This is a genomic window from Helicobacter cholecystus, assembly GCF_003364215.1.
Classification (GTDB): domain Bacteria; phylum Campylobacterota; class Campylobacteria; order Campylobacterales; family Helicobacteraceae; genus Helicobacter_G; species Helicobacter_G cholecystus.
In genome coordinates, this window is record NZ_NXLU01000002.1 from 57,672 (window position 1) to 173,014 (window position 115,343).

Here is a 115,343-nt window from a genome sequence, read left to right on the forward strand (position 1 = left end):
CTATCCTCAAGGGAGTGAAAAGAAATGATTGCTACAATAGCATTAGGAATATGAGCTTGCTCAAGACTTTTTAAAAGATTCCTCAGTACATCTAGTTCATTATTGACTTCAATCCTAATGGCTTGGAAAGCTAGGGTTGCAGGGTGGATTTTATTTTTTTTAAAATGTTTTTCAAGTAAGGAGCTAAGCTCAAATGCACTCTCAAAAGGTTTTTTATTGCGATAATTTACAATAAGATCAGCCATTTTTTTACTCTCTCTTATCTCGCCATATTCTCTAAAGATTTTTTCTAATTGGAGTTTGGAGTAATGATTAATGATCTTTGAGGCATCTAGGGGATTATTTATATCCATTCTCATATCAAGTGTGGGTGAAGTAAAGCCAAAACCTCTAGAGAGATCATCAAGTTGTAAAGAGCTTACGCCAATATCTGCCAAGATTCCTACAACAGGTTTTTTTGCTATTTCTAGGGCGTGAGTGATTTGATCTGCAAAATTTCCCTCCAGTATATTCACTTTCTGTGTGCAAAGATGGGTTTTGCAATACTCTCTTGCTTCTTTGTCTTGATCAATGCCAATAATCTCTAGATTTGGATGTGCATCAAGCAGGGCTGAAGTGTGTCCGCCAAATCCAAGTGTGCAGTCAATTAAAGTTCCCTCACAAAGAGGAGAGAAAATCTTAAGGACTTGATCCTTTAAAACAGGAATATGTCTCATTAAATTCTAGCTAATCCATCTTCAATTGCACTTTGTGCTACAGCTTTAGAGAGTAGGGGGAGGAGTCTTTCATCAAATGCTACAGGGATAATATATTCTTTACCAAAGCTAAGTTTGCGTCCATAAAGTTCTTGAAGATGAAGAGGAACTTCTTGCCTTGCAAGTTTTGCTAAAGCCATTGCAGCTGCTTTTTTCATATTTTCACTGATTGCCTTAGCTCTGACATCTAATGCACCTCTAAAAATAAAAGGGAAAGCAAGAACATTGTTGATTTGATTTGGATAATCACTTCTTCCCGTGGCAATAATTGCATCGGGCCGCACTTCTTTTATCAGTTCGGGTGCAATCTCTGGTGTAGGATTGCTAAGAGTAAAGATTAAAGGATCTTTTGCCATAACCTTAATATCTTCTTGATTAAGAATATTTCCCCTGCTTAGACCTAAAAGCACATCAGCACTCTTAAGTGCTTCTTGATAGTTTGCGTATTTTGTAGGAGAGATAAAAATCTTTTTCTCTTGGCTTAAATCATCTCTTCCAGCATGAATCACCCCATTGCTATCAAACATAATAATATTTTTTACTCCAAAGCTTTGGTACATTTTTGCACAAGAGATTGCACTCGCCCCCGCTCCAATAATCACAACTTTAAGCTCTGTAAGATCTTTTTTTACAATTTCACAAGCATTGAGTAAGGCAGCAGAGCTTACAATAGCTGTTCCATGCTGATCATCATGCATGACAGGAATATCTAATTCTTCTTTAAGCGTTTGTTCAATTTCAAAACATTCTGGAGCTTTAATATCTTCAAGATTAATCCCACCAAAGGTTGGTGCAATTGCCTTAATGATTGAGATAAGTTTTTTTGGATCTTTCTCATCAATTTCAATATCAAAAGAATCAATATTGGCAAATTTTTTAAACAATACGCTTTTTCCTTCCATAACAGGCTTACTGGCCAACGCACCAATATCTCCAAGACCTAAAACTGCACTCCCATTACTGATGACTGCAACAAGATTTCCCTTACTTGTAAGCTCATAAGCTAAAAGAGGATTGCCCTCAATTTCTTTACAAGGATAGGCCACACCAGGAGAATAAGCCAAGGAGAGATCAGTAAAGCTTTCAAGCTTTGTCTTTGGAGAAATTCCTACTTTTCCACCTTTATGATAATCAACTGCTCTTTTTTGTAAATCACTCATAACACCCTCTTGTCATTAAATATAGATTTTATGAATATCATAGCAAAGTTTATAAACATCCTAGCGAGTAGAAAAAGTTTTTGGTAGATTAGGATTAGTTTTTGATAATATTGTATTTTATTTTAATCAACGTAAGGAAGAGCCAATGTTTAAAAGCGTTGTATGGAAAACAACTTTTTATGTAGGTATTTTAGGACTTTTAGGATTTGTTGTTTTGAGTTCAGTGTCTTATTTTGAGGCCAAATCAAGCATCTTATCAGTCGTGTTTGATAATCAAAGACAGCAACTTCGCAATAATAAGCTTATGATTTCACAAGAAATCAAGAGCACAAAAGCCAAACTCAATCTTTTTGGAAGTTTAATTACTCCAGAGGTTGTTCAAAATCCTCAATTACTAGAATCAATGCTTGCATCGTATTTTAGCGGTGCACGTTTAAGTGTTGTATATTTTGGATTTGAAGATGATGGACGTTTGTTGGTTGCCAATTCAACCAAGAAAGAGCCTTATTATATGTCTCCTGAAAATGATAACTATGATGCACGGATAAGAGATTGGTATAAAGATGCCATTCGCAAAAGGGGCATTACTATGGGATTGGCATATTATGACAAGAGAATGAATGAAATTGTTGTAAGTTTTTCAGTTCCTGTGTATAGTGGTAAAAAACTTCTTGGTGTTATTGGTGGAGATCTTCCACTTAAAGAAGTACGTGCAACACTTGAGCGAAGCAAAATGTCACCACACTCTTATGATTATTTAATTGATGAAAGAAACTTCCTTATTGTTTATCCAAAGAGTGATTTACTTCTTAAGAATATGCCCGCACTCAATGAGTTTGTTCAAGCCGCAAAACAAGCAGGCGATTATCAAACATTTGCTGCTTCTATTACAAGTACAACAACTTTTGGAAAAATGTGTACAAAACTTGAGGAGACAAATTGGATTGTATGTTCTTCTTTGGCTGAGAAAGATTTCCTTTCAAGACTCGATGCACTCTTGGTCAAAGAGGTGATTGTAACAATCATTTCAATTTTGCTTTCTACATTGATCCTATTTTTTGTAAGCAAAAATCTTCTTAAGCCTATTAAAATTATTCAAGATGGACTTTCAGCATTCTTTGCATTCCTTGGGGGTAAGAGTTCAAAAGCGACGCTTATTCCTTTTGCATCTCAGGATGAGTTTGGAAATATGGCAAAAACAATTAATCAAAATATTCAACTTGTTGAAAAGCAAATCACGGCTGATAATCAATTGATTGCAGAGGCAAAAAATGTTGCCAATGAAGTGAGAATGGGTAATTATGATACATCGATCACCTCTTCAACTCCAAATGTTGCACTCGAAGAATTTAAAGATAGTGTTAATGCGATGATTAGCTCGACAAGAGATCATTTTGCAAAAACAAATGCTGCACTTAAAGAATATGGGGCTTATGATTATTCCAGCAAACTATCTTTGAATAATCTTAAAAGCAATAGTGCATTTGATCTTTTGGTTCAAAATATCAACACTCTAAGAGATTCTTTAGCATTAATGCTTTCTACATCACTCCAACAAGGAAAAGATTTACAAGATAAATCTTCTTCACTCAAAGAATCTGTTCAAGTTCTCTTTGATGGAAGTTCTAAACAATCTGGTTCACTTCAAGAAAGTGCAAATACTGTCAGAAAGATTAATGAGGCTATGGGTATGGTGAACACCAAAACTCAAGAAGTTACAAAATATTCTACAGATATTAAAGATGTTATTACAATTATCAGTGATATTGCAGAGCAAACAAATCTTTTAGCGCTCAATGCTGCTATTGAAGCTGCAAGAGCTGGAGAACATGGAAGAGGATTTGCTGTTGTTGCTGATGAAGTAAGAAAACTTGCTGAGCGAACTCAAAAATCTTTGAGTGAGATTGAAGCAAATACAAATACTCTTGTGCAATCTGTAGATGAAATGGGTGAAAGTATCCGTGAGCAATCCGCAGGAATTTCTAGAATTAATGATGCAATTTCTCAGCTTGAGAATGTGACGAAGCAAACAGTTGAAATTGCTGATGAGACAGAGAAAATTGCAAAAGAAGTTGCAATGATGGCAGATAAAATTGTGGGAGAGGCACAATCTAAGAGGTGGTGATCCACTTCCCTCTCACTCTCCTTTCTTTTCCTAACAAAGGCAAAAAATGAATCCCAAGCGTAATGACAAAAAAGGTAAAAAAGGCTTTAAACGTCTTAAAAATGCTTTTTCTTATTCTTTAAATGGAATTGTGAGTGCATATAGAGATGAAGAGGCATTTCGTCAAATTGTATTTTTATCTTTGGTTTTAATTCCAGTGAGCTTTTTACTTGCACGCAGTTGGGTTGAACTCATTCTTTTACTTCTACCCTGTTTTTTAGCTTTGTGTGTTGAATTAATTAACTCTGCGATTGAAAATGCAATTGACTTTACAAGTCTTGAAATTCATCCACTGGCCAAAAAAGCAAAAGATATGGGAAGTGCGACACAATTATTTGCACTTATTTTTTGGGCAATTGTATGGATAAGCTATCTCATTGATCGCTTCATTCTATAAAACTTGGTTGTTTTATCTCTTTTATTTTTGATAGATTTTTAGAAATATCCTTTAGAGACAGGGATAAGATTTGTATCATTTGTGCTCTTGGATATAGAAATTTGTAGTTTTACTCTAAAGTTATGTTTTAGACTTTATTTCTATTTTTTTAACTTTTTTATTTATTCGGGGATTTTAAATCCCTTGAAACAAATAATGGTTTGATTGAGTTGATTAGATAATCATTTCGGTAGGATAAAAGTGCTTTATCTTTTCACCACCCTTGGCTCATTAGTTATTTTGATTTTCTTCTAAAATCCTCATAGATATAGAGGCAAAGTGGAATAATAAATAATGTCAAAATCATTGAACTTACCACGCCTCCAAGCATAGGTGCAGAAATGCGTTTCATTACCTCACTCCCAGTTCCGTCATTGAGCATAATTGGAAGTAAAGAAAGAATAAGAGAAAGTGTTGTCATTAATTTTGGACGAACACGTTTGGTTGCTCCATCAATGATACGTTCTTTTAAGGATTGATTTGTTCTCTTCTTCATGGCTTCATCTAGATAAATGATCATCACAATAGCTGTTTCACTTGCCACCCCAAGGAGTGCAAGAAATCCTACAATCACAGCAATACTTAGATTATATGTAAGCCAATCAATCATTAAAAGCCCTCCTAAAATGGAAAAAGGCAAAGTTAAAAACACAATGAGGCTATATGCAAAATTTTTGATTGCCAATAGGATTAAAATAAAAACAAGCAAAATAGCAATAGGGATAATGATTTCCATGCGTTTTAAAGATTCTTCTAAATACTCACTTTCCCCTGAAAATTCATAATAGTATCCACTAGGCATAGAGATTTGAGAAAGAAGCTTTGAGGCTTCCTTTTTGTAGGTATCAGAAGTGATAGAATCCTTTGGGGTAATATAGATGAAATTTGTTTTTAACCCCCCTTCACTTTTGAGCTCAATGGCTGATTCTTTGTAAGAAATCTCTGCAAGACTTGAGAGGGGAATAAATCCAAAAGGTGATTTAATATAGAGATTTTCAATGGCTTCAAGATCAATTCTGTCTTTATCTTCAAATCGCACGCTCAAACCATAGCGTTCCACACCATTGATGATAGTAGAAATCTTTGCCCCATTCACACCTTGAGAAATAAGATTTAAGATTTTTTCTTCTGTGATGTTGTATTGTGCCAATTTTTCCATTTTTGGCTTAATTTCCAAAAAATAACCACGATTGCTTTGCTCTGCAAAAACTGAAAGTGTTCCATCATAATCCCTAAGCTTCTCTTCTATTTGTGAAGAAATTTTTTGCAAAATGTCATAGTTATTGCCAAAAACCTTGATGCCAAGTGGAGTTCTAATCCCTGTAAGAAGCATATCCACTCTCCCTTTAATAGGGTAAGTCCAAGAGTTTGTTAAACCTTTGATTTGTAAAGCTTTTTCAAATTCATTACGCAACTTTTGCGAAGTCATCCCCTCTCTCCATTGGGACTTTGGTTTAAAAGTGATAAATGTTTCAATCATAGCCAAGGGTGCAGGATCTGTTGGAGTGTTTGCACTCCCAACCTTTCCAAACACACTCTCAACCTCGGGAAAAGATTTTAAAATTTTATTGCTTTTATGCAAAAATTCCCCTGCACTTTGAATATTGATGCCATAGTTTGTCACGGGCATATACATCATGCTTCCCTCATCTAATGGGGGCATAAACTCCCATTTTTGAGTTTCATATAAATACACCATATAACCCACAGCACATAAACATCCCAATAAGAAAAAGTATTTCACTTTAAAAGCTATTTTTAAAATTGGGACATAAATAAAGGTAAAAAAACGATTAAGGGGATTTTTCTCTTCATCAATAATTCTTCCCTTGAGAAAATAAACCATCAAAATTGGAACTAAAGTGATGGATAAAATTGCTCCTAAAATCATCGCAAATGTTTTTGTATAAGCCAATGGAGAGAAGAGCTTAGATTCTTGCCCAATTAAACCAAAAATAGGGAGAAAAGAAATGACAATGATCATGAGTGCAAAAAAGACGGCCCCACCCACTTGTTTGCATCCTTGAATAATAGCTCTAATCCTATCAGCTTGAGTATGATTGGGAGGAAGAAGTAAGAGATGTTTATGGGCATTTTCTACCATCACGATAGAAGCATCTACCATTGCTCCAATGGCAATAGCTATCCCACCTAAACTCATAATATTTGAGGTGATTCCAAATACTTTCATGAGCAAAAAACTAAATGCTACACACAATGGAAGGGTAATAACAATAATGAATGCACTTCGCAAATGGAGCAAAAAACACACAACAATCACAAGCACGATTAAACATTCTTCAAAAAGTGTATGCCATAGATTATCAATAGCATCTTGGATAAAGGCACTGCGATCATAGACTGTCAAAATATCAAGATTTGGATTGTCTTTTTGAATTTGTTTTAAGCGAGATTTAAGAGCTTTAATGACACTAAAAGTATCTGCTCCATATCTTACCATTGCTACTCCGCCCACCACCTCGCCTTTTCCATTAAGCTCGGCAATTCCTCTGCGCTCTTTTGGAACAAGATTGATTTGTGCAATATCTGAAATTTTGATTGGAATTCCGCTTATATTTTTTATGACAATCTCTCCTAAATCTTGAGAATTTTTGAGATAGCCTTTGATGCTGATGATTTTCTCAAATCCTCCTTGATAGATAACTCCCCCACCACTATCATTATTGGACTGTTTAATTTTCTGAATAATTTCATCAAATCCAATGTCATATTCAATGAGTTTTTCAGATTTAAGTGTAATTTCATAATTCTTCTCAAATCCACCTATGCTTGCTATTTCACTTATTCCCTCTATCCCTAAAAGATTGTATTTGAGATAAAAGTCAGCAAGAGCCTTTAATTCTTGCAAGGTTTTTGTTTTGCTGCTAATAGCATACATAAAAGCCCAACCAATCCCACTTGTATCACTGCCTAATGTAATTTTTACTTCTTTAGGCAGATTGGGAAGAATTGAAGTGATTTTTTCTAAAATTCTAGAATTTGCCCAATAAATATCTGTTCCATCTTTAAAGATCACATACACTAACCCTTTGCCATATCCACTCATTCCACGGACAACTTTTACATTTTTCACACTCATAAGTGTAGAAGTGAGTAAAAAACTTACTTGCTCATCAATGACTTTTGGGGATTGCCCTTCATAATCAATTTGCAAGATCACTTGTGTAGGACTTAAATCAGGTAAGGCATCAATAGGAGTTTCTTTGATTGCCCAAATTGATCCCAAAATTAAGAAAAAAATTATTCCTAAAACAAAATATTTAAACTTTACAGAAAGTTCAATGATTTTCCCAATCATTAATAACCCCCATTAGCTTGTGCATCAGAATCTAAGATAAATAAGGCATTCTTAGCTATCTCTTCTCCACCCTCTAACCCTGAGAGAATTTCATAATCCCCACCAGCAAGCTTTTTACCCTCAATTTCAATGGGCTCAAATTCACCTTCTTGATTTTTGGCAAATACATATAATTTCTCATTTCTTAAAAGCACGGATTCTTTAGGAACAAATAAAATCTCTTTTGCCTTTTGAAAAATGGTTGCTTTTCCAAAAAGATTAGGGAATATAGAATTTTTAGGATTTTGAAGCAAAAAACGAATTTCTACAAGTTTAGAATCATCTTGGATTTGTGGAATAATTTGCAAAAATTCCATAGAAATAGCTTTTTTAAATCCATTGATTTTTACTTCAGCACTATCAATTTGTGAGAAAAATTCTATTTGCTCTTGTGGAACTTTTGCTACAAACCAAAGTGTGCTTAAATCTAGGAATTTATATAAACTTTCCCCTTTTTTGATGAAGGCTCCATGAGTGATATTTTTTTCAAAGATCACCCCTTGAGTATTGGCATAAAATGGAATACTCACAAAAGCTTTTTTGTTCTTTGTAATAAGCTCAATTACTTTTGGACTTACACCCAGAAGTAAAAGTTTTTCTTTTGTTGTTTGGATATTATTTTTAAACTTTAAAGCATTGATGTATTCATTTTGTGCTTGGAGTAACTCTGCAGAATAAAGACTAAAAAGCTTAGAATCTTTAGAGATATTTTCATAACTTTGCGAAGCATTAAGCTCTGTTATAAAACCATCCACCCTTGAAGTGAAAGTGAAAAATAAATTTTCATTTCCTACCACTTTTCCATAATAGCTCCTTTGTTCTTTGAGAGACTTTTTTTCAACTTTAATTGTTTGCACATAAAATGCTGCAAATGCGTTAATCACAATCAAAAATAATAGAATGATTTTTTTCATTTTGTTTCTCCTAGACTTTCAAGTTCAGCATAAGAAAGCAGTATGGCTCCATAAACTTCTATTCTTAAAAGTTGTGCTTGAAGCAAATCATTGATAGCTTGATGATAGGCACTCATAGCTTGAGCTTGATTTGAAATATTTTTTTGATAAAGCGTAATAAGTTTTTGAAGCTGTGCAATGAGATGTTGATCGATGAGAGATAATTCTTTTTTCTTATGAGAAATAGTGTTTGAAAGAGATTTTATTTGTGCCTTGATCTTATTTTCTAGTGATAGGGTTTGGCTTTTTGTGATTTTTGATTGATCCTTTGCATTTTTGAGGGATAAAATCTCTCTACCATAAAGAGGCAAGGAAAAGCTGATTGCAAATGAAATAAAATCTGGATGTTTTTGACGATAAAAATAATTCACGCTCAAAGTTGGATCGCTTAGAAACGATCGTTGAGCTAAATGGATATTTTCTAAATCAAATTTCTCTTTGAGGGTTTGAATCTTTAGGGCAAAACTTTGTTTATAATATTCCTCACTGAAGTTCTTTTGAATTTTATTTTCAAAGTCGATTCCCTTCTCATTGCCAAATGTTATTTCATTGAGTTTGATAATTTGAGACCTCTGCCTCTCTAACATTTCCTGAAGAGAAAGCTTAATTTTTGTTTCTGAAATTTCTAATTTATAAATTTCATCTAGAGGAAAATTGCTTGTGCCTATATTGATTTGTTGTTTTAGAAGTGAAAGATTCTTCAATGTTTCATTTAAAACCCTAATTTTATTTTGATCTTGATGGTTTTTGATCATTTGAATTTTTATTTGCTTGATGATGTCTTTTTTGAGTGCTTTGAGTTCTAAGAGTTTGATTTGTTTTTGAAGAGAAAATTTTTCTGCTTCTATGGGTTTTTTAGCAAATAAATCAAGTTTTTGAGAGATGCCCACAGAGATGCTTTGCATTGCATCATTTCTATAGGTTGGATTGGATAGATAAAGGGTATTATATCCTGAAGTAATTGTTGGATTGTCCCATTTATAGGCTATTTTTCTTTGATTTTCTAGTTGTTCAATTTCAAGGTTTAAATTTTTTATTCTTTCATTGCTTTTTAAGGCATTTTCAACAATTACTTCAAAACTTTGTGCCCAAAGAATTGGACACAAAACCACAAGAATTAAAACTCTCATCAATTTTCCTAAAAATCTACACTACTTTTGTATGTATATTTCTTGCCATTGACTTGGATTTTGAATTTAAGTTGCCAAGTTCCACCGTGTGGAAAATGCACTGTAGCACTATAACCTTGTGCTTCTTCTTTTGCTTGTGCTTTGAAGTCCATTTTGGGCATACTTGGCATGGGGGGCATAATGGCTACTAATTCTATTTTGGCCCCCCTTACCATGTCTCCATTTTTTTGCAGAGTAATGATAAATTCATTAGCACCACTGCTTAAGGGTTTTTTGGTGGAATACTCTATATCCATTCCTCCAACTTTTCCACTTTGTGCAAACAAAAGCCCACAAAGGGCCACAAATAAGAAAAGGATTTTTCTCATTTTTCACTCCTAAAATTAAATTTCAGAAGCGATTTTAAATTTCTTGTGTGGAGTAAGTGTGGAATCAAAAATAAATGATAAACGTATTCAACCCTTGTGTGCTATCAATTTGAAGTTTCCAACAGTTGTTTTGCACCACCTTTTGCACGATGTCTAGCCCAATACCATAACCTTGAGTGTGCAAATCTCCTCGCTTGTAACGCTTTTTAAATACAGAGCGGAGTTCTTGAGGGATTGGAGTGCCTGAATTTTGGATACAAAAGATATAATTTTTAAGAGTGATGTGGATATTCCCACCTTTAATGTTGTGCTTGATAGCATTGCTTAAGAGATTGTCAATCATTCGACATACTGCTTCTGTATTAGCAAAGAGATTAAGCTCATTTTCAAGTGAGAGGCTAAGTGTAATTGCTTTCTCATTTAAATGCTCTTCAAACATCTCAATACGACTTTTGAGTAATGCCACAAATTCAATCTCCTCCTTACATTCTCTTAAATCTCCTAAAAATAAAAATGTTAAATTGCTATATAAAAATGCAATACGCTTACAAGCTTTTTGGATTCTTGAGATTTTGACTTCATTCACTCCACTTTGCAGTGATTCTACACTCATCATGAGTGCTGAAATAGGTGTATTGAGTTCGTGGGTAATGTCTTTGATGAAATGATCAAGATAGATGACACCATCTCTAATGGGTTTTAAAAACATTTTGCCAAGCACGATTCCAAAAAGCATCACAAACACTAAGCATACAAGTGCCCCCACAAGAATGGAGAATATCAGATTTTCTATCTCAGTAGAGAAATTAAAATTTATTAAAATCCACTCAATCCCTAAATGCCCATAAACTCTATTGCTTAAAAGATAGGCATTATTGCCTTGAGTTACAAATCCATTGATCTGCATATAGGGCAAATTCCCATATAAGAGCTTTTTGTCTTTGTCAAAAAGTGAGAAATTTAAGTGAGGTTCTTGAAAATCTGTAAAAAAATCAGGTTTTATTTTTTCATAACCCTCTATCATTTGTAACGAAATTGCTTTTTGGGCGATTTGCGAAGCTTTAAGTAGCATTTGAGTATGGATGCTTTTATAGATCTGCTCTCTTTGATTAAGAAAAACTAAAAATGCAATCAAGCCCACAAGAAGTACAAAACTCACAATATAAAAGCCCAAAAATCGCACTAAAGCATGTTTTTCATATTTGATTAAAACGATAGCCATTTCCTTTAATATTAGTAATTCTTTCAAACCCTAGATAACGCCTTAGAGTTTTAATATAGCTTCTTAGTGTAGCTTGAGTTGGAGGAGATTCATAAGCCCAAAGATTTGTTGCAAGCTCTTCTAAAGTCAGGACTCTATTGGGATGAGTGCAAAAATATAAAAGCAGAGCATTTTCTTTTTGTGTAAGAGTAAAACTCTTTTGAGTGGAGTGATCGCTTAGAGTGAAATTTACGCTATCAAACTCAAAGCTTGGGTGAATTAAAATCTTGTCCTGGATACAGTAGTGCTTTTTGAGGTTTTTGATCCTTGCTTCAAGCTCAAGGAGATCAAAGGGCTTTTTAATATAGTCATCACCTCCGACCTCAAAACCATATTTGAGATCTTTTGTGCCATTGAGTGCAGTGATGAAAATCGCAGGTGTATGGTTTTGAATATTTCTTAGTCCTTGAAGCAGTGCAAAACCATTAACAGAGGGAACTTGCACATCCAAAAGTAAAAGATCAAATTTCTCTTTTAATAAAATTGCCTCAGCTTCTAATCCGTCTTTGCATGCTTTTACGCTATTTCCCTTTTCTACCAAAAACTCCTCTATAATCTCAAAAAGTAACTCATCATCTTCAAGTAAAAAAATTTTCATCAACCCTATAAATACCTTTCATATGGTAAAGATTGTTTTAATATACTACAAGATAATCTTTGATAAGCAAAGATTTGGTTAATTTAAGGGGCTAAAAGATTTTTTAATCCAACTGCTACAAATTAAAACCTTCTAATCAAAATACCAATAGTGGTGAAAAGTATTTTTATTCAAAAGAATAGTAATTTAATGATGCTTAATTTTGATTTACCTAAGTAGGCCTTTTTGTATAGAGTTGGATTGAGCTTATTTTTTGCTTTTATCTTGTTTTTAGATGATGTGTTAAATAAATCCGTAATTATAATGCAAAGATTTTACAAGTCTTAAGATTTACATTAGCCAAAAAGACAAAAGGTATAGAAAGTGTCATACAATTTTATTTTTTGGTAATTATTATGGATATAGTATCTCATTATTTCCTTCATTCTAGAATCTTTATTAGGTTTTAAATATTATTTAGTTTATTTTAAATTTATGACTTTTTTATCCTATTTTGTATAGAATTCTTTAAAAATATCTTAGATTTTGTGGATACTAGAAATGAGACTAATATCATTTACACTTTTAAGTATATTGAGTATTGCTGAGTGTAAAACTGGAGTTATTCCAATATGGCCTCTTTATAAGGGCGGTGTCTATCCTATTGCTTCTATTCATGCACCCAAAGGATCTGCTACAGGGATTTTGGATACACTTGATGATTTTAATATGCATACATATTATTTTATGATTGAGAATATTGAGGCCAGAGATGAGGCAATTGGATTAGAGATGACTTCAAACAGTTCTAGTGTAAAGATAGTTGGAAGTCTTATAGAGATGTCCTCTATTACCTCCAAAGAAACCAATGCCTATGGCATAAAGTCCAAAAATCTTGATCTTACTCTTGCACCTTTGGATTTGCTATTGGTAAAGGTAGATACTGCAATCACTCTTGAGAGCTTGAGTGCAAAGAAAGATGCTTATGGCATCTTTTCTAATAACCTCTCAATCACAGGCAAGGGAAGAGTATATATGCAATCCATTACCTCTGAAACAGGAGTGGCTACAGGAATTAAATCAAATAGGGCAATACTTCAGAAGCCAAAGTTAGAATTTGAGAGCATCTCAGGAGATTCTGCGGTAGGAATTGATGCATATTCTTTAGAGGCTGATCAAGCAAACATTTCTATTAGCTCAATCACTGCCACAAGTCATGCCTATGGAATAAGATCCCAATCCAATTTGATGATGAATAATCTCTCTTTAAAGATTAATTCTATTACCTCTAAGCAAGGCAGTGCAATAGGTGTAGAACTTAATGGTAGCACTGGAATGCAAGATAACTATTATGCAAGTAGTAGAGGCTCAAGCACACTCGAGTTTAAAGAGGTTTCTGGAGTTAATGCTTTAGGAATCAAAGCAAATGGAGATTCTAATTTGAGAGATGAAAGAATCTTCTTGAAGTTTGGAGGGATTAGTGCAAGTAGTGGAAATGCTGTGGGATACTATTCTATAGGAGGAGATCTCAAAGTTAATAAGAGTGTTTTGGATTTTGGGGAGATTAGCTCTGCTTCAAGTGAGGCTTATGGGTTTGTTGCAGATAAGTTTTCCTTTGTGCTCAATCTAAATAGCTCCACCCTCTCCATGTCATTAAGAGGAAAAAATGGGAGTGCATTTGAGGGATTTAATGGGGCAAAGATTGATGTGTCAATGAGTGATTCTGTGATGAATATTGATGGGAATGGAGGAAGGATTGAGAAACTCGATGTGAGAGGGAAAAATTATATTGATCTCTCAGGGCATTCTCATCATTCACTCAAAGATCGCACAAGTTCAAGATCATTGACTATTCATTCTCTTTCTGGAGATGTAACTATTCCATCAAATAAGATTCTTACGTTTGGGCTTTATTATTCAGCAGATAAAGGGATTGCTGATCATGTGTTGATTGAGGAGAATGATATGTCGCATTGGGCTTATCCCTTTAATATCAATATTGATATCTATTCTGATCTCTCAAGCCAAATCACAACAAAATCCCAGCCTTATGCTTTGCTTCTTAAAAGTAACAATACTATAATAGTTAATGGGATCACAAGCTCTTCTATGGTAGGGACCTCTGTTTTAAATGAGGGGATTGAAAGTGTTATAACTCTTATTCATCGTTATGATGATGGTGCAGGGGAGGCTTATTACTATCTTGATACACGAGAGAAACAGCAACGCTCTTTTAATGCCAATGCTTTTAATCCTATTTTACATGCCATAGATGCAAATCTAGGAAGTTATTTTCTCTCTACCCATACCCTTAATAAGCGTATGATGGGCTTAAAATCAGGGAGAGATGATTCTGGATTGTGGGGAAGAGTATCTTTTGGGGAAGTTGATGGCTTATTTGCTGATATGAGGAGTGTGCATATTCAAATAGGGGGAGATTATCAAAAAGAGAAAAATGGAAGAAATTATTTTGTAGGAATTATTGGGGGTTATAATCCCACGCTTTCAAATGATGAGTGGGTGAGCAATCTTAATCACTATGAAATGGGGGTTTATGGTGGAGTTTATGCTCAAAGTGGGTGGTTTTATTATAGCCAACTTAAAGCAGATTATTTTCAAGCCCAGCTTGCAACATCTCAATATATGGAAAAAACAAAACTTTCTCAATGGGGGATGAGTTTGAGCAATGAGCTTGGGTTTAGATTGAGCTTTGGAGAGGGCAGAGGATTTTTCTTAGAGCCAAAAGCCATGGTGAGTGTAGGAGCACTTATGCCCATAAAATATCAACAAAATATTCTTAATTCTTCTCGCACACTCAGTGGAAATGTTCAAGCTCTTTTTGCCCTAGATTCACAGCTAGGAGGTCGTATAGGATATGCCTTTTTTAGAGGATCAGATATATATGTTGGAGCCTATTATTCCTATAAGGGCTTATACGGTGGTGCTTTAAAGGTAGAGGGAGTGGGATCAACAGGAGAAAAACTGAGTGGAAAATATGCAACAAGTAGATTTAATTCTTTGCATTCAGTCTTATTTGACTTTGGAAGCAATATTGAAATAGGTATAAATTCAAAACTTTGCTTTGATGTTGATTTTGGATTTGGAGATTTGTATCACACAGTATATAGAGTCAATGCAAGTTATCGCTTCAATTTCTAAGTGGGCGTAGCTATAAGCCGAGTTCTGTATTGGGTGGATATTTATCTAGGAGAACATTTTACAATGCCTCTCATAGCGAGAAGTTTAAAATCAAAGACAAAAACCATACTTCTCTTGCTACGGATTGGGTTTACACTGCATACCAAATTACTTTGGTATCGGTGGGCTCTTACCCCGCCTTTTCACCCTTACCATTTATATGGCGGTTATTTTCTGTTGCACTTTCCCTTAGATTACTCTAGCCATCTGTTAGATGGAATCCTGTCTTTGTGTAGCTCGGACTTTCCTCTTTTTTATAAAGCAGCCACCTGCTACACCCACTAAGAAGACAAATTTTAGCTAAAATAAAGCTAATTTTATCTAAGTGAGAGAGAAAGTGAGAATTTTGTATTTATTGTGTATTGCAGGATTATTATTTGCAAAACCTGTGATTGTCAATTCTAAAAAAATCACAAAAGGCAGTCTTGATTCGCAAAATACATTTTTGGGCGTGATTAATTTTAAAGAAAAGTCAAATATTGCCTCTCAAAGTAGTGGAGTGGTGGAAAAAGTACTCTTTACTCTTGGGGAGCGTATTAAAAAGGGTGATAATTTAGTCGTGCTCAATTCTGATTTGCTTCAAAAAGAAATCCAAAGCAAACATGCAAAACTCCAGCAAGCTAAACTTTTAAAAGAATTTCAAGAAAAAGAGCTTAAACGCTATAAAAATCTCTTAGAAACAGATTCAATTGCCCTACAACAATATGAAAAACTCAACTATGAGATTAAAGTTCAGGAACTTGTCATCTCCTCTTTAGAAATTGAAGTTGAGCAAGCTAAAGTGGAAATTTCTAAAAAAACAATCAAAGCTCCATTTGATGGTGTGATCGTGGGGAAAAATGTCAATATTGGGGAGTGGATAAAGGTAGGAGAGAGTGTGTGTGAGATTCTCAATCATTCTGAACCTCAGGCCATTGTAGAAGTCCCAAGTCCAATTCTTAATTATATTCAAGTTGGAGATATGGCAAATATTGGTGTAAATTCCAAAAGCTATACAGGAAAGATCGCAGCCATTATCCCTAAGGCGGATAGTCGTTCAAGAACTTTTCCTGTGATTATTGATTTGCCTAGCGAAGGGAATTTCGTAGAGGGTATGGCAGTGAATGCAATGCTTAAGAGTGGTGGGAAAAGCGAGGGTTTCTTGGTCCCTAGAGATAGCATAGTAGATTATCGTAATCGCCCCTGTGTGTTTGTGATTAAAAATGGCAAAGCTTATGCTATTGGCGTAGATATTTTGGCAATTCAAGGAAATGTTGCGGTAGTTAGAGGCAATCTTGAACTCAAAGATCGGGTTGTGTATCGTGGACAATATCGATTATATAATGGCGCAGAAGTAAAGGATCTTGGTTGAATCTTCTCAAAAGTGCAATTAAAAATCCTGTTGTTATGCTTGTAGGGGTGGTTTTTATTTTTCTTTTTGGCTCTCTTGCGCTTAAAAGCATTCCCTATCAACTTATCCCACAAGTTTCTCGCCCTATTGTAAGTGTTTATACTTCTTGGAGTAATGCAAATGTATATGAGATTGAAGCAGAAGTGATTGTTCCACAAGAAAAAGCACTCAAAAGTCTTGCAGGTTTGCAAGTAATGACTTCTATTGCAAGAGAAGGGAGGGGGAGTATTAATCTAGAGTTTGAAGAGGGAAGCAACCTTGATACAATTTTGCTTGATATCTCTCAAAAACTAGGAGAAATTCGCTCATATCCTGAGGGTGTAAATCGTCCAATCATTAAAGGAAGCGGAGAGAGTGTGCCTCCTAGTATTTATCTTTTCTTACATTCCCTCAATCCTGATCGATCTGTAGAGGATGAGCGTGTATTTTTTGTTAATGAAATTGCCCCATTTCTAGAAAGAATTAAGGGGGTGGGAGAAGTGAGTGTTTTGGGTGGAAGAGATGAGCAGATGCAAATTTTGCTTGACACTAAGCTCTTAGCTTATAATAATATTACTATCAATGAGGTGATTGTAGCAATTTCTAAAGCTAACAAAAACACTTCTGCAGGAATCTTAGATTACAGTTCAAGAGCTTATAGGATTAGAGTAGATTCTAAATTTAGCAGTATTGATGATATTTATAATGTTGTCATCAAGAGTGAGAGGGGGAGAAATATTTTATTGAGGGATTTGGCAGATGTAAAAGAGGGTTTTGCTAAATCTCAAGTTTATAGCTTCCATAATAATGAAGATGCAATCTCTGTTCGCATTCATCCTAGTGTTAATACCAATGTGCTTGAACTTACAGAGGCTGTAAGAAAAGAAGTAACAAGACTTAATGAAAATATCCTCAAACCTCAGGGGTTAAGTCTTGAGTGGAGTAGAGATCAAGAAGGGTATATCCTAGAGGCAATAGATTTGGTGAAAGAAAATTTATTGTATGGAATATTATTTTCTTGTTTAGTGCTTTTGATTTTTTTGCGTCAGATGAGTTCAGTTTTAATTGTGACTTTTGTAATTCTCTTAAGCACTTTTGGGACTTTTATTGTGCTGTATATTTTTAATCGAACGCTTAATATTGTCTCTCTTGCAGGAATTTCTTTTGCGATCAGTATGCTTGTAGATAATGCCATTGTTGTCTTAGAAAATATTCATCAGCATAGATTAAAAGCAAAGAGTCTTTTTCAGTCTGCATTAGATGGGACTTATGAGGTGGCTGGGGCAATTTTTGCCTCAGTGTTGACAACAGTGGCTATTTTTATCCCCATTTTGGGGTTAAAAAGTGAGAGTGGACAGCTTTTTTTTGATATTGCTCTAGCATCAACTTCTGCACTTCTCATTTCACTTTTTATTTCACTTTTTATTATTCCAATGCTTGTTTGTGAGTTTGAAAAACTCTCTTTATTGCGTTGGGATATTAAAAAGTTTTGGGATTTTATTTTTACACCTTTAGAATATGGGGGAAGAGGGTTTTATTTTGTCATGCACAAAGCTTTAAATTTTTTTTTGAAAAATTGGCTTAGACGTTTATTGTGTATTTTTGGTTTCAGTGCAATGAGTGTTTATCTGTATTTTGTGCTAATGCCAAAAATCTCTTATCTCCCTCATGGAGACCAAAACTTTGCAATTGCATATTTAAGTATCCCTCCTGGACTTTCTTATCAAGAAAGAAAGGGAATTGCAAAAGAGATTTATGAGAAAAATAAACATTATCTCTCAATTAATGGCTATAAGGGAGAAAAACAAGGGATTGCAGCCATTAAGGATCTTTTTTTTATTGGAAGTGATTCTTTTATGATGATTGGAGCAATTGCTGAGGATAAAAGCAAGATTGAAATGATGAGCAAAAAGCTTCAACAAGACATTTCCTCTATCCCCTCTGTGCGAGGAAGTGTATTTCAGCAAGGAATCTTTGATGGGGGGAATGGGGGATTGAGTGTTGATCTTTATATTAATGGGCATAATCTTGATACCCTTAGAGCTAATGCAGAAGAAATCATTGAAAAAATCAAAGAAAAGATCCCTAAAGCTAATGTTAGAGCAGTTCCAACACTTGAAATTAATAATAAAGAAATTGCCTTTTACCCAGATTTACAAGCTCTAGCACTTAATGGGTTAGATGCTAAGAGTTTTGGAGAGGTAATTAGCACGATTTTAAGTGGAAAGGTTATTGGAGAGTTTCAAACCCCTAGTGGACGAAATATTGATTTGATTTTAAAATCAAACAACTACAATCAAATCGCTCCAGAAGATCTTAGCTATGCACAAATCTACACCCCTCAAGGCAATATAGTTTCCCTATATTCACTTGCTCAAATTAAAGAACAATATGGGCTCACTCAAATCCGTCACTATGAAAGAGAGAGAAGCTATTTGCTCATCATTCTTCCTCCTAAAGATATGGATTTAGAAAGTGTGATTAAGATCATTAAAAAAGAAATTTTGCCTACCGTGGATTTAGGAGAGAATAAGGTTTTACTTAAGGGAAGTGCCAATGAGCTTGAAAAAACCAGTTTAGATCTTTTGGGTGGATTTGCTTTAGCTGTGGTGATTACTTATCTTTTGCTTTGCGCGCTTTATGGAAACTTTATTTATCCTTTCGTGATTATTTTTACACTTCCTTTTGCCGTGGTAGGAGGGTTTATTGGGCTAAAGCTTACCAATCTTTTTATTGCACCCCAACCCCTAGATGTGCTTGGAATGTTGGGAATGATTATTTTGGTAGGAAGTGTGGTGAATAATGCGATTTTAATTGTTTATCAGAGCTTAATTAATATTAGAAATTATGGACTTAGACCCTATGAAGCTGTATTAAATGCAACTTTAAGCAGAATGCGACCAATTTATATGAGTATGCTCACAAGTGTATGTGGGCTTTTACCTTTAGTGATTTTTAGTGGGAGTGGGAGTGAAATTTATCGTGGGCTTGGAGCGGTGATTATAGGAGGTCTTGTGTTTTCTACTTTGATTAGTCTTTTTGTCATTCCTTCCCTTTTACTCTTTTTTATCCAAAGAGAAAAAGCACAAAAAGGAGGAGGAGAGTGAGAAGGGTAGGAGTGTTGCTTTATTTTGTAAGTTTTGTATTTGGATTAGATATTAATGAGAGTGTGCAAAAAGCATTGCAAAAAAGTCATAAAATTAAAGAGCAGCACCATATACTCTCTTCTCTCAAAGCCCAATTAGGAATCTATGAAGGGGCATATTATCCAAAGATTGATTTAAGCAATGAAAGTAGTTACAACACACGCAATAATCTCAATAATAAAACCTCTCTTGTGCTGAGCACTAATCTTTTTAATGGAATGAAAGACTATAATACCCTTAAAATGCAAGAACAAAATATCCAAGCTCAAGATAGCGAGATTGCCAAAGTGCAAGGGGAGGTGAGATATGGGATTAAAAAGCTTTACACTCAAATTCTTCTTGCTAAAGGATTGCTAGAAACCTCACAAGAATCAGCAAAACTTCTTGAACTCCAGCTTTCTCAAGCCAAACAATTTTATAAGCAAGGGATTTCAGCAAAAAATAATGTTTTAAGTGTAGAGGTCTCTCTTGCAAGTGCTCAGCTTGATATTAATTCTTATATAACTCGCTTGCGCTATTTGCTTACTTCACTTGAACTTTTGCTTGAGGAGAGGGTAGAGCTTAAAGAGCTTAAAGATTTAGCTTCTTGTGAGATTGAGCTTGATTATGACCAATTGAGTTTGATTCTTTTTGAGCATCATCAAGAATATAAAAAACTCAAAAAGCAAGAACAGGCCTTATTCTTTGAGATTGAAAGTGCTAAGGGAGCGTATTATCCAAGGATTGATTTAAGTGTAGGAGGCAATGTGGTTGCAGGATACCAAAACTATTCTCAAGCCAATGTCCAATTAGCGCTCACTTTTAATCTCTTTAATGGTCTTAAAGATAGCTCATTTATACAATACAAGCGTTATGAGCTTTTAAGTTTGCAATCTAAAATCCAAGCCTACCAAAAGCAAGTTCTCTCTGATTTGAAAAAGGCAGTTGGAGATTTTAATCTTGCCAAAGATCAATATCTCCTTTCTAAAAAAACAATCCAATCTGCTCAAGAGAATTATCGTATTGTGTCTAATCGTTATAAACAAAATCTAGAAAATTCCACCACTTTACTTGATGCAGAGCTAATGCTAAAAACTGCAAGGGCCAATCTTCTCCAAGCCCAATATGGGATTTGGGATAATCTTTTTTATGTAGAATATTTAATAGGCAGAGAAGTGGGGGACTTTCTTATCCAATAAGAAAGTGGATTTCTCTTAAAAGAATCTTCCCCTACAATTTATCTTAAAAACTACTAAAACTCTCACTAAGGGACATAGGAAATTATTATGCAAAAAAATAAAAACTTTTATATTCAAGAACTTTATAAAGCTTATGAGAGATTAAAAAGCAGGGAGGAAGGGGCTAATCATTGGCCTTATTGATAAAGAAATCCATCACAGCCATTCTTATAAATACACCATTTTGGACTTGGTCAAGAACTTTACTCCGTGCATCATCGAGTACAAAATCTGAGATATCTATATTTCTATGCACAGGTCCAGGGTGCATAATCACTAAGGGTTTATCTGCAATTCTCTCAAGTGTTAGGCAGTAATCATCTGCATAATCTTGCAAACTTCCATAGGTTTGAAGGGCATGTCGCTCTGTTTGAGTCCTTAGACTAATGAGTGCGTCAGCTTTTTGGATAGCTTCTTGCAAAGAATATGTTGTAGGAAGTGAGGTTTGGGGTAAGAAGTGAGGAGGGGCTACAAGTAAAAGCTTTGCACCAAATCTAGGCAAAAGAGCAATATTGCTATTAGCAACTCTTGAGTTTTTAATATCCCCGATAATGGCAACAGTTTTTCCCTCAAGACTTCCAAAATTCTCAAGCAAGGTCATTAAGTCCAAAAGAGCTTGAGTGGGGTGAGAATGTGCTCCATCTCCGCCATTAATGATAGGACAAGAAACCTTAGGGATCAAAAAATATCCAGCACCTGCGGTGCTGTGACGAATGACAATTGCATCAGGATGCATTGCATTAAGGTTGGCTGCTGTATCTTGGAGTGTCTCACCCTTGCTTGTGGAGCTTCTGCTTACATCTAGACGGATTACTTCTCCTCCAAGATTTTTAACTGCAATCTCAAAGCTACTGAGTGTGCGAGTTGAATTTTCAAAAAAAGTTGTGATAACCTTCTTATCTTGAAGTGTTTTTTGGATATTGCCTTTTTTATATTCAAGAGCTTGGGAGAGGATTTCTTCTATTTCCTTATGATTAACATCATCAGTATGGATAAGGTGGCGCATAAAATTCTCCAATTTTTATTGTGATTTTAGCAAACTTGAGAATATGGGGGTGTGATAAAATTTTAAATCTAAAAAATTGAGGAAAGTATGAAAAGAATTTTATTTGGGCTATATGCTCTTTTAATGTGCGCATGCAGTAATTTAAGTGATCCTAGATTCTCAAAAGATTTTTATGAAGAAAAGATGATGCAACTGACAAGAAAAGGGGAGATTATTGCTAAAAATAAAACACAAGTTGTAATGTTTGTTACCTATTTGAGTGAACTTAATCGTGAAAAATATGAAGATGGGGAATACTTTTTTGTAGAAATTTCTTTTGAGGATGAAAAGCTTGGAATTAAAGATATAAATTTCTCCCTTGCGGGTGATTCTCCTATTGAGATTGCATATATTAAAGATCCTCAAAAACAAAATTTTTATATTCACTCCCCTTGGAATAAGGGTTATTTAGTAAAATTTGAACCTGTGGCACAAACTGAGCTTGCGACTTTGAATCTTTTAGCCATGATTGGAAAAGAAGTAATGGTGTTTGATTATAGTTTTAAGCATGAAGGTATTTTGTGAGATTAGACATCTATCTTTATAAACATTCTTTTGCGCAATCACGACAAAAGGCTCAAGAACTCATTGCCAACTCCTGTGTTTTAATCAATGAGAAAATTTGCACAAAAAACTCTTATGAAGTTTTAGAGGATGATAGAGTAGGGGTATGTGGGGAGAGGGTGTGGGTTTCTAGAGCAGGAGGGAAGCTAGAGGGGTTTTTGCAAAATCATGATATTGTAATCCAAGGTAAAAGAGTTTTAGATATTGGTTCAAGCACTGGAGGGTTTAGTGAAGTACTTTTAGAATATGGCGCAAAAGAGATTGTTTGTGTTGATGTAGGAAGCAATCAGCTTCACCCTTCACTTAAAGAAAATCCTAAAATTACTTGTTATGAAAATACAGATATTAGAGAATTTGTTTCAGAAGAGTTTGAGCTTGTAGTCTGTGATGTGAGTTTTATCTCTTTGAGATTGATTTTTCAAAGCATTCTCTCTTTGTGTAAAGATGAATGCATCTTACTCTTTAAGCCCCAATTTGAAGTGGGAAAACAGATTAAGAGAAATAAAAGAGGGGTGATTAAAGAGAGAGAAGCTGTGCAAAATGCCTTAGATGCGTTTGTGAAATGGATTAAGGATTTTAAAGTGCAAGTGCTATGTGTGCAAAAAAGCCAAGTTAAAGGAAAGAGTGGAAATGAAGAGTATTTCATCTATTGGAAGAAATCCTAAAGTCCAAGCATTATGTATTGGAAAATTTGATGGGATGCATCAAGGACATCAAGCGATTTTTTCTACTCTCAGTAATCAAATCAGATCAAAAGAGGAAGGCAGTGTGCTTGTGGTTTGTAAAAATAGAACCAATCCCTCTCTTACCCCTTTTCAAGAAGAATGCTTTCCCTTACCTATGATCTATTTAGAGCTTTCAGAAATTTCTTCAATGAGTGGAGAAGAATTTTTGCTTTTTCTCAAAGATAAATATCCCAATCTTTTTGTGGTTGTTGTTGGAGAGGATTTTAGATTTGGAAAAAATCGCAGTTGTGGCATAGAAGAACTTCAAAAGCATTTTAAAACAATCATTGTCCCTGAAGTTAAACTTGATGGAGAGGGGATTCATACTCAAGCAATTCTCTCTTATCTTGCAGAAGGCAATTTGATCAAAGTAAATGCGATGTTAGGGAGGATTTATTGCATTAGGGGGGAGATTTGTAAGGGGCAAGGGTTGGGAAGAGAAAAGCTCTATCCTACACTTAATCTTTTAGCACCTTTATACATACTCCCTCAAAGTGGAGTGTATATTACTTGTTCAAAACTCAAAGGTAAGTTTTATAAGAGTGTAACCTTTTTAGGGCATCGTTTAAGCACTGATGGAAAGTTTTGTATTGAGAGCTATTTATTGGAGTTTGATGATGAGATTAGGAGTGGAGAGATGGAGATTTTCTTCTTTGAGAAGATGAGAGATAATCAGCATTTTAATTCTTTAGAAGAACTTAAAATTCAAATTGCAAAAGACATTGCTTTAGCAAAAGAATATCACTCTGCCCAAGAAACAATCACCTTAGTCACTTCAAAACTTTTGTAAAATGATTTAAGAAGTAAAAGCTCAAAAGGGGAGCAAGAAATTGTGTATGTCTGTGAAGAAATTAGGTGTAAGTTCAGAAGAGATTTCAAAGAGCATAAGTATCAGGATAGAAATAAGTGCTAAAACTTCCATTTTGAAGCAGTGGAAGTGATGAAAAGATTAAGAAATGCAGTGAGTAAAATAATCTTAAGAATGTCATCCTAACTCTATTAATGGGGGGATACTTTTGTAAAAGAAGTTTATAATTTTTCATAGACCTTAGAATTTACCCACTGGTAAAAAACAATTTCTCTGAATACTTGATAGGAAATTTACAACCCTAGGCATCCTTTTTAAATAAATATAAGACTTAATTTTTTTAAGAAAACTTTTATTCATTTCTTAAAACATCTAAAAGATTAATTGTACTTGCTTTCTTTGCTGGGTAATATGCAGAGAGAAGAACAATAAGGATTGATCCAAGAATAATTAAAGAGAGATCAAGTAAACTTAAATCAAGAGGAAGTTTTGTTGTGCCATAAACATCTGCAGGAAGAGAAATAATGGGAAATTTTCTTAAAAAGATCATCACTCCTCCTCCCAACATCAATCCTACAAAAACTCCACTTAGACCAATAAAGCTTCCAATACAAAAGAAAGTTTTTTGAATTTCTTTCTTACTTGCCCCCATACTTAAAAGTAGGGCAATTTCTTTTCTTCGATTCATAATGACCATTAAAAGTGAACTAATAATATTTAATGATGCCATTAAAATAATGAGTAAGAGCACAATAAAGAGTGCACGTTTCTCAAGCTCCATCGCTGAAAAAAGATTGCCATTTTGATGCCACCAACCTTCTAAAAAAAATATTCCTTTATAATGCTGATTTAGATATGCTGAGATTTTTTCATAATCTTTCATAGGATTTAAAGAGTTGATATGGATTCCGTCATAATGCTTTTCATCAATATTTCTTAGCTTGGCAATGGAACTTAGCGTAGTGTAAGAGTAACCTCTATCAAATCCTCTAATCCCTGAGTGAAAAAATCCTCCCACATCAAATCGTTTCATTATAGGAGTAAACCCCATAGCATTGGGAGAAAGTTCTGTGAAAAAGAAAGTCAGTCTCTCTGCAATTCTTACTCCATAGGATTTATAAAAATCTTCTCCCATAATCACCTCAAAATCTTTAAGTTTTTTGCCATTGAGTGCTTGGGCTAAGATAGGGTTATTCTGTGATTCAAAATGTTCATCAATTCCAAAAATGACAACAGGAAAGATTCCATAGTGGGTTTTAATAATTGCATGGGATTGCAAATAGGGGCTAAAGATGAGGTCAGGAAATTCAATTTGTAGGCGATAGAGAAGTTCTTTGGGGATCGAGTTTTTGGTATAGCTCTTAAGATTAAGAGGAGAATTCATTACAAAGATTTTTTCTTTAAATTCTTTACTTACTCCATTCATAATAGCCATAGCTACACAAAGTACCATTACCCCAATGCTAATTCCCAAAAATGCTAAAAGTGTGGTAATAAAGATAAAGGGTTGTGTTTTATCAAATTTAAGATACTTAGGAAGAAGGAAAGAAGTAAGCTTCATTTCCCCTCTTTTGCTAGCAAGCCTTTTTTAGGACCACTTTTACCATGGCATTGTTTATATTTTTTACCACTTCCACAGGAGCAAAGTTCATTTCTTGCAATTTTTCCTCTAAAGGGGGAATTTGTAATTGTATTTTGTTCCTCAAGATTATGCAATGCCCTTTGGTTTGCTTCTTGTTGTTGGGGTTGGATTTTGATAAGATGAAGCATTTTAATTGCTTCTGCTTTAAGGGTATTCCTAAGCTCTAAAAAGAGGTTATAACTCTCCTTTTTATATTCAACAAGTGGATCTTTTTGATTATAGCCTCTAAGACCAATTCCAGTTTTAAGATTATCCATCATATACAAATGCTCTCTCCATGCATTATCAAGTACCTGTAAATAGACAATACGCTCAATCTCATGACGTTCTTTTTCTCCAATAATGGCCATTTTTTCTTCATAATCATTCTCAAGTTCAGAAATAATTTTTGCACATAATTCTTCAATTTCAAGATTTTCAATATCTTTTAATTCAATTCCAAAGCCCTCTTGGAAATAAGCCTTGATTTTTTCAATCTCACTTGCCTCAGGTTTATGAAAAATGTTTAGATTCTGTAAAATTGATCCTACAAGCTCTTCTCGATCTTGTTTGATTTTATTTGCAATTCCAAATTCTTCATCAAGTAAATCATTTCTTAGCTTATATACTGCTTTTCTTTGTTCGTTTGCAACGTCATCATATTCAAGAAGATACTTTCTTGATTCAAAATGAAGGCCCTCAACTTTCTTTTGTGCATTTTCAACAGATCGTGTCACAAGGGTTGATTGGATATGCTCACCATCTTTTAGTCCTAGTTTCTCCATAACCCCCTTGATTTTATCGCTTCCAAAGATGCGCAAGAGGTTATCTTCAAGACTTAAATAAAACTGCGATGCTCCTGGATCACCTTGTCGTCCACTTCTTCCCCTGAGTTGATTGTCTATCCTTCTGCTCTCATGGCGTTCAGTTCCAATAATATAAAGTCCCCCAAGTTCTTTGACTTCATCTGTGAGCTTGATATCCACTCCTCGTCCTGCCATATTTGTTGCAATGGTTACAGCCCCCTTTTTTCCCGCATCTTTAATAATCTCTGCTTCTTTAGCATGTTGTTTAGCATTAAGCACAGTGTGAGGGATACGCTCTTTTTTAAGAAGCTCATGCAATACTTCACTTTTCTCAATGCTTGCAGTTCCAACAAGCACGGGTTGACCCTTGGCATGAAGTTCTTTAATTTTCTTAATCACAGCTTCAAATTTCTCTCTCTCGCTCTTGTAGATAAGATCATTAAAATCTTGACGTTTGATAGGAATATGGGTAGGAATGGATACAACATCAAGATTGTAGATTTGTAAAAATTCTCCAGCCTCAGTTTGTGCTGTTCCTGTCATTCCTGCGAGTTTTTCATAGAGTCTAAAATAGTTTTGAAAAGTGATATCTGCTAAGGTTTGACTTTCTTCTTTAACCTCAACCCCTTCTTTTGCTTCAATGGCCTGATGAAGTCCTTCGCTAAAGCGTCGTCCCTCACTCAATCGTCCTGTAAATTCATCAACAATCACCACCTCACCATTTTGAAGAACATAATCTTTATCTTTTAAGAAAAGATAATTTGCCTTAAGGGCTTGGTCAAGGTGATGAGCAAGCCCTGCATGTTCGATGTTGTAGAGATTATCCACACCAAAAAGCTCTTCAGCTCTTAAAATTCCTTCTTCGGTCAAAAGAATAGTGCGATTTTTTTCATCAACATTAAAATGTTTTTTATTTTCAAGTGTTTGGGCAACTTCATTGGCAATTTGGTAGTTTTCAAGCTTTCTATTTGCAGGACCAGAAATAATCAGCGGAGTTCTTGCTTCATCAATAAGGATTGAATCTACCTCATCAACGATAGCAAAATAATGATCTTTTTGTGCTTTTTGATCTAAAGAGTATTTCATATTATCTCGTAAATAATCAAAACCAAATTCATTGTTTGTTCCATAAACAATATCGCAAGCATAGGCTTTTAATCTTTCTTCCTCATCAAGTCCAGAGACAATAGCACCTATAGAATATCCTAAAAATTCATACAATGCTCTTAGCTCTTCACTGTCTCTTTTAGCCAGATAGTCATTAACTGTTACGACATGCACACTTTTTCCGACCATCGCATTAAGTGCGACTGCGAGAGTAGCAACAAGAGTTTTTCCTTCTCCTGTTTTCATCTCAGCAATTTTTCCATCATGCAAAACCATTCCTCCAATGAGTTGGACATCATGATGGCGTTTGCCATAGATTCTTTTACTTGCTTCTCTTGTGATAGCAAAGCTATCAAAAAGCACATCATTTAAACTTGCATTTTGATTGAGAACTTTATTTTTTAGAGTATGAAATGCCTCTTTAAGCTGATCATCACTTAAACTTTGATATTGAGATTCTAAACTATTGATTTTTTTGACTTTTTTTTCATATTGTTTAAGCATCCGGGAATTTCTTGTCCCAAAAATAGTCCCAAAAATAGATTGAAGCATAACTTAAAGCCACCTTTTATGATATCTTTTTTATAAATTTTAACACAATGCACTATAAAATACGACTTTAATCTTTTGGCACACAGGGGTAAAATTAATGAAAAGAATCTCTTTTTTTCTTATCTTTACACTTTATTCTTATGCTTTGCAAATTCACTCTATAGAGGCCGATTTTATTCAATCTAGTAAAACTCAGCCCATTTTTTATAAAGGTAAATTTATTGCTTCAACTCCTAATCTTGCAAGATGGGAATATATTCAACCTTTGAGAAAAGATGTTTATATTAGTCCAACACAAATCATCTCTTATGAACCTATGCTCTCTCAAGTTATTATTAAAAAAATGAGTTCAACATTAGATTTTATTGCAATTCTTAAAAATGCTAAACAAGATAGCAAAGAGCCAAATTTATACCATTCAATCATTGAGGATATGCATTATGCAATTTATTTTAAAGATCAAATTCCTCAAAGGGTTGAATATCAGGACCAATTAGGTGAGAGTATAGTGATTGAGCTTAAAAATGTTAAGCTCAATGTTAAAGTGGATAAAAAAGATTTTGAGTTTGTGATTCCAAAAGGAATTGATGTCATAGAGCAATAAAATTTGCTAGTATTTAAAGCTTAAAAAATCTGTAAGGATAGCCTTTGAATTATTCAGATACTTTTTTTAGTTTGTTTGTTCCTTTAGCCGTGATTGTTCTTGTGCTTTTAAGTAAACGTATTGTACTTTCTCTTTTTGTGGGAATTGTGTTGGGGGGGATTATGATGCACTATCAAGAGCCATTGCATATTTTCTCTTATGTTTATGAAAAAATTTCATCAGTATTTTATGAGTATTCTCCTCAAGAGGGATTAAGTGCGAATTGGGGGGGAATTTATGTATTTTTATTTTTGCTCTCTTTGGGGATTCTCTCTCAAGTTGTGCTTGTTTGTGGAGGAGTAGCTGCATTTGTGGAATGGGCAAGAAGCAGAGTGAAGGATACAAGAACTTCAGAATTTGTTGCATTTTTTGCAGGAATTGTTATTTTTATTGATGATTATTTTAATGCTCTTACAGTTGGACAAATTGCCAAACCTCTTAGCGCAATGCATCAGTCAAGCAGAGAGAGATTGGCATATATTATTGATAGTACTTCTGCACCTATTTGTGTACTTGTTCCAATTTCAAGTTGGGGGGCTTATATTATTGGAATTTTGCAAAGTTCATTGCCAAAAGATCAGGGGAATGCACTCTTTGTACTTTTTGGAAGTATTGGAGGGAATTTTTATGCATGGTTTGCACTCATTGCAGTATTTTTAACAATTTTATGGCAAATCAATCTTCCTGTAATGAGAAAAAATATCAATGTTTCTATTCCACAGGATCATCAAGGAGAATACCCACCTTCTAAAATCTCTCTACTGCTTTTGCCTATTGTTGCTCTTATTTTTTGTATTCTATTCATGATTTTTTATACAGGATATAAAACTTCAGGCTCATTTGAAATTTTAACTATGCTTGCAAATTGTGATACACCTTTCTCTCTGTTTTGTGGAGGAATGATCGCATTGCTTTTTTCTTTAATTCTCTCACATCAATATATTGCTCCTTATCAGTATACATACATTGTTTATAGTGGTGTGAAGGCCATGCTTCCTGCAATTGTAATTTTAGTGCTTGCTTGGGCAATTGGGCCAGTGATTAAAGAAGATTTAAAAACAGGGCTTTATTTAGCCAATCTTGCAAAAGAAAATCTTTCAAGTCAAACACTGTTACTCTTGCCATTTTCCCTCTTTTTGGTCTCTGCATTTATTTCTTTTAGCACAGGGACGAGTTGGGGGTGCTTTGCAATTATGATTCCTATTGCTATTGAATTATCTTTGCAAAGTGGTGGAAATATGATTATTGCTATTTCTGCAGTCCTCTCAGGAGCGGTTTATGGAGATCATACTTCACCTATGTCAGATACAACAATTCTTAGTTCAATTGGTGCAGGATGTTCTTTACAAAGCCACTTTATCACTCAACTTCCTTATGCTGGAATTTGTGCATTTTTTGCTGGAGGATCATTTTTGATTTTTTCTCTAACACAGAGTATCTTAATTTCTTTTGTGATTTGTGCAATGGGATTAATAGGTGTATTTTGGCTATTAAAAGTAAAATTTGGAGGAGAGCTTCAAGGAGTTTAGTTTTCCTTAAAGCTATGAATAGCTTGGATAGACCATTGGAGGGTTTGACAAGCATTTAATGGCACAATCCTATCTTCCCCAACAGGGATATAAGCAGGTATACTTTGCTCTTGCTTGGTAAAAATAATTGTTTTATTGATTTTTGGTGTGAGCCCATAATTTTTAATGGCATTATCTGATACAAAGGCTTGAAGCTTATCAAGTGCATGATGTGTTTCAAAGAGTTCTACAAGCTGTTCAAGTAGGCAGGGAGAAGAGAAGATTCCTGCACTTGCGTTAGAGGTAAGTTTTTTACTTAACAAATGGGGTGCACTATCTGATCCAAAACTTACCTTTGGGTGTGCACAAAGGGCCAAAGAAAGTAGGGCATCTCTATCTTTTGGGGTTTTTAAAATGGGCTTACAGAAAAGATGAGGATTTAATCCTTTGCCTAGCAAATCATCAAGAGTAAGGGTGATATGATGGAGTGTGAGTGTAGCATAGACATTGGAGAATTTTTCTATCATATCAATGCTTCTACGATCACTAAGATGCTCAATGATGATTTGAAGCTTAGGATAATTTATAGCAATTTCTTGAATGATTTGTAAAAACTCAAACTCTCTATCCATACTAAATCCTGCACTCTCGGCATGGATGGAGAGAATGAATCCCATATCTTGGGCAAGAGAGAAAATCTCTAGAGTATTTTCTTCAAGAATTGAGTCTAAGCCATTTTGGCTATTTGTAGTGGCACCTTTGGGATAGAGTTTTAAAATTTTAATTCCAAGATTTTTTGCATTTTCAAGAGTTTGTTTGTTTAAACTTGGTGTGATATAAAGCGTACTGATGACTTCAAAATGATCATAAAGTGAGGCAATCTGCAAACGATAGGAAGATGCAAGATCTACAGTGGTAATGGGAGTGCTAAGATTTGGCATTACAACTCCCCCAATAAAAGGATTAGCACTGTATTTAAGGACATTTTCGAGGATAAGACCATCTCTAAGATGAAGATGCATATCTAAAGGGTTTTTAAGGGTGAATTGCATATTTTCTCCTTTTGGGATTTTGATTCATTAAATTATAAAATAAGGAATTTTAATGCAAGTTTTAGATTGGAGTAAGGTAGATTTTACTCAAGGGGTAAAGATCACACCGATGAAAGAAAATCAGAGTGTTAAAGAGATTTTAATTACACTCCCTAAAGAAGGTGTTTTAAGTGAGCATAAAGCCCCCTATAATATTGGTGTTCAGGTTTTAAGCGGTGAAATTGAGTTTGGTGTTCAAGGCGAGGTATTGGTTTTGAAAGCTTTAGAAAACATCTATCTTGACACAGGGGTGCTCCATCATCTCAAAGGGCTCAAAGATAGCATTGTAAGACTAAGTCTATATAAGGTTTAAAAAGAAAGCCCTTTATGGGCTTTTTAAGAGATAAGAAAATGTTAACTTCCAAAGATCATCGACTTGAAATCTTTCCATTGCAGAAGATAAAATTACAGTGTAATTTTTTACATCCATCTTGATTTGATCATTCCCTTGCTTATTTTAAGAGAAGGAGTAGGGATCAGATCTTTTAAGTTTCAATGCTTCAGTAAGCACGATTTTTGACACATTGGATTTCAATTTTACCTGCTACAAGAATATTATTACTAAGAAAAACTTCTATTTCCACAATATCCCCCACTTTAAGATCAACAAATTTTTTGTTGATATCCCAAGGTAAATAACAAGAATCCTCTTCAATTTTTGTGTTGGGTAAAACTTTAATGATTTGACCATTGACTTGAAGGGTTTTTTGCTCATTATCAATTGCTTCAATTACCCCCTCATAATCATGGTCTGCAAAGATAAAACTACTTATACCAAGTAAAAGGATTAAGGCTAGTTTTTTCATTGATCCCTCTTTTAATAGGCACGATTAGCGCATTGGATTTCAATTTCTTTTGCAATAAGAATATTGTTCTCTACGCCCATAAATTCAACTTCTACAACCTGTCCAGCTTTAAGATCTGAAAATTTCTTAGGTGTATCCCAACCGCTTCCATACGCTTCCTCTTCAATCTTTGTATAAGGAAGGATTTTGATTTTTGTTTGATTAACAACAATTGTTTTATCCGCATCATTAACAGATTCAATGATGCCATAATTATCTGCAAAACTTAAACTCAAACTTGCAAGTAATCCTAAAACAATTTTTTTCATTTATTCTCTCCTTAATATGCTTGATTCTTCATACATTTAATCTCAATATCTTCAGCAACAAGACCACCTTGACTATGCATAAAATCTACCTCTATTAAATCTCCCACCTTAAGATCTGAAAATTTCTTAGGTGTATCCCAGCCAATTCCACAAGAATCTTGCTCAATTTTTGTATAGGGCATCACTTTAATTGTATTCCCATTGAGTGTAATTGTCTTTTGGGCATTATCAATTTTTTGAATAATCCCTGTAATATCTGAAGCAAATGCACTTACACCTACTAGCATGCCAGTTAAAAGTAACTTTTTCATTTTTTATCCTTATGTCTAGTTTGTAATCCCTTTTAAAGGGTTAGGGGGATTTTAGGGGATGAAGATAAAGTATATATAAAATGAAGTTAAAAAATAATTGTTTTGTTTGCAAAAACAAAAATTCGATCTTCTAATGCAAGTTTAAGTCCACGTGCAAGAGTGATTTTTTCAATATCTCTTCCAGCTTTTTGCATTTCTTGCCAACTATAAGTATGATCAATATGAATAATATCTTGGGTGATAATTGGACCTTCATCAAGATGATTATTAACAAAATGTGAAGTTGCACCAATCATTTTTACTCCTCGATCATAGGCTTGTTTATAAGGATTTGCACCAATAAAAGCAGGAAGAAAAGAGTGATGAATATTGATAATTTGATTTTTAAAATATGCTACAAAATAAGGGGAGAGAATTCTCATATATTTTGCTAGAACCAAATAATCTATATGATATCTTGAAATGATTTCTAACATTTTATTTTCGTGTTCTTCTCTGGAATGATTTGTAGTGTCTATACAAAAGTAGGGGATATCAAATCTTTCACTCAAATCCCTTAAATCTTCATAATTAGAAATTACGGCTTGGATATTAGCATTGAGTTCTCCGCTTTCATGACGCAAGAGCAGATCCCCTAAGCAATGATTCTCTTTAGTGCAAAGAATGATGATTGATTTTTTTTCTTGATTTTTAATTGAAATTTGAGCTTCTTTGGGTAAAACATCTTTAAGCTCTTCAAGAAGGTGATCATTTTCAAGCTCTCCACTAAAACAGGTTCTCATAAAAAAATGATTACTTTCTAAATCCACATGTTCATCATTTTTTTCAATATTAAAATGGTGAGAATAAAGGATTGAAGCAACTTTTGCGATCAATCCTTGTGTGTCAGGAGAACTGATTAATAGCACCTTTTTCATTGAATTTGACCTTTAAAAAGATTAAAGAGAATTGAGGTAGAACTTTGAGTGAGTTTATCAAAGATTTTCTCAGTTTTACTTTTCTCTAAAAAGACAGGATTACTGACTTGAGCAATGTCGCTAAGCTCCTTAATAGCTTGAGAACGTGAACCTATTTCATCGATCAGTTTGAGTTTAAGAGCTTCAGATGCACTAAAAATTTTTCCTTCTGCAAAGACTTTAGGATCTGTGTTTGTCAAACTTCTTGCCTCTAAAACATCATTAACAAATAGATTGTATTGTTTTTTAAGAAAAGATTGTAAAAATTCTTTTTCTTTGGGAGTCCACTCTCTTGTGAAACTTCCTATTGCTTTATACTCGCCTTCTTGAAGACTTTGCTCTTTAATCCCTACCTTATCTAAAAGAGGTTTGATGTTATAGCCATTAAGAATGACACCAATTGAACCAATCATTGAACCTCTATTTGCAATGATTTTATCACTATACATGCCTGCATAATAGCTTCCACTGGCCATTGCCCCCTCTACATGTGCAATCACAGGTAAGCTATCACGTAAATCTTTAATCATATTAGCAATCTCAATACTTGCTCCAACACTTCCTCCTGGAGAATCAATAATCAGCAACACCCCTTTGATGTTTGGATTTTTTTAATTTCTTGGATTTGTTGGCCAAAGCTATCGCTCTCAAAAATGGGTCCTTGAAGATAAAGTTTTGCAAGATTAGCATTTTTTGGAGTTTCTTCTTGGTTAGCTCCAATGATGAATAAAACAATGATAAGAAGAACAAAAAGCTTGAAATATTTGTTCAAAAAATCAAGAGACACAGTTATGAATTTAAAGATTTTAGAAAGGTTTTCCATTATATACTCCTATTCCATTGATATAGACTTTTTTTGCTTTTTGACAATGCAAGATAAAGTGCAGAGGCTCTTGATGAGTGCGTGAAATTTCATCACATGCAAAAAGAGCGAGATCCGCATTTTTACCTAAGGCAATTTCTCCACTATTAAATTCTAATGCTGTATTTGCATAATGTGTTACTCCTAAAATCAACTCTTTTGCAAATTCATTGGGTGAATATTGAGGGTATGCAAAGAGAGTGTAACGAATCTCATCTAAAGGATTAAGACTAAAGTTTGAGCTTAAACCATCTGTAGCAAAAATTACTGGGAGATTGCTTGCTCTTAGCTTATCGAGATTGAGATAATAATTGTTAAGTAAGCGGTTTGATCTTGGGGAACTGATAATCTTTGCATTCATTGAGGCAATTTTTTTTAACTCAAGCTCAGAGGCATACAAACAATGAATAAAAAGTGTTTTATTTTCTTCCAGGAGCTCTAAGAATTCTAATGTATTAAAGCTAGAAGTGGCATCAGTATTGCCAAAGTATCGGGAAAAAAAGCTTTTAAAAAAACCTTTAGAGTGATTAAGCCAATGAAGTTCTTGCATAGATTCTAGAAAATGAACACTTAAGAGCATATTTTTCTCTTTTGCCAAGCTTGCTACTTTTTTGGCTAAGATCTTGTGTGTAGAGTAGGGCGAGTGAATAGAGAGTGTGGGAACAAAATGAGGGTTTGCATATTTTTGAGATTCTTGTAGTCTCGCTAAAAGATTGGAGTAGAGAGGATCAATGAGTGCAGGATTTGAACCAATGACTTCATTAAAAAGCTGAACCCTTAAGGGTGATTGAGCAAGTGGAACAATATCAAACCCATGGCTACTGATTGCCCCCACACTCCCAACCCCACTTTCAATCTGAAGCCAAATTTGCTTTTTGATATTTTGCTCAATATTTTCAAATAGCATCTCGCGCTTTTGTATCACACTCTCTAGCCAGTCTCCAAAATCTCCATAAGATAAAGAAGTTTTATTGTTGCTAAACTCAAAATGGATATGAGGATTGCTTAGAGCTGGAAGTAGAATACTTTCTGAATGAAATTCAGCTCTAGCTTGAGGATTTTGCTCTAAGAGAGTTTGATACTCTCCAAAGGCAATGATTTTATTCTCCCCTTTTTCCTTGTTTTCAAAAAGTACCCCACCATTATTAATGATTTTAAAGTCTTTATCACAGCAAAAAACCTTGCTTGCTCCAAGTAAAGTCATCATTTATTACTTACCCTTACATCAAGTTGATTATATGGGATTTCAATGCCTGCATCATCTAATGCTTTTTTGCATTCTTCAATCAATTTGCTTCGCACTGCAAAGATGTTAATATGATTCTCAATCCAAACACGAATTGAGAAATCAATACTGCTTGAACTCAATTCTGTAACTCCCACAAAAGGAAAGGGATCTTTTGAGATTTCTTCAATTTGTAAAATCACTTTGATAAGAGTGGCCTTAACCTCTTCAATATTGCTTGTATATGCTACGCCTACAACCCATTCAATACGCCTTTGTTCTGCATCTGTACAGTTTGTAATAACTCCCTTTGTTACATTTTCATTGGGGAAGATTGCAAGTTTATTGTCTGGAAGCCTAAGAGTGGTATGAAAAAGATTGATAGCCTCAACCTTTCCAGCAATAGAACCAATTTCAAGTAAATCCCCCTTTTTAAAAGGACGTAAAATAATTAAAACAATCCCACTTGCTAGGCTTGAGAGAGAATCTTTGAGTGCTAAAGCAATTGCAAGAGTAGCCGTTCCAAGTACTGCAATGATTGAAGTAGTTTGTACTCCCATTGTTCCTAGGGCTGTAATGGCTGAGAGAATAATGATGCACACAAAGAAAACTTGTGAGATGAAGTTTCCTACAATCTCATCTTTTTTGGTAATCATTTTTTTTAATTTTGCACGTGAGAGAAAGGCAAGATAAATTCCACCAATGAGTAGAGAAATTCCCTTAAGTAAAGCAAAAATATAACCTTGATATTGATGCCAAAATCTTAATGCATATCCAGTAATCTCTTCTAAATTCATTGTCTCAGCTCTCCTTTCTTGCTTGAAAAAAAGGTATCAATTTTTCCATAAAGAGTTTGTTTGCCATAGAGTGGATGATTAATTTCAATTTCCTCAGACAGATCAACAAGCACAAAATCTGCATCATAACCCTCTTTAATCAATCCTCTTTTAAGATTAAGAAGATGGGCTTGGGTATAGGAGGTTTTTTTGCAAAGCTCTTGTAGGGAGAGTTTTGAGGACTTGACAAGATAAGTGTAAAGAAGGGGAAAATAAAATTCCAAGCATTCTACACCACTGATTGCATCATCAAAAGTTTGCTCTTTTGAGGAGGTGCTAAATTCTTGATGGGTTGAGCTTAAAGTATCAATAAGATGGAGATTATTGATAAGAGTGTTCTGCATCTCTTGTGTGCATAGAGGAGGATTAAGTTTTCCCCAAGTATTGTAGTTTTTAATACTGCTTTCATTGAGGATAAGGTGGTGAATACTCACTTCTGTAAAAGTATAAGGATTGTGTGCTGAGGCTTTTAAGACATTGTAATCATTGATAGAGTGCAAAAGAGTGAAGATTTGTTTAAAGTGAGCGATTTGAGAAATACGTGAAAACTCTATACTCTGGAGATAAAAAGGAAAACTTGATAATCCCATCTTATAGCTCATCTCACTTTCAATACTGCCCTTAGAAGAAAGTTCTGTATCATGTGCATAGCAAAAACAAGGAATATTTAAAAGCCTTGCATAATCATAAATACATAAAAGAGTGCTTGTTTTTAAAGAAGAAGAAAATTCAATGAGTGCTCCCCCATTTTTATGAAGTTTGGCAATATTTACAATCTTTCCATCTTGGTAGGGATTGATATTTTGTAAAAAATGAATAGGACTTTGCAGAGAAAATAAAGAAAGAGACTCATAAAACAAGGAATCATTATGCAAGGTAAAAGCAATTGTTCCAACACCTCCTTTAAGGGCTTTTTTTTCTATTTTTTTGAGATCTTGTTGCTTATAGCTTTTGGGTTTAATATTCAAGTCAATGAATGAGGGCAAAAGATAGAGGTTTTTAGCATCAAAAATTTCTTTTCCTTTAAGATTGGGGGCAATTTCTTTAATTATTCCATCACAAACTCTAATATCAGCTTTTCTTTCTGTAAGTGCATCACAAATATTTGCATTTTTGATTACATATTCCCTCATTATCCCTCCTTTAATAAAATAAATTACTTATATTCCCTATCCAACCAAATGCAATGGCAGTCCCAATAAGAATAAGTAAGATTCCACTTGCAATCTCAATTAATCTTAGATGAGGAGTGATTTTTTTGAGGGCCTTTAATCCTGCACCTACAGAGAGTGAGAGGAGTAAAAATGGAATTGCTAATCCTGAACAATATACTAAGATTAATGCTAAAGAGTGCTCTGAATCAATACTTGAAAGAGCTAAAATACTTGCAAGAATAGGTCCTACACAAGGACTCCAACCTAAAGAAAAGCTAATCCCTAAAAGTAGGGGAGAGAGAAAGGATTTCCCCTTAAATTCAAGGCGTTTTGTTTTATAAAGAAATTTGATTTTCAAAACTCCCAAAAAGTGTAAACCAAAAAGAATGATCACTCCACCAGCAATGTAAGAGGCAATAGGAAGTGAAAAAAGCTTCCCTAAAAAACTATTGATAAAAATTCCTAAAACAATAAAAACAAAACAAAATCCAAAGATAAAAAGGATACATCCCTTAAAAACTCTTGCAAAAAGATGAGGTGTTTGATCATCTTTTAATTCTTCGAGGGAAAGACCAGAAATATAGGAAAAATAAGCAGGGAGTAAGGGGAGGATGCATGGGCTTAAGAATGTCAAAGTCCCAGCTATAAAACTTGCCAAAAAGGGCATACTCACAAATAAATCACTTAAAAAGCTTTCATCAATATTCAAAAGACTATCCTCTTAATCAATCCCTAAAAAATTTGATATAAATTTTTTAGGAGACAGTTAATGAAAAAAATTATACTTAAAAATCCTGTTATCTGCTTGTTACACTTTATTATATAATTGAGGCAATGCCTATCGAAAATAACTTTTGGTAAAGTTTTTATATTGTTTAGGTATTCGAATCTAGATAACTTTAAGGAAAAAGATGGAGAATACAAAATTTGAAGAAATGGGGTTACGTGAGAATGTGTTGAAGGGTATTAGGGATATGGGGTTTGTGACTCCAAGCCCTGTGCAATCCCAGTCTATTCCTATTGCACTCAAGGGGCATGATCTTGTTGCACAGGCTCAAACAGGTACAGGAAAAACAGCAGCTTTTTCAATCCCTATCCTCAATCAAATTGAAAAAAATGGAGAGATTGAGGCCTTGGTGATTACACCTACAAGAGAACTTGCAATGCAAATCAGTGATGAGGTTTTTAAGCTTGGAAAATTTGTTCGTGTTAAGACTGTGTGCGTATATGGTGGTCAGTCAATCCGTCGGCAATGTGAACTTTTAGAAAACAATCCTCAAGTGCTTGTTGCAACACCGGGAAGATTGCTTGATCATCTTAAAAATAATCGTATTCCAAATTTCTCACCTAAAATCGTTGTTCTTGATGAAAGTGATGAAATGTTGGATATGGGATTTTTAGACGATGTTGAAGAAATTTTTTCCTATTTGCCCAGCAATCGACAAACACTGCTTTTTTCAGCAACTATGCCTGAACAGATTCAAAAACTTACCCATAAGATTCTTGATAAACCCAAATATGTCAAGATCACTCCTGCAAATATTGCAAATACTGATATTACTCAGAAATGCTATGTGATTAATGAAGGACATAGGGACGAGGCAATTGTAAGACTTATGGATGTCTTTACACCTAAAAAAAGTATTATTTTTACAAGTACTAAAAAAGAAGTGGATGCACTTGCACAACGTTTGATTGAAGCAAAGTATAGAGCAGGTGCCTTGCATGGCGATATGGATCAAAGGGCAAGAATTGATGCAATTAAAGCATTTAAGGCTGATAAAATCAATATTCTTGTTGCAACAGATGTGGCTGCAAGAGGGCTTGATATTAGTGATGTAAGCCATGTGTTTAATTATCATATTCCTCTTAATCCTGAGAGCTATGTGCATCGAATTGGGCGAACTGGAAGAGCAGGAAAAAAAGGGATGGCTATCACGCTCATTACACCTTTAGAGTTTAAAGAACTTAAACGAATTAAAGATGAAGTAAAGCATCCCTTAGAGCTTGAAGAACTGCCTGTATTTGAGGCAAGTCATAATCAAATTGTGCAAAAAATTCTTAAAACAAAAATTATTGATGAGGCGATGGATATTTATAATGGTTTGCTTGATCAAAATGATGAAGCCAATACGATATTAAAGCTTATCTCCTATCTTCTTAAAGAGGGGGGTAAAAATAAAATTGGTCCAAATCTCCAAGAAATCAATCGGCTTCAAGAGCAAGAGAAGAGACCAAAAAGTAAAGACAAGGGATCAAGGAAACCTGACGGAAGAAATTTTACATCTAGAACTTCAAGAGCAAACTCAAGGGGGAGAAGATAATCTTCTCCTCTTTATTCAGTTTATAACCTTTAATATAGATTTATATTTGAATTAAATTTTAATAATCTTTAAGGCTTATATTGTGCGAAACAATATTCATCACTGAGTAGATTGTTTGTCAATGATAAAGAGGATAGGAGCAAAAATTAAACTAGAAAATTTAGAGATTAAGAAACTCTAAGGGAATACCCCTAGAGAAAGGATTATCTATCTTTAATGCCAAGAGTAGCAATGAGCTTTGTGTATCGCTCATATTGGGTTTTCTTAAGATATTTAAGCAATCCTCTTCTTTGTCCTACAAGCTTAAGAAGCCCTAAGCGACTTGAATGATCTTTTGGATTAGCTTTAAGATGTTCTGTGAGAGTAGAAATTCTATCACTTAAAAGAGCGATTTGAACTTCGCTAGAACCTGTATCTTTAGAATCTCTGGCAAATTTAGAAATAATTTCTTTTTTTTTCGCCATATCTTGAGCCATATTGACCTCCTAGATTGGTATAGTTTTTTCAAACACAAAAGTTTGAAGTTGAGATTTTACACCAAAAACACTCCAAACCCCCTAAAAAGAATGTAAAATTTTAAGCTTTTTAACCCATATTTCTAAGAAAGGAAGTCATTGGCAGCCTATAAACAAATCCTTAAAAAAATTCAACAAATTTTATCTTCAGCCTTTGGCTCAAAAGATGTAAGTGTTGTCTTTTTTATTGTTGCGATTTTGACAATTATCATTATTCCCCTACCTAGCTTTTTGCTAGATGGTATGCTTAGTCTTTCTTTGGCACTTTCTATTTTAATTATTCTCATTGGTCTTTATATTAAAAAACCTACGGATTTTTCAGCTTTTCCTACACTTTTGCTTCTTGTCACTCTCTTTCGCCTATCGCTTAATATTGCAACAACTCGAATGATTTTGAGTGAGGGGTATAAGGGGCCTGAGGCTGTAAGTAGCATTATTACTGCATTTGGTGAGTTTGTTATTGGTGGAAATTATGTTATTGGTGTGATTATTTTTTGCATTCTTGTTCTTGTTAATCTTATGGTTGTGACCAATGGTTCAACACGTGTAACAGAGGTGAAGGCAAGATTTCAACTTGATTCGCTCCCTGGTAAACAAATGGCAATTGATGCAGATATGAATGCAGGACTTATTGATGAACATGAGGCAAAAAGACGTCGTGATGCCCTTGCACAGGAAGCAGATTTTTATGGAGCTATGGATGGGGCCAGTAAGTTTGTTAAAGGAGATGCGATTGCTGGGATTATCATTACAATTGTTAATATTGTAGGAGGATTCTTAATTGGAATGCTTGAGTATAACATGAGCTTCTCTGATAGCCTGCAAACCTTTACCATTCTTACAATTGGAGATGGACTTGTAGGACAGATTCCAGCACTCATTGTTTCTACTGCAACAGGGATTATTATCACACGAAGCACAAAGGGTGAGGATGATAATTTTGCTAAAGATCTTGTTGAACAACTTGTTAACAATCAAAAAATTGTTACAATCCTAGGAGTTATTCTTTTTGTAACCGCTCTTATCCCTGGTTTTCCCACAACTTCATTGCTCTTTCTTAGTTTTGTGTTTTTTGCAATTGGTTATCTTATGGGGGAGGGGGAGAAGAGAAGTATTTTTGCCTTTTTAGGGAATGTGTTCAAGAATAAAAACAAAGAAGATACTCTTGCACAAACCAAACAAAAACCTATTGATATTTCCTCACATTCAGCACCTGCTCGTCCTCAAAAAAGTGAAGAAGAAATTGAAAGAGAAGAAGAGGCAATGATTAATGATGTGCTTAAGGTGGAAGTATTAGAACTTTTCTTAGGGTATCAACTCATTAAACTTGCAGATGTTAAACAAAATGGTGATTTGATTGAGAGAATTAGAGGAATTAGAAAAAAAATTGCTTCTGATTTTGGATTTTTGGTGCCAAAAATTAGGATTAAAGATAATCTTCAACTTGCTCCTACTCATTATGAATTCTTTCTCAAGGGTGTCAAAATTGGAGAGGGAGATGTGATGCCTGATCATTTTTTAGCCATGGATACAGGATATGTAGGCACTCAAATTGAGGGGATTGCTACAAAAGAACCTGCTTTTGGAATGGATGCACTTTGGATTGAGGCTAAGGATAAGGAAGAGGCCATCATTCAAGGGTATACAATTATCGATCCCTCTACAGTGATTTCTACGCATATTTCCGAGCTGATTAAACAATATGCACCCGAGTTTATTACAAAAGATGAAGTCAAAAAGCTTCTTAATCGTCTAAGTGAAGTTTATCCTGCCATCATTGAAGAAGCAAATAAGCTCCCAACAGGAGTAATCCGACAGGTTCTCCAAGAACTTCTTAAAGAAAAAATTCCCATCCGTGATATGCTTACTATTCTTGAGTGTATTACAGACATTGCCCAAGCTGTGCAGAATAATATTCCAATCATTGTTGAACAGGTGAGAACAAGACTTGCACGAACAATTACTAATCTCTTTAAATCCGATGATGGAAGCATTAAGCTTTTGATTTTTGCTAATGAAACTGAACATGCATTAATTACAAAAATTAAAGAACAAGGATCAGGCTCCACCCTTTTTCTCACAATTAATGAAACCCAAAAACTCAAAGAAGCCATTGAGGAGAGTATGTTAAAGGTTGTACAAATGGGAATCTCTCCTGTAATTTTGCTTGTGGATAATCAACTCAGACGCCCATTGTATGAAAAAATGGAGCAATATAAAATCGATGTTGTTGTGCTTAGTCATACTGAGCTTGATTCTAATGTTAATTTTGAGATTGTAGATAAACCTATTGAAATTGATTTTAAAGGATTATCATGAAAGTTTTACACCTTTCTCATATTGATTTAGATGGCTATGGATCACAATATGTTGCAAAGCATTTTTTTAACGATATTGCCTTTTATAATGCAAATTATGGCAAGGAGATTATGGTTAGGCTTGGTGAGATGTTTTGTGCACTTACCAAAGAAAAAACTCTTTTTCTTATTACAGATCTTAATTTAACACTCCAAGAGGCAAATTATGTTCAAGAGAGAGTTTGTGAGCTTAAGATTGAAGGTTATGATATAGAGCTTAAGCTTTTGGATCATCATATTAGTGGTGCTCAGAGCGCAGAGAAATTTTATTGGTATTTTCTTGATTGCACACGTTCAGCTTGTAAGATTACCTTTGATACCCTTATAGCAAATTATCCCCTTCTTGATGCACAAAAAGAAGCTTGGCTAAGAGATTTTAGCACAATGGTTAATTCTGTAGATATCTGGCTAAGTGAAGGGAAGTATTTTGAATTTGGTAAGGTATTGATGGGTGCAATTTCAGGAGCAAAGGATCCCAATCGCTTGATGTTTGAAGATAAAAATAGAGAATTTAAATTTGAGCTTTTAGAGAGATCAAAAGACTTTTTATATCTTCCTAAAGGAGAGGTTGAATTAGATAATGCGCTCTTTTTGCTTAAAAAAGAAATTTTTAGAGGTGATCCCAAAAAAGAAACAATGGACAATATTTTTGCAAACTATCTTGTGGAACTCTTAAAAGAGAAGAAAAAGGAGTGCGAAATCACCTACAAAGGTAAGAGAGGTTTTCTAAGCTATATGCTTGGTTGTGTGAGTGTGGTAGGTAATCAGTTTTTATGCCAAAACCCTGAATTTGATTTTTTCTTGGATGTGAATGCTAGAGGGAATATTAGTTTAAGGGCTAATGGAAATTGTGATGTAAGCGAAATGGCAATGCAATGTTTTGGGGGTGGAGGACATAAAAATGCTTCTGGAGGAAAAATAGAAGGATTTAAAGAGAGTTTTTTTTATGCTGACATTAAACAACAGATTGAAAATATTTTGCAGGAGAAAGAATGAGAGAAAAAGATTTACAAATCCAAGAATTAGCCTTGGAAGTGATTGATATGCTTGGTGTTGCACTGCATTTTGCAGGAGGAAAAGATATTAAAAAACTGATTGATTTATACATAGAAGAGTTGGATAAGTTTCCAGAAGAACTTCCCTATAACCAAGAGCAAATGATTGCACTCATTGAGGGATTAAAGCAAAAATATCCAAAGTTTTTTGTATGAGAAGCATTAAACTTTTTGTACTCTTTAGTGGCAATGGAAGCAATCTTGAGAATCTTTATCAAACCCTTGAAGGAAAAGAAGTTGTAAAAGAAAATGGGGAACATGTAAAGATTGAATTTATTGGAGCTTTGAGCAATAATCCTAATGCCTATGGAATCACACGTTGCCATCATCTTGGAATTCCTGTCATTACACTTTCTCATAAAGATTATGAAAATCGTGAGGAATATGACAGGGCTTTACTTAAAGCATTATTTTTCTATGAGCCTGATTTTGTAGTGCTTTGTGGTTTTATGAGGATACTCACCCCTCTTTTTCTTAAAGTCTATCGATGCATTAATATTCATCCTTCTTTTTTGCCTTATCATAAGGGTGCACAAGGGATTAAAGATAGTTTTGAAGATGAGAAAGTAGATTTTGGAGGAGTAAGCATTCATTATGTCAATGAAGAACTAGATTCAGGAGAGATCATTATGCAAGAGAAATTAAGCAAGATTCTCTTTAAAGATTTCTCTTCATTTCAAAGAGCAATTCATGAACTGGAATATAAACTTTATCCTCAAGCGATTCTTAGGGTAGTGAGAGAGGAGATATGAGTCTTATTTCTTTTGCTATTATTGCCACTCTTATTGCTCTTGCTCCGCTTCTAAGTTCTCTTACTCGCATCCCGTGTGTTGTTGTAGAAATGCTTTTAGGGACTTTGGCAACTTATATTGGTATTTTTCATGAGAATGAATCTGTGCGTTATGTTGCAGAGATTGGGTTTTTGATCCTAATGTTTTTGTGTGGGATGGAAGTGGATCTCAAATCATTTAAAACACTCAAGAATGAGGGGCTTTTTAAAAATATCTTTGCTTATTTTTGTATTCTTTATACACTCTCAATCTCCCTTGTTTTACTCCAAAAACTCCCCTTTATTTATATTGTAATTTTTCCAATTATGGGTGTTGGAATGATTATGACGCTCATTAAAGAATATGGGAAAGATTATATTTGGCTTAATCTTGCACTCAAAGTTGGAATTTTTGGTGAGCTTTTGAGTATTTGTATTTTAGTGGGGATTAATGGATTTTATACTTATGGTTTAAGTCTTGAACTCTCTAGAACTTTTGGAGTTTTGATTATATTTTTTATTTTTATTGCATTGAGCTTTCGTTTTTTTAGGGTGGTATTTTGGTGGTTTCCCACTCTTAAAAATCTTATTGTTCCACAAGAAGATCAAAGCAATCAAGACTTGCGCTTTAGCGCAATGCTTTTTTTTATTTTTATCTCAATTGTACTTTTACTTAAGCTTGAAGTTGCACTTGGAGCATTTATTGCAGGAATGATTATTGCGACATTTTTTGGGAATCGCCACCTTCTGCATCAAAAACTCACAAGTATTGGTTTTGGGTTTTTTGTCCCTTTTTTCTTCGTGCATATTGGAACGACACTTGATCTTAAAGCCCTATTGTCTAATCCTCAGTTGTTTAAAGATGCGCTTATGGTTGTTACAGGAATGCTTGGTATTAGGTTAATTGGATGTTTTTTAGTCTTTAGAAAATTTTTAGGAAATATAAAAAATGTTGTTTTATATGCATTTTCTGATGCAATGCCTTTGACATTCTTGATTGCTGCAGCAACTTTAGCTCTTCAACTCAAAATTATCACACAAGAAAATTATTATGCTTTTGTGATGGGGGCAATGATTGAGGGGATTGTATTTATGATAATCATTAAATTAATTTTAAATTATTGGAAAAAGGAGAAGAAATAAATAGGAGAGATAAGTTCTCTCCTACTAACAACTATAGGTGCTAATAAATTCAAAAGGATGAGGGCGAGCTTCCCAAGGCAAAATCTCTGTTTCAAATTTATAGTCTTTGTATATTTGAATAAAATCCTCACTAAATACATCCCCCACTTTGAGATATTCTCTATCTGCAAGCATCTCCTCAATTGCACATCTAAGAGTATGGGGAAGTTGCTTAATTCCTTTGTCTCTAATTTCATCAAGTGTCAGTTCAAAAAGATCAATATCCATTGGCTCTCCTGCAGGGATTTTATTTTTAATTCCATCAAGTCCAGCCATAAGAAGCGATGCAAAAGCTAAATAGGGATTTGCAGAGCTATCAGGGAATCTAAATTCTAAACGTTTGGATTTTTCCCCCTGACTGTAGGGAATACGAATACTTGCGCTTCGATTTTGTGCAGAATACGCCAAGATTGAAGGAGCTTCAAAATTTGGGACAAGACGTTTATAGGAGTTTGTAGAAGCATTGGTAAAGGCTGCGATACTTCTAGCATGAGTTAATATTCCTCCAAGAAAGTATAAGGCAGTCTTACTTAATCCCTCATACTCCTCTCCTGCAAAAAGATTTTTTCCATCTTTCCAAATACTGATATGTGTGTGCATTCCACTCCCATTATCACCATAAAGGGGTTTTGGCATAAATGTTGCAGTTTTACCATTAAGATGAGCGACCATTTTAACAACATATTTAAGCTTTTGCACATTATCAGCTGCCTCAAGCATATCTCCAAATTTAATTCCAATTTCAGCTTGGGCTTGTCCCACTTCATGATGAACAACAAAAGTTTCAATCCCCACTTGATTGAGCACTTTTACCATTTCTGCACGAATATCTACCATACTATCAATGGGAGAAACTGGGAAATATCCCCCTTTTGTCCCTGGTCTATGCCCCATATTAACCCCATCAAATTCACGATTGCGATTCCATTCCCCTTCTTCTGTATCAATCTCATAGGCTTGAGTATTAATATTATCTTTGATTTTAATGCTATCAAAGATAAAGAATTCATTTTCAGGTCCAAAATAAGCTATATCTCCAATACCACTTAAAGAGAGATGTTGCATTGCTTTTTTAATAATACTTCTAGGGCATTTCTCATAGGGCTGGTTTTTGTAGATATCCCATACATCACAGAAGACTACTGCTGTTGCATCCGCACTAAAAGGATCAATAAAATATCGCACAGGATCAGGAATAAGGATCATATCAGATTTATTGATAGGTTGCCACTTTGGTAAAGAACTCGCATCAAAGGGAATTCCCTCCTTGAATATATTTTCATCAATAGCATTTGCCGAAAAACTCACATGATGCCAAGTTCCTTTTATATCTGTGAATCTAAAATCTATAAATTCCACCTCATTTTCTTTGCAAAATGCAAAAAACTCTTTCACTTCCTTTTTCACTTCTGCTCCTTTAATACGGGATAATAAAACATGTAATTTTATCAAAATGCATCCTCAATATTTCAAGTTTTTCTGCCTACTTTTAAGTTAAGAGTTTTGCTATAATTTCACTAGTTTATTTATTTTTTCTTCTGGAGATATTATGCTAAGAAGTCATTTATGTGCAGAACTTAATGAATCTCATATTGGAGAAGAAGTTGAGCTTTGTGGATGGTGCAATACTTATCGTGATCATGGCGGTGTAGTATTTATTGATTTAAGAGATAAGAGTGGATTAATTCAGCTTGTATGTGACCCTGCAAGTGAGGCTTATTGTATTGCCTCAAGCGTAAGAGATGAGTTTGTTTTACATGTTAAAGGAAAGGTGCGTTTAAGAGGAAAAGGGCTGGAAAATCCTAAACTTGCTACAGGTAAGATTGAAGTAGAGCTAAGCTCTTTGGTTATTGAGAATAAATCTGTCACTCCTCCTATTACTATTGGCGATGAGAGTGTGGGGGAGGAGTTGAGACTTAAGTATCGCTATTTAGATCTTCGTTCGCCTAAGGCGTATGAAACCTTTGCACTTAGAAGTAAGGCAAGTATAGTGGTAAGAAATACACTTCACCATCTTGGTTTTTTAGAAGTTGAAACCCCCATTCTTACAAAGGCTACTCCTGAGGGGGCAAGAGATTATCTTGTGCCAAGTCGTGTTCATCAAGGGGAGTTTTTTGCCCTTCCTCAAAGTCCTCAAATTTTTAAACAACTTTTGATGATGAGTGGATTTGATCGTTATTTTCAAATTGCAAAATGTTTTAGAGATGAAGATTTAAGAGCAGATCGTCAGCCAGAATTCACACAAATTGATATAGAAATGAGTTTTTGTAACCAAGAAGATGTCATGGCAATTGGAGAGAAAATCATCTCTGATATTTTCAATGCTTGTGGAAAGAGTGTGCAAACCCCTTTTATGAGAATGTCCTATTCACAAGCTATGGAGAGCTATGGAAGTGATAAACCAGACTTAAGATTTGAAATGCCATTAGTTGAAGTGGCAGATTGTTTTATTGATTCAACTAACGAAATGTTTGCAAAGATTGCAAAAGATAGCAAAAATAATCGTTTCAAAGCTTTAAGAGTCAAGGGTGCTGATAGCTTTTTTTCACGTAAAACTTTAGCTGAAGCAGAAGAGTTTGTAAAAAAATTTGGTGCTAAAGGACTTGCATATATTCAAATTAAAGAAGATGAAATTAAAGGACCACTTTATAAGTTTATGAGCCAAGGCAGTTATAAAAAACTTGCGGAACGTTTGGGACTTGAAGTAGGGGATATTGTCTTTTTTGGAGCAGGGGAGAAAAAGATAGTTTGGGATTATATGGGACGTTTAAGATTAAAGATTGCTGCAGATATGAATCTTATTGCTGCAGATGATTTAAAATTCTTATGGGTTGTGGATTTTCCAATGTTTGAAAAGGATGATGAAAGAGTTAAAGCATTGCATCACCCTTTTACAATGCCCAAGGATTTGAATAAAGAAAATATAGAGGAGATTGAATCTATAGCTTATGATATGGTGCTTAATGGTGTAGAACTGGGCGGTGGAAGTATCAGAATTCATAAAAGTGATATCCAAGCACAAGTTTTTGATTTATTGGGAATTAGCAAAGAAGAAGCACAGGAAAAATTTGGCTTTTTGCTCGAAGCTCTAAGTTTTGGTGCACCTCCTCATGGAGGAATTGCTTTTGGGTTTGACCGAATTATTATGTTGCTAAGTGGAGCAAATAGCATTCGTGATGTGATTGCATTCCCCAAGACTCAAAAAGCAACTTGTCCCCTTACAGATGCACCCAGTCAAGTAAGTTTGGATCAACTTAGGGAATTACATATTAGATTAAGAGATAAAAAAGGAGAATAGATGAAGAAGTTATTTTTAATTATTGGAGCTCCTGGGAGTGGAAAAACAACGGATGCACAGATTATCGCTCAAAATAATCCTCAAAGTATGGTGCATTATTCTACTGGAGATTTATTGCGCGAAGAGGTCGCAAGTGGAAGCCAAAGAGGAAAATTGATTGATAGTTTTGTGAGCAAGGGAAATCTTGTACCACTTGAAATTGTGGTTGAAACGATTGTAGGTGCCATTGAGAAAGCCCCAAGAGAAAATGTACTTATTGATGGGTATCCAAGAAGTGTAGAGCAAATGGAGGCTTTGCATAAAGTTTTATCTAATAGAAATGATGTGCAGATTGCAGGTGTGATAGAGGTGGAAGTCAGCGAAGCTGTAGCATGTGAAAGAGTATTAGGAAGAGCAAGGGGGGATGATGATAGTGTTGAAGTTTTTAAAAATCGTATGAAAGTTTATCTTCAGCCACTTTCTATCATTGAAAAGTTTTATGAGGAAAAGAATTTGCTTATAAAGATTAATGGTGAACGAATTATTGAAGAAATCGTTGCTGATATTGAAAAATATATCAAAACAAAAATTTAAAGGAGAAAAAATGAATCTTTCAAAAATCCCAGTGGGAGAAAATCCAGAAAAAATTAATGTAGTTGTAGAGATTCCCTATGGATCAAATATTAAGTATGAGCTTGACAAAGAAAGTGGAGCAGTGGTTGTAGATCGTGTGATGTATAGTGCAATGTTTTATCCTGCAAATTATGGATTTGTTCCTAATACTTTAAGTGATGATGGTGATCCTGCAGATGTGCTTGTACTCAATGAATATCCACTTCAGGCAGGAAGCGTGATTAAGTGCCGATTAATTGGAGTGTTACTTATGGAGGATGAGAGCGGGGTTGATGAGAAGCTTTTGGCTGTGCCTGTGAGTAAGATTGATCCAAGATATGATGATATTCACTCATTTGAGGATTTGCCAAAAATTACCTTAGATCGAATTAAGAATTTTTTTGAAACATATAAAATTCTTGAACCAAATAAATGGGTAAAGGTTAAAGAATATAAAGATAAAAAAGAAGCACAAAAGATCTTACAAAAGGCAATTGAGAGCTTTAAATAATTTAATTTATTTTTACTTTACAAAAGGGTGTTACTGTTTCAGTACTTTATTAAATCATCATTCACAAGGAAGAAAATGAGAATTAGTCATATTGCCTGTTTTGCATGTTTGGGATTTACCTTAAGTTATGGGTTAACTCCAGGCATGCAGAATGTTCAAAGATTTCAAGTAGATGCCTTACTCCCGAAAGCTCAGAAAACTTCTACTACTTTAAAAGATTTAATCCAGAGTGCTGAGAAAAACTATCAGATTTTGGCAAAAGATGATGGAATTGCTAAAGTTAAAGCTGAGAAGATGTCAGCATATCTTGAATTTGGACCCACAATTACTGCAAGTTATAATTATGGTTATCAAACTAATCCAAGTTCTTCAAGACCAAGCTATGTTGGGGATCAGAATTTGAGTGTGGGGATAAATTATGACCTATATACAGGTTTTACATCGATTAATAAAGTAAAGCAAAAGAATGCAGAAATTAATGCAAGTGTTGCAGATAAGAAATTTACTCAAGAGAGTTTATATCTTCAAATTATTCAGCAGTATTATGCATATTTTACATATTATTCTAATCTTCAATCCCTTAAACAGAAAAAAACACTTCTTATTTCTAATGTACAAAGATTGCAAAAACTTTATAATTCTGGATTAAGCACCATTAATGATGTAGAAGCCCTTCGAGCAGAGGCATCCCTAACAGAATATCAAATTGCTCAAGCAGAACTTGATGTAGAGCAAAGTCGTCTTAATCTTGAGCTTCTGGCTAACAAAGAGGTGAAATCACTTGCAAGAGTTGTGCTTAAAGATCCTCAGCTTAAAGTCTCAAAAACACGCTCAGATATTCTTGCTCTAGATGCCCAAGCCCAGAGTATTGACTTCCAAAAGAGACAAATTACTTATGCACCGACAATCTCTTTTTATGACAAATTTGGTTATAACCCAGATGGATTGAGTGTGACTGGAAGTGAAAAAATCCAAAATACTGTAGGCATTTCAATTACAATGCAATTTGATTCTATGTCCCGTTATATGCAAAAAGAAGCATTAGGGCTAAGCTATTTGCAAGCAACCAAGAATATTGCATATAAAAAAGAAGAGCAAAAGAAAGATATTAAACTCTATCGTAAATCTTTAGAAATTGCGAGGGCAAAAGTTAAATCAGCAGAGGCTGGCTTAAAATCAGCAATGATTGCTTTTGATAATATTAGCAAGCAATATGATGCACAGCTTGTTACTTATGTAGATTATCTTAATGCTCTCTCCCAAAAATTTACCGCAGAAGCAACTTATATTGAGAGTTTAAATAATTATGAAGTTCAGAAAGCAAACTTTGTTTTTTATAGTGGACAAGACTTAAAACAATACATCTAATCAAAAGGAGCCAAAATGAGAAAATTTTTATATTTTTTAATCTTTATGGGGGCATTGCAAGCAGAAAATGTATATGCAATTTTTAATGTTGTTCCTACTCAAGATGCTAATTTAACCCTTGATAGCGGTGGAACAATTGCTTTGGCAAATGTTGATGTGGGAAGTGAAGTAAAAAAGGGAGATATTCTCTTGGTACTTTCAAATAAAGATAAAGAAGCAAATCTAAAAATTCAGCAAGCCCAAAGTCAAGCAGTTGAGCAACAGTATTTATTTGCAAAAAAGCAGTATGAAAGATATAAAAAAAGTAAAGGGGCGGTAGATCGTAATACTTTAGATAAATACTACTTCGATTTTAAAAATCTTGAAAGTAGTTTTTTGCAATCTAAGCATAATGTAGATTATCAACGCGAGATTCTCAATAAAACAATCCTTACTGCTCCTTTTGATGGAATTATTGCAAGTAAAGAAGTAGAGGTTGGAGATGGTGTGACTGCAAATAGCACGATTTTATTCAGATTAATCAGCAAAGAAATAAAATTGGTTTTAGAATTTGATGTTAAATATATTGATTTTGTTAAAGAAGGAAGTGAATTTGAATTTAGCTCAGAAGACGGCAAAAGCAAAAGGGTTGTGAGGATTAGCAAGGTATATCCAACAGCAGATGAAAAAACAAGAAAAGTTAAAGCTGAAGCAATTGCGACAGGACTTATTCCTGGAACCTTTGGTGATGGATATATAAGGACTAAATGATGTATAAGTTTGCCATCAGTCGTCCAATTACAACATTAATGTTTGCTTTGGCATTGATCTTTTTTGGATTAATGTCATTGCAAAAAATGCCCGTTTCACTTTTTCCTGATGTTGATTTCCCCATTGTCAGAATTAAAACAACTTATGCAGGTGCAGGTCCTGAAACAATTGAGACTAAGGTTACAGATAAGATTGAAGAGGCTGTAATGGGGATTGATGGAGTGGATACTGTCACCTCAACAAGCGTGAGAAATGCAAGTATTGTTGTTGTGAAATTTAAACTTGAAAAGTCCATTGATGAGGCAATTAATGATGTAAGAGACAAGGTTTCTTCTATCCAGTTTGATAGTGGAGTAGATTCTCCAACAATTGATAAAGCTGATACAAGTAGCTCACCTGTCATTACACTTTTTGTAAGTAGTGATCAAGTTCCACAAACAGAGCTGATGAAACATGTTAATGATAGAATAAAGCCAATTTTACAAAGAGTTTCAGGTGTTGGGCTTGTAGATCTTAAGGGGTATCGTGAAAGAGAGATTAAAATTCTTCCCAATCCAACTTTAGTCAATAAATATAGGCTAACTTATAAAGACATCAGTGATGCACTTAGAAATGGAAATGTTGAGATTGATGGAGGAAAGATTGTTGATAAAACCAATGAATGGTCTATTATTACAGATGCAAATAGTCAAAATGTTGAAGATATTGGAAATGTAAGAGTTGCTGATGGAGTAAAACTCAAAGATATCGCAGAAATTAAAGATGGATTGTCAGAAGATACAACTTTTGCAACTTATAATAAAACTCCTGGAGTGATTTTGGATGTGCAAAAAATTGCAGGGAAAAATGATATTCAAATTGCTGATGGTGTTAAGGCCTTAATTCCCAAGATTGAAGAGCTTGATAAACGTTATACGACTAGTATTGTTAATGACACTACAGATTATATTAAAGATTCAATTGCAGATGTTAAGTTTGATCTAGTTTTAGGTGCATTGCTTGCCGTCTCAATCGTTTTCCTTTTCTTAAGAAATGCAACAATTACTTTAGTTTCAGCTATCTCTATTCCTGTTTCAGTACTTGGGACTTTTGCTCTTGTGTATTTTGCAGGCTTTACACTTAATATGATTACGATGCTTGCAGTAACTTTGGCAATAGGGATCATTATTGATGATGCGATTGTGGTGATTGAAAATATTCATAAAAAGCTTGAGCATGGAATGAGTAAGAGAGAGGCGGCTTATGAAGGTGTGAGAGAAATTGGTTTTGCTCTTGTTGCTATTTCTGCAATGCTCTTATCTGTGTTTATTCCTGTTGGGAGTATGAGTGGAATTGTAGGAAGATTTTTTCAAAGCTTTGGAATTACCATTGCCTTAGCGATTGGACTTTCTTATATTGTTGTTGTGACAGTCATCCCAATGGTAAGCGCCATTGTTGTTAATCCTAAACATTCAAAGTTTTATTACTTTACAGAGCCCTTTTTTACAAAACTTGATTTATTCTATGCCAAAATCTTGAGTTTTGTTTTAAGATTTAAATATCTCTTCTTGGTAGCTACATTTGGAATCTTTGCACTTTCCATTGTTTTACTTGGAAAAACAGGTGTAGAGTTTATGCTTAAAGAAGATAAAAATAAATTCAATGTCTATTTAAGTGTTGATCCAGGAATTAGTCTTGAGGAAATGGAGATTAGAACTCTAGCTCTCCAAGAAATGGTCAATCAAGATAAAGATGTAAAATTTAGCACACTTGAAATTGGCTTTTCTAATGGAGTGATTTATAAGGCAAAGATTTATGCTGCACTTAAACCCAGCAAAGAAAGAGAGCGGTCCCAGTTTTTAATTATGGATGAAGTTACAAATCGCTTAAGAAAAAGTCCTTATGCAAAAAATATGACTATTAATGCAAGTGAAGTGAGTGATTTTGGTGGGGGTGATAATTCCCCTTATCAAGTTAATGTTATGGGTACTTCTCAAGCCATCGTTGAGGAGGGTGCAAATAATTTAATGAAATTTCTGGCACAAAATCCAAATGTTGTAGGTATTCATTCAAGTTGGACAGGCAATCAACCTGAGTATAGAATTAAGGTCAATCGTGCATATCTCAATAAGTATGGTATTACAGCACAAGATATTGGAAATGCACTCAGTTCATCATTCTCTGGCGAAATTGCAGTAGCATATTTTAAAGAAGCAGGTAAAGAATACAATATTACAGTGCGTGTCCCTAATGATCAAAGAGTCAGTATTGATGATCTTAAAAAGATTCAGGTCAAGAATACAAATGGAGAGTTGATGTTCTTAGATGGATTGGTTGAGTTTACTTCTAGTACATCAGCTTCAAGTATTTCTCGTCTTGATCGCCAAAAAAATATCACAGTCTATGCCTCTGTAAAAGCAGGAAGTGGTTTAAGCTTAAGTGAAATGATCAAAGCAACAGAGGAAAATAAACATGAATGGTTACCTCAAGGAGCAAGTTATAAAACTCAAGGTGAGAGTGAGAATATGCAAGAGACAGCAAGTGCCTTTGGTGTTGCGATTATGACTGCATTTGTACTCATTTATCTTATTCTTGCAGCACTTTATGAATCTCTTGTTCAACCCATTATTATTATGATCACACTTCCTTTAAGTTTTGCGGGAGCATTCATTGCTCTTTTCTTAGCTGGCCAACCTTTAAGTATGTTTTCTTTTATGGGATTAATGTTGCTTATGGGACTTGTAGGGAAAAATGCTACCTTACTTATTGATGTGGCAAATGAAAAACGTGATGAGGGAATGGAAATTGATCAAGCATTAATGAGTGCAGGTGAATTGCGATTGCGTCCAATTTTGATGACAACTATTGCAATGGTTTTTGGAATGATTCCTCTTGCAATTGCTTCAGGGAGTGGCTCAGCAATGAAATCTCCCCTTGGAGTTTCAGTCATTGGCGGACTTTTGCTTTCTATGATGCTCAGTCTTTTGATTGTTCCAGTTTTCTATAAAATCCTAGCCCCTTTTGATAAGTGGTTGCATAAGTTCTATAAAGCTCCAAAAGATTGATAAACTTGAGCATATAAAGGGAAAATGGAGAAGATATCAATAAAAAAATAAGAGGGGGTAAATTGGGGTTGTTGGCTTTTTTTGTATAAAATGTTTGCTTAATTTTAGGGTGATTAAAGGCTAAGGTAAATGGAAGGCTTAGGGCTTCAAAATATAGAACGAACAATTCTTGCAACACTTTTTTTTAATGCAAATTATTTTGATGATGTTGCAGAAGTGATTGGTGAGAAAGATTTTTTAGATCCATTCCATCAATTGCTTTTTTCTGCAATACGAAAACAGGTTGAAAGAGGTGAGCCAGCAGGTGCTGATATTATTAAATCCTTAGTTTCTTCAGATCGACGCTTTGATGAGAATGCTCTACTTTATATTCTTACTCAAGCTCCCGCAAGCAATCCTGCCTTTTATGCAAGTTTGATTAAAAATGCTTCTCTCAAACGAGATTTACATGAAATTTCTACCTATATTGCACAAAATGCCAATAATGATGAAGTGGGTGCTTTAGAAATGGTTGAGGAGATTGAGAAAAGAGTATTTGATCTTTCCTTACCTACAGAAAACAGGGGTTTTAAGAACTCTGAGAAAATTGTAGAGGATACAATGAGGCTCCTTACGCAATACAAAGAAAGGGGCAATAATTTTCTTACAGGCTTAAACACAGGGTTTGCTGAACTCAATAAGCTTACTACAGGCTTTAATGGCGGAGAATTAATTATTATTGGTGCTCGTCCTTCTATGGGAAAAACAACTTTTGTTTTAAATATGGTTCAAAAATTTTTGAGCACTGCTAAGGGAGTGGCTTTTTTTTCTCTTGAAATGCAAGCTGAGCATTTGATGCTTAGAATGTTTTCATCATTGACTTCTACACCTTTGCAAAGAATGAGGATAGGGGATTTAAGTGATGAGGAGTGGAGTGCACTCTCTTCCTCTGCTAATCTGATTGCTTCTGAATGTTTTTTTATTGATGATAATCCTAATCTTTCCATTACGCAGCTTAGAAGTAAGGTAAGAAAACTCAAACTTCAATTTCCAGATATTGGAGTAGTTGTTGTGGATTATCTTCAGCTTATGAGGGGAAGTAAGTCTTTGGGTGGTGAGGGTAAGCGTCAAGAGGAGGTGAGTGAGATTTCAAGAGGATTAAAGCTTCTTGCAAGAGAGATGAATATTCCTATTATTGCACTCTCCCAGCTTAATCGTGGTCTTGAAAATAGAGATGATAAGCGACCCCAGCTCTCTGATCTGAGAGAATCAGGATCGATTGAACAAGATGCTGATGTGATTTTATTTCTTTATCGTGAAGATGTGTATCGCAAAAGAGAGGAGAAGGCTAAAGAGGAAAAAGCAAAAAAAGAAAATATTAATTATGTCTCAAACTATCAAGAAAGAGAAATTGAACCCGCAGAGATTATTGTGGCAAAAAATAGAAATGGTGAGGTAAAACATATTAAAATTCAGTTTAACAAGCCATTTATTCGTTTTGAGGACATTTCTGTAAATCTTGAGGAAAACTTTGATCCCAAAGATTATAAATCTAAATTCGATGGTGCAGTTTCTAGCAACTTCTCCATGCCAAGAGTATAAAGAATGAAAACCCATAATATATTTGTTTCCTTGATTGCCTCAAGTTTATTGCTTCAAGCTCAAGATTCTGAGGTGCAGATAGATTTTTCAGCAAGCTCCTCAGACTTAACGCATAAAACCCCCACTTGGAATCCTTTAGGCTTTAATAGTGATGATTTTAAGTGGGATCAAGATAGGGGAGTGTTCATCATTAATTCCAATTCCAATAAGGGTGCAGGTTCAACCCCCCCATCTTTAACACCCTTAGTACCACCGCCTAATGTTATTGCCACGTTTAGTTCGGATAAAAAAGATGAGGGAATCCTCACTTTGAAAAATTTTAATTTTATCAGCGGATATAAAAATTCAGAATTAAAATTACCCACTTTAAGTGAATTATCACAGATTCAATTTGGGAGTAAGCTTACAATTAAAAATGCAGATAGTAGTGGCACTCCCTTTAAAAGCTTTATTCTTGGAGGATATCAAAATAATACAGGTAATATTAACCTTTATAGTGGGACAAATTTAGCAATTGAAGGATTTACTCAAACAACTCTTAAAGGGGGTATTTATATTCGCAGTGGAAACACAAGAGGTTTAGACAGTAATAATAATGAAATTAATCTTTATACGGGGACAAATGATTCTGTAATGCGTAATGCAAGAAAAACATCATTAAGCATCAAATCTCAAAGTGATTATTCGCTTTTGAGTATGGAGGCCAGTCTTAATCTTGAAACTAATAATAATGATAAAACACAAGAAAAAGCCATTGCTTCTTTTAGCTCTGATATTCAAGGGGATACAAAAATCTTGGGCAGTGTGTATATTGCTGATAAGGCAGAGGTTTCTTTTAGGTCAAGCAATCATTTAGAGATTGGTTCAAGTATTAATATTTATGCACAAGAGGCAAAAAAAATCACAGAAGATTCTTTGGGTAATCAAAGTGTGGCACAAAGTGATAGAGAAGGAGCTAAAAAAATCAATCTCACTTTAGAGGCAACAAAAATTAGTCTCAATGGAGGGATTAATGTAGGGACAGGAGCAAGAGAACTTGTGACAAAAGTGGATAGCAATGGGATTACAAAAATTAATACCTATGCCACAGATATTGGATCAACTGCAAGCATTACGGCAAATATTGATTATAAAGGCACAAATTCTTCAAGTAAACCAGAGGATTGGGTAGAAGCCCAAAAAGCACAATTTATCCAAGGTGGGGGGTCAATGCGTATTGGGAAAAATTCAGACATTGTGCTAAGGGTCATTAATAATGAAAATGCTTTTGTCAAACAAAACGATTCACAAGAACAAGAATATGCAATGAATCTCACTCATGTGAGCATTGAAGAACAAAAAGAAAACAATAAGATACTTAATTTTGATGCACAAGTTCAGGTTAAGAATTCCTCAGCAGGTTCTCCACCTAATCCAATAGGAGTAACAAAGGCCAATGGAGGAAAGATATTGCTTAATGGTAGTTTTGATCTTGCTTCTAATGCTAGGGCGCTTATCCAAGCCTATGATGGCATTGATACAGGAAGCAGTGCAAAGTTTACTTTAGGAAAAGATTCCTTGCTTTGGCTCAAAGGCGCACAAGATAGTGGTTTGAGTATGGAATTCAAAGGTTCAATTAATGCTAATGGTGGGGCTATAGTTTTGGGTGATACTTATAAGAATCAATCTTCCACAGCAGAGTTTGAAACTCAACTCATCAACACCTCCTCAACTACAATCTCAAATTCTATGCGCAGCACAACTGAGCAAGCTCCTACTCGTCCGCCAACACGTGGAATAGATCAAGAAAATCATACACCTAGAGAACTTGATCCCGCAGGAGTATTTTTGCTAGGTAAAAGTAATGTTTTTGATAATCAAGGCACACTTACTTTTGATGGAGGGGGAAATCTTAGCACAATGACTTCACGTCAAGATAGTGTAGTGCGAGATATTTTAATTACTAACACCAAGAATAAAAAAGGTATCATTCAGGCCAATGGTGCAAAAAATGCAATCACTTCAAGTGGGAGCATCACATTAATCTCTCAAGACATTGCCCTCTCTTCAAAGACTTTAGATGATGAGAAAAAAACGCTCCAAGAAGGGGAGTTGATTTTGTATTCAAATTCTCTTAATGCTTCAAGTTTTATTCAATTAGGAAGCAACCAACCAAATTCTGGAAAAGATAAGGTGAGTATTAGTGGAGGGACTTTTAAGATTGTAAGTCAAATTGCAGGTGTTAAGAGCTATAACTTAAGATTAACTAAGACTAATTTGGATTTAAGTTCTCTTGCCCTCAATAATCAACTCTCTAACGCCAATACTTCTGATGCTTCTAAAAATGCCAAAAGTACAAATAGCGATGATGTGAGTGTTGCAGGAGCATTTGTTAATCTGAGAAAGCTTCAATTAGGAGGGAATGTCAATATTTTTGTTAATGATTCCCAGGGGATTATTGCCAATGGCGATGCAAGAGAGCTGAAGAAAGATTTTGTTGAAAATCTTGCTATTTTTGAAGTGCAAGGGAGCAATCAAATTATTTCTAACACAAAAGAGTCACAGACTCGCTTTAGCTTTGATAACTATGCAATCTTAAATCTTAAATCCAGTGCTTCTCTGTATGTTGGAGGGGATATTAATCATGCAGGAAGCCTTGTATTTAGTGCTGATCAATTTGGAATGGGAAGTTTAATCTTAAAGGGTGATTTAAATATTGATATGACCAACCATCAAGAGAGGGGTGAAACAGTTAATCCCCTTATTGCGATTAATCACACTAATTTCTACTCTCTTTTGGTTGATCAAGTCTATATGCTGATTAAGACCCAAGAGGGTAATATTAACTATCGAGTAGGAAGTGCTTTGCTTAAGCCTAATACACAGGATGGAAACACTCCTCAACCTAGGGATTCAGAGCTTACTTATGATTCGCAAAAGGCTCTCCTTAAAAATGAAATTGAAGATTATATCAATGGAAAAAATGCTTATGAGGGGAATGAAAATAAGTTGGGAATTTTCTTAAATGGGGTTGCTTTAATTGGTAATGATTTTATTGGATTTGGAGTGATTAGAAGTGAGGCAATTTCTCAAATTACGATTAATGGTACTCCAACAGGAGTGATTGATCAATATATGAAAATTCTTCAAAACTCCGATGGAGCAATTTCTGAGAAAAAAACTCAAGAGATGATAAATATCCTTAATTCTAGCGATTCAAAAGCTATGCAAGCTCTTAATAATGCGCTTGAAGCCAAAAATGGCTTAGAGCTTGGAATTTTAAAAGATATTGGATCTTATAATAGTGCATCTTTGGTTTCAGTGGCTAATCAAATTCAGCAAGCAATGAGAAGTGTGAGTGATATCAGTCGTCCTGTTATTGAAGATTTCAGAAAAATGAAAGTCATTAGAGAAATTGCTGTGCAAAATAGAATGGTGCGTTCTTCTAATCCCTATACTGCACAAATGGAACTTGAAAGTATTGTCAGTGAAATTTCTCCACATTTTGAAAATCAAAAATCATCAGAACAAAAAGACACACAATCTGTATCTCATGAACAAACCCATCAGGTTTTAGATGCTCCTGCACCTTTTTTGTTTGATGACCGGATTGCATTTAGAAATAATATTTGGTTTTCAGCTATTACTTCAACAAGCAAGACTTCTTTGGATAATTCTTCCTTATATGGAATGAGTTTGGGTTATGAGTATATGCCTATTCCAAATATTTTATTTGGAATATATGGAGCATATGGGTATTCAACTTATAAAGCCAATACACTTAAAAACTCAGCTCATAATCTTGATCTTTCGGCATATGTGAGATTGTATTATGGTGCTTCTGAATTTGATGTAACTTTGAGTTATCTTCATGGATTTAATCAGGCACAAACTCAATTCTCTAATTCTCTTGATCAAAGCTTTAATTTTGGAACAGATAGTTTTGATTTAAATATACGCTATGGATATATTTTTAAAACTCCTCTAAAAGGATTTCTCCTTAAACCTTTGGCAAATTTTACTTTTTATGGAGTAGGGTTGCCAACTCTAATAGGAGAAGGAAGTTCAAATTCAATTGTTTTAAATGAACAAATGCAAGGTGGGATGGAGTTTGGTGCAGGTCTTGAGTTTAGACAATATCTTAGTGCATTCTCCTATATTTATTTTTTGCCAAGCCTTGAATATAATCTTTATGAAAGTAAGGCAGAGAGTAGCGTTGCTTTTGTTGGGGCATCCAATAAGATGCATTATGGTTTGAGTCGATACGGTAAGTGGAATTTTTCACTCTATGCAGGAGGAGAGGGGTATATCAATCAAGCTTTCTCTATTAATGTGAGTGCAGGATATCGTGGTGCATTAGATACCCAAGAGCACAATTTGGGTATCTCTGCAGGACTAAAATATAAGTTTTAGGATTGATGAATGTTTGATGAACTTTTTGAAGGATCGCCAATTGCAAAATGGAAAGAAATTATTTTACATGCTTCACCTTCTTGTGTGGAAGAAGAATTAGAGCGATTATTAGAAGAGTTGGCAGTTTATGAGTTACAACAAGAAGGGGAAGAGATTAATGCGCAGAGCATTAATAGAAAAAAATGTGATCTTGCTATAACTTCAATGAGCAAGATTTTAAGCAAGAATGAATAGGTTTTTGTATTTTGTATTTTGTATTTCTTTTCTCTTTTGCCAAGAGCCCAATTGGACAAGTGAGCAAGAAGTAAGTCTTGCAATAAATCAAGAGCACAAAATGACTCTACTTGTTGGAAGCACTAATATGAGAGAATTTAAGTTTCATTGGACTTTATATATCGATGAGGGACTTGTTTTTTTGGCAAATTATGATGGCTTCAATCATCAAACCATTCTGTATAATACTTATAAAAAAAACGCTTTTAGAATTGGACTTAATCAAGAGGGCAAAAAAGGAATTTCTTCTTATCTTGTCGTATTTTTTAAATCCTATAATACAGATTCAAAAGAAGCGGTATTTAAGGTTGTAACCTATGGAGATGTCTATGTCCAATGATGCCTTGCAAAAGGTTAAAGAGCAGATTAAAACTTTTCTTTTAGAATTTGATAACCCTTTTATTCATAAGCTTTCTTCAAAACTTGCTCAAGGAAAAATGCTTAGAAGTCGACTTGTTTTTGCAATTGCTGGAGTAAGTAAGGAGAGTATTAAACTTTGCAGTATTATTGAGCTTATTCAGCTTGCATCCTTACTTCATGATGATGTGATTGATGGGGCAATGACTCGCAGGAACTCCGCATCACTGAATGCATTATTTGGAAATAAAAATTCTATTATGCTTGGAGATGCACTCTACTCCAAAGCTTATGCTCATTTGCTCTATTTCCCTTCTGAGATTGCTCAAAGTATTGCAAATTCAGTTTGCGCTCTTTCAAGTGGAGAGATTAGAGATGTTTTTCTCTCCCAAAGCTTTAATCCCTCCCTTTCAGAGTATTTGCTTATGATTAAAGAAAAGACCGCATCTTTGATTGCATCAACTGCACAGAGTGCAGCGCTTTTAGTTGGTGAGGATTGTGGGGCGTATTATCATTATGGAGAGTGCTTAGGAATTGCTTTTCAGATTGTTGATGATATTTTAGATATCACTCAAAATGAAAAAATCTTAGGAAAACCAGCAATGACAGATTTTCTTGAAGGTAAAACAACTCTACCTTATATTTTTCTCTATGATGTGCTTCCTCAAGAAGAGAGGGATATTCTTGCCTCTTTGCATCATAAGAGTTTGGATAAAGAGCAAAAAGTATGGCTTTTTGAGAGGTTTGAAAAATATAGGATCATCAATCAATCTTTTGAGTATGCAAAAGAGTATGCAAAAAGTGCTGTTTGTAAACTTCCAAAAGGATATAACACAGAGCTAGATGCGATGATTGAGGCGATGATTGAGAGGTATTATTAATGTATGCAATAATCAGTTTTTCTCACAAGAGACTTGATATTTCATTACGAGAGCAAATCGCTCTTTTGCAAGATGAGATTCCTTATTTTTACCAAGGAATATTTCAAACTTCTTCTGCAGTAGAGGAATGCATCATTCTCTCCACTTGCAATCGTTTTGAGATTTTGCTTTATGGGAAAGCATTAAAACAAGAAGATTTGGAGGGATTGATTGACTTTTTGGCTCAAAAAAGAGGGATTGAGAGCAAAATTTTAAGAGAGAATGCAAATGTGCTCTGTGATAAAGAAGCAGTTGAGCATATCTTAAAAGTAGCAAGCAGTTTAGATAGTCTTGTTGTGGGTGAAACACAAATTACAGGTCAGCTCAAGAGTGCATATAAAATTTCTTTTAATCTTGGATTTTGTAAAAAAGCTCTAAGTCGTCTTGTGCATTTTGCATTTAAATGTTCTGCTCTTGTGAGAAACCAAACTCAAATTTCTAAAAGTCCAATATCTGTGGCTTCTGTTGCAGTGACAAAGTTTATGCAATATCATCCAGATCAAAAAGAAAAAATCATTGTTGTAGGAACTGGTGAGATTGGGAGCTTATGTGCAAAACATTTGCTTTCTCATGGTTTTAGCATCATTCTTTTAAGCGGTCGGATTCAAAGTGCACAAGCTCTAGCTAAAGAGCTTGGAGAAAGGGTAGAAGTTGCTCCTTTATCTTCTTTATATTCTCTCCTTAGTTTGCATCCCTATCTTTTTACAGCCACAGGAGCTCCTCATGCAATCATTACTCAAGAGGTTGTTCCCCCTAAAAAGCAATGTTTATGGTTTGATATGGCATTGCCTAGAGATATTGAGGATGGGATTATAGGAGCTGAAGTCTTTGTGATTGATGATCTACAAGAGATTGTCAATGATAATATTAATAAGCGTCAGCAAGAACTTAGCAATGCTCTAAAGATTATTGATGAGCAGACAAAACAATTTTTTGCTTGGATTAAAACCTTGGAAGTTGAGCCTATTATCAAATCCTTTAGAGCTAAAGCAAAGGAGTGTGCAATCTCTGAAATTAAAAGAGCGGTGAAAAAGGGCTTTTTAGCTAGAGAAAATGCTCAAGAGGTTGAGAGAATCTTGCACAATGCATTCAATAAATTTCTTCATCATCCTACAGTCTATATCAAGACCATTAAAGAATGTCCAGAGGGAGATTTTATCTTGGATAATGTTAAAAAGCTTTTTGATTTAGGTGGAGTAGAGATTTATCAAAACCCTTATAAATGTGAAAGAGATTTCAAAAGCAAAAAGGATCTGTGATGAGAATGAGTCAAAGTTTTATATTCACAACAAAAGAAACTCCTAAAGATGCTGAGCTAAAGAGTCATCAATATCTTCTTAGGGCAGGCTATATTCAACAAGTAGGAGCAGGGATTTATAATCTTTTGCCTTTAGGTTATAGGGTTTTAGAAAATATTAAAAATATTATTAGAAAGGAAATGGATGCTTCTGGTGCGCAGGAATTGCTATTGGGATTTGTTACTCCTGCATCATTATGGCAAAAATCAGGAAGATATGAAAAATATGGCAAAGAACTTTTGAGGTTTAAGGATAGAAAAGATCAGGACTTTGTTCTTGGTCCCACTCATGAGGAAGCTGTTGTAGAGTGTGTGAAGGGGAGGGTAAAAAGCTATAAGCAACTCCCTCTCAATCTCTATCAAATTCATCTTAAGTTTCGTGATGAGCTTAGAGCTAGATTTGGGCTTATTCGTGGACGTGAGTTTGTGATGAAAGATGCATACAGCTTTCATTCAAACTCTGAGGATTTAGATAGGGAATTTCTATTAATGGAGAGTACTTATAGGAAAATTTTTGATTCTTTTGGGGTGGAGTATGTTGTTGTTGAGGCGGATAGTGGTGCAATTGGAGGGAGTGGGAGCAAAGAATTTATGCTTTTGGCTGATTGTGGTGAGGATACTTTAATTGTTTGTAAAAATTGTGGATATGCAAGCAATATTGAAGCAGGGAAGAGAAAGAAAAAAGATTACCCACTTTGCAAGAATAATCTTCAAACCATCTCTACCCCCAATCTTAAAAGTATTTCCGAACTCTCAAGTACCCTTAATATCCCACCCTTCCATATTTTAAAGTGCGTTGCTAAAGGGGTGAGAATGCAAGAAGGGGAAAATAAAGTCGCACTTTTTTTTCTTAATGGTGCTGATGAGCTTGAAGAGACTAAAGCCTATAATGCAATAAGTAGGATTGATGCAAATGTTTTAGAGCTTTATGATATTCCAAGTGATGAGCTTAAGGCTAAGGGGTATTGCGTAGGTTTTATGGGGGTAGGCGCTCAGGGGGATTTTATCATTTATGATGAAGAAATAAAAGAAGGAGAGGTTTATTTAAGTGGTGGAAATGAGATAAATTTGCATACCTATATTCAAATAGACAGAGGGGTTAATAAGGCAGATTTAGTGGCCGTACAAGAGGGTGATGAGTGCCCTTGTTGTGCAGGAAAACTGGAATATAAAAAGGGTATTGAAGTGGGGCATATCTTTAAGTTAGGAGAAAAATACTCTGCTTCTATGGGTGCAACATTTTTAGATATTCATGGAAAAGCACAACATTTTATTATGGGGTGTTATGGGATTGGAGTTTCTCGTCTTATTTGTGCTATTGCAGAGCAAAAAAGTGATGAGAGAGGTTTGGTGTGGGAGAGGAATATTGCTCCTTATGAATGTGTAATCATGATTTCAAACATTAAAAATCAAGCACAAAGAGAGGCAGGAGAAAAACTTTATGCCAAACTCCAAGCACAAGGGATTAAAGTTTTGCTTGATGATAGAGATGAACGTTTTGGTGTAAAAATCACGGATTTTGAACTCTTGGGGATTCCAGTGGGTTATTTGATTGGAAAAACTCTTGAAGAAGGCAAGATTGAAAAGATTACAAGAAAAGGGATGAATAGGGAAATTTTAGAGTTTGCAGAGGTGATAGGAGAGTAGCAATGAGGAGTGGTGTAATTTTTATTCTTTATTTTTTTGTTGAGCTTGGATTTTTTGTTTTGTTTGCTCAAAATTTTGGTTTTTTCTCACTGGTGGGTGAAATTTTACTCAGTGGTGCTATAGGTATATTTTTATTAATGGGCACTTTAAGTGGTGGGAATGAGGAGGTGATCGATTTTTTTAGAGGAGTTAAAAATCCTCAAGAATTCATTGCTTCTAATCTTACTCGCACTTTGGGTGCGATTTTATTAATTTTGCCAGGATTATTAAGTGATGGTATAGGGGCATTGCTTTGTTTGGGGCTTTTTGATGGATTCTTAGTGGGGATTTTAAGCAAGTTTTTTACCCCAAAGAGAATGAATGATGAAGAAGAGATTATTGATGTTGAAGTCATTACAGAAGGGAGAAGTGATGAAAAAGATCATAATTGGAAGTAGGGGAAGTGTCCTTGCTTTGTGGCAAGCAAATCACATTGCTCAGAGGTTAAAGCATGAATGTCATATAGAAAGTGAGATAAGAATTGTTAAAACTCAAGGAGATAAAATCTTAGATGTGCCTCTGGCAAAGATTGGTGGCAAGGGACTATTTACAAAAGAACTTGAGGAGCTTTTGCTTAAGGGTGAGATTGATTTAGCTGTTCATAGCCTCAAAGATGTTCCTGTGTTCTTTCCTGAGGGCTTAAAACTTGTAGCAATCACTCAAAGAGAAGATGTGCGTGATTGTTTTTTATCTTATCGGTATAAGAATCTTGATGATCTTCCCCTTGGGGCAAAGGTAGGGACAACTTCATTGCGTCGTAGTATGCAAATTAAGGCAAAGAGAGCAGATCTTGATACACAAAGTTTAAGAGGAAATGTACAGACTCGCTTGGAGAGATTGAAAAAAGGTGAGTTTGACGCGATTATTTTGGCACAAGCAGGAGTTAATCGCCTACAGATTAAAGGGGTGGAGTATATTCAACCCATTGCAATTAAGGAGATGATTCCAGCTATGGGGCAGGGAGCCTTAGGACTTGAATGCAGAGAGGATAGTCAATATTTTTCTTTATTTGAGAGTCTTAATGATGAGAAAACAAAGATTTTTTGTGAGTGTGAGAGAGAATTTATTAAGATGCTTGAGGGGGGGTGTCAAGTTCCTATTGGAATTCATGCGTATGAAAAAGATGGAAAGCTTGAGATGATTGGAAAGATTGGATTGCCCAATGGAGAGAAAGTGATTGCTCTTAGTACACAAGGCGAGTTAAGTTCTCATCTTCAACTTGCACAAACTTTTGCAAGAGAATTTGAAGATAGGGGTGCAAGAGAAATTTTAAATCTTGCTGCACAAATGATTTAAGGAAAGATTGCATGGCAGTATTATTAGAGCTTAGTATTTTTAGTATTGAGGGAGAGGTGAGCAAGAGAAGTGAGGTGGCCTCAGTCATTCTAGCTTTGCAAAAAGAGGGGTTTTCTCCTATTCTTGGAGAAATGGGAACAGTGCTTGAAACCCAAGAGATGAGCGATGCTCTAAGAGCAATTGAAGTAGCAAATTCTGTGATGCAGGCTAAACGCTATTATGTGATTGCCAAATTTGATTGCTACCCTCAAAGAGAAAAGATGATAGAGGGGAGAGTAGAGCGTGTTTTAAAAGAACTTCGCTCATAAGAAAATCATAAGGGTTAGAATGCAAAAAACAATTTTCTACTCATCAGTTATTTTGCTTTGCTTTGGCATTGTGATGGTTTATTCACTTTCGACCTATACAGTTTTAATCTATGATGTAAGAAGTGATCATTTTATGAGCAAACAATGTATTTCTGCACTTGTTGCCATCTTATTAATGTGGTTAATTTCACAACTTAATATTGATTGCTGGTTTAAGATTTTAAAAAACCTGCTTTTCTTTCTTTCTTTTTTTGCAATCCTTGCTATTCCTTTTTTACCAGAAAGCTTAGCAACAAATGCAGGTGGCGCCCAAAGATGGATTAGATTATTTGGTTTCTCTATTGCCCCTTTAGAATTTTTTAAAATCGGTTTTATTATGTTTCTTTCTGATAATCTTTCACGAAACTATAAACCCCATCCTTCTATTAAAGATGAGTTGGAATCGCTATTTCCTATTTTGCTTGCAATTATTGTTGGTTTTTTATGCGTTGTATGGTCGCAAAATGATTTTGGACAAGTGGCTGTGATGAGTATTAGCTTTTGTGTTATGCTCTTATTTGCAGGTGGAAGCAAAAAACTCCTTGGCTTATTTGCAACTCTTGCTTTAATAGGATTTGTTTTAATCATTACTTGGGCTTCAAGAAGAGTAGAGAGGATTAAAATTTGGTGGGCTTCAGCTCAAAATGTTGTCATTGATAAGATGCCTTTTTTAAGTTTTTTAAAAGTTGAAGATATGCCAGAACCTTATCAAATTTATCATGCAGGGAATGCTATTCATCATGGAGGTTGGCTTGGAAGTGGTATTGGTGGAGGGGTGGTGAAGCTTGGATTTTTAAGTGAAGTGCATACAGATATGGTTTTAGCTGGAATTGCTGAAGAATTTGGTTTCTTTGGGATTCTTGGAGTGCTTGGATTGTTTTTATTTGGAGTGATCTATCCTATTTTAAAAATTGCAAATCGTGTGCAAAACCAAATGTATTCGCTTTATTGTGTAGGTATAGCCTGCTTACTTAGTTTTGCTTTTTTTATCAATGCTCTAGGAGTCACAGGTGTTATCCCCATTAAAGGGATTGCTGTTCCATTTTTAAGTTATGGGGGGAGTTCTTTAGTTTGTGTTGGCCTTGCTTTGGGGATTGTGTTGGCGATTTCAAAGAAAATTGCACGCCCCAGCGCTTAAGTGTTCTGCAAGAGAGTTCATCCCCATAAGAACATCCTTTTTCATAGTGGATTTTTGCCCCGATAAGATTTTGCGATTTTTCATAGGCATATCCAAGGGTATAATAGAATTTTTGGCAAGATGAAGAATCTCCTTTATTGCAGTTTGAATTCCAAATTTCCAAAGCTTTATATTGATTTTTTGCTACGCCCAAACCGTTGTAATACAAAATTGCGAGGTTTTTACATCCTCTTAAATCTCCACTATTGCATGAGCGATCTAGAAGTTTTTGGGCGGAAGAGATTTGTGATTGGGTATTTGCTGCAATAATTCCTGCTTCATAGCATCCCAAAGCATCTGACCCTTGGCAGGATTTTTCAAGATGATAAAATGCTTCTTGGAGATCTTGTCCATAAGCACTTCTACCTTGATAAAAAATCATTCCTGCTTCAAAACAAGTTTTCAGATCATTTTTTTCCTGACAAGCTTGCATTTTACTTTGGAGTTCTTGCGTAGAGATGAGTTTAATTTTTTCTCGATGCTTACGATCACTTTGTTTATGGGGAACAAAGCGCTCAATTGCTTCATTATGATCTTTAGGAGCTTGAGAAATTTGTTTTAAAACTTCTTGATTTTTTTGTGCTTTTTCAGGAGTTTGATCTTCAGGTATATCTTGCGCAAATACAAATGAAAAAAGCAAGAAAAAGTAAAATCTTTTCATTATACAAACCTTAAATGATAGTGCAAGTTAATATATCGGATTTTTTTAGATTTTTACAATACTTTTAGAGAATTTTTCTTGATCAAAAATCCACCAAAAAATTCCTGCTCTGATAAAGGTTTCAATACAGATAATGGCAAAAATATAATAGACGCAGAAGTGAAAAAGAGTACAGAAATACATAGGAATAATTCTTAACCCCCAAATACTGCAAGCATTAATGATTAGAGAAATTTTACTCGCGCCTAAACCCCTTAATGCTCCATCAAGGACAAAAATTGTAATGAGCGGGATTTGAGAGATTCCTACGGCAACCAAATAAGCATAGGAGTATTGAATAACTTGGGCATTGGAACTAAAAATCAGGGATGCACTTGTTCCAAAAATACACATTAAAATCCCTAAAATTCCCATAAAAATTATACTTAGATATAGGGTGAGATAAACGTAGGCTTTACCTATTTTAATCTTTTTAATATTTTGCCCCATCAAAGTCATTGAAGCAATCATAAAGCCAAAACCAGGCATAAAAGCAAAGGCTTCAATCCTTCCACCAATTTGAAAACCTGCTAAAATTTCACCCCCGTAATTGATAAGAAATTTTGAAATTACCACAAGAGAAAAAAGTGTGAAGGCTCTCTCAACCCCTGTGGGAATCCCAATTTTAAGAGCAAGTTTGAAATAAGAAAAATCTAATTTAAAATTCATTGAGAAATATTTTTTTGTTAAAAGCACTAAAAGTAAAGCCTCAAGAGAAATGCTTAAAAGATTGGCTATGCCTGCACCAAAGAGTTCAAGTCTTGGGAAAGAGAAGAGGCCAAAGATTAAAATATAATTTGTGAGAATATTAAAAAGTGTGCAAAAGATCTTTACATAAAAGGGGATATTGGCTTTTGAAATAGCTGAAAAAGCAGAGGTAAGAGTGGTTTTAAGAAGCAGGGGAGGGAGAGCGAAGGCAAGAATATTTAAAAATTCACTTGCAAGTTTACTGCTTTGCTCATCTGCACCCATCCATGTAAGATAGGGGATTTGTGTAAAAAGTGCAATAAAAAATAATGGAATAGAGCAAAGTAAAGAGCAGATTAAAAGTGTAAAAAGTGCTGTTTTTCTTTGAGTGTGCTGGGCATAAAGACGCGCGATTGTTGCATTTGTTCCTGTAAAAAAGATCGCAGTAATGGTATAAAAAAGCATAATAAAGTTCATTCCCATACCAAATGCTACGATATGAGAGGTGGAGAGTTTTCCAATAAAAAGCAGGGCAATAGAAATATTAAAAATATCAAGAAATGAGCTCATCCCGCTAGGTAGAGCAATTTCAAAAATCTTTTTGAATCGTTTAAGATTTTTAGCCGAGAAAAGACGCATTATAAAAACCTGAGTGCTTTTTTGCAGAGATTAGAAATGGGTAAAGAGGTGATTTGTTCTAATGTGAAAAATTCTATATCTTGGATTTTGGGTAAAGTAGAACAGAGATAAACAAAAGCTTCAATCTTGTAACGCGTATAGTGATGGGAGAATTTTCCAAGAAATTCCGAGTTTTCAATCTTTTCTAAAGATAGAGGGTTGTATAGACCATGGTAGAGCTTTTGCTTACTTTTGATTAAGGAAATTTTACCCTCTTGTATATAAAAACCAAGATGAAGTTCTAAAGGGGTGAGAGAAGATTTTTTACTCTGGGGATATATAGAGGGATTGCATTTGCCAAGACAGAAGTCTTGAATGGGACAAAAAAGACAATTTGGATTTTTAGGAGTACAAAGTGTGGCACCTAAATCAAGGAGAGCTTGATTATGATCAAAAGGGTTTTGGGTATTTAAGAATTCTTGAGCTTTTTCTTTGAGAAATTTTGCGCTAGGAGAAGAGAGGGCAAAAAGGCGAGAGAAGATTCGTGCAATATTTCCATCTACAAAACTCACAGCCTCTCCGTAACCAAAACAAGCTATTGCTCCAGCAGTATAATCCCCAATACCACTAAGAGTTTTAAGGTCTTTAACATTTTGAGGAAGTGCACCATCAAAACGCTCTACACAAATTTTTGCGCTTTTTTGCAGATTTCTGGCCCTAGAGTAATATCCTAATCCCTGCCAAGCGTGTAAAACTTCATCTTCATAGGCATGGGCAAGAGAAACCAGAGTGGGGAAACGATGTAAAAAAGGGAAATAAAATCTTTCTTTGACTACATTGACTTGGGTTTGTTGAAGCATAATTTCACTGATATACACTCCATAAGCTCGATTAATGTGGGCAAGTTGAGGATTAGGATTACAAGATTGGGTGGGAAGATTTCTCCAGGGGAGGTCCAATCTACCTTCTTTGTAATACCATTGCAAAAGATTGTGATGAAAATCATTCATTGTTTTTGAGCAACAAAAGAGATGATTTTAGCCTCTTTTCCTTCACGACGTATAATGTAAGAGGTTTGATGATGTAAAATCTTGAAATCTTTAAAGATACTTTCCAATTCTCCATCATTAAGAATCTTCTCATCAATAATGGCTGAAGTATTTTCTCCATTGGGTTCTTTAATGAAGGTTTCAAGTAAAAAGATTGCATGAGGTTTAAGGGCTTTGAGGATTGAGGGGAATAAATCCCTGTTGAGAAAATAAAAATTTGCAATTACATCATAAGTATTGCTTTTTGGGCGATAGATGTCCAGATCTTTTTGATATGCAGTGATATTGGGAAAATGAGAAAAGAGTGAGAGCGCAACATAAGAAATATCTACACTATCAACTAAAAACCCATTTTCAGCAAGAAATTTTGAATTCCTCCCATTCCCACAAGCAATATCTAGCGCTTTTCTTCCATCTAAAGAGAGGAGAGTGGGTAGAAATTCTACTAATAAGCTACTTGGAGTTTGGGGCATAGGGTGTTGAAGATGTTTTTCATTCCACTTGATTGCATCTTCTAACATTTGATCTCCTTAATCACAATAACGTTTGAGGATATCCCCATAGCATTCAATGCGACGATCACGCAAAAAAGGCCAAATACGTCTTACTTCCTCACTTCTACTCATATCAAGGGTGAGATGAATAATTTCTTCATCTTCCTCACTTCCCATAGCCAACTCCTCGCCTTGGGGACCAAAAATAAAACTAGAACCCCAAAATTTAATTCCCTCTAATACTCCTGATACATCTTGCTCAAAACCTACACGATTAATTGCAATGGTTGGAAGTCCATTAGCAATTGCATGTCCTCTTTGCACTCCAAGCCACGCATCTCTTTGACGAATTCTCTCCTCTTTGCTATCACTCATAAACCATCCAATTGCTGTAGGATAAATAAGAAGTTCAGCTCCTTTGAGTGCCATAATTCTTGCAGCTTCAGGATACCACTGATCCCAGCACACCATAACCCCAAGCTTGCCTACACTTGTTTGTATAGGCTCAAATCCCAAATCTCCAGGAGTGAAATAAAATTTCTCATAAAACCCAGGATCATCAGGAATATGCATTTTTCTATATTTTCCTGCAATACTTCCATCTTTTTCAAACACAATGGCTGTATTGTGATATATGCCTGCACAACGTTTTTCAAAAAGTGATACTACAAGTACAACAGATGCTTTTTTGGCAGTGAGTGAGAAAAATTCTACATGGCGCTCAAAGTCATTAGCGTAATCAAAAAAATCAGTATTTTCACTTTGGCAAAAATATTCTTGAGTATGCAACTCTTCAAGAAGTACAAGTTTTGCACCCCTCTCACTTGCCTCAAAGATTGCTTCTTGAGTTTTTTTTAAAGTTTGTTCTTGATGATAGGCTTGCTGGATAAGTGCAAGAGGTAGAAGTTTATTCATCTTCATAATCGCTATCAGGGTTTTGATAGTCATCATCATCATACCCTTGGTAGTATCCCTCTTCTAAAACGTCATTTTCCTCATTATTGATGTATTCATCTTCATAATCAAGTTCATCATCCTCATAAGAAAATATAATTTTCTCTTTCATGATTTACTCCTTTCTTTAATATCTCGTAAAATTTCGCTTGCAATTTGAAGTCCAAAACTTCCTGTTACAACATTGCAACTCCCTAGAGCTTTGCAATGAGGAATTTCATCTGAAAATATTACTTTAAAATTCCCTCTAAAGTGCTGTTTTTTAAGATTCTCTCTAAACTTTCTTGCAAATTTATCCCCATAGCTTTTCCAAATACTTGAAACCTTGATGCAAAGCGGGTTGAGTTTTTTTGCACTTCCAGTAGAACTAATATAACTCCCCATTCTCCTTCCATAAGCTTTTTTGGCGAGTAGAATCTTTGCATCAATATCATCAATGGCATCAACAATATAATCAAACCGATCAAAATCAAGTGTTTGCAAAAAATCTTCATTCACAGATGCATGAATAGGGGTAATGTTTTCATAAAGCTTAGAGAGAACAAAAACTTTAACTTCCCCAACAGCCTCTGAGCCAATTTGTCGGTTTTGATTGGTAACATCAAAACTATCCTTATCAACAATGGTGATATTTGTAATTCCACTGCGATAAAGAGCATCAAGGGCATATCCTCCAACTCCTCCAACACCAAAAATTAAAACTTTTGTTTTAGAGATAGTTTCAAAGCAATCTGAAAAAATAATCCTTGAGCGTGTGTAGCGATCTATCATTATTTTATCCATTCATTGAGTTTATCCAAATCTTGCATACTTGTAAGATTTAGAGTAATGGGAGTGAGAGAAATATATCCTTGAGAAATTGCTTGAAAATCTGAAAGAATTTGAGCATTTTCTTGCTCTTTCCATTTAAGGGGATGCAGTCCTAACCAAAAATATTCTTGACCTCTGGGATTTTTGCTCTTTTTAGCAGAATTCTCATAGATACGATAACCCGCTTGAGTAATTTTGTATCCCTTGCATTCCTTGGAGGTAAGATTAGGAATATTAATATTAAGAAGTTTGCGATCTTGCAAAGGAAATGAGGAGTTAAAAATTTGTTTAACAATATGACGGATACATTCTTTTGCAAGAGAGAAATTATGATGTTGTTTTTCGTCATTTTTAAGCACTTGAGAGATTGCAATGGATGGGATTCCATAGATTGCTCCTTCCATTGCCCCTGCAACTGTTCCTGAATAAGTGATATCTTCCCCCATATTGGATCCAAGATTAATCCCTGAAATTACCAAATCAGGATTTTTATCTTTAAAAAACTCATACAATCCAAGATAAACACAATCGCTAGGAGTCCCATTATCAAGTTTGTAAAAATCTTTTTCTATCTCAATCATTTTTAAGGGTTTGGAGAGTGTAAGCCCATGCCCACAAGCTGATTTTTCGCATGCTGGAGCAATGGTTAATACTTTTGCAATATCCTTAAGAGCCTCTTTTAATGCTATTAATCCAATAGAATTGAATCCATCATCATTTGTGAGTAATATTGTTTTCAATGTATGCCTTAGTAATAATAAAATAAAAAATGGATTTTATCATAAAGAGTTAAAAAGTGGTGCGGAAGAGAGGACTTGAACCTCCACGCCTTGCGGCGCCAGATCCTAAGTCTGGTGCGTCTGCCAATTTCGCCACTCCCGCAGGATCTTTTAAATGAATTAAAAGCCGAGATTATAAAATATCTTTGCTTATTTTTTACTTAAAAATTAAAAAATTTTAGAGCAAGGTAAAAAATGAAGCTTATTTTAAAAATAAGCACAGAACAAAACTTAGATTTTTTGCTTTTACTTTATTTCTAAGCTTTAAATGTATTAAAATACTTCTTTATTTTCACAAGTTAGAGAGGAGCTTTTATTCATGGAAATACAGCGCAAAAAAATTTATAATCCCAATTCTATAGAGACAGTCAATGATCGTAAGATTTTTGGCGGAGATCCTACGAGTATGTTTGATCTGAATAAGATTAAATATCAATGGGCGTATAACCTATGGAAGGTTATGCTTGCAAATACTTGGTTTCCCGAAGAAGTGAATATGAATGCTGATAAGAGAGATTATAATGGTGGTCTTACAGATCAGGAGAAACTTGGATATGATAGAGCTTTGGCTCAACTTATTTTTATGGATTCTTTGCAGACAAATAATTTAATTGACAATGTCAATCCTTATATGACAAGTCCCGAAATTAATCTTGCCCTTGTGCGTCAAGCCTATGAAGAGGCATTACATTCTCAAAGCTATGCGGTTATGGTAGAGTCAATCTCTGCAAACACTGAAGAGATTTATGATATGTGGCGTGTAGATATGCAATTACGAGCAAAAAATGATCATATTGCTAATGTTTATATGGAGCTTGCGCAAGATCCAACAGAGAGAAATTTGGTCAAAGCAATGTTTGCAAATCAAATCTTAGAGGGAATTTATTTTTATAGCGGATTTTCATTTTTCTACACTCTTGCACGTTCAGGAAAAATGCTTGGAAGTGCACAAATGATTAGGTTTATTCAAAGAGATGAAGTGACTCATCTTCTTCTTTTTCAAAATATGATCAATTCTGCTAAAAAGGAGCGTCCAGAATTATTCACAAAAGATTTAGAAGAAGAAGTGGTGGAGATGTTTAAAAAAGCTGTAGATGTAGAGAGTGCTTGGGGTGAGTATATTACCCAGGGGCAAATTTTAGGTCTTACAAGTGAGATTATTAGAGAGTATATTCAGTATCTTGCCGATGATCGTTTAATGCATGTAGGAATGCCAAAAATTTATGGTTCGAAAAATCCAATTAAATGGGTAGATCAATTCTCTAGCTTTAATGATCAAAAAACTAATTTTTTTGAAGCCAAGGTAACAAATTATGCAAAAGGAAGTATAAATTTTGATGATTTCTAAAAGGGTGTATACCATTCAATTTAAACGAAAGGAAGATTTTTTTTCTGATCTTGGAAATATTATAGGATTTATTGAGAGATGTGTAAGACATTCTATCATTTGTACAGCAGATTTAATTTTAAGTGGTTTTGCTTTTGATCGATTGAAAGAGGCAAGTGAATTTTCAAAAATTGCTTTAGCAAAATATCTTGAAGTTACAAATGAAAAAACCTTGATTACCTCGGTGATTGAAGAAATTGATGGTGATTTTTATAATAATATTAAAGTCATTAAAAATCATGAAATTATCTATTCTCAAGCAAAAACTCAACTCTTTCCCCTAAATAATGAAGAGCAATATATGCGTTCAGGGTGCAGAAAGGGGATTGGATTTTTTGAAATTGATGGAATCAAATGTGCAGTTATGAATTGTTTTGAATTACGATTTGTTGATTTGTGGCAAAGGGTAAGGGGGGCAGAAGTTATTTTTATTCTAGCTCAATGGGACAAAGAACGAAAGCACCATTTTGAAGTTCTCTCTCAAGCCTTAGCAATTACAAACCAATGTTTTGTTGTTGCAAGTGATTGTGCAAACACAGGAATGTCAAAGGCAAGTTCAATTATCAATCCTTTTGGCAAGGTCTGTAAGGATGGTAAAAGGGGCGTTGTTTGTATGGATATTAATCTTAATGAAGTTCAAGAAATGAGAAACTTCCTAAGAGTGGGATTGGAAGATAATGCTTAATGATCTGGAGATTCTTATAACAAAAAGGCATCTTCTTTGGGTAGGATTGTTCTTGCTCCTCTCTTATGGGATTTCCACTCTTTGTGTAAGTTTTTTTGGACGAGAAAATAAAAATTTTTCCCTCTTTTTTAAACAAACCTTTTTTTCAGTGCAAAGTCTTCTGATTGCTGTGTGTATACCAAGCTTGTTTTTTTTGAGTATTTTTCTTTATGGATATAAAGAGTATGCATGGTTTATCTTTATTTTTTTAGGATTATTTTTTACGCTTGCTCTAATTGACTATCTTAAACTTGCTGTGCCTGATATTTTAAATTTTGCTTTATTTTTTTATGTTTTTGTGGGCTTGTATTATTTTAATGTGTTAAGTTATGAAAATTTTATTTCTTCATTTGCACTCTTAGGGGCTTTTTCATTGTTAAGAATGTTTGGGGGATTTGTTTTTAATAAGGAGGTGATGGGGGAAGCAGATTTGATTGTTATGGGCTCTATAGGTGCATTATTTCCTTTTATATATGGTTGCTATATAATTGTAACTTCAGCATTTTTGGCTATGGGTTATATTTTAATTTTGGGAGCTTTTTACTATCGTAATAAGACCATTTCTTTCTCTCAAATCAAGATCCCTTTTATCCTCTTTTTATTTTTAGGCTTTATTGTAGGATTGTTTTATTGGCAATTTCCTATTTTTGGAGTTCTAAATGTATAAGAAATATTTTTTAAGTGTATTTTCTCAATTCTTTTTCCCTCTTTTTATTGTTTTATTTTTTATTTCTTCTGTGATTTTGCTTATCACCATTGCAGGTTCAAGTCATGTTGTTAAACTTCATTTTATGGATTTACTTTTTTTATTTTTATATTCCTTGCCTAATACTGTATTTTTTATTATTCCTATTACTTTTTTTGCTTCCTGTGTTTTGTGTATTTCAAGACTTTCTTATGATTATGAGATGCTTGTATTTTTCTCACTAGGAATAAGACCTTTTGAGTTGGTAAAAACTTTTTTTCCATTGACTTTGATTGTTTCTCTTACTTCTCTTGTATTTTCTTTGGGTGCTGTGCCGATTTCAAAGAGGGCATTTGATAATTTTCTTGAACGAAAAAAAGTTGATGTAGATATTAATATTAGAGCAGGGGAGTTTGGACAAAAAATTGGAGATTGGCTTGTTTATGTGAAAAGCGCAAAGGATAGAGTATATCAAGATCTTATTTTGTTTTCTACCAAAGGCTTGGGATTTGAAAATTTTATTTCAGCAAATGAGGGAAAAATTACAAATCAGCAAGGAATTTTTACACTTGCTCTAAAAAATGGCGAATCTTATATGGCACAAGATGAAGAGTTTAGAAAAGTTATGTTTGAACACATGAATATTCGCACCCAAGTAGGTGAAGCACCTTTAAGTGGATATGATTTAGTCGAGTATTGGAAAAATGCATTTAATGGAGAGAGTGAAAGTAAGGCAAAACGTTTTGTAAAGGCTGTGTTGGTTTCAATTTTTCCACTTTTAAGTTTATTCCTTATCCCTTTGATTGGAATTGCAAATCCACGTTATCATAAGAATTTTTCTGCTTTTTTTACTTTGGGATCAATTTTACTCTTTTATATTTGTGTTTATATTTTTGTGGGAGAAAATCCATTTTTAGCCTTGGCAATTATTCCTTTGGTATGGTTTTTTGGGAGCTATATTCTTTATACTTATAAAATCAAACCGCTTTATTAAAAAATATAAGGTTTTATTTTATAATTATAAAGCTCAAATGACTCGTTTTCCCCCATATGCTAGTCTGTTAAAAAAAGTAGAGTTAGATGGGGTAGAGGGTCTTGTGTGTTGGCATTCCCGTTTGCAACCCTTAGTGGTGAGGTTCTGCCCCTAATAGATCCCTTCTCATCTTATATGTGTAGTATTTAGGCTACGCATTAAGGGGTAGCGGTTATTTGGGTGTAATTTTTTTGATTAAAGAGGAAAAATGCAAAGACATATTTTAATCATAGGAAATGGTGGTCGAGAGTATTCTCTAGGTTTAGCATTGAGTAGAGAAAATATTTCTTTGTATTTTTATCCAGGTAATGGTGCAACGCAGAAGCTTGGAAAGAATTTAAGTGTAAAAAACTTTGAACAACTTTATGAGCAGATTTGTAAGTATCAGATTGATTTGGTTGTTGTAGGAATAGAGACACCATTGATTGAGGGGATTGTTGATTTTTTAGAACAAAAAGGTGTGAAGGTTTTTGGGCCAAGTCAAAGGGCAGCGATGCTTGAGGGGTCAAAGGCATATATGAAAGATTTTGCTACTAAATACAATATTCCCACAGCACGTTATTTTCAAAGCACAGATAGGCAAAAACTTAAAGACTTTGTAAGCACACTTCAATGCCCTATTGTTATCAAGGCCGATGGCTTGTGTGCAGGTAAGGGGGTAATCATTGCACAAAGCCTACAAGAAGCCTATGAGGCAATTGATGAGATGAAAAAATTTGGAGAGGCTGGAAGTCGTATTGTGGTTGAGGAGTTTTTGGAAGGCTATGAACTCTCTGTCTTTGCGCTTTGTGATGGAGAAGATTTTGTTTTACTTCCTGTTGCACAAGATCATAAACGTTTAAATGATCATGATGATGGACCTAATACTGGAGGTATGGGAGCTTATGCTCCAACACCTCTTTGCAATGAGGCTTTGATGCAAAAAATTATCTCACGCATTATTGCCCCCGCTTTAAGAGGGTGTAAAAGTGAAAATCACCCTTTTTGTGGAGTGTTGTTTGCAGGGATTATGGTAGTTGGAGGTGAACCAATTTTACTTGAGTTTAATGTACGTTTTGGTGATCCAGAATGTGAGGTTTTGCTTCCTATACTTCAAGCACCACTTTTAGAGATTTTGGATTGCTGTGTTCATGCAAGACTTTCAAGTTTAAAATATGAATGCAATGGAAAATTTGCACTTGGAGTTGTTTTAGCCAGTAAAAATTATCCTTACAAATCAAGCATGCCCGTAAAAATCAACCTTAAGGATTTTGATCCTCTCTTAGGACACATTTCATTTGCCGGAGTTGAAGAAAAAGAGGATGGTTTGTATGCTGTTGGGGGAAGAGTATGCGTGTGTATAGGCATTGCAGAGAGTTTGGAACAAGCAAGAGAAAATGCTTATAAGATTTGTGAATGTGTTGAATTTGAAGGCAAACAGTATCGAAAAGATATAGGTTTTAAAGCATTATGAATCTTGAAGAGATTTTGTATAGAGAAGAGATTGTTTTAGCAAGTATTGGACGCAGGGCTATGGCCTTTTTACTTGATAGAATTTTAATTTCTTTTGTTTTTACCTTAATTTACTGGAATGAATTTTCAGCACTTTCAGGAAGCTATTTACAAGTTGTCAATTTTTTTTACGAAGTTATTTTGCAATTTTTGCTTTTAAATTTTACTTATGAAACTCTTTTTACTGCTTTGTATGGTGCGACTTTGGGAAAGATAGCCTGTAAAATCAAGGTGATTTCTACCTCCTTACTTGATCATCCAAATATCCTTTTTTCTTGTATTAGAAGTGCTATGAAGATTCTAGGAGAATATTTCATCTACATTCCCTTTCTCCTTATATATTTTACACCTTTTAAACAGACTTTACATGATCTATTGGGTAAAACAATTGTCATTAAATATGCATAAGTTTTTTTGCCCTCTTGTATTTATCTTAACTTTTATTGATGCAAAAGAAAACTATCAACCTCAATCCTCACAGCTTGGAGAAATTACTGCTGATACACTCTCAAGTGATAAGGATAAAATTTATGCAAAAGGGCATGTTGTACTTGTGAGTGGAGAGTATTACATTTCTGCAAATGATGTTGTTTATGATAAAAAAACCAAAAGAGCTGAAATTAAAGGAGAGGTTAGGGTGTATAAAGGGAGCGATCTCTCTCTTAGTGCCAAGAGCATAAAGGCTGATTTTTCTCAAGATAGCTTTTCTCTATCATCAATTTATTTGCAAAATATCCCTAGTGGACTTTGGGTAAGTGCAAAAGAGGCAGGTTCTGAGAATAATGTCTATCACTTTAAGGAAAATATAGTCTCAGGATGTGATATTCAAAATCCTATTTGGCATTTTGATTCAAGCTCTGGAAGTCTTGATCAGAGTGACAATATTTTGACATTATGGAATACACGAATTTATTTGGGTGAAATTCCTATTTTTTATGTTCCTTATATGAGTGTCAGTATAAACAATCAAAGAAAAAGTGGTTTGCTTTATCCAAAACTTGCTTATTTAAATGAAGATGGATTTTACTATCAGCAACCTATTTTTATTGCACCTTATAATAGCTGGGATATTACCCTCTCTCCCCAAATTAGAACCTCAAGAGGTGCAGGTATATCTGGAGAGTTTAGATTTGCTACTCCAAGAGATAATCTTCTTACTTTTCAAACAAAGTATTTTTACAATACAAAAAAGTATGTTCAAAGATATTCAATTCTTAATCAGCATATTTATGGATTTAATTTTGATTTTGAAACACGATTGGGTACAGGATGGTTTGATGGCTATGAAACACTTCATGATGGGTTTTATTCCAATTTTACTTATATGAATGATTTGGACTATCTTAGAATTGATGATACGGGGAAGAAGATCAGTGATCGTTTGAATGTCTCTAGATTTAATTACTTTTTTTATTCACAAGAACATTATGTAGGTTTTTACAATAAATTCTTTATTGATATTGCTCAGCCTGTCAATAAGGACACATTCCAGCTTCTTCCAGGTTTGCAGTATCATAAATTTTATAATTCTTTATTTTGGAAAAATCTTAACTACTCCATTGATGTTCAAACCAATAATATTACGCGTCAAGAAGGTTATGGATATTATGAAAATACAATCAATATTCCTATTGGTATTGAACTCCCACTCTTTGATGGATATCTCTCTATTGGTGCATCAACAGATCTAAACTTTACGAATATCAATCTTTATCACACTAAGAATCTTGAGATTGCCAATCACCCTACAATCAATTATAAAAATGCAAATTTTTTTACCGCAAATTATTTGGCCTCACTGGCAACAGACTTGGCAAAAGATTATGGCACTTTTATGCATACTTTTCAGCTTATGGCAAAAATCTCAGGGCCTTATTATCGTTATACAAGTGATATGTTTAGCGATAATATTTATAAAGACTATTCAAATATTATTGTTGCAGTTGCCAATAATTCTTCGCTAAATAGCGAACAAAAAAAGGTTATTATTAATAATCTTTGGAATCCGGGATCAATTGTTGATTTTGATACCAATAAACATCGCTTTGAAATCCAGCTTTCCCAATATTTTTATAATAATGAAGGGAATACATTGTTTTATTACAATCTCTCTCAAAAGCTTAACCTCCAATCCCAAGATTACCTTTTCTCTGAGAATATGATTAATGAGATTGGAAGCTCACCCATCAATGGTTTGGATCTTAAAACATCGGTGTATTATTCATTTTTTTATAAAGATATTACCGAGGTCTCAGCAAATATTGATTTTCAAAAATGGCATTTTAAAGGCTCCTTGGGATATTATTATAAAAAGCTTTTTGCTTCTAAGGATTCAAGTGTAAATGCAAACTTTATCAATTTTTCATTGAGCAATGATTTTGGCTATTTTGGTCTGAGTGGAGAAGTGAATTATGATTTTTTAGCTCAGCAGATTAAAGATTGGAGTGTAAAAATCTCAACAGATATTCGATGCTTTGGAGTAACCTTAAAGTTTGCTCAAGAGACTGCTTCAATTCTTACAGATAAGCCCAATCAGCCTCTTGAAAGTATTGTTAATAATTATGTTCGTTTGGAGTTTAGATTTACCCCTCTAAGTGAAGTGGGTGTGGCATATCGATTCAATAAGTAAGGAGCGAATTATGGATAAGAAAAAAAATTATTTTATCAATCAAGAAGATGCTGCAAAGCGTCTTATTGAAGAGCTTGAGAATGTTAATTTTTACAATACAGTTATTTTAAGCATTTCTACGGATGCGCAATCTTTGGCTCAGAGTGTGGCAGAATATTTTGATTTACCTCTTGAGCACTTGTTTCTTGATCCTATTTTAGCTCCTGAAAATCCTGAATGCACTGTTGCCCTTGTTAGTGAACTTATGGATGTGGTGATTAATGAAAACCTTTTACAGTCTTTTGGCATTAGCACAGATTATATTTATGAAAAAGCACAAGAACACTATGAAAAAAATATTATTCCTTTAGTAAGATATATGAGAAAAGGAGAGAAGATTAGCTCTTTTGTAAATAAAAATATTTTGATTGTTGATGAGAGTGTTGAAACAGGTTTCAGTATTGAGTTGGCAATTAAGACTTGTGTTAATAATGGTTGCAAGAGTGCATCTGTAGCAACTCCTGTACTTTCAAAAGATATTGAGAATTATTTATTAAAAATCTGTGATTGTGTGTATAAAGTGATCAGTCCAGATTACTTTGTCTCAACCAATTATTATTATAAAGACCTACAAACTCAAAGAAAAGATTTACTTCTCAGAGAGAATTACTTAGTGTAGAATCTAAAAATTTTTATTTAAGGAATTTATAATGCAAATTCATAATGAGAGCTTTGATTTTTCTAAGGTTGCTACTCAAGCCTCTGGATCTGTATGGTATCAGCAGGGAGGGACTGTTATACTCGCAAGTGTGGCAGTAGATGAAGAAAAGATCATTGATGAGGATTTTTTACCCCTTACCGTGCAATATATAGAAAAAGCCTATGCTAATGCTAAAATTCCCTCAGGTTTTATTAAGCGAGAGAGTAAGCCTAGTGATTTTGAAACATTAACCTCTAGAATTATCGATCGTACTCTTCGCCCATTATTCCCCTCAACTTATCGCCACCCAACGCAAATAAGTATTTTAGTTTTAAGCTATGATGGGCAGAGCGATTTACAAGTGTCTGCACTTAATGCTGCCTCTAGTGCTTTATATGTTTCAAGTATCCCTTTAAGTTATCCTGTTTGTGCCGTAAGAGTGGGGAGGGATAAGAATGGTTTTATTCTTTCTCCTAATGCAAAACAATTAGAAGAGGGGAAATTAGATCTTTATATCTCTGGCTATGGGGATAATATTTTAATGATTGAAATGCGAACAATTCGCCAAAATTCAGATGCTAATGAGCTAAGTGAAGATGAGCTTTGTGAAGCAATTGAATTAGCAAAAAAACAGATCGCACAGACTTCAAAAGCTTATGAGCAAAATTTCAAGGAATATCAAAAGCCAACTTTTACAATTAAGCATTGCAATGATGCAGAGGCAGAAGAGATTGAAGAGATCATTGCTCAGAGATATTGGGGAGATTTAAATGAAGCAATTACTCAAATGGCAAAAAGTGAGCGTATGGTTGAGCTTCAAAAGCTCACACAAAAAATTGCCTCTGAATGTTCTTTAGACTATGAGCAAGTCTTTTTAGGTGTACAAAAGAGTAAAAGAAAAGTTGTAAGAGAGAAGATTTTAAAACAAAAGAGTAGGGCTGATCATAGAGGTTTAAAAGATGTTCGTCCTATCAGTATTCAAACAAATATTCTTCCCTTTGCACATGGATCCTGTCTTTTTAAAAGAGGTCAAACCCAAGCTCTTGTTGTGGCGACCTTGGGAGGTGAACAAGATGCCCAAACTTATGAGCTTTTGGGAGATAAGAGCGCAAGTAAAGAACGCTTTATGGTGCATTATAACTTTCCAGGCTTTAGTGTGGGAGAGGCAAGTTTGATTGGTGCACCAGGAAGAAGAGAGTTGGGGCATGGAAACTTGGGGAAAAGAGCCTTAGAGTCTAATCTTGCTGATAAACGTGTTGTGCGCTTGGTTTCTGAGATTTTAGAATCTAATGGTTCAAGTTCAATGGCAACAGTATGTGGAGGATCTTTGGCATTATATGCAAGTGGAGTAGAGTGTGACAATCTTGTTGCAGGTGTTGCAATGGGATTAATTAAGGAGGGAGAAGAATATGCAATCCTTACAGATATTATGGGGTTAGAAGATCATGAAGGAGATATGGACTTTAAAGTTGCAGGTTCAAATAAGGGTGTGAGTGCATTGCAGATGGATATTAAGCTTGGTGGAGTGAGTTTAGATATTTTGCGTGAGGCATTGTTACAAGCAAAAGAAGCAAGATTGCATATTTTAGAATTAATGCAAGAGAGTGTAAAAAGCATTGTTAGAAATGATGCAATTTTACCTATTTGTGAGAGTTTTTATATTGAGGCAGAAAGGATTGTAGAAATTATTGGCGCAGGGGGGAAAACAATTAAAGAAATTATTGAAAAATTTGAAGTCAACATTGATTTAGATCGTAGCAGTGGAGAGGTAAGGGTGAGTGGAATTGGTCAAGAGCGTTTAAATCAAACCAAAGATTATATTCTTGCACTCCTGCAAAAAACAAAGCCTCAAAAAATTGATTTAAGCATTTATCCTGCAGGAATGAAATTTAAGGGAAGGGTAAAGAAGCTGATTGATTTTGGAGCATTTATTCAAATGCCTCAGGGTGGAGATGGGCTTTTGCATAATCGTAAGATACGGGCAAAAAATATATCCTTAAAAGAGGGGGATGAAATAGAATGTATTGTTCTTTTTAGTGAAGTAGGCAAGGTTGAATTAGATTTTGTATAGAAAATTAATTTTTTTGCTATAATTGCATCTTTAATTTAAGTTACTAGCGCAGTTGAGTAGGGGAGAGATCCGAAAGGTGCGAGAGTAGAAAGGAAAAGAATGAAAAAATTATTTTTCTTGGCATTTGTTTGTCTTGGTTTTGCATTTGCAGAAGATATGACAATGATTAAGTCATATTCTATTCTTGGTGCAGTGATTGGACTTGGTATTGCTGCTTTTGGTGGTGCTCTTGGTATGGGTTACACTGCTTCAGCAACAATTTCAGGTATTGCTAGAAATCCTGGTGTAGGGGGTAAGCTTACAGGAACAATGTTTATTGCTCTTGCTTTGATTGAAGCACAAGTTATTTATACTCTTGTTTTGGCTGTTGTTGCAATTTATGCAAATCCTTTTATTTCAGCATAATTTCTAAGAAAAAGAGGGGTGGAACTTCTTTTGCGCTGGTGGTGGAACTGGTAGACACGCTATCTTGAGGGGGTAGTGAGGAAACTCGTGCGAGTTCGAGTCTCGCTCAGCGCACCATTTATCTTTCTTTTATCAATGTGCCGGAGTGGTGAAACTGGTAGACGCGCTAGACTCAAAATCTGGTAGGGGAAACTCTGTGTCGGTTCGAGTCCGACCTTCGGCACCACAACTTCTAATTTTTATTTCAAGATTTATTATCAATAATGTTTTAAGGTTATCTTTAGTAAGAAATATTTAATTCAACAAAGTCCCGTAAGATCAAATGAAGATTGTAAAGTTTGAGGTATTTTATTTTTAAAAAATATTGAATAAATGAGATGTGAAATGGGCTATAAAGAAATATATGATTTAAAAATCAAAAAGATTATTAAAGTTATATACTTAAATAAGATGAAGTAACATTTGGGCAAAGTAGATAGAGAGTAGAGGATAAAATGCTAAAATTATACTTTATCTTTGCTCTAAGGTTGAAGAATGATTATTATCCCAGCACGATTGCAATCTACACGATTTCCTCAAAAAATGCTTACTGATATTTTAGGTTTACCTATGATTGTAAGAACAGCCTTGCGTGCTAAAGAGGTTGATGAAGTCTGTGTCGCAACAGATGCTCAAGAGATTTTAGAAATTTCTCAAGAGTATAATATCTTAGCGGTAATGACTTCCTCTTCCCATAATAGTGGGACAGATCGTTGTGCTGAGGCTGCAAGGATTCTGGGATTAGATGATGATGAAATTGTAGTGAATATGCAAGGAGATGAACCATTTTTAGAGAGTGAGATTTTACTTTCTTTAAAATCTATGATGAAAGAAAATTCGCCTTTTATGGGGACTTGTATTAAGCATATTGGTGCAGATGAGGCTCAAGATCCTAATCTTGTTAAGGTTGTATTAAATACTAAAGGGGAAGCCCTGTATTTTTCTCGCTCACTCATTCCTTTTAATCGAGATGGAGTAGAGGTGGAATATTTTGGACATTTAGGAATTTATGCTTTTAGCAATAAAACTCTCCAAGAATTTTGCTCTCTTCCAAAATCACCTCTTGAAGAGATTGAAAAGCTTGAGCAACTTAGGGCTTTATGGAATCAAAAAACAGTCCAGACGCTTTTGGTAAAAACTCAGAGCATAGGAATTGACACTTTAGAAGATAAAGAAAAAGCAATTAAATTTTTCTCTTAGGAAATAGAAATGACAAAAGAAATTGATTTAAAAAATGAACGTATTGCATATTTATTTTTTTATTATTTTTTCCCCTCTCTACTCTCAATGCTTTCTTTGAGTACACATGCGATTGTAGATGGATTTTTTGTTGCACATGCATTAGGCAAGGATGCAGTTTCTGCACTTGGAATTACTTGGCCTATTTTTCCAGCCTTGATTGCTTGTGAATTGCTTTTTTCTGTAGGTGGGAGTGCAATGATTGCTTTTTATCTTGGAAAAGGAGAGAAGCATAAAGCCAGAGAGTTTTTTAGCTCAATTGTGTATTTTGTTTTAGTTTTTGGTCTATTTGCAAGCTTAATTCTTTATTTTTACACAAGAGAGATTTCTATCTTTTTGGGATCAAGTGAGAATCTTTTAGATCTTGTGAGCGAGTATTTGAGCATTATTTTTGCAGGGGTTTTTGTGATGTTTTTACATCCTGTACTTGATATGTTTGCAGTTAATGATAGAGCCCCTAGACTCGCAATGATTTCAATGGTTATAGCTTCTGTAGGAAATATTGTATTTAATTATATTTTTCTTTTTATTTTTAATCTTGGAATCTATGCAAGCGCCCTTTCCACGATTCTTGGAAGTATTGTTGCAATCAGTGTTCTGCTCTGGCATTTTTTAAGTAAAAGAGGGGATTTGTATTTTATTCCTAGCTTCAGTCTCTCAAAAATTTTTCAGTCTGCAAAAAATGGTCTTCCTGCATGTGCTTCTGAGATCAGTGCAAGTATAGTCATGTTGCTTTATAATCTAACACTGATGCATATTGTAGGGGAGAGGGGGGTGCTTATTTATACAATTGTAATGTATGGAGGGATTGTATTTTTTACAATTCTACTCTCAGTAGCTCAAGGGGTTCAGCCTATTGCTAGTTTTAATTATGGAGCAATGGAAATGGCACGTGTAAGAGGGATTTATCGTTTTGCATTAATGTTTTCCTTCATAGTGAGCAGTATTTTGTATGGATTATTTTTTATCTTTGGTGAAGATTTTATCAGGGCTTTTTTAAGCAGTGAGGATATTAGTAATGATGCCTCTTTAGTAGGAGAAATTGTTTTTGCAATGAGAATTTGGTTTATTGCTTATTGGGCAATTGGTTTGCACATGGTAACTTCGATTTTCCTACAATCTGTGCAACGTCCAATAGGTGCATTAATTATTACGATCTGCTATACAATTGGATTTACAGCTTTACTTCTTCCAATCTTAAGTCAAAATTATGGAATAGTAGGAGCGTGGGCGACTTATCCAATTTCTGCATTTTTAACCTTATTTGTTTTGGCAGGTGTTTTGCTTTATGAGAAGAAGAAAGGGGTATTTTCAAAATGAAAGAGAAAATTTTATTATTTGATTTAGATGGAACATTGATTGACTCAACACAAGCAATTTTGGAGAGTTTTATCAATGCAAGTTTATTTTTTGGATTTAGTTTTAAGGGAAGAGAGAAAGAGATTGAGGTATTAATTGGATCTCCTTTAAGAGAGATGTTTCTTAAAATGGGTCTGCCTGCAAATGAAATTGAAGAGTGTATCAAGCTTTATCGATCAAATTACCAAAGAATTTATTTGGAAAAAACTTTTTTGTTACCAAAAGTAAAGAATTCCTTTAAGAAACTTCCAAATACCTATTTGTTGGGGGTTGTCACTTCTAAATCGAGCTTTTTTTCTAAAAAAATTTTAGAAAATCTTGGAATGTTGGATTACTTCTTTCGTATTATTGGTATTGATGATGTGCATGAGCCAAAACCTAGTGCAGAACCAATATTTAAGGCATTAGAGGGGCTTAGATATGATAAAAATAATGTGTACATGATTGGCGATACATTTTTTGATATGCAAGCAGCTAAAAATGCTGGAATAATGGGGATTGGAGTGCAAGGAAAGTATGATAAGAGTTTAAGAGAATACACAGATTATGTTTTTGAGGATATGCAAAAAGCTTTGGAATATATAAAGCATAAAGTTTGATTAATATGATGTAAAATATTATGAACTTAAAAAGATTTTATTTATTAGAACCTAAAAGGAGGTATAGATGCTAGAAATTAGATGGCATAGTCGTGCTGGACAAGGTGCGGTAACAGGTGCAAAAGGTTTGGCTGATGTTGTTGCAGGGACAGGGAAGCAAGTGCAGGCATTTGCATTTTATGGTTCTGCAAAGAGAGGAGCAGCAATGACTGCTTATAATCGTGTAGATACTGAACCAATCCTTAATCATGAGAAATTTATGAAGCCTGATTATGTATTGGTGATTGACCCAGGATTAGTATTTATTACTGATATTTGTGCAAATGAAAAAGCTGATACAAAATATATTATTACAACCCATTTGAGTAAAGAAGAACTTCTTGAGAAAAAACCCGAGCTTAAGGGAAGGGAGGTTTATGTGCTTGATTGCATTAAAATCTCTCGTGAGACAATTGGTAAATCAGTTCCTAATGCTCCTATGCTGGGCGCATTAATGAAGATTTCTGGAATGCTTGAACTTGATTATTTTTTAGAACATTTTATCAAGTTGTTAGGAAAGAAACTTCCACAAAAAATTATTGATGCAAATCGTGAAGCAATTACAAGAGCATACAACGAAGTAAAATGAGGAGTGAGAAAATGAAAGGTTGGAATGAATTTGAAATTGGATCTGTACTTTTTCCATTTGAGAGTAGCGAAGATGGGATTAAGATTCAAGAGAAAATGCCTGAGAATAGAGTATATACAGAGAACAGTTCAAAATCTGCTAGTGTAGCTCACTGGAGAGTGCAAAAGCCAGTGCATAATCAAGATATTTGTATTAACTGTTTTAATTGTTGGGTGTATTGCCCAGACGCAGCAATTCTTGCTCGTGATGAAAAACTCAAAGGTGTTGATTATGTGCATTGTAAAGGGTGCGGAGTTTGTGTGCAAGTATGTCCTACAAATCCTAAATCTCTTTTAATGTTTGATGAAAATGAAGAAAATACTGATGCTCTTGCAAAATGGCCTAAAAAAGAAAGTAAATAAGGAGAAGAGTCTATGGCTTTAAAATATGATTTGTTAAAAACTGAAGTTTGGGATGGGAATATGGCTGCAAGCCATGCTTTGCGACAAGCACAAATTGATGTTGTGGCTGCTTATCCAATTACACCTTCTACACCAATTGTACAAAACTATGGAAAGTTTTTAAGTGATGGATATATTGATGGTGAGTTTGTGATGGTTGAATCTGAACATGCTGCCATGAGTGCTTGTGTAGGTGCTTCTGCTGCTGGTGGTAGAGTCGCAACTGCAACAAGTTCTCAAGGTTTTGCATTAATGATTGAAGTCATGTATCAAGCTTCTGGTATGAGAGTTCCCATTGTTCTTAACCTTGTAAATCGTGCCTTGGCTGCTCCACTTAATGTAAATGGAGATCACTCTGATATGTATCTAAGCAGAGATTGTGGTTGGTTAAATCTTTGTACATACAATCCTCAGGAAGCTTATGATTTTAACTTGATGGCTTTTAGAATTGCTGAGAGTACAAGAATTCCAACAATCGTTAATCAAGATGGATTTATTTGTTCTCATACAGCTCAAAATGTTAATCCTTTAAGTGATGAGGAAGCTTATAAGTTTATAGGCGAGTTTAAGCAAAAAAATGCAATGCTTGATTTTTCTAAGCCTATTACTTATGGTGCACAAACTGAGGAGGATTGGCACTTTGAGCATAAAGCTCAACTTCACCACGATATTATAAAAGCAACCAAAACTATTGAAGAGGTATTTGGTGAATTTGCAAAACTTACAGGTAGACAATATTCTTTAGTAGAAAAATATGATATGGATGATGCAGAGGTTGCAATTGTAGCTCTTGGAACAACTGTTGAGTCTGCAAGAATTGCGGCTAAACATGCAAGAGAAAAGGGTATTAGAGCTGGAGTTGTATCTATAAGGACGCTTAGACCCTTCCCTTATGCACAAGTGGGTGAAGCACTTAAAAACTGTAAGGCAGTTGCAATGTTGGATAGAAGTTTGCCAGCAGGTGCTATGGGTATGCTCTTTAATGAGGTGGGTGTTGCAATTCTGCAAAACTCTGTAAATAAGCCAATCCTTTCAAACTATATTTATGGACTTGGTGGAAGAGATATGACACAAGATATGCTCAATAAAATTTATAAAGAGCTTGATGATAATGCAAAAGCTGGAAAACTTACACATGCTACTCAGCAATTTGTAGGGTTACGTGGAAAAGAATTGGCGTTTAACTAAGGAGTGAAAGATGACAAAAGAAGTTAAAAATCTAAAACAATTTTCAAAGTCAGCAGAAAAGTTTGAGGGGGCAAATCTTCTTTGTCCTGGCTGTGCTCATGGAATGATTATTCGTGAAGTTCTTAATTCTGTTGATGGGCATATTTTAATTGGTAATTCTACAGGATGTATTGAGGTTTCAACTGCTGTATATCCTTATACTTCTTGGGATGTGCCTTGGATTCATATTGGATTTGAAAATGGTTCTACCGCAGTAGCTGGTGCTGAGGCGATGTATAAGGCACTTGTTAAAAAGGGAAGATATACAGGTGAAAGGCCAAAATTTGTAGCTTTTGGTGGAGATGGTTCTACTTATGATATTGGTTTCCAATGGATTAGTGGTTGTTTTGAAAGGGGACATGATTTTACTTATGTTTGCTTTGATAATGAAGTGTATGCAAATACAGGAGGCCAAAGAAGTGGTTCTACTCCTCTGGGATCAAGTACTTCTACAACCCCAGCAGGAAGAGTGAGTTTGAGTTATGGTAAAAAAGAGAGAAAAAAAGATCTTATAGCAATTTTTGCAGCTCATGGATCTCCTTATGTTGCTCAAGTGGCACCAAATAAATGGAAAGATATGAACAAAAAAATAAAAACTGCAATTGATACAGAGGGACCAACATTTATTAATGCTCTTAGTGCTTGCACAACTGAGTGGAGATTTGATTGCAATAATACGATTGAAATGATGGATTTAGCAGTAGATTCTTTGGTATTCCCACTTTATGAGATTATCAATGGCCATGAACTCCATATTACCTATAGACCCAAAAATATTATTCCTGTGCGTGATTATCTTGGTGTTCAAGGAAGATTTAAACATCTCTTTAAACCTGAAAATGAGCACATTATTGAGCAATGGCAAAAAGATGTTGATAAAAAATGGGAGCTTCTCCAAAGAAGAGAAGAAAGAGGGGTTTAATCCCTTTTTCTCTTTGTTCACTTTCTTGTTTAATTCTCTCTCAAATTTTTATAAAAATAGATCAATCTTCCTTGGATATTATTGAAATAAATTGTAATTGATTTCTAGAAGGTGTTTAAATCAATCGATCTTGGGCTAAGGATGAAGTTTTTATCCTAAGAGCTTTGGAAAAGCAGAAAAAATAAATGATTGAGGAAGTGAACCTTACCCTACAAAGTTAATTCTTTGCTTTTAAATTTGAATGGGGCTAACCCCATTGCATAATTCATAGATAAATTTATGAACTTGTACCTGAGATAAATCTAAGAATTTATTTTAAAGTATCCAATAAGGCAAGAGTTTGATTTTTATAAAATTCTAGCAACTCTTGATTTTGCGCCTCAAATCGTGTAACAAGAACAGGGGTAGTATTACTTGCTCTCACAAGTCCCCAGCCTTTTTCAAAAATAATTCTGACCCCATCAATGCTGATGATATCTAAGATTTTTGGGAAAGAGCTTGGCGGATGAGCAAGTGCATCTTGAAGTTTTGCAATGAGCGTGAATTTCATCTCTTCTTGTATAGAAATTTTTTCTTCATCGGTTGAATAAACTTTGGGGAGAGATAAAATGAGATTTTCCACTTCTTCTACATTTGAGTGTAAGAAAAGCTCCAACGCTCTAAGCCCCGCATAGATTGCATCATCATAACCAAAGTAGCGATCATTAAAGAAGATGTGCCCACTCATTTCAGCTGCTAAAGATGCATTAGTTTCTTTGAGCTTTACCTTTAGGTTACTGTGTCCCGTTTTATACATAATAGATGTGCCAATTTTATTGCATTCCTCATACATTACTGCTGAGCATTTAACCTCTCCAATAATAATAGGTTTTTTAGGAGAAATTTCTTTTGCAATTGATTTTGCAAAAAGAATAGCAAGTTCATCACCTTTATAGCTATGATTTGTGCTTAAAAGAGCGATTCTATCCGCATCACCATCAAATGCTAGAGCAATGGGAATATTTTTTTCTTTCATCATCTTTTTGACATCTTTAAGATTCTTTTCTTCACTAGGATCAGGATGGTGGTTGGGGAAGGTGCCATCAGGTTCAACATAAAGCGGTGTATAAGCAATATTGAGATTTTTTAAAATTGGCTCTAGTGCAACACCTGCAACACCATTTCCACAATCTATGGCAATAGGATAGGGAAAATTTTTAAGTGAAACAAAATGTTGTGTAAGATAAGTAATATATTCACTTAAGACATTAATTTTTTCTACCTCTTGATCTTGGTGGGTATAGGAGAGAGAAAGAGAGGAAATCCTTTCTTTTAATTTTTGGATTTCTTTGCCATAAAATGGCTCCTTTGCAAGTGTGATTTTAAACCCATTATATTCTGAGGGATTGTGAGAACCTGTGATCATAATTGAATTATTTGCATATTTCCCACAAAAAATGGAAAAATATGCTACAGGCGTAGGAATGAGTCCCATATCATAAACTTTAATCCCCTGAGATTGTAAACCATTCTTGAGCCACTCAAAAAGAATAGGAGAGTGTACTCTTGCATCAAATCCAATATTGATAGCATTCTCCCCTTTATCTTTAAGGATTTCTGCAAGTCCATATCCAATTTTATAGACAATTTCTTTGTTAAGATCTTTTTGAAAAATTCCTCGAATATCATACTCTCTAAAAATATAATCAAAATTCATTTTTTATCCTTACGGGTTAAAGTCAATGATAAAACATATTATAGCAAAGCTGAATTTTTCATATCACAAGAGGTTTTTTGGATAAAATAAATATTTTTAAGCTTTATAATATTTGATTTTTTTTCAAAGGTGTTGCATTGGATATAGGGGCGTTAATTAAGCAGATTAGAGACTTTTACGACAAGATTAATAAGAAGCAAAAAATTGTAATTCTAGGAAGTATTTTTGCTGTTATTGTATTTTTGGCTTATTTGATTGTTTTTTCAACCAATAAGGGAGGAGGGAACACAAATGGTTATGCAGTGCTTTTTGAAGGAGTTGATCCAAGTGATAGCGCACTCATAGTTCAACATCTTCAACAAAACAATATTCCTTATGATCTGCCCAAAGAAGATACAATTTTGGTTCCAAAGGCCCAAGTCTATGAGCAAAGAATTGCCTTGGCAAGCAAGGGTCTTCCTAAAAGTTCAAAAGTAGGTTTTGAAATTTTTGATACTAAAGATTTTGGTGCAACAGATTTTGATCAAAATATTAAATTTTTACGTGCAACTGAGGGTGAGTTGGCACGTACAATCCAGTCTTTAACTCCAATTGAAGAAGCGCAAGTGCATATTGCTTTGCCTAAAGATTCTGTATTTGTGAGTAAATCCACGCCTCCTACAGCCTCTGTTGTTGTTAAGATCAGAGAAAATATGCTCCTTTCTCCTACCCAAGTTTTAGGAATTAAAAATCTTGTCTCAGCGGCTGTGAGTAAGCTTACTCCAGAGAATGTTAAAATTGTTGATGAAAATGGAGAAACCTTGGGCGAAAATTCTGAAGAAGCCCAATCACGAGAACTTGCAAAAATCATTAATATGCAGATGAAATATAAAAATAATTATGAAAAAACTCTTGAAGATAAGGTGATCAACATTCTTTCTCCTATTGTGGGTGGAAGAGATCGTGTTGTTGCAAAGGTAACCGCAGAGTTTGATTTCCGTCAAACCAAAAGTACAAAAGAGAGTTTTGATCCAAATAGCGTTGTGCGAAGTGAGCAGAGTTTAGAAGAAAAACGTGAAGGCTTAAAACCAAAAGAAGTGGGTGGGGTCCCAGGAGTTGTTAGTAATATCGGACCTGTGGAAGGTTTAAATTCTCAAGGGGGAGAAAAGTATGAGAAATCTACAAATACCACAAATTATGAAGTAGGAAAAACAGTTAGTGAAATTAAGGGTGAATTTGGTGTACTTAAACGTTTAAGCGTCGCTGTGGTTGTAGATGGAAGCTATGAGAAAGTTAATGAAAATGGGGTGGAGAAGCTTAAGTATTTTCCACTCTCACAAGAAAGTATGGATAAAATTAATGGTCTTGCCCGTCAAGCAGTAGGGTTTGATAAAGAGAGGGGAGATGAGATTTCTGTGAGTAATTTTGAGCTTAATGGTGCAACACAGACCTATAAGCCAAAAGATAAATGGGACAGTATTGTAGATGATATTAAAAAATACACTAATCCATTTATTCCAATTTTTAAATATCTTATTGTTTTACTTATTGCTTATGTCTTCTATAAGAAGGTGATTACCCCTTTTGTAGAGCGTATGCTTTCTGATCAAGAGGAGGAGGATGCAGATATTGGTTCTGCATTGGGTGATGATGAAGTTAAGGGGACTGATAGTAAGTTTAGTGAAGCAAGAAAGAGAATTGAGGAACAATTAGGTGCCGAAAATCTTCTTAATGAAGAAGATATTAAATATGATGTCTTGGTTGAGAGAATGAGGGATATGATTTCTGAGAAACCTCAAGAGATTGCAGCACTATTTCAACGTCTCATTAGTGATGAATTAGGGGTAGAAGATGGAATGCAAAAAGTTGATAAGGATGAAGGGTAAGGAGTAAGTTATGGCAGCAAATCTAACAGCACGTCAAAAAGCACAATTTGATGATCTCTCAATGTCTGAGAAAATTGCAATTTTACTTTTACAAATGGGCGAGGATGTTACAAGTGATATTTTACATTACCTAGATACTGAGGCGGTTACAGAAGTTACGCGTCATATTGCATTGATGAATGGAACGGATAGAGCTATAGGGGCTGCAGTTTTAGAAGAATTCTTTGCAATTTTACAAAGCAATCAATATATTAGCACGGGTGGATTTGATTATGCAAGAGAAATTTTGACAAAAGCCTTGGGTCACGATGAGGCAAAACGCATTATTGATAAACTCAGTAAAACAATGCAAACCTCTCAGAATTTTAGTTATCTTGCAAAGGTTAAGCCCCAACAACTTGCAAACTTTATTATTAATGAACATCCTCAAACTGTAGCCTTGATTTTAGCACATATGGAAGCAGGGAGTGCCGCACAAACACTCTCATATTTTCCAGATGATATTAAAGCTGAGATTGCAATTAGAATGGCAAATCTAGGAGATATTTCTCCAAATATTGTAAAAAGAGTATCAACAGTTCTTGAAAGCCGACTAGAAGCTCTAACAAGTTATAAAATTGAAGCCGGTGGTCCAAGAACTGTTGCTGAGATCTTTAATAAATTAGGCCAAAAAGCTGCAGTGACTACGATTGAGCATATTGAAAAAGTGGATAAATCACTTGCGAGTGTGATCAAAGAGATGATGTTTACATTTAATGATATTATTAATCTTGACAATACTGCAATTCGTGAGATTCTTAAAGTTGTTGATAAAAAAGATCTTACTCTTGCACTTAAGACTTCAACTGATGAACTTAAAGAGAAATTTACTTCAAATATGTCACAAAGAGCTGCTGAGCAATTTATCGAAGAGATGCAATATTTAGGAGCAGTAAAGCTTAAAGATGTTGAAGCAGCTCAAAGAAAGATTGCTGAAATAGTTCAAGCTCTAGCTGAGCAAGGACTTATTCAAATTGGAGATGGAGACGAGGTAGTTGAATAATGGATAATAATTTCATCACACAAACAGATCATGAAAAACATACAATCAAAAAATATGAGTTTAGAAATATTGATAAAACACTTGAGGCACAGATCGCTCCCTCAATGGAAGAGAAAGGGATTTATACACCCAATACTGAGCCAACAAATACGCAGAGCGATGAAATTTTGGCAATCCAAGAAATACTTAATGAAATTTTGCAAGGTAATAAAACTCTAGAGACTTCTTTACAAGCCTTGCAATCTCAAATTCAAACAATGCATTCTAGTGACAATCATGCTTTGCTTGAGGAGACAAAAAACAGTGCTTATGAGCAAGGGTTTTTGGAGGGTGAAAAAAAGGCAAGAGAAAATTTAGAAGCACAAATTCAATCTCAACAGCAAGCACTAGTTTTGGCAATACAAAATCTCAATGAGGCATTGAATCAATCTTATGAGAATGTCAAAAGCCTGGAAGCAGAATTAAGTGCAATTGCCCTAGACTTGGCAAAAGAGGTGATCATTAAAGAGGTCCAGGAAGAGAGTGGGAAAATCGCTAATGAAATTGCAAAAGAGTTGCTTGCACCCATTGCAGATAGCAATGAAATTACGCTCAAGGTTAATCCACTTGATTTACCTTATTTACAAGAAAAACTGCCTGAAGTGCAGAGAATTAATTTTAAAGCAGATCCTTTAATTGCGCGTGGAGGAGTTATAATCTCAAGCCCTAAGGGAAATTTTGATGGCACAATTCTTTCTCGTTATAAAAATCTTAAGCGCATAATTTTAGAAGAAAAAGGGCTTTGATGAGTTATGAGTATAAAGATGTTTTGGGAAATGAGAATTTCTTAGAACTTCAAAATATCGCTCAAGCTCTTAGAGAAAGAATTTTGGATGTAGTTTCTCGCAATGGGGGTCATCTAAGTTCCGCCTTGGGTGCTGTGGATTTGATTGTAGGGATGCATCAAGTTTTTAATCATTTCCAAAATCCTTTTATCTTTGATGTGGGACATCAGGCTTATGCTCATAAACTTCTTACAGGGCGTTGGGAAGAATTTGAAAGTTTAAGGAGTTTTGGGGGGTTAAGTGGTTTCCCAAATCCTAGAGAATCATCTTCTGATTTTTTTATTGCAGGACATAGTTCAACAGCAATCTCTGTAGGAGTAGGGGTGGCTAAAGCTTTTAATCTTACCAAACAAGATCAACTTCCAATTGTCTTAATTGGAGATGGTGCAATGACTGCTGGACTTGTATATGAGGCACTTAATGAATTAGGAGAGAGAAAGTATCCCATGATTATCATTCTTAATGATAATGAGATGAGTATCAGCAAACCTATTGGTGCAATTTCTCGCTACCTTTCTCAAGCCATTGCATCACCATTTTGTCAAGGTGTTAAGGGGGGATTAAAAAAGATTTTAAAAAAAATGCCTCAGAGTGCAAGCTATATGGCAAAAAAATTTGAAGAATCTTTTAAACTCATTACACCTGGAATCTTATTTGAAGAGCTAGGATTAAATTATATTGGACCCATTGATGGACATAATATTGAAGAGATTGTTTCCATACTTAAAATTGCAAAAGAGATGAGAGCACCTGTTTTAATCCATGCTCAAACTACTAAGGGTAAGGGATATAAAATTGCTGAAGGTCATTTTGAGAAATGGCATGGTGTTTCTCCTTTTGATTTGCAGAGTGGAGAAAGTTTGAAAAAATCTACAAGCATCTCCCCAACTTCAGTCTTTAGTCAAACTCTTAAAGAACTTGCACGTGAGGATGAAAAGATTGTGGGAGTGACTGCTGCAATGCCTAGTGGAACGGGGATGAATAGATTGATAGAGGATTATCCTGATCGCTTTTGGGATGTGGCAATTGCAGAAGCACATGCTGTAACTTCAAGTTCTGCTCTTGCCCAAAAAGGATTTAAGCCTTTTGTTGCAATTTATTCTACTTTTTTACAGAGGGCTTATGATAGCATTGTGCATGATGTGGGCATTATGAATTCACCCGTGCGATTTGCTATTGATAGAGCAGGGATTGTAGGAGAGGATGGAGAAACTCATCAAGGGCTTTTAGATATTGCCTATCTTAGAAGTATCCCTAATTTTACCTTATTGGCTCCAAGAGATTTGTCAACACTTTATAAAGCAGTTAAGTTTGCGCACTCTCATGATTCTTCTCCCATTGCTTTTAGATACCCTCGCGCAGAATTTACACTTTTGGATGGAGAATATGAGGCAAAAGATTTTAAATTGGGAGAAATGGAGATTCTTAAAGAAGGAGAAGAAATTGTACTCATTGGTTATGGCAATGGTGTAGGAAGAGCCTTGAATGTATCTAAAGATTTGCAAAAAGAGGGAATAGAGGTGGGTGTTGTAGATTTGAGATTTTTAAAACCACTTGATCAGCAAGGATTAAAAAAGCTCTTTACTCAGTATCAAAAGGCTTTTGTTTTAAGCGATAGCTATCTTATGGGAGGAGTAGGGAGTGCTCTTTTGGAGTTTATGACTCAAGAGCAAATTGATTGGGTAGAGTTAAAAAGTCTTGAGGTGCAAGATGAATTTATTACACATGGAAAAACAGCCTTGATAGAAGAAAGATTAGGCTTAAGTACTTCTAGGCTTGTAGAGCGTATTAAGGGGTATTTATGAGAAAGAGTGTTCTTTTTGTATGTTTAGGCAATATTTGTCGCTCTCCCTTAGCACAAGGAATTGCTCGTCATTATGATCCCTATAGTCATTTTGATTCTGCAGGTTTAAGTGAATATCATCAAGGAGAGAAACCTTGTAAGGGTATAGAGGAAATTGCAAAAAAATATAATATTTCTCTAAAGGGGATCACAAGTCGTTGTATTGTTTATCCAAAAGATGAGGCATTTGATTGGATTATTTGTATGGATGAACAAAATTATCAAGATCTTATCAAACTTGGTTTTTGTGCTCAAAAAATCAAGAAATTGGGGGAATTTGGCTTTGGCGGGGTAGATATACCTGATCCTTATTATTATGTTGGAATGGAGGGGTTTGAAAAAGTATATTCAATGATTAAACAAGGCGTTGTAAACTTATTGGAAACGTTTTAAGGAGTAGATGTGATTGTTGTATCAGGAATAAGAAATTGTCAGAGTGTAAAAAAAGCACTTGTATTTTTAGATAGTCGTCATGTTGATTATGATTTTGTTGATTATAAGAAGAATCCCCCTAGCATTTCCATGCTTAAAGAGTGGGTGAGACTCAAAGGAATAGATAAAGTACTCAATAAAAGAGGGACGACTTATCGATCTCTTGGACTTGCTAATCAAAATTTAAGTGAGGATGAATTACTTGAACAGATGTCTAAGAATCCTACTTTAATTAAGCGTCCTATTTTGGTAGGAGAGGATATTTTAGAGTTTGGATTTACCAAGGAAGGATATGAGAAGTTTTTTTAATCTCCTTTTAGTCTCTCTTTTTTTCTTTGGATGTTCAGAAGCTAAAAGAGAAAAGCCAAAGCCTATTGCAGATCTTTTAATGCCGCAGAATGCATTAGAATATTTGCCCTCTACAAAAGTGGCACCATTTAGCAAACATAAGCTTTTAGAACTTAAAGAAAATTATTTAAAAAAGTTTTTTTCACCTTTTTTGAATTTAGCTCCTAATCCAAATATTTCTGAAGTGTTTTGGATCAAAAGTTCTTTAGAAAAAAATATAGGATATGGAGAAAATCTTAAACCCATTGATCCCAAAATGACACAAAAAATTTTACAAGATATGCAACTCCCCCTTTATCCTAGTGTAGCTCAAATGGCTATTGTGGTTAAAGATAGCGATGTAAGAGCTGTTCCAAGTGTGCATCCTCGATTTTCAAAATCTTCTGGCTTTCCTTTTGATCGATGGCAAAACTCTATGATTTTTTATGGAACTCCAGTTTTGATTACTCATTTTGATAAAAGTAAGCGTTTTGCTCATATCCAAACAGAATTTGTTTATGGCTGGGTAGATGTTAGACATTTAGCTTTTGTTTCACCCAAACAAGCAAAAAATCTAGCAGCAATGAAAGATTTCGTTGTGCCAAAGAGTGATGAATTAATCATTACAGATTGGAGGGGAGATTATCTTACACAAGCAAGGATTGGCAAGATTTTTCCTCTTGCGCAAAAAAATAAGATTTGGGTATTCAAAAGACAGAGTGATGGGAAACTAAGAATTGAGCAAACACAGATTGATCCTCAAGCTTTTGATGCCTTTCCTTTGAATTTTTCACAAAAAAAGGTTGCTGAGTATATCAATGAACTTGTAGGAAGACAGTATGGTTGGGGGGGAATGTATGAGGAACGAGATTGCTCTGCATTCATCCGAGATATTTTTACAAATTTTGGACTTTATTTGCCTAGAAACTCCTATGCACAAGGTCATTATGGAACAAGACAGATTGATCTTAGCCTACTTGCTTCAAATCAAAAAGAGCAAATCTTATTTTCTAATGCTACTCCTTTTGGAAGTGTGCTGTATTTAAAAGGACATATTATGCTTTATCTTGGAAAGGATCAAAAGGGTAGGGCAGTTGCTGCGCATAGTGCGTGGAGTGTTAATGCTGGAGATATTTGGGGTAAAGAGGAATATCGTTTAGGTGGGGTTGTTATCACTACTCTTGAGCCCGCCAATGAATATAATGGAAGTTGGGGGAGGAGCAAGACATTAAGAGATAGAATACTTCTGGTGAATGATCTTTATAGCTTAATGGAAGATATAGGCGAAGGAAGGTAATGAAAAAACTTATATTTTTCTTTACTTTTCTTTTTTCTCTTTATGGGGTTGAATCTGATTTTAAGATTAAGGTGGGCGTAAGTATTCTGGCACAGGAGTATTTTTTAAAAAAAATTGGTGGAGATTTCGTAGAGGTGATTACAATTGTCCCCCAATCAAGAAATCCAAGCTTATACACTCCAAGTGGAGAACAAATGAAGATGATCAAAAATCTTAGTGCTTATATTGCGATCGGAATTCCTTTTGAGAAAAGATGGATAAAGCGTTTTACAAATGCAAATCCAAGTTTGCGTATTTTGGATCTTTCTTCACCGGATTGCAATGATAAAATTTGTTTCTCTTGGCTTTCTATTTCAAATGCAAAAGAATATGCTAAAAAAATTGCCTACATCTTAAGAGCTATTGATATTAAAAATTCAAAAATCTATAAAGAAAATCTTGAAATTTTTCTTAAAGAACTTCAAGATCTTGAGCAACAGATTAGAGAAAAGCTCAAGTCTCCTGAAAGCAAAAAGCAATTTGGTGCCTTTCAAGATACTTGGGATGAGTATGTGAAGGATTTTTCACTTCAAGTGCTAGATATCGCTAATCCGCAGGATTTAAAAACTTTTAAAGATTCTCATCTTTCTTTTGTTTTCATTACTCCTTTTAACCTCAAAAAACAAGTTTTACATCTTTTTCCAAGATCTAAAATTAAATTAATTGAAATTAATCCTTTTAGTATTGAATGGAAAGAAAATCTTTTAAAAGTCACTTCATATATTGCAGGAGAAAAAAATGGATAATATTGCTAAAAGAGCCTTAAAACTTGCAGTAATTTGTCTTTTATTGAGCTTTTTTATTGCACTTTTTACACTTTATGTTTTGCTTAATCAAATTGATGCAACAGCAGGAATGAGTCAGCGCTTAGATAGAATTGAGGCAAAGCTTAAAGATAAATAGACTTTTTAAGGCATTTTTATGTTTTTTTTGATTAAAATCAGAGTTTTGAATTTTTAAAATAAGGTATTGATGTGGTTTACACACTGACACTTAATCCTGCTCTTGATTATTACTTAGAACTTGATGCTTTTCATCTAGGCGAAACCAATCGCTCTAAGAGTGAAACTTTAGTTGCTGGAGGAAAGGGAATTAATGTTTCAATGATGCTCAATAATCTTGGAGTGTCTAATCAAGCCTTGGGATTTTTGGCTGGTTTTAGTGGAGAAGAGATTTCAAGGCGACTTCAGAGGGCTAATATTAATTCACGTTTTGTATTTTTAAAAAATGGTTACAGTCGAATTAATGTTAAGATTCTCTCTGAAGAAGAAAGCGAGATCAATGCAAATGGGGCAATTCCTACTCAAGATGAGATAGAAATGCTTTTGCATTTGCTTGAGGGTGTAAGCCAAGATGATATGCTAATACTTTCAGGATCCCTTGCCCAGGGTATGCCCAAAAATTTTTATGCTCAAATTATGAAACAATGCTCTCATACGCCCATTATTCTTGATACCATTGGAGAGGCTTTAACCTTGGCACTTCCTTATGCTCCTCTCTTAATTAAGCCTAATAAGGCTGAACTTGAGGGTATTTTCCATCATAAAATATACTCATTAGATGAAATTTTAATTGACTGTAAAAAGCTTCAAGAAATGGGTGCTAGGAATGTGCTTGTTTCGCTTGGAGGAGATGGAGCAGTATTTGTTGGAGAAAATGCAGAAGTGTATAGCTTGAGTGTGCCAAAGGGTGAGTTGATTAACTCTGTTGGAGCTGGAGACAGTATGGTTGCTGGTTTTTGTATGGGATATCTTAGAAGTCAAGATGTCAAAGAGGCATTCTATTATGCCTTAGCTAGTGGAAGTGCAAGTGCTTATTCTGAAGGTTTTGGAAGTTTGCAAAAAGTAGAAGAATTATTTCATCAAATGAAGGAGGAAGAATGAAGAAAATTACTGACTTACTTGCCCTAGAGTGCATTTCCCTTAATGCTAAAGCAAATAGCAAGAGTGAGGTAATTGCTCAAGCTGTCAAACTGATGGATAAAAGTGGAAATCTTCTTGATATGCAAGCTTATAAAGAGGCTGTGCTTAAACGTGAAGAAGAGGGAAGTACAGGAATAGGTGAGGGAATTGCAATTCCTCATGCAAAAAGTTCAAGTGTTAAAAATGCATCGCTTGTAGCGATGATTTTTCCTGAAGGTGTAGAGTTTGACTCTCTAGATAGCCAGAGTGTTAAATTACTCTTTATGATTGCTGCTCCTGAAGATAAAAATGAGGCACATTTAGAGATTTTAAGTCAACTCTCTGAGCTTTTAATGCAAAATGATTTTGTAGAAAAACTTCTCAAAGCTCAAAATGCTCAGGAGTTTTGTTCCATTATTGATGAAGCACAAGGAGTACAAAAAAATCAAAGAAAACAAACCCAAAATGCCAAAGTTTTGGCTGTTACAGCTTGTCCAACGGGAATTGCTCATACTTATATGGCTGCTCAATCTTTGGAGAAGAAAGCCCAAGAAATGGGTGTAGAGATTAAGGTTGAAACTCGAGGCTCTAGTGGAGTAAAAAATGAACTGAGTGCTGAGGATATTGAATATGCAGATTGTATTATTATTGCAGCAGATACACAAGTTCCTTTAGAGCGTTTTAAGGGAAAAAGGGTTTTGTTTGTCAAGGTAGCTCAAGGAATCTCTGAGCCTCAAGAGCTTATCAATAGGGCTTATCAAGCTTCTATTTATCAGGGATCTCAAGACTTCCAAGACTTCCAGGATCAAAAGAAGACTAAGATTTCTACAGGATATTTGCTCTATAAGCATTTGATGAATGGGGTCTCTTATATGCTTCCTTTTGTTGTAGGGGGCGGTATTTTCATTGCATTAGCTTTTTTAATTGATGGATATTATGTGGATTTGCTCAATGCAAGTGATGGAGTCAAAAAAGCATTTGGAAGCAATAGTGCACTTGCAAAGTTTTTTATGGATATTGGAGGAGTGGTCTTTTCTTTCATGCTTCCAATTTTGGCTGGATTTATTGCAATGAGTATTGCTGATCGTCCTGCTTTAGTTGTGGGATTTATCGGTGGTGCAATTGCAAAATTAGGCACTTCAGGATTCTTGGGTGCAATCTTGGCGGGGTTTTTGGCAGGTTATATTGTGTTAGGCTTAAAGAAAGCACTCTCTTTTTTACCTCATAGTCTTGATGGAATGAAGCCCATTTTATTTTATCCCTTACTTGGAATTTTGAGTATTGCCCTGATTATGACTTATATTGTTGAACCACCTATAGGAGCAATCAATACTTTTATGAATGAAGGATTAAATTCTATGAATGGTGAGTGGAAGGTTTTGCTTGGAATCTTATTGGGAGTAATGATGGCAGCAGACTTGGGAGGTCCTATTAATAAAGCAGCCTATGTTTTTGGTGCAGCTTCAATTGCATCTGGAAATTATGACATTATGGCGGCAGTTATGATTGGAGGTATGGTCCCACCCCTTACAATCGCACTTGCAACAACACTCTTTAAAAAGAAATTTACACCTACAGAGCAAAAGGGAGGAATAAGTAACTATATTATGGGATTATCCTTTATTACAGAGGGGGCCATTCCTTATGCTGCTAGTGATCCACTCAGAGTCCTTGGGTCTTGTATGATAGGTTCAGGAATTTCAGGAGGGCTATCAATGTATTTTAGTTGCTCTCTTATGGCCCCTCATGGTGGGATTTTTGTCTTTCCAGTCGTGGATAATGTGCTTGGCTACTGCTTTGCTTTAGCAATAGGAAGTATGATTGGGGCAATCATTTTGGGAATTTGGAAAAAGGAGATTAAATAAATGAAAACAATTAAACATATTATTAAAGATATTCAAGGGATTCATGCTCGTCCTGCAGGTGTACTTGTAAAAAAAGTAGGAGAATTTAACTCAAAAATTACAATCAGTCATAAAGGTAAGCAAATCGATGCAAAGCGAATCTTGGCTGTGATGAGCTTAGGTGCAAAGAGTGGAGAAGAGCTGGACTTTAGTATTGAAGGTGAAGATGAACAATATGCTTATGAAACCTTGCTTGAGTTTTTAAAAGAAAATTTGTAGGAGAGAGAATGAAAATCTATCAAGGTAAATGTGTAGTAAGTGGGATTGCAATTGGAAAGATTGCGGTATTAAAAGAGCATCTTAATGAAGAGAGTACTTATCATATCCTTTCAAACGCACAAGAACTTGAAAGATTTAAAAATGCAAGAGTTCAGGCTATAGAGGAAATTAAAAAGCTTTATCATAAAGCACTCAAAGAAGTTGGCGAAGAAGAGGCGATGATTTTTGATGTGCATTCCATGATGCTTGAAGACTTAGATTATATTGAATATATAGAAGAAAAAATTGTTCAAGGACTTGGAGCATACCAAGCTATAAGTGAAGCAAAAGAATATTTTTCAACACTCTTTGGACAAATGGATGATGAGTATATGAAAGCAAGAAGTGCAGATATTGTAGATGTGAGCAATCGTGTGCTTAAGGTTTTGCAGGGGGTATTAGAGAAAGAAATTAAAGAGCCAAGCATTATCTTAGCTTGCGATCTCTCACCCAGTCAAACACTTCAAATGGATCGCTCTTGCTTTCTTGCGCTTGCAACTCAATATGGATCCCATAATTCTCATACAGCAATTTTGGCTAAAACAATGGGTATTCCCGCATGTATTCAGATGGATTATGATGAAAATATTGATGGAGAAATGGGAATTTTAGATGCAGAAAATGGAAAGCTTTATGTTAATCCAAGTCAAGAGTTGCTCCAAGAATTTCAAGCTCTTAAAAAAATTCAAGAGCAAAAACAAGAGCAATTACAAAATTTTAAGGGCAAAGAAACGCTAACTCTTTCAGGCAAGAAGATTATGCTTTATGCCAATATTGGGAATATTGCTGATGCAAAAAGCGCGTTAGAAAATGATGCAGAAGGCATTGGATTGTTTAGAAGTGAATTTTTGTATTTACAAAACAATACTTATCCTACCGAACAAGAACAATTTGAAGCTTATAAAGCTGTCTTAGAGCTTATGGGAGGAAAAAGAGTTGTCATTAGAACAATGGATATTGGAGCAGACAAAAAAATTGATTATTTTGATTTAGATTTTGAAGAAAATCCTGCTCTTGGATATCGTGCAATTAGAATCTGTCTTGATCGAAAAGAGATTTTTAAAACCCAGCTTAGGGCATTGTATAAAGCAAGTGTATATGGAAAACTTGCTGTTATGTTTCCTATGATTACCTCTCTTTGGGAAATTTCTGAAATTAAGGCAATTTTATCTGAAGTTTACGCTGAACTTCAGAGTGAGGGAGTAGATTATGACCAAAATCTAGAACTTGGAGTGATGATAGAAACCCCAGCTTCCGCTCTTATTGCTGAAGACTTAGCAAAAGAGGTGGATTTTTTTAGTATAGGAACAAATGACTTAACCCAATACACCTTAGCTCTTGATAGGCAAAATCTAAAATTAGAGCGTTTTGCAGACCCCTATCATCCAGCATTATTTAAGCTATTTGAAATGGTTATAGAAGCTGGACATCGACATAACTGTTGGGTAGGAGTGTGTGGAGAGTTGGCAGGAGATGTAAATATAACTCAAAAACTTATAGACCTTGGAGTTGATGAACTTTCTGTTTCCCCAAAATTAATCTTAACCTTACGTCAAAAAATTTTGTCAATAAAATAGTTACTATTTTACACATTTTTATAAAAAAAGATATCAAATAGACCCTTAAAATGATAATTGACTATTTTTTCTATTAAAATTTAGAGATAGGCTTTTGGCTAATACTTTATTAATGGAGGAAATTAATGGGAAACAAAGAGATGAAAAAATTACAGAGGCGCTTAGAAGAACTTGAAAAACTTCCTGTAATGAATGAGAATTCTTCAATTGCTTCAATGCTTGAAGAAAAAGGGGTGACAAGAAGAGATTTTATGAAATGGGCTGGGAGTATGACAGCAATGTTAGCACTTTCCTCAGCTTATACTCCACTTGTTGCAAAAGCTGCTGAACTCAGTGATAGATTGCCAGTAATATGGCTAAATATGGCTGAATGCACAGGCTGTAGTGAGAGTTTAACAAGATCAGAGTTTCCAACAATTGATGCTTTGATTTTTAATTACATTTCTCTTGAGTACCATGAAACACTGATGGCACCTTCGGGTTGGCAAGCAGAGCTTTCATTGCATCAGGCAATGAAGAAATATGCAGGAAAGTATATTTTAATGGTTGAGGGGGGGATTCCTCTTGGAAATGATGGGAGGTTTTTAACTATTGGGCCTGAAGCAAAAACAGGAAAAGAGCTTGCAAAAGAAGCAATTGAAAAAAGTGCCGCTGTGTTTGCAATTGGAACATGTTCAAGTTTTGGAGGAGTTCAAGCTGCTTACCCAAATCCAACAAACACCAAATCCTTAAGTGTAATAAGTTCTAAACCAGTGATTAATGTACCGGGTTGTCCTCCAAGTGAAAGAAATATTGTTGGAACTTTAATGTATTTTATTTTGTTTGGACAACTTCCTGTGCTTGATGCATTTAATCGTCCAACTTGGGCATATGGTCAAAGAATTCATGACCTTTGTGAGAGAAGAGGAAGGTTTGATGCAGGTGAGTTTGTAGAAAACTTTGGTGATGAGGGAGCAAAAAAAGGATACTGTCTTTACAAGGTAGGATGCAAAGGACCCTATACTTTTAATAACTGTTCTGTGAGTAAATTTAATAGTGGCACATCTTGGCCAATTCAAGCAGGACATGGATGCATTGGTTGTAGTGAGCCTAATTTCTGGGATACAATGGCGCCTTATGAAAAACCTCTTGCTGATCGAAAATTCCAAAGTGTGTTTGGGGGAAATGGTGCTGATGCAACAGCAGATAAGATTGGTATAGGGGTTTTGAGTGCAACAGCAATTGCAATTGCAGCACATGCAACAATTATGAAAATTAAAGATGCAAATACTAAAGGAGAATAAAAATGGCAAATAAAAGAGTGGTGATTGATCCAATTACAAGAATTGAAGGACATTTAAGGGTTGAGGTTGAAGTAGATGAGAATAATGTCATTAAAAATGCTTTTTCTTCTTCTACACTTTGGAGGGGACTTGAGGTGATTGTAAAAGGAAGAGATCCTAGAGATGTGGGATTGATTGTGCAAAGAATTTGTGGTGTTTGTACTTCTTCACATTATCGTGCTGGGATTGAGGCAGTTGAGGATGCATTAGGTGTGAGTATTCCTCTAAATGCACGTTATGTAAGATCTATGATTGCTCAAGCACTTTTTTTACATGATCATATTGTGCATTTTTATTTATTGCATGGACTTGATTGGGTAGATGTTCTCTCAGCTCTTAAGGCCAATCCTAAAAAAGCAGAACAAGAAGCTTATAAATATACTCAAAATCCCTATGCAGCAGGGGAAGCTGATTTAAGATCAGCTCAAGAGAAAGTGCAAAAGATGGTTGATGGGGGCCAACTTGGAATTTTTGCAAATGGATATTGGGGAAATAAAACTTATAAACTTACTCCTGAGCAAAATCTTATTGCACTCTCTCACTATCTTAAATGTATTGAAGTTCAAAGGGATTGTGCAAAACTTATGGCTATCCTTGGAGGTAAGCAACCTCATCCACAAAGTTTTGTAGTTGGTGGTGTGACCTGTGTAAGGGATTTACTTGATCCAAGTCGTCTTGCTGAATGGAAAACTCGTTTTGAGGGTGTTAAAGAGTTTGTTGAGCGAGCGTACTATCCAGATGTTTTAATGGCAGCTAAAATGTTTGGCAATGAGGCAAGTGTAACGCAAACTGTTATGGTTCCTAATTTTATCTCTGGTGATGGTATTGCATTAAATGCAACAGAAAACCTTTTTAATTCTGGTTATATTCTCAATAAAGATCTCTCAAAAGCATTTGAAATTGATGAAAGTTTAATTATGGAAGAGTGCACACATTCTTGGTATAAGGAAGATAAGCCGCTTCATCCCTATGAGGGTCAAACAGAACCAAACTATACAGGATTTATAGAGAAGCAAACAATTGATGGTGAGGGCAAAAGTGTTCAAACTCCAAGTATTAATGAGCAGGGAAAATATAGCTGGATTAAATCTCCAAGATATGATGCAAAACCCTTTGAAGTTGGACCATTAGCCTCTATGCTTGTGGGATATGCACAAGGAAATAAGAGAATTAAAAAAGTTGTTGATGAGTTTTTAAGCCAATCTTCACTCCCAGTATCTGCACTTTTTACAACTCTTGGAAGAACAGCTGGAAGAATGCTTCAAACAAAATTGATTGTAGAGTATGGGTTAGAAACTTTTAATTCCTTGGTTGAAAACCTTAAAAAAGATGAAAGCACTTGTACCCCTATTTCTATTGATCCGAATAAAGAGTATAAAGGGCGCTATATTGGAGAGGTTCCAAGAGGAATGCTTAGTCATTGGATTAGGATTAAAGAGGGTGTAGTTGAGAATTATCAAGCTGTAGTTCCTTCAACCTGGAATGCAGGACCAGTAGATGCAAAAGGACAAAAGGGTCCTTATGAAGCAAATCTGATCGGTATGAAACTCCAAGATATGACAAAACCTTTAGAAATTATTAGAAATATTCATAGCTACGATCCTTGTATTGCTTGTGCTGTGCACATTATGGATACCAAGGGCAATAAATTGGGCGAGTATAAAATCGATCCAAAATATCTTGTATAGTTCCTCTAAAAGGAGAATATTATGAAAGATCATCACGATTTACCTCTATCTTTTTGGGTAACACATTGGATTAGATTTATTTGTATGATTGTTTTGGTGGTAAGTGGTTTTTATATTGCTCAACCATTTATTATGTCTGATGCAGACTTGAGCGCACCTGTCAATTTCTTGCAAGCTAAGATTAGATTTTGGCATGTCCTACTTGGAATGATTCTCTTGGGTGCAACACTCTTTAAGACCTATTTGTTTTTCTTTAGCAAGGGAAGCGAGATTGAGAGAAAATCTTTTAATAATGTTTTAAGTGCAAAGCAATGGGCTTCAAGGATTATTTTCTACCTTACTTTAGGTGGAAAAGTTAAGGATTATGGACTTTATAATCCATTGCAATTTGTTGTTTATCTTGGTGTGTATATTGCACTCTATGGGATTATCATTACAGGATTTGTATTGTTTATGAATTGTTATCATGATGGAATGATGGGTGTAATTTATCCATTCTTTAAGCCTTTAGAAACTTTAATGGGTGGAATTGCAAATGTAAGATGGATTCACCATTTGCTCACTTGGGTATTTCTTCTTTTCTTGCCTGTACATATCTATATGGCATCTATGAAGTACCTGTTTAAAACCAGTTATGAAAAGGCACATTCTTGAAGATTTTAATTTTAGGAATTGGAAATATTCTCTTTGGTGATGAAGGAATTGGAGCACATTTTGCTCATTATATTGATGAAAAATATGATTTTTTCCCATCAGAGGGGAATTCTATTACTATTATTGATGGTGGGACTTTAGCCCACCTTCTTATTCCTATTATTGTCAAATATGACAAGGTCATTTTAATTGATTGTATTGAGAGTGAAGATGGCAAATTCGGTGATGTATTTTTCTTTGATTTTGAAGCAATGCCAAAGCAAATAAGCTGGCAAGGAAGTGCTCATGAAGTTGAAACATTGCAAACATTAGAAATGATGAGAACACATGGTGATATACCTTCAATTAAGATTATAGGTGTGATTCCCACAAGAATTGAATCAGATTCTACTTTTGAACTTTCCTCCCAAATACTTCAATCAGTGGAGACGATGGAGAAAGTCTTGAAAAAATATATTTTAGAACTTGATGCAAAATGTCAGATTAAAGAGAAAGAGGGGGTAGATATTCAAGAGATTGCAAGAATTTCTTTTAAGCGAGAGATAAAGCACAATGATCTTTGAATTAAGTTTTGAGCATCGTAGTTTTGGAAATACTCTTGGATTTTTCTTACAAAATATCCTTTCTAATTATGATGATTTAAGTTATAGTATTTTTCATAAAGATTGCAATGATTTAAGGCTTTGGATTGAATGCAATGAAAGTGAGAAATTAGAAGAAATTGTTCAAGAACTCTCAGAAAAAATTCCTCAAAGTCTTTATGTTGATGAGATTAACTCCAATAGTTTCCCTTCTCTTCCACTTCCTCAAAGTGCTCATTTTACTCAACCTAAAAACTCTGCACATTTTTGCCCCCAATGCCTAAAAACTCTTCAAGAAGTTTGTGAAGTCTGTGGGCAAAAGAGAATTGTTATCCCTGAGGAAACGCTTAAGTGCATTGCAAAAGAATTGTTAGAGGGAAAAGATTTGAAATTAAAAACTCCAAGTGGAGAGCATATCTTAAGCCAAAAGTCCAGTTTAAGAATATATTGCCTTGATCTTGAAAAGATCTTAGAAGTTTGTACTCCTACAAGCAAAGAACTTAATGCTTTAGCGAGTTATGAGAGACCCATTCTTAGAATCAAACCTTATGAAAAAAGTATAGATGAGGAATTTATTTGTATCTCTTTGGCTCAAGATAAGGTCTTGTATGATCTTTTTATAATTCTTAGGGATTATGGTGTAAACTTTATCTATGGTGGAAGTCAAGCACAAAAAAGCTATGATCTGACAGAAGTCATTTCTTATAATGATGAGATTGTTGTGTATGAAAATGAACATTTTGCACTTTTGCAAACATCTTGTATTGATGAAGAACTCAAAGAAAAATTTTGTTTAATGCAAAGTGATGATAAAGCTTTTTTATCTACAATTCTTGCTGAAAATCACTTGGAGCAGAAAAATATCCTCAATTTTTATTTTTGTAAAAAGGGAGGGGATAAAATTTGTCTTTATAATTCTCAAACCCAATGGTTTAATGAGGTGATGAGCTTCACTCTTCCTAAGGATTTATTTACCTTGATTGAAGAAATTAAAGCATTGGATGAGGGTGGAGAAAGATTGATTGCAAACTTTTTACAAAAATTTCCCCATTTACTTTGTGAAAATCTTGATTTTAGCTCTTTTCCTCAAGGGGTGTATGGGATATGGGAGATTGTGCGAGTGATCTTGGGATTAAAGAAAAATCCTCTTGAAATTGCACAAAATAATCTTGATAAGAGAGGGGTTGCAATTGATTATGTATTTAAACAAGATTCCCTAATCTTGCAACACTTTAATCTTGCACGTTGCATGAGAAGTGGAATGAGTTTTAAAATCGTAGGAGTTGCAGATGAAATTATTGCGCTAGGTTATATTGAAAGCTTCTCTCATCTTCCCTCTAAACTTTATATTGCACTCAGAGGTTCAGTAGATATTGAAGGAATCTCTTTGAGTGGGGACTTATTTGCTAATAAAATGATTGGAGATTTTTTCTATTTCAATAATCGCCAAAGTATGATTTATCGTAATAAGAAATTTCCTCTTTTGTTTAAGAGATGAAAAGTCTTAAGCTTCAGATTCAAGGCAAGATTCAAGGTGTAGGGTTTCGCCCATTTATTGCTAATCTTGCTGCTTCTTTAGGGCTTTGTGGGTATGTGAAAAATAATGCATTAGGGGTAGAGGTGCTTTTGCAGGGAGAGAGAAGTGGAGAGTTTCTGTCTTCTTTTCCACAAAAAGCTCCTAAAATCTCTGAAATTCAAAAGATAGAAGTTTTTGAGTTTGATTATCCCATATGTGAGGGATTTGAAATCTTAAAGAGTGAACAGGCAGAAAATTATTCAACCTTGCTTATTCCTGAGCTTGGAATTTGTCAAGATTGCAAAAATGATCTTTTTGCTCAAGAAAACTCTCGTTTTTTTTATCCCTTAATTAATTGTACAAATTGTGGGCCAAGATATAGCGTCATTAAGGCCTTACCTTATGATAGAGAGCGAACTTCAATGTCTGAGTTTATGATGTGCAAGAAGTGCAGGGAGGAGTATACTAGGCCTCAAAGTCGTTTTTTTCATGCTCAGCCTATTTCCTGTCCCCAATGTGGTCCTAAATTTTTTTACAATAATGAAGTTGTGATGGATTATAAGAAAACCTTTTTTAAACTTGCCCAAAAAATTAAACAAGGTGAAATTGTTTTAATACAAGGATTGGGTGGATTTCATCTGGTTTGTGATGCAACTAATATTAAGAGTATTGCTAAGCTTAGATTGCTTAAAGATCGCCCAAGAAAACCTTTGGCATTGATGTGTAAAGACATTGAGCAAGTTAAAGCTATTGCTTATGTTTCAAAAAATGAACAACAAGCACTCTTATCCCCTAAAGCTCCTATTGTTTTACTCAAGGCAAAACAATATCTAGAAGGTATTGCACCCTCTTTAAATACTTATGCAATTATGCTCTCATATACCCCTATTTATGAACTTTTATTCTCTTTCTTAGACTTTCCTCTTGTAGTAACTTCTGCCAATCCTAAAGGTGAACCCATTATTTACAAAAGAGAAGAGTTGAAAAAACTCTTTAGCCTGACATCTATTTTCCTCTCTCATCAAAGAGAGATTCTTAATCCTGTTGAAGACTCCATTATTCAAATACTTAGCACTCAAGATGAAGTAGTGCTAAGAAATGCTCGAGGATATGCACCAGTAAGCTTTAGACTCTCTAAAAAAATAGCATCCCCTCTCCTTGCTGTAGGAGGGAATCAAAAGGCAAGTTTTGCTATTGCTTTTGAGGATATACTTGTTCTCTCTCCTTATATTGGGGATTTGGACAATGTTGAAAGTATTGAGAGATTTAAAAGTAGTATTGCAAAGCTTCAGGCCCTGTATGGGATTTTAAGATTTGAAAGCATTGTGTGTGATTTGCACCCTCAATATCAAAGCACAATGATTGCCAAAGAGCTTGCAGAAAAGATGAACTCAAATCTTGTGCAAATTCAGCATCATTATGCTCATACTCTAAGTGTATGTTTTGAGCATCAAATCAATTCAGAAGTGTTAAGTTTTTGCTTTGATGGAACGGGATATGGGGAAGATGGAAAAATTTGGGGTGGAGAGGTACTTTTAGGATCACTTGATGGTTTTAAAAGATTGGCTCATTTTAAATATTTTAAGCTTCTTGGTGGAGAGGTGGCATTTAGAGATATTGGACGTATTTTTTATTCTTTAGCTTTTGATTATTTATCATTTCAAGAGGTTCAAGAATTGAAAACTTCTAAAAATGAGCATGAGATTAAGACCCTTTATCAGATGCATCAAAAATCACTCAATTCTCCACAAACCTCAAGTGTGGGTAGGCTATTTGATTTTGTAGCCTTTATATGTGGACTAGAAACACAAAGTTATGA

102 protein-coding genes, 3 tRNA genes, 1 other RNA gene and 1 pseudogene (2 of these 107 cut by a window edge) are annotated in these 115,343 nt (G+C 34.7%); 73 read left to right on the forward strand and 34 right to left on the reverse strand.

Annotated elements, in window-relative coordinates:
• Together rsmH and CQA62_RS02110 are read right to left on the reverse strand one after the other, a co-directional pair.
• A protein-coding gene (gene rsmH / locus CQA62_RS02105; protein ID WP_104724584.1) for a 16S rRNA (cytosine(1402)-N(4))-methyltransferase RsmH crosses the window boundary here: on the reverse strand, positions 1-716 show its 5' portion. It extends 196 nt beyond the left edge of the window; the window shows 716 of its 912 coding nt (coding positions 1-716); its start codon is at positions 714-716; its stop codon lies beyond the left edge, outside the window.
• Positions 716-1,915, reverse strand: coding sequence for a malic enzyme-like NAD(P)-binding protein (locus tag CQA62_RS02110; RefSeq protein WP_104724583.1), 1,200 nt, complete (start codon positions 1,913-1,915; stop codon positions 716-718). Before CQA62_RS02110 ends, rsmH begins: the two co-directional genes overlap by 1 nt.
• 145 nt (positions 1,916-2,060) lie before the next feature.
• Between CQA62_RS02110 and CQA62_RS06990 the strand changes: the two genes are divergently transcribed.
• Together CQA62_RS06990 and CQA62_RS02120 are read left to right on the forward strand one after the other, a co-directional pair.
• Entirely contained in the window at positions 2,061-4,040 is a 1,980-nt protein-coding gene (locus CQA62_RS06990; RefSeq protein ID WP_104724582.1) for a methyl-accepting chemotaxis protein, read from the forward strand.
• A gap of 46 nt (positions 4,041-4,086) precedes the next feature.
• Positions 4,087-4,476 (forward strand): diacylglycerol kinase, encoded by a 390-nt coding sequence (locus CQA62_RS02120; RefSeq protein ID WP_104724581.1) that lies wholly within the window; start codon positions 4,087-4,089, stop codon positions 4,474-4,476.
• A gap of 274 nt (positions 4,477-4,750) precedes the next feature.
• Here the strand turns inward: CQA62_RS02120 and CQA62_RS02125 are convergent, their stop codons facing one another.
• The 6 genes from CQA62_RS02125 to CQA62_RS02150 all read right to left on the reverse strand — a co-directional run bounded on the left by CQA62_RS02125 (position 4,751) and on the right by CQA62_RS02150 (position 12,183).
• Positions 4,751-7,834, reverse strand: a complete 3,084-nt coding sequence (locus CQA62_RS02125; protein WP_104724580.1) for an efflux RND transporter permease subunit — start codon at positions 7,832-7,834, stop codon at positions 4,751-4,753.
• The gene (locus tag CQA62_RS02130) at positions 7,834-8,787 is read right to left on the reverse strand and encodes an efflux RND transporter periplasmic adaptor subunit (RefSeq protein ID WP_104724579.1); all 954 of its coding nucleotides are present in this window, start codon (positions 8,785-8,787) and stop codon (positions 7,834-7,836) included. The genes CQA62_RS02125 and CQA62_RS02130 overlap by 1 nt, the downstream gene beginning before the upstream one ends.
• Positions 8,784-9,956 carry a TolC family protein gene (locus CQA62_RS02135; protein WP_104724578.1) on the reverse strand — a complete coding sequence of 391 codons (1,173 nt, stop codon included), beginning with the start codon at positions 9,954-9,956 and terminating at the stop codon, positions 8,784-8,786. Before CQA62_RS02135 ends, CQA62_RS02130 begins: the two co-directional genes overlap by 4 nt.
• Positions 9,957-9,964: 8 nt before the next feature.
• A complete protein-coding gene (locus CQA62_RS02140) occupies positions 9,965-10,324 on the reverse strand; it encodes a FixH family protein (RefSeq protein ID WP_104724577.1) in 360 nt (119 codons plus the stop codon).
• A 64-nt stretch (positions 10,325-10,388) separates the two neighbouring features.
• On the reverse strand, positions 10,389-11,573 hold the full coding sequence (locus tag CQA62_RS02145) for a sensor histidine kinase (protein ID WP_170125568.1): 1,185 nt from the start codon (positions 11,571-11,573) through the stop codon (positions 10,389-10,391).
• The gene (locus CQA62_RS02150; protein WP_104724575.1) at positions 11,521-12,183 is read right to left on the reverse strand and encodes a response regulator transcription factor; all 663 of its coding nucleotides are present in this window, start codon (positions 12,181-12,183) and stop codon (positions 11,521-11,523) included. The genes CQA62_RS02145 and CQA62_RS02150 overlap by 53 nt, the downstream gene beginning before the upstream one ends.
• 540 nt (positions 12,184-12,723) lie before the next feature.
• Between CQA62_RS02150 and CQA62_RS02155 the strand changes: the two genes are divergently transcribed.
• Complete coding sequence (locus CQA62_RS02155; protein ID WP_104724574.1) at positions 12,724-15,321, forward strand: hypothetical protein; 2,598 nt, start codon at positions 12,724-12,726, stop codon at positions 15,319-15,321.
• Here CQA62_RS02155 and rnpB read toward each other — a convergent pair.
• An RNA gene (rnpB, locus tag CQA62_RS02160) (RNase P RNA component class A) lies at positions 15,319-15,641 on the reverse strand. The genes CQA62_RS02155 and rnpB overlap by 3 nt on opposite strands.
• 56 nt (positions 15,642-15,697) lie before the next feature.
• Between rnpB and CQA62_RS02165 the strand changes: the two genes are divergently transcribed.
• From CQA62_RS02165 to CQA62_RS02175, 3 genes are read left to right on the forward strand one after another with little or no spacing between them, the layout of a single operon-like run.
• Entirely contained in the window at positions 15,698-16,711 is a 1,014-nt protein-coding gene (locus CQA62_RS02165; protein WP_158653688.1) for an efflux RND transporter periplasmic adaptor subunit, read from the forward strand.
• Positions 16,708-19,836, forward strand: a complete 3,129-nt coding sequence (locus CQA62_RS02170) for an efflux RND transporter permease subunit (protein ID WP_104724572.1) — start codon at positions 16,708-16,710, stop codon at positions 19,834-19,836. The genes CQA62_RS02165 and CQA62_RS02170 overlap by 4 nt, the downstream gene beginning before the upstream one ends.
• Positions 19,833-21,053, forward strand: coding sequence for a TolC family protein (locus CQA62_RS02175; RefSeq protein ID WP_104724571.1), 1,221 nt, complete (start codon positions 19,833-19,835; stop codon positions 21,051-21,053). Before CQA62_RS02170 ends, CQA62_RS02175 begins: the two co-directional genes overlap by 4 nt.
• A 163-nt stretch (positions 21,054-21,216) precedes the next feature.
• Here the strand turns inward: CQA62_RS02175 and CQA62_RS02180 are convergent, their stop codons facing one another.
• Entirely contained in the window at positions 21,217-22,098 is an 882-nt protein-coding gene (locus CQA62_RS02180) for an aspartate carbamoyltransferase catalytic subunit (protein ID WP_104724570.1), read from the reverse strand.
• Between the two features lie 87 nt (positions 22,099-22,185).
• Here CQA62_RS02180 and CQA62_RS02185 point away from each other — a divergent pair, with 87 nt between their 5' ends.
• From CQA62_RS02185 to CQA62_RS02195, 3 genes are read left to right on the forward strand one after another with little or no spacing between them, the layout of a single operon-like run.
• On the forward strand, positions 22,186-22,662 hold the full coding sequence (locus CQA62_RS02185; RefSeq protein ID WP_104724569.1) for a hypothetical protein: 477 nt from the start codon (positions 22,186-22,188) through the stop codon (positions 22,660-22,662).
• Positions 22,659-23,366, forward strand: a complete 708-nt coding sequence (tlyA, locus tag CQA62_RS02190) for a 23S rRNA (cytidine-2'-O)-methyltransferase TlyA (protein WP_104724568.1) — start codon at positions 22,659-22,661, stop codon at positions 23,364-23,366. Before CQA62_RS02185 ends, tlyA begins: the two co-directional genes overlap by 4 nt.
• A complete protein-coding gene (locus tag CQA62_RS02195) occupies positions 23,332-24,216 on the forward strand; it encodes a bifunctional riboflavin kinase/FAD synthetase (RefSeq protein ID WP_104724567.1) in 885 nt (294 codons plus the stop codon). The genes tlyA and CQA62_RS02195 overlap by 35 nt, the downstream gene beginning before the upstream one ends.
• 370 nt (positions 24,217-24,586) lie before the next feature.
• Here CQA62_RS02195 and CQA62_RS02200 read toward each other — a convergent pair whose 3' ends face one another.
• Together CQA62_RS02200 and secA are read right to left on the reverse strand one after the other, a co-directional pair.
• The gene (locus tag CQA62_RS02200; protein ID WP_104724566.1) at positions 24,587-25,795 is read right to left on the reverse strand and encodes an ABC transporter permease; all 1,209 of its coding nucleotides are present in this window, start codon (positions 25,793-25,795) and stop codon (positions 24,587-24,589) included.
• Complete coding sequence (gene secA, locus CQA62_RS02205) at positions 25,792-28,320, reverse strand: preprotein translocase subunit SecA (protein ID WP_104724565.1); 2,529 nt, start codon at positions 28,318-28,320, stop codon at positions 25,792-25,794. The genes CQA62_RS02200 and secA overlap by 4 nt, the downstream gene beginning before the upstream one ends.
• 97 nt (positions 28,321-28,417) lie before the next feature.
• Here secA and lolA point away from each other — a divergent pair, with 97 nt between their 5' ends.
• Entirely contained in the window at positions 28,418-28,924 is a 507-nt protein-coding gene (gene lolA, locus CQA62_RS02210) for a LolA-like outer membrane lipoprotein chaperone (protein WP_104724564.1), read from the forward strand.
• A gap of 44 nt (positions 28,925-28,968) precedes the next feature.
• A complete protein-coding gene (locus CQA62_RS02215) occupies positions 28,969-30,492 on the forward strand; it encodes a Na+/H+ antiporter NhaC family protein (protein ID WP_104724563.1) in 1,524 nt (507 codons plus the stop codon).
• Here the strand turns inward: CQA62_RS02215 and pyrC are convergent.
• Positions 30,489-31,523 carry a dihydroorotase gene (pyrC, locus tag CQA62_RS02220; protein ID WP_104724562.1) on the reverse strand — a complete coding sequence of 345 codons (1,035 nt, stop codon included), beginning with the start codon at positions 31,521-31,523 and terminating at the stop codon, positions 30,489-30,491. The genes CQA62_RS02215 and pyrC overlap by 4 nt on opposite strands.
• Positions 31,524-31,575: 52 nt before the next feature.
• Here pyrC and CQA62_RS02225 point away from each other — a divergent pair, with 52 nt between their 5' ends.
• A complete protein-coding gene (locus CQA62_RS02225; RefSeq protein WP_104724561.1) occupies positions 31,576-31,875 on the forward strand; it encodes a cupin domain-containing protein in 300 nt (99 codons plus the stop codon).
• 187 nt (positions 31,876-32,062) lie between these two features.
• Here CQA62_RS02225 and CQA62_RS02230 read toward each other — a convergent pair whose 3' ends face one another.
• The 9 genes and pseudogenes from CQA62_RS02230 to CQA62_RS02270 all read right to left on the reverse strand — a co-directional run bounded on the left by CQA62_RS02230 (position 32,063) and on the right by CQA62_RS02270 (position 38,729).
• Positions 32,063-32,368: a DUF5666 domain-containing protein gene (locus CQA62_RS02230; RefSeq protein ID WP_104724560.1), complete on the reverse strand. Its 306-nt coding sequence runs from the start codon at positions 32,366-32,368 to the stop codon at positions 32,063-32,065.
• An 11-nt stretch (positions 32,369-32,379) separates the two neighbouring features.
• Entirely contained in the window at positions 32,380-32,676 is a 297-nt protein-coding gene (locus CQA62_RS02235; protein ID WP_104724559.1) for a DUF5666 domain-containing protein, read from the reverse strand.
• Between the two features lie 11 nt (positions 32,677-32,687).
• On the reverse strand, positions 32,688-32,987 hold the full coding sequence (locus CQA62_RS02240) for a DUF5666 domain-containing protein (protein ID WP_104724558.1): 300 nt from the start codon (positions 32,985-32,987) through the stop codon (positions 32,688-32,690).
• A gap of 86 nt (positions 32,988-33,073) precedes the next feature.
• Positions 33,074-33,904 carry a formyltetrahydrofolate deformylase gene (purU, locus tag CQA62_RS02245; protein ID WP_104724557.1) on the reverse strand — a complete coding sequence of 277 codons (831 nt, stop codon included), beginning with the start codon at positions 33,902-33,904 and terminating at the stop codon, positions 33,074-33,076.
• A pseudogene (sppA, locus tag CQA62_RS02250) lies at positions 33,901-34,769 on the reverse strand (signal peptide peptidase SppA). The gene purU and the pseudogene sppA overlap by 4 nt, the downstream one beginning before the upstream one ends.
• Positions 34,750-36,012 (reverse strand): aminofutalosine deaminase family hydrolase, encoded by a 1,263-nt coding sequence (gene mqnF, locus CQA62_RS02255; RefSeq protein ID WP_104724555.1) that lies wholly within the window; start codon positions 36,010-36,012, stop codon positions 34,750-34,752. Before mqnF ends, sppA begins: the two are co-directional and overlap by 20 nt.
• A complete protein-coding gene (gene mscS / locus CQA62_RS02260) occupies positions 36,009-36,827 on the reverse strand; it encodes a small-conductance mechanosensitive channel MscS (RefSeq protein ID WP_104724554.1) in 819 nt (272 codons plus the stop codon). Before mscS ends, mqnF begins: the two co-directional genes overlap by 4 nt.
• Positions 36,824-37,999 carry an amidohydrolase family protein gene (locus CQA62_RS02265; protein WP_104724553.1) on the reverse strand — a complete coding sequence of 392 codons (1,176 nt, stop codon included), beginning with the start codon at positions 37,997-37,999 and terminating at the stop codon, positions 36,824-36,826. Before CQA62_RS02265 ends, mscS begins: the two co-directional genes overlap by 4 nt.
• 10 nt (positions 38,000-38,009) lie before the next feature.
• A complete protein-coding gene (locus tag CQA62_RS02270) occupies positions 38,010-38,729 on the reverse strand; it encodes a cytochrome c biogenesis CcdA family protein (protein WP_104724552.1) in 720 nt (239 codons plus the stop codon).
• 202 nt (positions 38,730-38,931) lie between these two features.
• On the opposite strand from CQA62_RS02270, the gene CQA62_RS02275 reads away from it, so the two are divergent.
• The gene (locus CQA62_RS02275) at positions 38,932-40,344 is read left to right on the forward strand and encodes a DEAD/DEAH box helicase (protein WP_104724551.1); all 1,413 of its coding nucleotides are present in this window, start codon (positions 38,932-38,934) and stop codon (positions 40,342-40,344) included.
• Positions 40,345-40,547: 203 nt separating this feature from the next.
• On the opposite strand, the gene rpsO is transcribed toward CQA62_RS02275, so the two are convergent.
• The gene (gene rpsO, locus CQA62_RS02280; protein WP_104724550.1) at positions 40,548-40,820 is read right to left on the reverse strand and encodes a 30S ribosomal protein S15; all 273 of its coding nucleotides are present in this window, start codon (positions 40,818-40,820) and stop codon (positions 40,548-40,550) included.
• A gap of 138 nt (positions 40,821-40,958) precedes the next feature.
• Here rpsO and flhA point away from each other — a divergent pair, with 138 nt between their 5' ends.
• Genes flhA through CQA62_RS02305 form a run of 5 tightly spaced genes read left to right on the forward strand, consistent with a single transcriptional unit; the run spans position 40,959 to position 46,183 of the window.
• Positions 40,959-43,178, forward strand: a complete 2,220-nt coding sequence (flhA, locus tag CQA62_RS02285) for a flagellar biosynthesis protein FlhA (RefSeq protein WP_104724549.1) — start codon at positions 40,959-40,961, stop codon at positions 43,176-43,178.
• Positions 43,175-44,212 (forward strand): DHH family phosphoesterase, encoded by a 1,038-nt coding sequence (locus CQA62_RS02290; RefSeq protein ID WP_104724548.1) that lies wholly within the window; start codon positions 43,175-43,177, stop codon positions 44,210-44,212. Before flhA ends, CQA62_RS02290 begins: the two co-directional genes overlap by 4 nt.
• A complete protein-coding gene (locus CQA62_RS02295; RefSeq protein ID WP_104724547.1) occupies positions 44,209-44,427 on the forward strand; it encodes a hypothetical protein in 219 nt (72 codons plus the stop codon). The genes CQA62_RS02290 and CQA62_RS02295 overlap by 4 nt, the downstream gene beginning before the upstream one ends.
• The gene (gene purN / locus CQA62_RS02300; protein ID WP_104724546.1) at positions 44,424-45,023 is read left to right on the forward strand and encodes a phosphoribosylglycinamide formyltransferase; all 600 of its coding nucleotides are present in this window, start codon (positions 44,424-44,426) and stop codon (positions 45,021-45,023) included. The genes CQA62_RS02295 and purN overlap by 4 nt, the downstream gene beginning before the upstream one ends.
• The gene (locus tag CQA62_RS02305) at positions 45,020-46,183 is read left to right on the forward strand and encodes a cation:proton antiporter (RefSeq protein ID WP_104724545.1); all 1,164 of its coding nucleotides are present in this window, start codon (positions 45,020-45,022) and stop codon (positions 46,181-46,183) included. The genes purN and CQA62_RS02305 overlap by 4 nt, the downstream gene beginning before the upstream one ends.
• A gap of 24 nt (positions 46,184-46,207) precedes the next feature.
• On the opposite strand, the gene glnA is transcribed toward CQA62_RS02305, so the two are convergent.
• A complete protein-coding gene (gene glnA, locus CQA62_RS02310) occupies positions 46,208-47,629 on the reverse strand; it encodes a type I glutamate--ammonia ligase (protein ID WP_408609835.1) in 1,422 nt (473 codons plus the stop codon).
• A 142-nt stretch (positions 47,630-47,771) separates the two neighbouring features.
• On the opposite strand from glnA, the gene aspS reads away from it, so the two are divergent.
• The 17 genes from aspS (at position 47,772) to CQA62_RS02395 (ending at position 69,071) form a co-directional block, all read left to right on the forward strand.
• The gene (gene aspS, locus CQA62_RS02315; RefSeq protein ID WP_104724544.1) at positions 47,772-49,520 is read left to right on the forward strand and encodes an aspartate--tRNA ligase; all 1,749 of its coding nucleotides are present in this window, start codon (positions 47,772-47,774) and stop codon (positions 49,518-49,520) included.
• Positions 49,521-50,093 carry an adenylate kinase gene (locus CQA62_RS02320; RefSeq protein ID WP_104724543.1) on the forward strand — a complete coding sequence of 191 codons (573 nt, stop codon included), beginning with the start codon at positions 49,521-49,523 and terminating at the stop codon, positions 50,091-50,093.
• Positions 50,094-50,103: 10 nt separating this feature from the next.
• Positions 50,104-50,622 (forward strand): inorganic diphosphatase, encoded by a 519-nt coding sequence (gene ppa / locus CQA62_RS02325; RefSeq protein ID WP_104724542.1) that lies wholly within the window; start codon positions 50,104-50,106, stop codon positions 50,620-50,622.
• Positions 50,623-50,697: 75 nt separating this feature from the next.
• On the forward strand, positions 50,698-51,990 hold the full coding sequence (locus tag CQA62_RS02330; RefSeq protein WP_104724541.1) for a TolC family protein: 1,293 nt from the start codon (positions 50,698-50,700) through the stop codon (positions 51,988-51,990).
• 15 nt (positions 51,991-52,005) lie between these two features.
• Positions 52,006-52,740 (forward strand): efflux RND transporter periplasmic adaptor subunit, encoded by a 735-nt coding sequence (locus tag CQA62_RS02335; protein WP_104724540.1) that lies wholly within the window; start codon positions 52,006-52,008, stop codon positions 52,738-52,740.
• The gene (locus tag CQA62_RS02340; RefSeq protein ID WP_104724539.1) at positions 52,740-55,784 is read left to right on the forward strand and encodes an efflux RND transporter permease subunit; all 3,045 of its coding nucleotides are present in this window, start codon (positions 52,740-52,742) and stop codon (positions 55,782-55,784) included. The genes CQA62_RS02335 and CQA62_RS02340 overlap by 1 nt, the downstream gene beginning before the upstream one ends.
• Before the next feature lie 129 nt (positions 55,785-55,913).
• On the forward strand, positions 55,914-57,365 hold the full coding sequence (gene dnaB / locus CQA62_RS02345; protein WP_104724538.1) for a replicative DNA helicase: 1,452 nt from the start codon (positions 55,914-55,916) through the stop codon (positions 57,363-57,365).
• Between the two features lie 3 nt (positions 57,366-57,368).
• On the forward strand, positions 57,369-61,757 hold the full coding sequence (locus CQA62_RS02350) for an autotransporter outer membrane beta-barrel domain-containing protein (RefSeq protein WP_104724537.1): 4,389 nt from the start codon (positions 57,369-57,371) through the stop codon (positions 61,755-61,757).
• Positions 61,758-61,766: 9 nt separating this feature from the next.
• Positions 61,767-61,991 (forward strand): DUF2018 family protein, encoded by a 225-nt coding sequence (locus CQA62_RS02355; protein ID WP_104724536.1) that lies wholly within the window; start codon positions 61,767-61,769, stop codon positions 61,989-61,991.
• Positions 61,984-62,370: a hypothetical protein gene (locus CQA62_RS02360; RefSeq protein ID WP_104724535.1), complete on the forward strand. Its 387-nt coding sequence runs from the start codon at positions 61,984-61,986 to the stop codon at positions 62,368-62,370. The genes CQA62_RS02355 and CQA62_RS02360 overlap by 8 nt, the downstream gene beginning before the upstream one ends.
• Positions 62,360-63,268 carry a polyprenyl synthetase family protein gene (locus CQA62_RS02365; RefSeq protein WP_158653687.1) on the forward strand — a complete coding sequence of 303 codons (909 nt, stop codon included), beginning with the start codon at positions 62,360-62,362 and terminating at the stop codon, positions 63,266-63,268. Before CQA62_RS02360 ends, CQA62_RS02365 begins: the two co-directional genes overlap by 11 nt.
• Entirely contained in the window at positions 63,268-64,566 is a 1,299-nt protein-coding gene (hemA, locus tag CQA62_RS02370) for a glutamyl-tRNA reductase (protein ID WP_104724533.1), read from the forward strand. The genes CQA62_RS02365 and hemA overlap by 1 nt, the downstream gene beginning before the upstream one ends.
• Positions 64,566-66,251, forward strand: a complete 1,686-nt coding sequence (locus CQA62_RS02375; protein ID WP_104724532.1) for a proline--tRNA ligase — start codon at positions 64,566-64,568, stop codon at positions 66,249-66,251. Before hemA ends, CQA62_RS02375 begins: the two co-directional genes overlap by 1 nt.
• 2 nt (positions 66,252-66,253) lie before the next feature.
• Positions 66,254-66,688: an FxsA family protein gene (locus CQA62_RS02380; RefSeq protein ID WP_104724531.1), complete on the forward strand. Its 435-nt coding sequence runs from the start codon at positions 66,254-66,256 to the stop codon at positions 66,686-66,688.
• On the forward strand, positions 66,663-67,586 hold the full coding sequence (gene hemC, locus CQA62_RS02385) for a hydroxymethylbilane synthase (protein ID WP_104724530.1): 924 nt from the start codon (positions 66,663-66,665) through the stop codon (positions 67,584-67,586). Before CQA62_RS02380 ends, hemC begins: the two co-directional genes overlap by 26 nt.
• Positions 67,587-67,597: 11 nt before the next feature.
• A complete protein-coding gene (locus CQA62_RS02390) occupies positions 67,598-67,894 on the forward strand; it encodes a thiamine-binding protein (RefSeq protein ID WP_104724529.1) in 297 nt (98 codons plus the stop codon).
• 19 nt (positions 67,895-67,913) lie between these two features.
• Entirely contained in the window at positions 67,914-69,071 is a 1,158-nt protein-coding gene (locus tag CQA62_RS02395; protein ID WP_104724528.1) for an FtsW/RodA/SpoVE family cell cycle protein, read from the forward strand.
• Here the strand turns inward: CQA62_RS02395 and CQA62_RS06845 are convergent.
• From CQA62_RS06845 to CQA62_RS02430, 9 genes are all read right to left on the reverse strand, one after another.
• On the reverse strand, positions 68,956-69,771 hold the full coding sequence (locus CQA62_RS06845) for a tetratricopeptide repeat protein (RefSeq protein ID WP_126498331.1): 816 nt from the start codon (positions 69,769-69,771) through the stop codon (positions 68,956-68,958). The two genes, CQA62_RS02395 and CQA62_RS06845, sit on opposite strands and share 116 nt — an antisense overlap.
• Before the next feature lie 45 nt (positions 69,772-69,816).
• Entirely contained in the window at positions 69,817-71,136 is a 1,320-nt protein-coding gene (locus CQA62_RS02400; RefSeq protein WP_104724527.1) for an MATE family efflux transporter, read from the reverse strand.
• The gene (gene mutY / locus CQA62_RS02405; protein WP_104724526.1) at positions 71,136-72,125 is read right to left on the reverse strand and encodes an A/G-specific adenine glycosylase; all 990 of its coding nucleotides are present in this window, start codon (positions 72,123-72,125) and stop codon (positions 71,136-71,138) included. The genes CQA62_RS02400 and mutY overlap by 1 nt, the downstream gene beginning before the upstream one ends.
• Positions 72,122-72,685, reverse strand: coding sequence for a class I SAM-dependent methyltransferase (locus CQA62_RS02410; protein ID WP_104724525.1), 564 nt, complete (start codon positions 72,683-72,685; stop codon positions 72,122-72,124). Before CQA62_RS02410 ends, mutY begins: the two co-directional genes overlap by 4 nt.
• Before the next feature lie 9 nt (positions 72,686-72,694).
• Entirely contained in the window at positions 72,695-73,579 is an 885-nt protein-coding gene (locus tag CQA62_RS02415) for a carbon-nitrogen hydrolase (RefSeq protein WP_104724524.1), read from the reverse strand.
• Entirely contained in the window at positions 73,566-73,724 is a 159-nt protein-coding gene (locus tag CQA62_RS06870; protein WP_158653686.1) for a hypothetical protein, read from the reverse strand. The genes CQA62_RS02415 and CQA62_RS06870 overlap by 14 nt, the downstream gene beginning before the upstream one ends.
• Complete coding sequence (locus tag CQA62_RS02420) at positions 73,721-74,383, reverse strand: tRNA threonylcarbamoyladenosine dehydratase (RefSeq protein WP_408609836.1); 663 nt, start codon at positions 74,381-74,383, stop codon at positions 73,721-73,723. Before CQA62_RS02420 ends, CQA62_RS06870 begins: the two co-directional genes overlap by 4 nt.
• A complete protein-coding gene (gene surE / locus CQA62_RS02425; protein WP_104724522.1) occupies positions 74,383-75,162 on the reverse strand; it encodes a 5'/3'-nucleotidase SurE in 780 nt (259 codons plus the stop codon). Before surE ends, CQA62_RS02420 begins: the two co-directional genes overlap by 1 nt.
• A 57-nt stretch (positions 75,163-75,219) precedes the next feature.
• A tRNA-Leu gene (locus CQA62_RS02430) sits at positions 75,220-75,304 on the reverse strand.
• Positions 75,305-75,520: 216 nt separating this feature from the next.
• Between CQA62_RS02430 and CQA62_RS02435 the strand changes: the two genes are divergently transcribed.
• The 19 genes from CQA62_RS02435 (at position 75,521) to CQA62_RS02525 (ending at position 92,758) form a co-directional block, all read left to right on the forward strand.
• Complete coding sequence (locus CQA62_RS02435; protein ID WP_104724521.1) at positions 75,521-76,549, forward strand: ribonucleotide-diphosphate reductase subunit beta; 1,029 nt, start codon at positions 75,521-75,523, stop codon at positions 76,547-76,549.
• On the forward strand, positions 76,539-77,273 hold the full coding sequence (locus CQA62_RS02440) for a nitrilase-related carbon-nitrogen hydrolase (protein WP_104724520.1): 735 nt from the start codon (positions 76,539-76,541) through the stop codon (positions 77,271-77,273). The genes CQA62_RS02435 and CQA62_RS02440 overlap by 11 nt, the downstream gene beginning before the upstream one ends.
• Positions 77,266-77,979: an A24 family peptidase gene (locus CQA62_RS02445; RefSeq protein ID WP_104724519.1), complete on the forward strand. Its 714-nt coding sequence runs from the start codon at positions 77,266-77,268 to the stop codon at positions 77,977-77,979. Before CQA62_RS02440 ends, CQA62_RS02445 begins: the two co-directional genes overlap by 8 nt.
• Positions 77,972-78,991: an LptF/LptG family permease gene (locus CQA62_RS02450; RefSeq protein ID WP_104724518.1), complete on the forward strand. Its 1,020-nt coding sequence runs from the start codon at positions 77,972-77,974 to the stop codon at positions 78,989-78,991. The genes CQA62_RS02445 and CQA62_RS02450 overlap by 8 nt, the downstream gene beginning before the upstream one ends.
• A 247-nt stretch (positions 78,992-79,238) precedes the next feature.
• A complete protein-coding gene (gene purD / locus CQA62_RS02455) occupies positions 79,239-80,483 on the forward strand; it encodes a phosphoribosylamine--glycine ligase (RefSeq protein WP_104724517.1) in 1,245 nt (414 codons plus the stop codon).
• Positions 80,480-80,929 carry an RDD family protein gene (locus CQA62_RS02460; RefSeq protein WP_104724516.1) on the forward strand — a complete coding sequence of 150 codons (450 nt, stop codon included), beginning with the start codon at positions 80,480-80,482 and terminating at the stop codon, positions 80,927-80,929. Before purD ends, CQA62_RS02460 begins: the two co-directional genes overlap by 4 nt.
• Positions 80,910-83,150, forward strand: coding sequence for an LPS-assembly protein LptD (locus tag CQA62_RS02465; protein ID WP_158653685.1), 2,241 nt, complete (start codon positions 80,910-80,912; stop codon positions 83,148-83,150). The genes CQA62_RS02460 and CQA62_RS02465 overlap by 20 nt, the downstream gene beginning before the upstream one ends.
• Before the next feature lie 10 nt (positions 83,151-83,160).
• Complete coding sequence (locus tag CQA62_RS02470; RefSeq protein WP_104724514.1) at positions 83,161-83,808, forward strand: phosphoribosyltransferase family protein; 648 nt, start codon at positions 83,161-83,163, stop codon at positions 83,806-83,808.
• A 31-nt stretch (positions 83,809-83,839) separates the two neighbouring features.
• Complete coding sequence (locus CQA62_RS02475) at positions 83,840-85,900, forward strand: polyribonucleotide nucleotidyltransferase (protein ID WP_104724513.1); 2,061 nt, start codon at positions 83,840-83,842, stop codon at positions 85,898-85,900.
• Positions 85,901-85,999: 99 nt separating this feature from the next.
• A complete protein-coding gene (locus tag CQA62_RS02480; RefSeq protein WP_104724512.1) occupies positions 86,000-86,305 on the forward strand; it encodes a F0F1 ATP synthase subunit C in 306 nt (101 codons plus the stop codon).
• 32 nt (positions 86,306-86,337) lie between these two features.
• A tRNA-Leu gene (locus CQA62_RS02485) sits at positions 86,338-86,422 on the forward strand.
• A 22-nt stretch (positions 86,423-86,444) separates the two neighbouring features.
• A tRNA-Leu gene (locus tag CQA62_RS02490) sits at positions 86,445-86,531 on the forward strand.
• Positions 86,532-86,839: 308 nt separating this feature from the next.
• On the forward strand, positions 86,840-87,544 hold the full coding sequence (gene kdsB / locus CQA62_RS02495; protein ID WP_104724511.1) for a 3-deoxy-manno-octulosonate cytidylyltransferase: 705 nt from the start codon (positions 86,840-86,842) through the stop codon (positions 87,542-87,544).
• Positions 87,545-87,553: 9 nt separating this feature from the next.
• Entirely contained in the window at positions 87,554-88,903 is a 1,350-nt protein-coding gene (locus tag CQA62_RS02500; RefSeq protein ID WP_104724510.1) for an MATE family efflux transporter, read from the forward strand.
• Positions 88,900-89,541, forward strand: a complete 642-nt coding sequence (locus CQA62_RS02505; RefSeq protein WP_104724509.1) for an HAD family hydrolase — start codon at positions 88,900-88,902, stop codon at positions 89,539-89,541. Before CQA62_RS02500 ends, CQA62_RS02505 begins: the two co-directional genes overlap by 4 nt.
• Positions 89,542-89,608: 67 nt before the next feature.
• On the forward strand, positions 89,609-90,169 hold the full coding sequence (locus CQA62_RS02510; RefSeq protein ID WP_104724508.1) for a pyruvate flavodoxin oxidoreductase subunit gamma: 561 nt from the start codon (positions 89,609-89,611) through the stop codon (positions 90,167-90,169).
• A gap of 11 nt (positions 90,170-90,180) precedes the next feature.
• Positions 90,181-90,570: a 4Fe-4S dicluster domain-containing protein gene (locus tag CQA62_RS02515; protein ID WP_104724507.1), complete on the forward strand. Its 390-nt coding sequence runs from the start codon at positions 90,181-90,183 to the stop codon at positions 90,568-90,570.
• Positions 90,571-90,582: 12 nt separating this feature from the next.
• Positions 90,583-91,797: a 2-oxoacid:ferredoxin oxidoreductase subunit alpha gene (locus tag CQA62_RS02520; protein ID WP_104724506.1), complete on the forward strand. Its 1,215-nt coding sequence runs from the start codon at positions 90,583-90,585 to the stop codon at positions 91,795-91,797.
• A gap of 10 nt (positions 91,798-91,807) precedes the next feature.
• Positions 91,808-92,758 (forward strand): thiamine pyrophosphate-dependent enzyme, encoded by a 951-nt coding sequence (locus tag CQA62_RS02525; RefSeq protein ID WP_115585108.1) that lies wholly within the window; start codon positions 91,808-91,810, stop codon positions 92,756-92,758.
• 310 nt (positions 92,759-93,068) lie between these two features.
• On the opposite strand, the gene CQA62_RS02530 is transcribed toward CQA62_RS02525, so the two are convergent.
• Entirely contained in the window at positions 93,069-94,454 is a 1,386-nt protein-coding gene (locus tag CQA62_RS02530) for a phosphomannomutase/phosphoglucomutase (protein WP_104724504.1), read from the reverse strand.
• 137 nt (positions 94,455-94,591) lie between these two features.
• Here CQA62_RS02530 and fliF point away from each other — a divergent pair, with 137 nt between their 5' ends.
• The 19 genes from fliF to hypF all read left to right on the forward strand — a co-directional run.
• Positions 94,592-96,319, forward strand: coding sequence for a flagellar basal-body MS-ring/collar protein FliF (gene fliF, locus CQA62_RS02535; protein WP_104724503.1), 1,728 nt, complete (start codon positions 94,592-94,594; stop codon positions 96,317-96,319).
• Between the two features lie 10 nt (positions 96,320-96,329).
• Positions 96,330-97,361, forward strand: coding sequence for a flagellar motor switch protein FliG (fliG, locus tag CQA62_RS02540; protein WP_104724502.1), 1,032 nt, complete (start codon positions 96,330-96,332; stop codon positions 97,359-97,361).
• Positions 97,361-98,146 carry a FliH/SctL family protein gene (locus tag CQA62_RS02545; RefSeq protein ID WP_104724501.1) on the forward strand — a complete coding sequence of 262 codons (786 nt, stop codon included), beginning with the start codon at positions 97,361-97,363 and terminating at the stop codon, positions 98,144-98,146. The genes fliG and CQA62_RS02545 overlap by 1 nt, the downstream gene beginning before the upstream one ends.
• Positions 98,146-99,990 (forward strand): 1-deoxy-D-xylulose-5-phosphate synthase, encoded by a 1,845-nt coding sequence (gene dxs, locus CQA62_RS02550; RefSeq protein WP_104724500.1) that lies wholly within the window; start codon positions 98,146-98,148, stop codon positions 99,988-99,990. Before CQA62_RS02545 ends, dxs begins: the two co-directional genes overlap by 1 nt.
• Positions 99,987-100,421: a low molecular weight protein-tyrosine-phosphatase gene (locus CQA62_RS02555; RefSeq protein ID WP_104724499.1), complete on the forward strand. Its 435-nt coding sequence runs from the start codon at positions 99,987-99,989 to the stop codon at positions 100,419-100,421. The genes dxs and CQA62_RS02555 overlap by 4 nt, the downstream gene beginning before the upstream one ends.
• Positions 100,422-100,430: 9 nt before the next feature.
• Positions 100,431-100,769: an arsenate reductase family protein gene (locus CQA62_RS02560; RefSeq protein WP_104724498.1), complete on the forward strand. Its 339-nt coding sequence runs from the start codon at positions 100,431-100,433 to the stop codon at positions 100,767-100,769.
• Positions 100,753-102,084: an SH3 domain-containing C40 family peptidase gene (locus CQA62_RS02565; protein ID WP_104724497.1), complete on the forward strand. Its 1,332-nt coding sequence runs from the start codon at positions 100,753-100,755 to the stop codon at positions 102,082-102,084. The genes CQA62_RS02560 and CQA62_RS02565 overlap by 17 nt, the downstream gene beginning before the upstream one ends.
• The gene (locus tag CQA62_RS02570) at positions 102,084-102,869 is read left to right on the forward strand and encodes a metal ABC transporter solute-binding protein, Zn/Mn family (protein WP_104724496.1); all 786 of its coding nucleotides are present in this window, start codon (positions 102,084-102,086) and stop codon (positions 102,867-102,869) included. Before CQA62_RS02565 ends, CQA62_RS02570 begins: the two co-directional genes overlap by 1 nt.
• Positions 102,862-103,026 (forward strand): DUF5408 family protein, encoded by a 165-nt coding sequence (locus tag CQA62_RS06875; protein ID WP_158653684.1) that lies wholly within the window; start codon positions 102,862-102,864, stop codon positions 103,024-103,026. Before CQA62_RS02570 ends, CQA62_RS06875 begins: the two co-directional genes overlap by 8 nt.
• Before the next feature lie 71 nt (positions 103,027-103,097).
• Positions 103,098-104,006 carry a 1-phosphofructokinase gene (gene pfkB / locus CQA62_RS02575; protein WP_104724495.1) on the forward strand — a complete coding sequence of 303 codons (909 nt, stop codon included), beginning with the start codon at positions 103,098-103,100 and terminating at the stop codon, positions 104,004-104,006.
• Positions 104,003-105,889 carry a PTS fructose transporter subunit IIABC gene (locus tag CQA62_RS02580; protein ID WP_104724494.1) on the forward strand — a complete coding sequence of 629 codons (1,887 nt, stop codon included), beginning with the start codon at positions 104,003-104,005 and terminating at the stop codon, positions 105,887-105,889. The genes pfkB and CQA62_RS02580 overlap by 4 nt, the downstream gene beginning before the upstream one ends.
• The gene (locus tag CQA62_RS02585; RefSeq protein ID WP_104724493.1) at positions 105,890-106,147 is read left to right on the forward strand and encodes an HPr family phosphocarrier protein; all 258 of its coding nucleotides are present in this window, start codon (positions 105,890-105,892) and stop codon (positions 106,145-106,147) included.
• Positions 106,148-106,155: 8 nt separating this feature from the next.
• Positions 106,156-107,763: a phosphoenolpyruvate--protein phosphotransferase gene (ptsP, locus tag CQA62_RS02590; RefSeq protein ID WP_104724492.1), complete on the forward strand. Its 1,608-nt coding sequence runs from the start codon at positions 106,156-106,158 to the stop codon at positions 107,761-107,763.
• A 125-nt stretch (positions 107,764-107,888) separates the two neighbouring features.
• Positions 107,889-109,046: a hydrogenase small subunit gene (locus CQA62_RS02595; RefSeq protein WP_104724491.1), complete on the forward strand. Its 1,158-nt coding sequence runs from the start codon at positions 107,889-107,891 to the stop codon at positions 109,044-109,046.
• A 2-nt stretch (positions 109,047-109,048) separates the two neighbouring features.
• Entirely contained in the window at positions 109,049-110,773 is a 1,725-nt protein-coding gene (locus CQA62_RS02600) for a nickel-dependent hydrogenase large subunit (RefSeq protein ID WP_104724490.1), read from the forward strand.
• A 21-nt stretch (positions 110,774-110,794) separates the two neighbouring features.
• Positions 110,795-111,427, forward strand: a complete 633-nt coding sequence (cybH, locus tag CQA62_RS02605; RefSeq protein WP_104724489.1) for a Ni/Fe-hydrogenase, b-type cytochrome subunit — start codon at positions 110,795-110,797, stop codon at positions 111,425-111,427.
• On the forward strand, positions 111,424-111,990 hold the full coding sequence (locus tag CQA62_RS02610) for a HyaD/HybD family hydrogenase maturation endopeptidase (RefSeq protein WP_104724488.1): 567 nt from the start codon (positions 111,424-111,426) through the stop codon (positions 111,988-111,990). Before cybH ends, CQA62_RS02610 begins: the two co-directional genes overlap by 4 nt.
• Positions 111,980-113,506, forward strand: a complete 1,527-nt coding sequence (locus CQA62_RS02615; RefSeq protein WP_104724487.1) for a hypothetical protein — start codon at positions 111,980-111,982, stop codon at positions 113,504-113,506. Before CQA62_RS02610 ends, CQA62_RS02615 begins: the two co-directional genes overlap by 11 nt.
• Positions 113,503-115,343, forward strand: the 5' portion of a protein-coding gene (hypF, locus tag CQA62_RS02620; RefSeq protein ID WP_104724486.1) for a carbamoyltransferase HypF. The gene runs 370 nt beyond the window's last position; 1,841 of the gene's 2,211 nt are visible here — the first part of the coding sequence; its start codon is at positions 113,503-113,505; its stop codon lies off the right edge, out of view. Before CQA62_RS02615 ends, hypF begins: the two co-directional genes overlap by 4 nt.

Bases quoted from the DNA above. Each gene is read 5' to 3' on its own strand.
- CQA62_RS02420 (WP_408609836.1), bottom strand. From the start codon at position 74,383: ATGATAGATCGCTACACACGCTCAAGGATTATTTTTTCAGATTGCTTT.
- CQA62_RS02375 (WP_104724532.1), top strand. From the start codon at position 64,566: ATGAGAATGAGTCAAAGTTTTATATTCACAACAAAAGAAACTCCTAAA.
- CQA62_RS02130 (WP_104724579.1), bottom strand. From the start codon at position 8,787: ATGAAAAAAATCATTCTATTATTTTTGATTGTGATTAACGCATTTGCA.
- CQA62_RS02225 (WP_104724561.1), top strand. From the start codon at position 31,576: ATGCAAGTTTTAGATTGGAGTAAGGTAGATTTTACTCAAGGGGTAAAG.
- CQA62_RS02475 (WP_104724513.1), top strand. From the start codon at position 83,840: ATGCAAATTCATAATGAGAGCTTTGATTTTTCTAAGGTTGCTACTCAA.
- CQA62_RS02195 (WP_104724567.1), top strand. From the start codon at position 23,332: ATGAAGAGTATTTCATCTATTGGAAGAAATCCTAAAGTCCAAGCATTA.
- CQA62_RS02290 (WP_104724548.1), top strand. From the start codon at position 43,175: ATGAAAGTTTTACACCTTTCTCATATTGATTTAGATGGCTATGGATCA.
- CQA62_RS02595 (WP_104724491.1), top strand. From the start codon at position 107,889: ATGGGAAACAAAGAGATGAAAAAATTACAGAGGCGCTTAGAAGAACTT.
- CQA62_RS02350 (WP_104724537.1), top strand. From the start codon at position 57,369: ATGAAAACCCATAATATATTTGTTTCCTTGATTGCCTCAAGTTTATTG.
- CQA62_RS02140 (WP_104724577.1), bottom strand. From the start codon at position 10,324: ATGAGAAAAATCCTTTTCTTATTTGTGGCCCTTTGTGGGCTTTTGTTT.
- ptsP (WP_104724492.1), top strand. From the start codon at position 106,156: ATGAAAATCTATCAAGGTAAATGTGTAGTAAGTGGGATTGCAATTGGA.
- CQA62_RS02155 (WP_104724574.1), top strand. From the start codon at position 12,724: ATGAGACTAATATCATTTACACTTTTAAGTATATTGAGTATTGCTGAG.
- purU (WP_104724557.1), bottom strand. From the start codon at position 33,904: ATGAAAAAGGTGCTATTAATCAGTTCTCCTGACACACAAGGATTGATC.
- CQA62_RS02435 (WP_104724521.1), top strand. From the start codon at position 75,521: ATGGAAATACAGCGCAAAAAAATTTATAATCCCAATTCTATAGAGACA.
- CQA62_RS06875 (WP_158653684.1), top strand. From the start codon at position 102,862: ATGGATAATATTGCTAAAAGAGCCTTAAAACTTGCAGTAATTTGTCTT.
- CQA62_RS02505 (WP_104724509.1), top strand. From the start codon at position 88,900: ATGAAAGAGAAAATTTTATTATTTGATTTAGATGGAACATTGATTGAC.
- secA (WP_104724565.1), bottom strand. From the start codon at position 28,320: ATGCTTCAATCTATTTTTGGGACTATTTTTGGGACAAGAAATTCCCGG.
- mqnF (WP_104724555.1), bottom strand. From the start codon at position 36,012: ATGATGACTTTACTTGGAGCAAGCAAGGTTTTTTGCTGTGATAAAGAC.
- CQA62_RS02450 (WP_104724518.1), top strand. From the start codon at position 77,972: ATGTATAAGAAATATTTTTTAAGTGTATTTTCTCAATTCTTTTTCCCT.
- CQA62_RS02230 (WP_104724560.1), bottom strand. From the start codon at position 32,368: ATGAAAAAACTAGCCTTAATCCTTTTACTTGGTATAAGTAGTTTTATC.
- CQA62_RS02125 (WP_104724580.1), bottom strand. From the start codon at position 7,834: ATGATTGGGAAAATCATTGAACTTTCTGTAAAGTTTAAATATTTTGTT.
- rpsO (WP_104724550.1), bottom strand. From the start codon at position 40,820: ATGGCTCAAGATATGGCGAAAAAAAAAGAAATTATTTCTAAATTTGCC.
- CQA62_RS02480 (WP_104724512.1), top strand. From the start codon at position 86,000: ATGAAAAAATTATTTTTCTTGGCATTTGTTTGTCTTGGTTTTGCATTT.
- purN (WP_104724546.1), top strand. From the start codon at position 44,424: ATGAGAAGCATTAAACTTTTTGTACTCTTTAGTGGCAATGGAAGCAAT.
- CQA62_RS02545 (WP_104724501.1), top strand. From the start codon at position 97,361: ATGGATAATAATTTCATCACACAAACAGATCATGAAAAACATACAATC.
- CQA62_RS02110 (WP_104724583.1), bottom strand. From the start codon at position 1,915: ATGAGTGATTTACAAAAAAGAGCAGTTGATTATCATAAAGGTGGAAAA.
- CQA62_RS06845 (WP_126498331.1), bottom strand. From the start codon at position 69,771: ATGAAAAGATTTTACTTTTTCTTGCTTTTTTCATTTGTATTTGCGCAA.
- CQA62_RS02525 (WP_115585108.1), top strand. From the start codon at position 91,808: ATGACAAAAGAAGTTAAAAATCTAAAACAATTTTCAAAGTCAGCAGAA.
- mutY (WP_104724526.1), bottom strand. From the start codon at position 72,125: ATGAATGATTTTCATCACAATCTTTTGCAATGGTATTACAAAGAAGGT.
- CQA62_RS02395 (WP_104724528.1), top strand. From the start codon at position 67,914: ATGCAAAAAACAATTTTCTACTCATCAGTTATTTTGCTTTGCTTTGGC.
- lolA (WP_104724564.1), top strand. From the start codon at position 28,418: ATGAAAAGAATCTCTTTTTTTCTTATCTTTACACTTTATTCTTATGCT.
- pyrC (WP_104724562.1), bottom strand. From the start codon at position 31,523: ATGCAATTCACCCTTAAAAACCCTTTAGATATGCATCTTCATCTTAGA.
- kdsB (WP_104724511.1), top strand. From the start codon at position 86,840: ATGATTATTATCCCAGCACGATTGCAATCTACACGATTTCCTCAAAAA.
- CQA62_RS02445 (WP_104724519.1), top strand. From the start codon at position 77,266: ATGCTTAATGATCTGGAGATTCTTATAACAAAAAGGCATCTTCTTTGG.
- cybH (WP_104724489.1), top strand. From the start codon at position 110,795: ATGAAAGATCATCACGATTTACCTCTATCTTTTTGGGTAACACATTGG.
- CQA62_RS02390 (WP_104724529.1), top strand. From the start codon at position 67,598: ATGGCAGTATTATTAGAGCTTAGTATTTTTAGTATTGAGGGAGAGGTG.
- fliG (WP_104724502.1), top strand. From the start codon at position 96,330: ATGGCAGCAAATCTAACAGCACGTCAAAAAGCACAATTTGATGATCTC.
- CQA62_RS06870 (WP_158653686.1), bottom strand. From the start codon at position 73,724: ATGAAAGAGAAAATTATATTTTCTTATGAGGATGATGAACTTGATTAT.
- CQA62_RS02275 (WP_104724551.1), top strand. From the start codon at position 38,932: ATGGAGAATACAAAATTTGAAGAAATGGGGTTACGTGAGAATGTGTTG.
- CQA62_RS02200 (WP_104724566.1), bottom strand. From the start codon at position 25,795: ATGAAGCTTACTTCTTTCCTTCTTCCTAAGTATCTTAAATTTGATAAA.
- CQA62_RS02305 (WP_104724545.1), top strand. From the start codon at position 45,020: ATGAGTCTTATTTCTTTTGCTATTATTGCCACTCTTATTGCTCTTGCT.
- hemA (WP_104724533.1), top strand. From the start codon at position 63,268: ATGTATGCAATAATCAGTTTTTCTCACAAGAGACTTGATATTTCATTA.
- CQA62_RS02570 (WP_104724496.1), top strand. From the start codon at position 102,084: ATGAAAAAACTTATATTTTTCTTTACTTTTCTTTTTTCTCTTTATGGG.
- CQA62_RS02150 (WP_104724575.1), bottom strand. From the start codon at position 12,183: ATGAAAATTTTTTTACTTGAAGATGATGAGTTACTTTTTGAGATTATA.
- CQA62_RS02240 (WP_104724558.1), bottom strand. From the start codon at position 32,987: ATGAAAAAGTTACTTTTAACTGGCATGCTAGTAGGTGTAAGTGCATTT.
- CQA62_RS02265 (WP_104724553.1), bottom strand. From the start codon at position 37,999: ATGAGGGAATATGTAATCAAAAATGCAAATATTTGTGATGCACTTACA.
- CQA62_RS02615 (WP_104724487.1), top strand. From the start codon at position 111,980: ATGATCTTTGAATTAAGTTTTGAGCATCGTAGTTTTGGAAATACTCTT.
- CQA62_RS02460 (WP_104724516.1), top strand. From the start codon at position 80,480: ATGAATCTTGAAGAGATTTTGTATAGAGAAGAGATTGTTTTAGCAAGT.
- dxs (WP_104724500.1), top strand. From the start codon at position 98,146: ATGAGTTATGAGTATAAAGATGTTTTGGGAAATGAGAATTTCTTAGAA.
- CQA62_RS02360 (WP_104724535.1), top strand. From the start codon at position 61,984: ATGAATAGGTTTTTGTATTTTGTATTTTGTATTTCTTTTCTCTTTTGC.
- CQA62_RS02120 (WP_104724581.1), top strand. From the start codon at position 4,087: ATGAATCCCAAGCGTAATGACAAAAAAGGTAAAAAAGGCTTTAAACGT.
- CQA62_RS02235 (WP_104724559.1), bottom strand. From the start codon at position 32,676: ATGAAAAAAATTGTTTTAGGATTACTTGCAAGTTTGAGTTTAAGTTTT.
- CQA62_RS02555 (WP_104724499.1), top strand. From the start codon at position 99,987: ATGAGAAAGAGTGTTCTTTTTGTATGTTTAGGCAATATTTGTCGCTCT.
- CQA62_RS02355 (WP_104724536.1), top strand. From the start codon at position 61,767: ATGTTTGATGAACTTTTTGAAGGATCGCCAATTGCAAAATGGAAAGAA.
- CQA62_RS02410 (WP_104724525.1), bottom strand. From the start codon at position 72,685: ATGTTAGAAGATGCAATCAAGTGGAATGAAAAACATCTTCAACACCCT.
- CQA62_RS02295 (WP_104724547.1), top strand. From the start codon at position 44,209: ATGAGAGAAAAAGATTTACAAATCCAAGAATTAGCCTTGGAAGTGATT.
- CQA62_RS02135 (WP_104724578.1), bottom strand. From the start codon at position 9,956: ATGAGAGTTTTAATTCTTGTGGTTTTGTGTCCAATTCTTTGGGCACAA.
- dnaB (WP_104724538.1), top strand. From the start codon at position 55,914: ATGGAAGGCTTAGGGCTTCAAAATATAGAACGAACAATTCTTGCAACA.
- CQA62_RS02400 (WP_104724527.1), bottom strand. From the start codon at position 71,136: ATGCGTCTTTTCTCGGCTAAAAATCTTAAACGATTCAAAAAGATTTTT.
- CQA62_RS02580 (WP_104724494.1), top strand. From the start codon at position 104,003: ATGAAGAAAATTACTGACTTACTTGCCCTAGAGTGCATTTCCCTTAAT.
- CQA62_RS02320 (WP_104724543.1), top strand. From the start codon at position 49,521: ATGAAGAAGTTATTTTTAATTATTGGAGCTCCTGGGAGTGGAAAAACA.
- CQA62_RS02530 (WP_104724504.1), bottom strand. From the start codon at position 94,454: ATGAATTTTGATTATATTTTTAGAGAGTATGATATTCGAGGAATTTTT.
- CQA62_RS02330 (WP_104724541.1), top strand. From the start codon at position 50,698: ATGAGAATTAGTCATATTGCCTGTTTTGCATGTTTGGGATTTACCTTA.
- CQA62_RS02185 (WP_104724569.1), top strand. From the start codon at position 22,186: ATGAAAAGAATTTTATTTGGGCTATATGCTCTTTTAATGTGCGCATGC.
- purD (WP_104724517.1), top strand. From the start codon at position 79,239: ATGCAAAGACATATTTTAATCATAGGAAATGGTGGTCGAGAGTATTCT.
- CQA62_RS02565 (WP_104724497.1), top strand. From the start codon at position 100,753: ATGAGAAGTTTTTTTAATCTCCTTTTAGTCTCTCTTTTTTTCTTTGGA.
- CQA62_RS02340 (WP_104724539.1), top strand. From the start codon at position 52,740: ATGTATAAGTTTGCCATCAGTCGTCCAATTACAACATTAATGTTTGCT.
- CQA62_RS02415 (WP_104724524.1), bottom strand. From the start codon at position 73,579: ATGAAGATGAATAAACTTCTACCTCTTGCACTTATCCAGCAAGCCTAT.
- CQA62_RS02500 (WP_104724510.1), top strand. From the start codon at position 87,554: ATGACAAAAGAAATTGATTTAAAAAATGAACGTATTGCATATTTATTT.
- CQA62_RS02515 (WP_104724507.1), top strand. From the start codon at position 90,181: ATGAAAGGTTGGAATGAATTTGAAATTGGATCTGTACTTTTTCCATTT.
- CQA62_RS02520 (WP_104724506.1), top strand. From the start codon at position 90,583: ATGGCTTTAAAATATGATTTGTTAAAAACTGAAGTTTGGGATGGGAAT.
- CQA62_RS02335 (WP_104724540.1), top strand. From the start codon at position 52,006: ATGAGAAAATTTTTATATTTTTTAATCTTTATGGGGGCATTGCAAGCA.
- CQA62_RS02365 (WP_158653687.1), top strand. From the start codon at position 62,360: ATGTCCAATGATGCCTTGCAAAAGGTTAAAGAGCAGATTAAAACTTTT.
- CQA62_RS02380 (WP_104724531.1), top strand. From the start codon at position 66,254: ATGAGGAGTGGTGTAATTTTTATTCTTTATTTTTTTGTTGAGCTTGGA.
- mscS (WP_104724554.1), bottom strand. From the start codon at position 36,827: ATGAATTTAGAAGAGATTACTGGATATGCATTAAGATTTTGGCATCAA.
- ppa (WP_104724542.1), top strand. From the start codon at position 50,104: ATGAATCTTTCAAAAATCCCAGTGGGAGAAAATCCAGAAAAAATTAAT.
- CQA62_RS06990 (WP_104724582.1), top strand. From the start codon at position 2,061: ATGTTTAAAAGCGTTGTATGGAAAACAACTTTTTATGTAGGTATTTTA.
- CQA62_RS02510 (WP_104724508.1), top strand. From the start codon at position 89,609: ATGCTAGAAATTAGATGGCATAGTCGTGCTGGACAAGGTGCGGTAACA.
- hemC (WP_104724530.1), top strand. From the start codon at position 66,663: ATGAAAAAGATCATAATTGGAAGTAGGGGAAGTGTCCTTGCTTTGTGG.
- aspS (WP_104724544.1), top strand. From the start codon at position 47,772: ATGCTAAGAAGTCATTTATGTGCAGAACTTAATGAATCTCATATTGGA.
- CQA62_RS02600 (WP_104724490.1), top strand. From the start codon at position 109,049: ATGGCAAATAAAAGAGTGGTGATTGATCCAATTACAAGAATTGAAGGA.
- CQA62_RS02585 (WP_104724493.1), top strand. From the start codon at position 105,890: ATGAAAACAATTAAACATATTATTAAAGATATTCAAGGGATTCATGCT.
- CQA62_RS02440 (WP_104724520.1), top strand. From the start codon at position 76,539: ATGATTTCTAAAAGGGTGTATACCATTCAATTTAAACGAAAGGAAGAT.
- CQA62_RS02180 (WP_104724570.1), bottom strand. From the start codon at position 22,098: ATGCGCCACCTTATCCATACTGATGATGTTAATCATAAGGAAATAGAA.
- CQA62_RS02470 (WP_104724514.1), top strand. From the start codon at position 83,161: ATGGATAAGAAAAAAAATTATTTTATCAATCAAGAAGATGCTGCAAAG.